Below are 95,730 nucleotides of genomic sequence, written 5' to 3' on the forward strand. Positions count from 1 at the left end.
TGCGGAAAAAGTCTACGAGAGCATGAACCGTTTATTGCCGACCATGCCACGTCAAGAAATCATCCGCAAGGCGTTGGATGATCGTGGCGCGATTATTGTGGTCAATGACGAATCTCAGGCATTGGAAATGATCAATATCATCGCACCTGAGCACTTGGAATTGTCGGTTGAAGACCCCAAAGCGCTGTTGCCAAAGATTCGCCATGCGGGCGCAATCTTTATGGGGCGTTATACGGCCGAGGCGTTGGGTGATTATTGCGCGGGACCAAACCATGTCCTTCCTACATCACGTACAGCACGTTTTTCTTCACCATTGGGGGTCTATGATTTCCAGAAACGTTCCAGTTTGATTATGTGTTCGGAAGAGGGCGCAAATGTGTTAGGTAAGGTTGCTGGCGTTTTGGCCGATGGTGAAGGGTTGCAGGCACATGCTGCTTCTGCACGTTACCGTGTAAAAGGCTAAGTAATGTTTTTTGAACATTAAGCGTTAAAAACCACCAGGCCTGGTGGTTTTTTTTCGCATTGACGTTTTAATGGCTCTTCATCCAATACGATAAAGGTAAAGTTTATGTTGCGAAGTGAATTATCGGATTACTTACACGGCTTTTTAAAGGTCGCCGATTTTCAGGACTATGCTCCGAATGGATTGCAGGTTGAAGGTCGGACAGAGATTCGTACTATCGTTACTGGCGTGACGGCTTGCCAGGCCTTGATTGATAAGGCGATTGAGCTGAAAGCCGATGCCGTGCTGGTTCATCATGGGTACTTCTGGAAAAGTGAGCCGGTTGAAATTATCGGTTTCAAGCAAAAGCGTATCAAGTCGTTATTGACGCATGACATTAATTTATTTGGTTATCATTTGCCTTTGGATGCCCATCCGCTCCTGGGCAATAATGCCATGCTCGCCAAGTTGTGGGGTCTGCAGGATATCACTCCGCAAGCGGGTCTGGTTAGATTGGGAAGTCTGCCAGAACCCAGCTCGATAACGGACTTTCGCAATCAAGTTTCCGAGTCATTAGGACGTGAGGTTCTGCATTTACCAGGTGGTCCCGATAAGATCAATACTGTTGCCTGGTGCAGTGGCGGCGCTCAGAATTACATTGATATTGCTCTAAAGTGGGAGGCTGATCTATATATCAGTGGAGAGGTTTCGGAGCAGACCACGCATATCGCTAAAGAGGGGGGCATCCATTATTTTGCAGCGGGCCACCATGCCACGGAAAGGCTTGGAATACAGGCGCTGGGCGAACATTTGGCCGAAAAGTTCGGTTTGCAATGCCACTTTGTGGATGTTCCAAATCCGGTGTAAAAGTGTCTCTAACTAGGCACTTTTCCTCTATAGAAAAATTTTATTAACTGACATATAATCAGATAATGATTTGAGTTTGAGGCTCCCTTGGGTAAAATAGGGGGCATTTGCTTGTGAACAATAGGAAGACAAATATGTCGACAAAAGAACATAAGAGTAAAGGTGTTGATTTACAGCGCCGGAAAATCCTAACCGGGGCAACAGGCGTTGTGGGTGCTGCGGGCGCGACCTTCTTGGCAGTGCCATTTGTCAGTTCTTGGCAGCCAAGTGAAAAAGCAAAAGCGGCAGGTGCACCAGTCGATATTGACCTTAGCAAACTTCAGCCGGGACAAATGGTCACCGTATCATGGCGCGGTAAACCGGTATGGGTTGTCAGACGCACGCCTGACATGCTGGAGCGGCTTTCAGCGTCGGATTCTCAGTTAAGGGACCCCGCCTCACAAGAGTCGATACAGCCTGATTATTGCCAGAATCCATCACGAGCTATCAATGAAGAGTATTTAGTTGTGGTCGGAATTTGTACCCACTTGGGGTGCGCCCCTTTATACCGTCCAGCAATCGGCTCTCCGGATGTGGGTGCGGATTGGCAAGGCGGGTTCTTCTGTCCGTGTCATGGTTCGAGATTCGACCTGGCCGGCCGAGTGTTTCAATCGGTTCCGGCTCCAACCAACCTAGAGATTCCCCCACATCATTTCGTGAATGCAAATTTGGTTCGCATTGGTGAAGATCCGAAAAAAGAAGGAGTGGCCTAATGTCGCATAAACATTCCGAAACTCAGGCTTCAGAAAAACAGTCGTCTTTGCTGGGTTGGCTGGATCGTCGTTATCCGTTGGTCAGCACCTGGAACGAGCATGTAGGTGAATACTACGCGCCCAAGAACTTCAATTTCTGGTACTTTTTTGGCTCTTTGGCTTTATTGGTTTTGGTGAATCAGTTCATTACCGGTATTTGGCTGACAATGAGTTATAAGCCAAGTGCCGCCGAGGCGTTTAATTCGATTGAGTACATCATGCGTGATGTCGAATGGGGTTGGTTGATTCGTTATATGCACTCAACCGGTGCCTCTGCCTTCTTTATTGTGATTTATTTGCACATGATGCGAGGCCTGCTCTATGGCTCTTATAAAGAGCCGCGTGAGCTGGTTTGGCTTCTGGGGATGTTGCTGTTCCTGGTGTTGATGGCGGAAGCCTTCATGGGTTATCTATTGCCATGGGGACAGATGTCATACTGGGGTGCTCAGGTTATCATTTCCCTGTTTGGTGCTATCCCAGTGATTGGTCCCGACCTGGCTTTGTGGGTGCGTGGTGACTTTGTCATTTCCGATGTCACATTGAACCGTTTCTTCGCCTTGCATGTAATTGCCTTGCCATTAATTTTGATCATTTTGGTATTCATGCACATTGTGGCCCTGCATAAGGTTGGCTCAAACAATCCGGATGGGGTCGAAATCAAAAAGTATAAAAACGAATCAGGATTGCCGATCGACGGTATTCCATTCCACCCATATTATTCCGTAAAGGATTCCATGGGGGCTGTTTTCTTTATGATTTTGTTCGCTTTTGTGGTTTTCTATTGGCCGGAAGGCGGAGGCTTCTTTATCGAGCCGCCAAACTTTGAGCCTGCGAACCCGCTTAAGACTCCGGATCACATTGCCCCGGTTTGGTACTTCACGCCTTTCTATGCGATCTTAAGAGCGGTACCTGACAAGTTCTTGGGTGTGGTGGCCATGGGGGGTGCGATTGCTGTCCTGTTTGCTATGCCATGGTTGGATCGCTGTAAAGTGAAGTCCATCCGCTACCGCGGTGCTTCATTCAAACTGTTGTTGACCATGTTTGTTGTCAGTTTCATCGCTTTGGGTTACTTGGGTACTCAGCCATCAACCCCTGAACTGACGAAAGCGGCGCAGTTGTTTACCGCGCTCTATTTTGCGTTCTTTTTAATTTTGCCATTTACCTCGGTGAATGAAAAAACCAAGCCAATACCGGAGAGGGTTCACTAATGAAAAAACTAGTATGGATGTTTAGTTTATTGTTGGCGATGCCTTTTGCGGCGCAGTCTGCCGGTGGGCCGGCAATTGAGTTGGAGCCGGCTGAAAACAACCTGCGTGATCAGAATTCCCTGCAGCGCGGAGCGGTACTGTTCTCAAACTACTGCATGGCTTGTCACTCCTTAAAGTATATGCGTTATAACCGTATAGCCCGAGATATCGGCTGGAGTGATGAGGAAGTGGTCGCGAAAATGGCTTATGGTATGAACAGCGTGGTCGATGATGTCGAGACCCGTATGCTGCCAGGTGTCGGTATGGATGTATTGGGTACCGAGCCGCCTGATCTATCGTTGATGGCGCGTTTGAAAGGAACCGATTACATCTACACCTTTTTGCGAAGCTATTACCAGGATGGACAGGGGAAATGGAATAACCATGCTTTAGAGGGAACGTCGATGCCTAACGTGCTCGAAGGCATCGAACGTCATGCCTCTTCTGAAGATTATGCTCAGGCCGCTCGTGATATTTCCAATTTCTTGGAGTATGTCGGTGAACCGGCCAAAATGAAGCGTATGGATCTAGGCTGGAAGGTCATCGCATTCTTATTGGTATTACTGTTGTTAACTTATATTCTGAAAAAAGAGTATTGGAGAGACATTAAGCACTGATCAATGTCTGCTTTTAAAAGCCCGCATGAAGCGGGCTTTTTTGTTTTTGTCGCAGTAAAATGCGGCAAGTGTTTGTGAAGTTGGGATGGGTAGATGGCTAAAATTAAAAATGCTTACGTGTGCACCGATTGCGGAGCCGAACACAGTCAATGGCAGGGTCAATGTATGGCCTGTAAAGCTTGGAATACACTCAAGGAAATTAAGTTGAGTGCGGCAAAAAGCAAATCGGCGAGTCCCGTGGTGGGTTATGCCGGAGCCGCAGACAATCAGGTTAAGGCGGTTCATGAGGTCAATTTGGCAGAAGTGCCCCGCATAGCCTGCGGCATGTCCGAGGTGGATCGGGTGTTGGGAGGCGGGATCGTTCCCGGTTCCGTGGTGTTGGTTGGCGGCGATCCTGGTGTGGGTAAGTCATCCATCCTGCTACAGGTGATGTGTGCTTTGAGTGAGCAGATGAAAGTGCTGTATGTCACCGGGGAAGAATCCTTGCAACAGGTGGCGATGCGTGCCAAACGCATGCAATTGCCCGATGAGCAGCTTCGTCTTTTGACTGAAACCGATGTGGAGTCGATCGCCCACGCCGCCCAGCAGGAAAGCCCTAAAGTGATGGTCATTGATTCGATTCAGACCATGCAGCTGGCTGATGTCGGCAGTGCCGCAGGCGGCGTGTCACAGGTAAGAGAGAGCGCGGCCTTTTTGACCCGCTACGCCAAGCAGAACAATATCGCGATTTTTCTGGTAGGGCATGTGACCAAATCCGGTGAGGTGGCCGGCCCAAGAGTGTTGGAACATATCGTTGATACGGTGGTGTTTCTGGAAGGCCAGTCAGACAGTCGCTTTAGAACATTGCGCGCAATCAAAAACCGTTTTGGGGCTGTGAATGAACTGGGTGTCTTTGCGATGACGGAAAAGGGCATGAAGCAAGTCAAGAACCCTTCGGCGATTTTCCTTTCGAGAGGTGAGGAGCCCGCGCCCGGCTCGGTAGTGATGGTCATCTGGGAAGGTTCACGACCCCTGTTGGTAGAAATTCAAGCTTTGGTGGATGAATCACCTTATGGATCCCCGAGAAGAGTGACGGTGGGCGTGGATCAGAATCGTATCGCCATGTTGCTGGCGGTGATGCACCGTCATGGCGGCATACAGGCGGCGGATCAGGATGTTTATGTCAACGTGGTCGGTGGCGTCAAGGTCAGTGAGACCAGTGCCGATCTGGCGTTGCTGTGCGCGATTCTTTCCAGTATGCGCAATCAACCTCTGTCACAGGAATTGATTGTGTTTGGAGAGATAGGCTTGGCGGGAGAAATCCGGCCGGTTCCGAGTGGTCAGGAACGTATTATCGAAGCGGCAAAACATGGATTTAAACGAGCCATCGTTCCTCTGGCTAATGTGCCTAAAGGAGGCGTGGCCGGCATGGAGATTATCGGTGTGAAGAGTCTTCAGCAAGCCTTGGATATTCTTTAGGCTTTTAAGCTCAACAGGCCTGCCCACTCTTGACAGTTATGGGTTGAGATTGATTTTATTTATTGGCGGGTTTTTATATTCAATTACCTCGATTGGTTTGAGTGATAAAATCTCTTTATTGACTGCCATGATCTAAAGTAATAGGAGTATGAATGACCGTCTCTAAATTGACCCCCGCACTGATTCTTGTATTGACCTCTCCAGCGGTAATGGCTTCAGGCTTTGCCTTAATTGAACAAAGCGCCAGTGGGCAAGGTTTGTCCTATGCCGGTGCCGCAGCCAGTGCTGAAGATGCCAGTGTGATGTGGTTTAACCCGGCGGGCTTGACACAAATTGAAGGCAGTCAGGCGGTGGCCGGGATGCACGTGCTTTTGCCTTCAAATGATTTTACCAATAGTGATTCACGTATTGAAGGCGTGATGCCATTGAGTGGGGATGACAATGCCGCGACCAATGGATTGGTTCCGAACTTATACTGGAAAGGCCAGTACGGTGATTATGCACTCGGGTTTGGTTTGAATGTGCCTTATGGGCAAAAACTGGAATATGCGGATGATTGGGCTGGGCGATATCAGTCGATTGAAACCGATTTGAAGTCGGTTAATTTAAATGCCAATATTGCACGCAAGCTTAACGGCCACACTTCCATTGGTTTTGGCGTGAATGCACAGTATGTGACCTTGAACATGAGTCAAAAGATTTTCACCGGCGGGGCAGACGGCGAAGCGGAAATTGAAGCCGACAGCTGGGGCTATGGATACAATCTCGGGTTGTTGACCCAGGTCTCTCTTTCGACAAAGGTGGGACTGTCTTATCGTTCTGAAATCACCCAAAATGCGAAAGGTGAGGTGGATTACAATGGCTTGGCTCCCGGGCAAACTTTGAAGTCAGATGTGACCTTGCCTGCTACGGCCATGTTTGCAGTGACGCATGATTTAAATGAGCATATTTCGTTGTTGGCGGATGCAACCTGGACGGGATGGAGTGCCTATGATGAGTTGGTGATTGAGTTTGCCAATGGCAGTCGTTCTGAAACCAATCAGAATTTTAAAGACTCCATGCGTTATGCGTTAGGAATGATCTATGATTATAGTGATGACTGGCGCTTTAGAACTGGGATCGCTTTTGACGAAACGCCTGTGCCCAATGCTGAAAGCCGTTCATCCCGAACGCCTGACAGCAATAAAACATGGGTGTCCGTTGGCTTTAATTATCAAGTGACGCCAAGTATCAGCCTGGATGCCGGGTACAGTCATTTGTTTGCAGATAAGGCCAAGATCAACAAACATGAAACACTGAGTCCGAGTGGTTTGGATAACTACGTGGTCGGTGAATATGAGACCCATGTGGATATTGTCAGTCTGCAGATGGTTTGGAATTACTGAGTTTGATCGCCAATATCGAAAACAAACAGGCCTGCTTATAGCAGGCCTGTTTGTTTTTAGGGTATGCGTTTTAATTGGGTGTTACTGTGAAGCCTGTTGCAGGTGGGCGCGCCATTCGTCAAAGAGTGCCGGTGTAGTGGCGGCCAAAGCAGAACGTTTGACAACCTTGGGCACAACCACCGATTCGCCATCCAAAGTACAGCTTTTGCCGCCAGCCTCTTCGAGTATCAACCAGCCCGCGGCATAGTCCCAGATGTTTTGTGCGCCATGCAGATAAACCTGCCCGCGCCCGGCGGCAATCCAGCACCAGTCAAGCGCAACCGAGCCAAAGCTGCGTTGCGAAGCGTAGGGCGGGGTTTGAGCCAGGTTGGTGGATAACGGCGTTTTAAGGCGCTTGAAGTCGACAATGCTGCTGCACTGTTTGAGGGTTTGTTTGGCGGTGGCCGCAACCAGTGGCTGGTCATTCAGCTCCGCGCCCAGGCCTTTTCGAGCAGCGAACATTTCATTGCGACTGGGATCGTAGATCAATCCGACGACCAGTTCGCCTTGAATCATTAGCGCCAAAGAGACTGAGAAAAAAGGGATGCCGCAGGCAAAGTTGCTGGTGCCGTCAACCGGATCCAAGATCCAGCAACCCTGTTCACTTTGCATGGCCGCCTGCTGTTCTTCCAGTGAGGATTCCTCCCCCAGAAAAGCGAATTCCGGCCAGTTCTCGGTCAAGAACTCGGCGGTTTTAATCTGCATCTGGGTGTCGGCTTCTGTCAGCAGCGATCCATCATCTTTAGTTTGTGCGCTCACCTTCTCAAAGCGGCCAAGCACTTCGGTCTTAGCCAGCTGGATGATGCCTTGTTTGAGTTGATTCCAGACGTGAGGCTGGTTGAAGGTGTGGCGCATAGTCTTCTCGCTTAAGTTTGTGACAAATCGATTAATTTCACTTTCTCAATGGCATTGGACGAGGTTTCAACTACCTCCAGAATATAGTCGTCGATACGAATACAGGTGCCGATATTGGGTAGTGATTCAAGCTCTTCCTGAATCAAGCCGTTTAAGGTTTTTGGACCATCAGTCGGAAGGTTGAAATTGTATTCTTTATTGAGGTCGCGCACGAACTCACCGGCTTCAAACGACCAGGAACCATCTTCGTTGATCTCGATCGCTTCGGGAGTTTTGGATTTACTGTCGGTGGAGAGTTTACCGACAATCTCTTCCAGCAAATCTTCCATGGTCAGCAGTCCCTGTATGTCTCCGTATTCATCCACGATGAGCGCCATGCGGCGTTTGTTGTGATTGAATTTTCCCAGCTGAATGTTCAAGGAGGTGGTCTCAGGAACAAAATAAGCGGGTTTGGTGAGCTTGATAAGGTCTTTTAGGCTCACATCACTGCGCATGAGTGCAGGAAGAGCCCGTCGGAGATTGAGAATGCCGATCAGGTCATCATCAATGCTGCCACGATAAATCGGAATGCGTGTATATGGGGATTTCTGAAGCGCTTTCAAAATCCCTTCAATCGGCTGATCGATGTTGACACCGTAGACTTCCTGCTTGGGAATCATGACGTCCTCAACCGTGACACTTTCCAGTTGCAGGATACTGGTCAGCATGGAGCGGTATTCGGAGGGCAATTGGCCTGTTGCTTCATCAATCAAGGTCTGTAATTCTTCCTGGCTCAGTTCGTGATGATCGTGATCCTGAGTCAGTCTGACTCGGAAAAGCTTCAAGAAGCCATTGGCAAAAAAGTTTACAAACCAGACAATCGGCGACAACAGCTTTAGTAAGGGGGTTAAAAAGTAGGCCGCCGGATAGGCGATTTTTTCCGGGTAGAGTGCGGCTAATGTTTTGGGTGCAACCTCTGCGAAAATTAAGATGACAAGTGTTAACAGTCCGGCGGCCAAAGCGATACCGGCTTCTCCCATAAGGCGCATTGCGATGATCGTGGCAATGGAGGAGGCAAAGATATTGACGAAATTGTTACCCAGTAAAATCACGCCAAGCAGGCGGTCGGGCGATTTAAGCAGTTTTTGAGCTCGAATCGCGGCTTTGTTTCCGGACTTTGCATGATGTTTTAGGCGGTATTTATTGAGCGCCATCATGCCAGTTTCAGAGCTTGAGAAAAGAGCCGACAGTACGATAAGCAAAATCAGGATGCCGAACAGAATAGGAAGTTCTAGGGAGTTCAATGCGGTTCAATTACATTATGGATTGGCTAAGAATTATAACGATTAATGATCCCATTAAAAAGAGTTTATCTCTTTTTTTGTTGCCTTCATATTTGCATTGAGTTCGAGCTAACTGACTATTTTTAAATGGAATATTGGGTTTACTGGTAAATTCCGTATAAAATCAGTTCGGTGCCGATATAACTTAAAACCAGAAAAACGTAAGCCCAGATTGTGTATTTGGCGGCTTTCTGTCCACGCCAGCCACGCTGGAAGTGGCCGACCAGAAAGGTGGCATAAACCAACCAGGCCAAGATGGCGAAAAAGGTCTTGTGAATAAGGTGTTGCGCAAAGAGGTTTTCAATGAAAAACACACCACTCAATAAAGCAAAGCTCAAAAACACAAAGCCGATAATGATCAGTTGAATCAGTATCTTTTCCATTGTCTGGAGCGGTGGCAGGGCTTTAAGCAGTGTCGAGAGCTGTTTTTTTCGGAAGCGACGTTCCTGCAAGCTATATAAAATGGCTTGGGCGGTGGCCAGTCCCATGATGCTGTAGGCGGAGATTGAGATCAATACATGGCTTCCTAACTCATAAGGTAAAGGATGCATGTCGTTCAGACCAAGAGGGAGAACGGTGGTAAGGGCGGCCAGAGGAAAAATAAAAATGCCCAGTGTTTCCGTCTGTTTATTGATGTTGGTAATCAGTAAAATCGAACTTCCGAGTAACGCAATTAAAGACAGTCCGTTTCCAAATCCGAATTGAATCTGATAGCCGTCCAATAAGGTTGTGCTCAAAGCGAAGCCATGCAGTAAAACCGCAACTAGGGCAATGCCCAGTATCTTGTGGCGAATAGAATCTTGAGTTTGGTTTTGCACTTTTTGCCACAACAGAAAGCTGGCGTAAAAGTAGAGCAGACTTGCGATCAATGCGCTGAAGCCACTTAGAATCATGAAGTTGCAACCTTAAACAATGAGTTTATGAGTTTGAAGTCTGAATGCGTTCAGGTTCAATGCGATTCAGGGGTTATGCCTAACACTGGAGCAGAGGCTCCACTATTGGGCGGAATATTTAGTTATAATAGCGGAATTACAGTTTGAATAGAAGACTGATGCGTACTTTGCCTAAAGGATTTTTATAAAAGACCGGATGGCAATGGCATGGAGTCGATTTAGGAGAGTGACCGTCATGTTTGACAATCTATCGGAACGTTTAACGAAAACCTTTAAATCCCTGAAAGGGCAAGGCCGTTTGACTGAAAGCAATATTAAGGATGCCTTGCGCGATGTGCGTAGAGCCCTGTTGGAAGCGGACGTTGCGCTGCCGGTGGTGAAGGATTTCATTGCTAAGGTTCAGGATCGCGCCGTCGGTCAGGAGGTTTCGACGAGTTTGAATCCGGGTCAGGCATTCATCAAGATTGTTCGTGAACAATTGACAGAAGTCATGGGCCAGGAAGTGGAGCCTCTGAACTTCAATGTGGAACCGCCCGCCGTGATTATGGTGGCCGGTTTGCAAGGGGCGGGTAAAACCACTTCTGTGGCCAAACTGGCTAAATGGCTGAAGGAACGTGAAAAGAAAAAGGTCATGGTGGTGTCGGCCGACGTATACCGTCCGGCCGCGATTAAGCAGTTGGAGACCTTGGCTGAGCAGGTGGATGTCATCTTTTATCCTTCTACGGCGGATCAGGATCCGGTTACGATCGCCAAGAACGCGCATCAGGAAGCGCGCAAGCAGTTTGCCGACGTATTGATTGTCGATACCGCAGGGCGATTGCACATTGATGATGAGATGATGCAGGAGATCAAACACCTTCACAGTAACATCAATCCTTGTGAAACCCTGTTTGTTGTCGATTCAATGACCGGGCAGGATGCCGCCAATACGGCCAAGGTGTTTAATGATGCCTTGCCGTTGACGGGTGTGATTCTGACCAAAACCGACGGGGATGCACGTGGTGGTGCCGCCCTTTCGATTCGCGAAATTACCGGTAAACCGATCAAGTTCATCGGGGCGGGTGAAAAAACCGATGCGTTGGAAACCTTCCATCCAGATCGTATGGCGGGTCGTATTTTGGGAATGGGCGATGTGCTCAGCCTGATTGACGAGGCCGAAGCCAAGATTGATAAAAAGAAAGCCGAGAAGTTTGCCAAGAAAATCCAGAAGTCCGGACAGTTTGATTTGGAGGATTTTTTAGAACAGTTACAGCAGATTCAAAAAATGGGCGGAGTTGGCGGTCTGATGGGCAAACTGCCGGGCATGGGGCAGCTCAAAGGCCAGTTAGATAATGACAAGGCGGAAGGCGAGTTCAGACGTCTTGAAGCCATTATCAATTCGATGACCAAGCATGAACGTGCGTTTCCCGCTGTGATTAAAGGCTCAAGAAAGCGCCGTATTGCGATGGGTTCAGGTACTTCAGTCCAGGATGTGAACAAATTGCTAAAACAATTCACCCAGATGCAGAAGATGATGAAGAAAGTCTCCAAAGGCGGTATGAAGAATATGATGCGCGGTATGGCCGGTAAGTTGCCGCCAGGCATGGGTGGAATGGGCGGTTTGCCGCCCGGTATGCGCTAAAGTATTTTAAGATCGGCACTTAAAGCGTTGAGCGACGATTGTAAATACAAATAAAATGACATAACTGTTTGAAACGGCAGTTCTTTATCTGTATAATTCCGCTTTTCGCTCATTGTGGGTGAAATTTAACTAGAAGAAATTGTTGGAGAGACTCCTCTTCATCGCCTGATTTAAATATTGGAGAACAAAATGGTAGTAGTTCGTTTAGCCCGTGGTGGTTCAAAAAAGCGTCCTTTTTATAAAATCGTTGTTGCTGATCAGCGTAATTCAACCACTGGCCGTTTCATCGAGCAAGTTGGTTTCTATAACCCTGTAGCAAGTGGAAATGAAGAAAAAATCCGTTTAGATCAGGCGCGCATTGATCACTGGGTTGCACAAGGTGCACAGCTTAGCCCACGTGTGAAAAGCATCGTTAAAAGCGCTTAATCTCACACTGAATTGAGCCGATAATTTATGTCTAACAGTTCTGCTGATGAGAAAATAGTTGTTGGCCAAATCAACGGAATTTTTGGTGTTCAGGGTTGGGTGAAGATTTTTTCCCATACCGATCCGCGCGCCAATATTCTCGACTACTCGCCGTGGTGGATACGCTGCAAAGGTGAGTGGAAACAAGTTAAGGTATTGGACAGCAAGGTACAGCAGGGTGGTAAAACCTTAGTCGCCTTGTTGGAAAATGTCCACGATCGCGATCTGGCCCGTGAATTTATGGGATGTGAGATCGCCATTGAACGCTCCCAGCTGGTGAATCCGGCTGAGGAGCTGTACTGGATAGATTTGATTGGGTGTCAGGTTTCTACTCAAGAGGGCATTGTGCTGGGTGAAGTGACCGGATTGGTCGAAACCGGAGCGCATGATGTACTTAGGGTAGAAGGGCCGCACGGTGATTTGATTCCGTTTGTGATGGACGAGTTCATTCGTTCGGTAGACCTGGACACTAAACAGATTGTTGTCAACTGGGAAGTGGAAGCGGAACAGTGAGGTTTGATGTGATTACCTTATTTCCGGAGATGTTTAGCGCATTGACGGAGTCAGGGGTGAGCCGTCGAGCGTTGCAATCTGAATTATACGATTTAAAGACCTGGAATCCTCGTCAGTTTACAACGGATAAACATAAGACGGTGGATGACCGTCCTTATGGCGGTGGACCGGGCATGGTGATGATGTATCAGCCACTTAAGGATACGATCAGCGCCATTAAGGCAGAGAGTCCGGCCAAGCCTCACGTGGTGTATTTGTCACCACAAGGCAGGCCTTTGACTCAGGCGAAAGTGGCTGAATTGGCCCAATATGACCAAATAACGTTGTTATGTGGTCGTTATGAAGGGGTTGACGAGCGCCTGCTGGTTTCTGAGGTGGACGAAGAGATCAGTATTGGCGATTTTGTTGTCAGTGGCGGAGAGTTGCCTGCAATGATGCTGATGGACGCCGTGATTCGTTTGATTCCCGGAGCCCTAGGTCATCATCAATCTGCTGAACAGGATTCGTTTTCGGACGGCTTGCTGGATTGCCCGCATTATACTCGACCCGAAGTTGTCGATGAAATGGCGGTTCCCAGTGTGTTGTTGGAAGGCAATCACGCTAAAATCGATGCCTGGAGGCAGGCGCAAAAGTTGGAGCGCACGCAGAAGCGACGTCCTGACTTATTAAACAATTAGGGTTCAACCTCTGGCCAGCGAGCCTGGCGAATGTTGGATGAATGCAAGAGAAAATGGACTCAGGTTGCATTTTCGGGTTTGAATCCAAAAAGGGTTCAGACAAAAAATCGGAGAGCTTAAAGATGAGCGATATCATCAAGCGTATTGAAGCGGAACAAATGACTAAGGAAATCCCTACATTTGGTCCGGGTGACACAGTGGTTGTTAAAGTTAAAGTAATCGAAGGTAAAAACGAACGTCTTCAGGCTTATGAAGGTGTGGTTATCGCGAAGAAAAATCGCGGCATCAACTCTAACTTCATCGTGCGTAAGATTTCACATGGTGTAGGTGTTGAGCGTACTTTCCAAACTTACAGCCCGTTGGTTGACAGTATTGAAGTTAAGCGTCGCGGTGATGTTCGTCGTGCCAAACTTTACTACCTACGTGACTTGTCTGGTAAAGCGGCTCGTATCAAAGAAAAAGTATAATTTTTCTCGATCATGCCAAATTCAGAAAACGCCCTTTTTAGGGCGTTTTTTGTATCTGTTTGACGTTTCCGACAACCAGTCGTTTTACATTGGTATTTGGTATACTTCAGTTTATGCATCACTCCGATTATTCAATAGAAGCCTCCCCCCTTGTTACAGAGTTTTTGGACTATCTGAGGATATCCGAAGGCCTGAGTGCCAATACCCTTTCCGCTTATCAAAAAGACCTTCAAATCTACCAGGCCTGGTGGTTTTCAAAAGTTCAAAACACCGCAATCGAAACGGTTAGCAAAAACGAACTGGAAGATTTTATGTTCGGTCTTCATGAACAAGGTCGCAGTCAAAAGAGTAATGCACGTCTGCTGTCGACCTTAAAGCGTTTTTACCGCTGGGGTGTCACTCAGAATCGCTTCGATTCAGATCCGACCACCTTGATGAAGTCCCCCAAAACACCAAAGTCGATTCCGACCGTGATCAGTGAACAGCAGGTTGAAGTTCTTTTAAATACACCGGATGTAACGACGGCTTTAGGATTGCGCGACCGTGCCATTTTGGAGTTGATGTACGCCTCGGGTTTGAGGGTTTCAGAGGTGGTTGAATTGCCGTTTGAACAGTTGAATTTATCGGCGGGCCTGGTGCAGGTGACAGGAAAGGGGAGTAAGGAGCGTATTGTGCCGATTGGTGAGGTGGCAATCGAGTGGGTTGAACGTTATCTGCAGAGTTCCCGTCCGCTTCTGGTGAGACAAAAGTGGGTATCGACTCTGTTTGTCTCTAGACTGGGTCGTCCCATGACCCGGCAGACTTTATGGCACAGAGTCAATAATCTGGCATTTCAGGCGGGCATTCAAGGAAAGCTTTCACCACACGGTTTACGTCATGCCTTTGCAACCCATTTGATCAATCATGGGGCTGACTTGCGGACGGTTCAATTGTTGTTGGGGCACAGCGATTTATCGACCACGCAGATCTATACGCATGTCGCCAAAGAACGCCTGCACCGCATCCATCAACAGCATCATCCTCGTGGTTAGTTCAGTTGAGTTGTAATATAAATATGTTATAGTTCATTAACTAAATTAATGCTGTGAACAGGAATCTTATATCATGCACTTTCTTAAAAAGTCGGCGATCGCTTTAGGCTTGGCAACCATATTTTCGTCCATTGCGATTGCAGACGATAAACAGGTCATACAAGCCCAATTGAATAAAATCATTCCAAATGCTCCTCAGGCACAAATAGAACCCAGTGTGGTTTCAGGCCTGTATGAAGTTTCTGTCGGTCCTATGGTGATCTACATGACGGCGGATGGCCAATATGTTTTCAATGGCAGTTTAATCAATCTGGAAACTCGCGAAAACTTGACCGATACCGCTAAGTCCGAGGCTCGTAAACAGGCTATGAGTAAAGTCGCAATCGATTCAATGATTGTCTATCCGGCCAAAGGTGATGAGAAGCATCATATTACGGTGTTTACCGATATCGATTGTCCATATTGCCATAAAATGCATAAAGAGATTCCCGCTTTGAATGAAGCGGGTATCACGGTGCGTTATTTATCCTATCCTCGTGCGGGCATGGGGTCGCCGTCCTATAAAAAAGCGGTGTCTGTCTGGTGTTCCGACAAGCCGGCAGAGCAAATGAATCTGGCCATGAAAGGGCAGGCGATTGAGCCTAAAAACTGCAAAAACCCGGTTGCCGAGCACATGCAGCAGGCGCAGGTATTTGGTGTGAATGGCACACCGAATATCATTTTGGACAATGGTGCTATGTTGCCAGGTTATGTACCGGCTAAAGAGGTGATTAAGATTTTACAGCGTTAAAGGTCGTGCTTGCCGCTGTAATGGCAAGGATAGTGAAATCCGGTTGGTACAAAAAAGCCCTCTTTCGAGGGCTTTTTGGTTGAAGCGACTGGAGTTTATATTTCACCCCATTTCTGGCGTTTTTTGGGGATTCGGAAGAATCGACCCAGCAATAAGCCTAATAATAGCACTCCACCACCCGTCAGGAACCATTGGCGTTTAATCGCATCATCGGATTGGTCCACCTGCTCACGCATAATGGCATTTTCATCTTCCAATCGTGAAAGACGGGTCTTCATCGCCTGATTTTGCTCATCTAGTTGTACCGCATTACTGGAAATCTCTTTGAGGCGATTGAGTTCCTGGGTAATTTCAAACTTGTCCTGTTTGACCGTTTTAAGTTCGTCGCTGGTTTCGGCATAACGGGTTTGCAAGGTGTCCAATTCTTGTTTGAGGTCATTGAACTTGGCCTCTATAGCCGTTGTTTTCTCAATCTGAACCGCGAGTCGTTCTTTGGCAATCGGTTGGTTTTCAAGCATGCTTGAGGGCATCCAGCCGATGCTGCCGCTGTACTGGATTTTGGCCCAGCCTGATTGGTCGACTTCGAGTAATTTGACCGCCTTGCCGGAAGGAATCATGCGTTTGATGCGGTACTTTGTGCTGGATCCCGAACGCATCGGGACTTCAATCGAATCGGTAATGTAACGCGTACTGCCCGCTGAAGACTCTGCTGCAGCCACAGGATTCGACAGGCCGAAGCCAATGACTAAGACAGGAATGAGGCCAAGCGTTTTAAAGTTGTTGAATCTTTTCATGCTGTTCCTTTAAGTTTTTCAGCGCTGTTTCATAATCACTAAGTTTTTGACGTTCTTTGTTTACCACGGCTTCCGGTGCTTTGGCGACAAAGCTTTCGTTATTCAGTTTGCCGCCAAGACGTTTGATTTCACCATCAAGCTTGCCGATTTCTTTGTCGAGTCGTGCCAGTTCCGCAGTTTTGTCGATGAGACCCGCCATCGGGATCAATACCTTCATCTCTCCAACCAGGCTGACGGCCGATTCCGGTGCATCCGCCTCATTTTCCAGTACGGTAATGTCTTCGAGTTTGGCCAAGGTTTGCAGGAATATTCGGTTGTTATTTAACCAGGCCTGGTCATTTTCATTCAAGCCCGCCAATAACACCGGAAGTACCTTGCTTGGGGCGATGTCCATCTCTGAGCGGATTTTGCGTACGCCAACGATGAATTGTTTGACCCATTCCAGTTCAGCAACCGCTGAGGAGTCGATCTTACTTTCATCGGCCTGAGGGTAAGGCTCCAGCATGATGGTCTCACCCTGCTTGCCAGCGAGGGGAGCGACCGCTTGCCAGGCCTCTTCGGTAATGAATGGAATGATTGGGTGTAGCAATCGCAACAAGGATTCAAGTACACGCACCAAGGTTTTACGGGTGCCGCGTTTGGCGGTATCAGAGCTGTCAGTGCTGTTTAATATCGGTTTGGACAGTTCAAGATACCAGTCACAATATTCGTTCCAGGTGAACTCATAGAGGGTATTGGCCGCCAAATCAAAACGGTAGCTTTCAAAGTGCTTGGCTACTTCTATTTCGACTTCCTGCAGGCGCGAGGTAATCCAGCGGTCCGCCAATGAAAGTTCGGTGGCGGCATTCTCGTCTACACCGGTGTCATAACCCTCGGTGTTCATTAATACGTAACGCGTGGCGTTCCAGAGTTTGTTACAGAAGTTACGGTAACCTTCGGCGCGATTCAGGTCAAAACGGATGTCACGACCAGTCGATGCCAAGGAGGCAAAGGTGAAGCGCATTGCATCCGTGCCGTAAGCGGGAATGCCGTCGGCAAACTGTCTGCGGGTCGCTTTTTCGATTTTTGCGGCCTTTTCTGGCTGCATCATGCCATAGGTACGTTTGGAGACCAGGTCTTCAAGTTCAATGCCGTCAATCAAGTCGATCGGGTCGAGTACGTTGCCTTTTGATTTCGACATCTTCTGACCTTCACCGTCTCTGACCAGTCCGTGAACGTAAACCTGTTTAAAGGGAACTTCACCGGTGAACTTCAAGGTCATCATGATCATGCGGGCGACCCAGAAGAAAATGATGTCGAATCCGGTGACCAATACGGAAGTAGGATGGAATTTTTCCAGCTCAGGAGTTTTTTCAGGCCAGCCCAGAGTTGAGAAAGTCCATAGTGCTGAGCTAAACCAGGTGTCCAGAACATCGTCATCCTGTTTAAGTGGGACGTCAGCCGCAAGATTGTGTTTTTCACGCACTTCCGCTTCTGAGCGACCTACATAAATCTTGCCGTTTTCATCGTACCAGGCCGGGATGCGGTGCCCCCACCAGATTTGGCGAGAAATACACCAGTCCTGAATATTGTTCATCCATTCAAAATAGGTATTTTCCCAGTTTTTGGGTACGAACTCGATGTCGCCGTTCTTGACGGCATCAATGGCTGGTTTCGCCAAGGATTCGACCGCAACATACCATTGGTCGGTAAGCAGAGGTTCAATGACGGCATGGGAGCGGTCGCCGCGAGGCACCATCAAGGTATGAGGTTTGATGTCTTCCATCAAATCCTGGCTTTCCAAATCGGCGATGATCTGTTTACGGGCTTCATAACGGTCCAGGCCTTGGTATTTTTCAGGCGCTTCTTCGTTGATGGTGGCATCAATGGTGAAGATGTTAAGCATGGGCAGGTTATGGCGTTTCCCCATCTCGTAGTCATTGAAATCGTGCGCCGGGGTGATCTTTACACAACCTGTACCGAATTCAAGATCGACATAGTCATCGGCGATAATAGGGATCTCACGGCCGACGAGCGGTAGGGTAATGGTCTTGCCAATCAGGTTCTGGTAACGTTCGTCGTCGGGGTGAACCGCAACGGCCTGATCCCCAAGCATGGTTTCGGGACGGGTGGTGGCCACCACCAGATGTCCTGAACCATCGGTGAGCGGATAGCGCATATGCCAAAGGTTGCCTTGCTCTTCTTCGGAAATAACCTCCAGGTCTGAGACAGCAGTATGCAAAACCGGATCCCAGTTGACCAGACGTTTACCGCGGTAGATGAGGTTTTCTTCATAAAGTTGAACAAAGACTTCCTTGACGGCATTGGAAAGGCCGTCATCCATGGTAAAGCGTTCACGAGACCAGTCTGGAGAGGCTCCCAGGCGACGAAGTTGTTTGGTGATGGTGCCACCGGATTCTTCTTTCCATTCCCAGATTTTTTCAATGAATGCCTCGCGCCCCACATCGTGACGACTTAGTCCCTTGGCGGCCAGCTGGCGTTCCACAACCATCTGTGTGGCGATTCCGGCATGGTCTGTTCCCGGCTGCCAAAGCGTATCATTGCCTTTCATGCGGTGATAACGAACCAAGGTGTCCATGATGGTGTCCTGGAAGGCATGGCCCATATGCAGGCTCCCCGTGACATTCGGCGGGGGGATCATGATCGAATATGGGGCTGCATCATTGTATTGCGGCTTAAAATACCCTTTGTTTTCCCAGGTCTGATACCACTTTGTTTCAATTGTATTGGGGTCGAAATGCTTTTCCATTGGTCTCTTGAATTTGTGAAAGTAATAAGCCCAAAATTATAGCAAAGAGCCGTGGCCCTTGTTGGGCTGTTGAAAGGATTTTTTGAATGAGGACAAAAAAAATCGGCCAGTTTTTGACCGATGAATGCTTCTAGGAGGAAGACATAAAGAAAAGAAAATACAGTCTTGAACTGCGTTAGCTGCCTAGAAGTTGTAATACATTGCCGCGTGATTGATTGTTTTGAGCCTGCATGACCGCGGAGCTTTCATTGAGAATGCTTTGTCTGACCTGTTCAGTAATGGCTCGTGCAAAGTCTGTGTCGCTGATCTGGCTACGTGTGCTGAGGGTGTTAAGGTTCTGGTTTCCAATATTTTCAAGCGCGGCCGTTAATCCGTTTTGTTGTGCTCCGAATTGGCTGCGGCTGTCCATAAGCTGCTGGTTTGCCAGATTCAAACCTTGCAGTGCCAAACTGGCATTGGCCGGGTCGGAGATGTCCAGGCCGGTGAGTCCCAGGCTATCAGGAGTGAGGTTGGGCAGGGATAGGGTATTGTTGGACTCACCCAGCGCAATCTCAATCGAAGCCGTATCGGCATTGAGTAAATTCTGGCCATTGAAGTTTGTGGAATTGGCAAGGTTTCCAATCGTTTCCAAATTTTGCTGGAACTCTTGATTGAGCATGGCTCTTTGTTCAGTCGTGTAGGTGCCGTTTTGCGCTTGAAGGGCCAACTCGTTCATGCGAAGCAGGCTGTCATTGATTCCTTGGCTGCCTGCATCAGCGGTTTGCAGGAGTGATAAGCCGTCATTGGCATTCCTGCTTGCCATGTCTTGCGTGTCAATTTGCGTGTTTAAATTGCTGACAATCGCTTGCCCTGCCGGATCATCCGCACTTTGGTTGATGCGCATTCCCGACGTTAGGCTGGAAGCCGACGTTAGGTTAGATGTGTAGGCACTGGATGGGATTGGGCCGAAAGATTCAATTGCCATAATCCAACTCCTGGTTCTAAAATGGTTACTTATAAATAAATTCTACGCCCAATTGGTGCGAAAGGAAAGTGGAAAATGTCTTGTTGTTCAGGGGGTTACTGTCAGTTCAAGTTTCCGGAGGGCCCACCTTTGGTGGATAACCCCGTGTCGAGCCTGAATGCCAATTATCAATTTTTGCCTTACGGTACCCTTCTGGAAGAGGGGGAGGTGGTTCGTATCTGGATGGAATCCGGTCAGTCTAGATCGGTCATTGTTGAAGAGAAAATCGCTTTATCTTTTTCTGCGGATGGACCCTATTCAGAGGAAAGTGAAGGGCGAGTGTTTCCGTGGCAACTGATTGCGTTGGATTCCGGTATTGATTATGACGAGTTGATGCATTGGACAACCCACCCTTTATATAATCCGAATGAAACGCCGGTTTTATTGAAGTATTGTCATCCAATAGAAGTGAAGCCGAGTTTGAAGATGAAGTTTTTGGGGTGGTTGTATAAATTAAGGAATTTGTGACAGGCCTGTCGGGTTTTTGTTTTGCCCTGTTTTTGAGGCAAAAAAAAGCCCCGATGAATCGGGGCAATAAACTACCGAGGAGTAATTTGTTTTTAGAGTCTAAGTCACTTAGTTTCTCTGAGTAAATTCAGGGTAAGCTTCCATTCCACATTCGGATTGGTCAACACCTTCATACTCTTGTTCTTCCGTTACTCGAACACCCATTACCGCTTTAATGATGCTCCAGGTGATCAGGCTGGCAATGAATACCCAGGCAAAGATCACTGCAGTACCGATTAACTGAGAACCGATGCTTGCATCTGCGTTAGTGAAGGTTACTGCGATCAGACCCCAGATACCGACAATACCGTGAACCGAGATGGCACCCACTGGATCATCGATTTTGAACTTGTTGTCCATTGTAAGGATTGCAAATACAACGATGATACCACCCACAAGACCGATTAAAGTGGCTTCAAGTGGAGTTGGAGTTAAAGGTTCAGCTGTGATTGAAACCAGACCAGCCAAAGCACCGTTTAGGATCATGGTTAGATCGACTTTGCCGAACAGGATTTTTGAGATGATGATCGCACCGATGACACCACCAGCCGCAGCCATATTGGTGTTAACGAAAATCATCGCAACCGCATTTGCTTCTTCGATGTTAGAGATTTTAAGCTCAGAACCACCGTTGAAACCGAACCAACCCAACCATAGGATGAAGGTACCTAAGGCGGCAAGTGGCATGTTCGCACCAGGAATAGCGCGTACTTCACCGTTTGGACCATATTTCCCTTTACGAGCGCCCAATACCATGACACCAGCTAAGGCAGCAGCGGCACCTGTCATGTGAACGATACCTGAACCAGCGAAGTCAAGGAAACCTAGCTCGTCAAGGAAACCGCCACCCCATTTCCAGAAACCTTCTACTGGGTAGATGAAACCGGTCATGACGATTGCGAAGATAAAGAATGACATCAACTTCATGCGTTCGGCCACAGCACCGGAGACCACAGACATGGCCGTTGCTACGAACACAACCTGGAAGAAGAAGTCAGACATGGCTGAGTAGTAGGTATCGCCGTTACTGGCCAATACGTCCGCTACGGCATTGTCGCCACCCAATAGGAAACTGATTCCTGGGATGTAGCTGTTGACGCTGTCGCCATACATGATGTTGTAACCAACCAACATATACATGACAGAGGCAATCGCAAAAAGCCCGACGTTTTTCGCTAGAATTTCAGTGGTGTTCTTGGTGCGTACCAAGCCGGCTTCCAGCATTGCAAAACCGGCAGCCATCCACATAACCAGTGCGCCGGACATCAGGAAGTAGAATGTGTCCAAGGCGTAGCTGAGATGAGTTATTTGTTCCATAATTCCTTTCCTCTCTTGATTTTATAGCGCGATGTCGCCGGTTTCTTCGGTTCGGATGCGAATGGCCTGCTCAACAGGCATGACAAAGATTTTGCCATCTCCAATCTTTCCTGTACGTGCGGCAGAGCCAATGGCTTCCACAACGCTTTCGACCTTATCATCCGACACGGCGATTTCTAGACGCAGTTTTGGTAAAAATTCTATGGCGTATTCAGCACCGCGATAGATCTCTGTATGCCCTTTTTGGCGGCCAAATCCTTTTGACTCTGTTACGGTCATTCCGTGCACGTCGACTTCGTGCAAGGCTTCTCGAACATCATCGAGCTTAAAAGGTTTGATAATTGCAACAACCAGTTTCATACTAACCTCTCTGATTTAATTGATATAAATGTTTCGAGTTTCTATAAACATAATGCATGCCATATTCAAAATATATTCTTTAATATCAGTGTCATAGGGTGTTTATTTTATTTTTTAGTTCTGGTTGCTTGTTGTTTCAGAATGTTATTGTTTTTAAGTGGTGCAATGGTGGTGATAAATGGTGCAAACATGAATCGGATGGGTGAAGCAAGTGTCTAAAGTAATCAAAGCCATCGGTATTCAGTTGCTTGCTTTATTGATTCTAGCGGTAGCGGTGTATGGGTTGCAGTTCTTGGTGAAACCTCCCTATCCGTGGCTGGCAATCGCACTGATGCAGGGCGTTCTAGCGGCATTGCTTACTTGTAAGCTGGGCTTGCCTTGTTGGTGGCGATGGATCCAGTTTTTGATTCCTTTGGGTTTTTATGGCGCGTTTTCTCTGCAGGTCAGTCCATGGCTGGGTCTGGCTGCGTTTATTATCTTGTGGCTGGTTTTTTCCAATGTCAGTAAAGAACGTGTGCCTCTGTATTTAACCAATGCAACAACACGTCACGCGCTTAAGGCATTAATCAAGCGCCGTAAGGCCGTCGACTTTGTGGACTTGGGATGCGGCTTGGGTGGAAACGTTGTGTTTATGAGTCAGCTCGTCAATGTGCGTTCTTCTGTTGGAGTTGAAACCGCGCCTCTGCCTTTTGCCATAGCCAAACTGTTTACTTGGCTCAGAGGTGGCCGGGTTCAAGCTCAAAATCTATGGAATGTCGATTTGTCCGACTATGATTTGGTGTATGCGTTTCTGTCCAGCGAGCCGATGCCGAGACTGTGGCAGAAGGTGGTCGAAGAAATGCGGCCAGGTACTTTATTTGTTTCAAATAGTTTTGCAGTGCCCGGTGTTGAGCCTAGTGAGGTCTGGGAATTGTCCGATTCGAGGAAGACGCGACTCTATATTTACACCCTTTGAATTTTTTGGTCTGCGCCGATTTTAAAGTGAGCAGGCCTGGTCATAAAATTTCAGCCTGTAGTCCACGACCATGAACTTGATTAATTTGCATCAATTCTGCAAACGATTTGTGCCATAGAATGACTTTAAATGGTAGATTTAAAGGTTGAGGGAGTGTTTGCCCGTGCACCACTATAAAACCCACCCTAAGAAAACAATAGAGGAATCAGGATGAAATTCAGTTTGGAGAAGGCTGTCCAATGGAGTCGCTTTTTGGAGATGGTCGCTCGCCGTTATCCCCAGGTGTTGGAGCAGGTCAGTTGGCAGGATAAGTTGGCTGATGGTGATTTGTATCAAATGGTTTATGAGCGGATTATCAACAGCCATGATGAGACTGAACTGAAAAGACATTTACGCCAGCAGCGCAATCAGGTGATGGCCCGTATCGCCATTCGGGATTTGACCGGTTTGGCGGATTTAGAGGAGTCGATGCGTGATATTTCCGATTTGGCGGACGCCTTGGTCTCTTCGGCATTGGACTGGCATTACGGGCGGTTTTGTGAGCGTTATGGTACGCCGATTGGCTCAGAGTCCGGTCTGCCTCAAAAATTGATTGTTCTGGGGATGGGTAAGTTAGGCGGTCAAGAGCTGAATTTTTCATCGGATATCGATTTGATTTTTGTCTATCCGGAATCGGGTGAAACCCAGGGGGCGGCGCGGAGCATTTCAAACGAGCAGTTTTTTGTACGTTTAGGGCAGGCGTTGAATAAGTCGTTGGTGGAAGTGACTGAGGACGGTTTTGTTTATCGTGTCGACATGCGTTTGCGGCCTTTTGGTGATGCCGGGCCTTTAGCCGTTAATTTTGCGGCCATTGAGCATTATTATGAAATTCACGGGCGCGCTTGGGAGCGCTACGCTTTGGTGAAGGCGCGTGCTATGGCCGGTGACAAGCAGGAGGCGCAATACCTGTTCAATATATTGCGGCCGTTTGTGTATCGTCGTTACATTGATTTCAGCGCCATGGAGTCTCTGCGTGAACTCAAGCAGATGATTACGGCCGAGGTTAAAAAGAAAGGCATGCAGGCAAACATCAAGTTGGGTCCTGGTGGGATTCGAGAAATCGAGTTTATTGTGCAGGCCTTTCAGCTGGTGCATGGTGGTCGCGATCGAACCCTGCAGGGGCGGGCGTTGATGCCAATGCTGCAAACTTTGTTCTCTCTTGGGTTTATTGACAAGGAAGCGTTTGATGGGTTGATGCAGGCTTATGTGTTTTTGCGCCGCGCCGAAAACCGTCTGCAGGAATGGGCCGATCAGCAGACCCACGATTTGCCAAAAGAGACCTCTCAGCAAGAAGTTTTAGCCAGTGCGATGGGATTTGAATCCTATGATGCGTTTTTGCTTGAATTAAACCGTCATCGCGACTATGTGCAGGAACAGTTCAGTGCGGTGTTTGCCGAAGAGGAGGTCAGTGAAGAGGCGAATGAACTGTCTGCACTTTGGTTGGGTAGTTTGGACTCTGTGGAAGACTTGGATGGTTTTGAAGTGGAGGATCCCGATTCATTTTTGAGGCATTTGCAGAACTTCAAGCAAAGTCGAGCGGTGGGACACCTGAGTCGAGAGGGTGTCGAGCGTTTAAACGCCTTGATGCCTTTGCTGCTGGAGGAGTTGCTGAAACAGGGTTACGTTGAGCAAACCTTTGTACGTGTATTGAAAGTGATTGAGAGTGTGGTGCAGCGTAGCGTCTACCTGGTGCTTTTGAAAGAGAATCCGGTCGCACTCAAGCATTTAGTGTTGCTGTGTGAGGTCAGCCCTTGGTTGGCTGATATGTTGTTCAAATACCCAGCTTTAATGGATCAGTTGATTGATGAGCGTAACCTCTACGCGCCTTTGGAGCCGGCCGGGCTTAACCGCGAAATTCAACATCTTCTCCTTGAGGTTGGTGAGGATGAAGAGCGTTTTATGGAGCAGATTCGCCAATGGCGACATGCTCAGGTGTTTAAGGTGGCGGCAGCGGACATCACTGGTCATCTTCCGATTATGAAGGTGAGTGATTATCTGACCTGGATCGCTGAAGCGGTTTTGGGTGGTGTGGTTGAATTTGCGTGGCAGTTCATGCAGAGGCGCAATGGCTTGCCGGGTGGTATGACAAAAGACAATTTGCGTAACCCTTTTTTGGTGCTCGGCTACGGTAAGGTGGGCGGCATAGAGTTGGGCTACGGGTCCGATTTGGATATCGTGATGCTCTATCAGGGACTCAATCCTGGGGATTTGGCAGTTAACGAAAGAGGGCGTTCCTTGGAGAATTCCCTGTATTTTGTGCGCATGGGTCAGAAGGTCATCTCTTTGATGACAACACTCATGCCGGCGGGGGTGCTCTACGAGATCGATACGCGTTTGCGCCCCAATGGAGCCTCCGGTTTAATGGTCACCGATCTTGAGGGTTATAAAACCTATATCCTCAATAAGGCCTGGAACTGGGAGCATCAGGCATTCGTCAGGGTGCGCGCGGTAGCGGGTGATGACCAGAGTCGGCAAGCTTTCGATGCCTTTAGGCATGAGTTCTTACAAGCGTCACGCGAACGTGAGAAGGTGAAGTCCGATGTGTTGGAGATGCGCCAGAAAATGCGAGAGTCGTTGGATAAATCCAATGCAGAAGTGTTTGATTTAAAGCATGGTCGCGGCGGCATTGTTGATATTGAGTTTATGGTGCAGTATTTGGTGTTGGCGTTTTCCAGTCAATATCCGGTTTTGTCTGAATTTACCGATAATATTCGTATTCTTGAAACCGTTGAAAGTGTCGGTCTGATGAGTTCTGAAGAAGTGGGGCAGTTGATCGATTCGTATAAGGTGTATCGCTCCAAGTATCACCGGGTTGCATTACAGAATCAGAAGCCTTTGGTTGAGTCCGGCTGTTATCTGGCTGAGCGTGAAGCGGTTGAGCGGGTATGGAGTCGTGTCATGGGGTGAGGAAAAATTGAAAACAGGCAGGCCTGTTGATTTTGACTGTTTCAGACATTAACAGACTGAAGTCCGGATACAAAAAAGCCCGCATTTAGCGGGCTTTTTTTGTAATCACTGCGAATTAAGCAGAGTAGTACATGTCAAACTCAATTGGGTGAGTGGTCGCACGCATACGAGTCACTTCTTCCATTTTCAGATTGATGTATGAATCGATGGCTTCATCAGTGAATACGCCACCCGCTTTCAGGAAGTCACGGTCTTGATCCAGAGCATCCAAAGCTTCTTCCAAAGAGGCACAGACTGTTTTGTAAGTCGCTTCTTCTTCCGGAGGTAGGTCATACAAATCTTTTTCAGCAGGCGCGCCTGGATCGATTTTGTTGATGATACCGTCAAGCCCGGCCATCAAGCTCGCAGAGAAAGCTAGGTATGGGTTGGCAGTCGGATCCGGGAAACGCAACTCAACACGACGTGAACGCTCAGAAGGTGCATACGGGATACGAATCGATGCAGAACGGTTTGAACCGGAATATGCAAGTAGAATCGGTGCTTCAAAACCTGGGACCAGACGCTTGTATGAGTTGGTTCCTGGGTTGGTGAAAGCGTTCAATGCACGGGCATGCTTCATCAGGCCACCAATGTACCAAATCGCTTCCTGAGACAGGCCTGCATAAATGTCACCGGCGAAGATGTTTTTGCCGTCTTTAGATAGAGACTGGTTGATGTGCATACCAGAACCGTTATCACCTACAATTGGCTTAGGCATGAATGTTGCCGTTTTGCCCAGTGCATGACAGGTGTTATGCACCGCGTATTTTAGAACTTGAACTTCATCCGCTTTAGCGGTTAGGGTGTTCCCTGCAACGGCAAGCTCACACTGTCCGCCTGCGGCCACTTCGTGGTGGTGCGCTTCCAGTTCAAGCCCCATTTCTTCAGCCATGGCACAGATGTCGGCACGTACTTCATGAAGCTGGTCAACAGGAGGAACCGGGAAGTAACCACCTTTGACTTTAGGACGGTGACCCATGTTACCGTCGTTGTAGACTTTTTCAGTGTTCCAAGCGGCTTCATTACCGTCGATCTTAACGAAACAGCCAGACATATCCGCACCCCAGCGTACATCGTCAAAGATGAAGAATTCTGGTTCCGGGCCAAAGAAGGCTGAGTCTGCAACACCGGTAGACTTCAAGTAGGCTTCCGCTTTCTTAGAGATACCACGAGGATCTTTTTCATAAGACTCCATAGTAGAAGGCTCTACAATCATACAACGGATAATGATGGTTGGATCATTGGTGAAAGGGTCTAGATAGAAGCCATCTGTTTGCGGCATCAGCAACATGTCTGAATTATGAATTCCTTTCCAACCAGCGATAGAGGAGCCGTCGAAAGTCTCACCGTCGGTAAAGAAGTCCTCATCGACGCTTGAAGAAGGGATGGTAACGTGTTGCTCTTTACCATGCGTGTCGGTAAAGCGTAAGTCGACCCATTTAATGTCGTTCTCTTTGATTGTATCTAAAATAGCTTGTGGCATTGTATCTATGTCCTTTCTAGCATGGTTGTATTGAGAATAAACTGAGTAGATATTAGCTGGAACTGTGCCAAATTTCCAATATTTTTTATTTATAAGACAAACCATTGAAATGGCGCAATTTTTGCCATGAAAAAAAAGCGGGTTTTGGCAGTGGGTCTTGAGTTTGGGTGCTCAAATGTGGTGCTAACGTCTATTTTTGGTGCAAAATAAGTGGGATACTTCATGGTTTTGAAGGTTCATTTCTTTAGAAATTGAAATTTAATTGTCATATTTGGTCTGTATAGTACATGCTAATTCTAAATCAAGACTCCCGGTAGTTTTTATAACAGGTTAGATAAATATGAACAGTCATGCACAGAAGGTGCTGGATAAAGCACTCAAAGGTCCGGTTTTCGAAAGACGTGTCAAACGTCGAAACGCCAAAGATTCAGCCGCCAAGTATGGAATCAGTTTTGGTGGTATCGGGGTGATTTTATCCGTGCTGCTGATTATGTTTTTTTTGCTTTATGTCGTGTTGCCATTGTTTGTGCCGGCGACGGTTGAAAAGCACTCTGAATTCGATCTGCCGGGGGGCAAAACAGAAACGTCTTTGTATTACGGAATGGATGAATATCAGGAAACCGCTTTGCGTTTCACTGAGTCCGGTCAATTGTTTGGTTTTGATGTCAGTAATGGCCAGCCGATATCAAAAGAGGTTCTACCTCTGGGTGAGGCACAAATCACAAGTTTTTCCGTAGTTTCTGAAATGAACAATGTATTGGCATTTGGCTTATCAAGTGGCGGGGTTCTCATTGCAAAATATGCATATGAAGTGAGTTATCCGAACGATGTGCGCACCATTACTCCAAAGGTTCTATTTCCATTCGGTGAAGAGCCGATTAGCCTGGCCGAAACAAGCATTGAAAGATTGTCGGTCAAGCAGAATGATTCGGACTTGGTTTTAGCCTATAAACTTCAGGGCAGTGAGCGCATTGCAATCAAACAATTCGGCATAGTGGAGTCCATGTTGTCCGATAGCCTTATTTTGGAAGAGGGCTATAGCAGCGAGTTTGAAAGCAATACGGCGGTTGATTGGCTGTTGTTGGACGGCAGCATGCGAAACCTCTATGTGATTTCCAAAAACGGTGTGACCGATTATTACGATTTGAGTGATCTGGAATCTCCTCGTTTGGTTCAGCATGTGGCTATGCTGAAAAATGAGGAACGTCTGACTACGGTTCGTTTCCTGTTGGGTGATTATTCATTGATGTTGGGAACCAACCAGGGAAATGTTCTGCAGTGGTTTCCGGTAAGGGACAGTGAAAATAACTTCTCTTTGCAACACATCCGAGATTTCAAAGTCGGTGATGCCGCCATTCAAACCATTGCGATTGAAAAAGCCCGTAAAGGTTTTGTGACCACGGATACTTCCGGTGAATTCAATCTTTACCACTCAACCGCCGAACGTCACTTAAATTCTACTCAGGTGACCGACGGAATGGCCGGATTCGTAACTATGGCCAACCGTGCAAATGGGGCTTTGGTGGAGACGGAAGACGGACGTTTGGTACATTATTTAATTGAAAACCATCACCCGGATGTGTCGGTTTCCAGTTTGTGGGGCAAGGTCTGGTATGAAGGCTACTCCGAGCCGGATTATGTGTGGCAGTCTTCTTCCGCCAGTTCGGATTTTGAGCCTAAATTCTCAATGACTCCGTTAACCTTCGGAACCATCAAGGCCGCGATGTATTCAATGCTGTTTGCTGTTCCGATCGCGGTGCTGGCGGCCATCTTTACTGCTTTCTTTATGGATAAAAAAACCCGTCAGTGGATTAAGCCCTCGGTTGAATTGATTGAGGCTTTGCCTACCGTTATTCTCGGGTTCTTGGCAGGCCTGTGGCTGGCTCCGTTTATGGAGTCTAATCTGCCGGGATTCTTCTCGTTGATTATTATTATTCCATTTGGAATCGTTGCTTTTGGTTTGGCTTGGTCCAAGCTGCCGGAATCGATTCGTTTGATGTTGCCGGTTGGTCGACGAGCGGTATTGATGATTCCAGTCGTGATCTTCTTGGGTTGGTTGTCCATGCAGTTGAGCGACCCGATTGAAAACGCCTTCTTCAATGGCGACATGCGCCACTGGTTGACCTTTACCGCCGGAATCGATTTTGACCAGCGTAATGCGATGGTCATCGGGTTTGCAATGGGCTTTGCCTTGATTCCGACGATTTTCTCGGTGACGGAAGACGCCATCTATAATGTACCAAGTTATTTGGTCAACGGTTCATTGGCACTGGGTGCCAGTGGTTGGCAGACACTAGTCGGTGTGGTTTTGCCAACCGCGAGTCCGGGTATTTTCTCCGCCATCATGCTCGGTTTCGGGCGCGGTGTCGGTGAGACGATGATTGTATTAATGGCATCGGGTAACACCCCATTAATGAACATGAACTTGTTTGAGGGCATGCGCACGCTGTCGGCTAATCTGGCGGTTGAAATGCCCGAAGCGGCGGTGGACAGTTCACATTACCGTGTGTTGTTCCTGTCCGGATTGGTACTCTTTATATTCACATTTATCTTTAACACCTTGGCAGAAGTTGTTCGTCAACGTATGCGCCGCAAATACGGGTCGCTTTAGGAGTTTATGGCATGAAAGATTGGTTTAAAAAAGGCGAACATTGGATTTGGTTCAGCGCTTCGGCAGTGAGCATCAGCTTGGTGCTTGTTTTTGGTCTGTTGGCGATGATTTCCTACAAGGGTTTGATTCACTTCTGGCCGCATGAAGTCTATCACATCGAAATCCAGCACTCTGATGGCCAGAAAGAGGTTGTGGTCGGGGAGTTGCATGACTCTAAAATCAAAGAGGTGGAGGATGCTTCTGCACCCCACGGGAAAGTTGAGGTTCCGCAATACCTGATTAAAACGGGTAACCGTGATGTTTATGGCATCGATTTCAGATGGATCAGCAGCGAAGATGTCATCGGCTCGATGGATACACTTGAAAAGGACGTATTTGTCATTGAGCGTTTTGAGTACGGTAATGTATACGGTTTTATTGATTCTGTCCGGGTCGATGGCCAGGTTTTTAATGATCCGCTTAAACGCGTCGAAGTTTTGAAAACCCAGGTGGAGAAAGGAACGGACTTAAACAGTGAGATTCGCCATATCGAAAAAGTTGAAATTGGTGCCATCAACTACAAGATCGAGGGGTTGCGTTTAGAAGAGAAGAAACTGCGTGCCAATGACGAGTTCACTGCCGAAGAGGAAGCGCGCCTGAATGCGGAACGTGCAGAACTGCAAAAAGCTTTTGAAGTCTACCAGGCCCAGGTGCAGATTCTTTATAAGGATTCCCGAGCTTTGGGCGAGGTGACTTTGAATATTGCGGGTAATCATCAGTTAGTGGTGCCAATCCGTAAAATCGTACATTTTTGGCAACCGAACAACATGAGCTTGGCAGAAGATATCGGCTTTTTCTTCAATGCAGTGGGTAACTTTTTGTTGGATGACCCTCGCGAAGCCAATACCGAAGGTGGGGTTTTCCCGGCTATTATCGGTACGGTCACCATGGTGATGTTGATGGCGGTGTTTGTGACCCCGATGGGGGTCATTGCCGCAATCTACATGAGTGAGTATGCCAGAGAAGGTACGGTTTTGAGAATGGTGCGTATTTCCATCAATAACCTGGCCGGTGTCCCTTCGATTGTGTTCGGTATTTTCGGTTTAGGGTTTTTCGTCTATATCATGGGTTCGTCAATTGACGAGTTGTTTTACAGTTACGCTCTGCCGAGCCCGACTTTCGGTAGTCCTGGGTTATTGTGGGCGTCATTGACCATGGCGCTGTTGACTTTGCCGGTGGTCATCGTTTCCACCCAAGAAGGCTTGTCACGAATTCCACGTGCGCTTCGTGAAGGTGGGTTGGCATTAGGTGCAACCAAGTCCGAAACCATTATGCGTATCGTCCTGCCAATGACTATGCCGGCTATTATGACCGGTTTGATACTGGCGATTGCACGCGCGGCGGGTGAAGTTGCTCCTTTGATGTTGGTAGGGGTCGTTAAGTTGGCTCCGGAGTTGCCTTTGGATATGATTTCTCCATTTGTGCATTTAGACCGTAAGTTTATGCACCTTGGTTTCCATATCTACGATGTCGGTTTCCAAAGTCCAAACGTTGAAGCCTCCCAGCCCTTGGTGTACGCCACCTCGTTGTTGCTGGTCCTGATTATTCTTAGTTTGAATTTTGGGGCGATTATGATTCGAAACAGACTGCGTGAAAAATACAAGTCTTTAGATAATTAACTTTTAATCAATTGAAATTATAATTTTTAAAATAACTTGGTTTTCCAGCGTTGAATCGGGTTAAAAAGGATGAGTAAACATGAGTGAGAAAAATATAAGCGTTGCTTTGGATCGCGATCATCGCAGTCTTTCATTGCAAGATGAAAAGGTGGCAATGGAAGTCAAGGATTGGAACCTTTATTACGGATCAAAGCAAGCCTTGAAAGAGGTCAATATGATTGTCCCGGAACATCGGGTCACGGCATTTATCGGGCCTTCCGGTTGCGGTAAGTCAACCTTGTTGCGCTGTTTCAACCGCATGAATGACTTGATCGATATTGTCAGCGTAGAAGGTGAAATGACGTTGCATGGTGATGACATTTATGCTCGAGAGATGAATGTGGCTTCTTTGCGTCGTCGTGTTGGTATGGTGTTCCAAAAGCCGAACCCTTTTCCGAAAACCATCTATGAGAATGTCGCATACGGTTTGCGTTTACAGGGAATCAACGATAAAAGCGTATTGGATGAGACCGTTGAATGGGCGCTTAAAGGAGCCGGCCTGTGGGATGAAGCGAAAGATCGTTTGAATGAAAACGCATTGGGCATGTCAGGTGGGCAGCAGCAACGTTTGTGTATTGCGCGTGCGATTGCCATAAAACCGGAAGTCTTGTTGTTGGATGAACCGACCTCTGCTTTGGATCCGATCTCAACTTTGGCGATTGAAGAGTTGATTTTCGAGTTGAAGAAAGACTTTACCATTATGATTGTTACGCATAATATGCAGCAAGCTGCGCGTGTTTCCGATTATACTGCCTTTATGTATATGGGTGAATTGATTGAATATACGGATACGGACAGTTTGTTTACCAATCCGAGCCAGAAGCGCACGGAAGACTACATAACAGGGCGTTACGGTTAAGTTAATTCCGCATAAGGATGATGACTGAATCGTACAGTAGAGGATAAAATCATGGAAAGAACAGAATTTAAAAGCCATATTTCCGAGCAGCTAAACCGTAATTTGGAAGATTTATTCAACCAGGTTTTAGAAATGGGTGGCTTGGTTGAACGTCAACTTGAAGATGCGGTCAAGGCCGTACAAAGCGGTGACGTGAATTTGGCGAAAGAGGTGCTGCAACTTGATAAGGTGATCAATAAGGAAGAGATGGAAATCGATCGCTTGTGTGCCCGTGTATTGGCGCGACAGCAACCGACGGCTTCCGATTTGCGTCTGATCATTATCGCGATTCGCATTGCGGTGGATTTGGAGCGCATGGGCGACGAAGTGGTCAAGGCGGCGAAATTGGTTATTAAAATGGCCGACTACGATATTAACTGTTTGGATCTTCCTGGCTATACTAGTCTGATTGAAATCACCACCTGTGCCAACACCATGTTGAAAACGGTACTCAACGCCTTTGCACGTTTGGATTTATCCGACTTGATGAGTGTCATTGAAGACGAAGAGCGAATGGATGATTCTTTGAGTGCCGCTACGGACGAAGTGCTGGCCGGATTTAAGGAAAGCCATTTTGCGCCGGAATGTTTATTGGAAATGGTCTACTCCCTGCGAGCCAGTGAACGTGTCACCGATCATGCCGCCAATATTGCCGAAAGCATTATCTATCTGGTCGAAGGGCGTGACGTGCGTAATATCGACCCGGAAAGGCTGTCTGAGTTCTTATCAAACTTGGATTGATTGCAGATTTCGCAAAAAAGTGGATTTAAAAGGTTATGACAAAACAGACAATTCTGGTCATTGAAGACGAAGCCGCGATCCGCGACATGCTCAAGTTTACCTTGACCTCGGCTGAATATGATGTGCTTGAAGCACCGAACGCCGAACAGGGTTGGCAGGTTGCCAATGACAAAAATCCCGATTTGATTCTGTTGGATTGGATGTTGCCCGGTGTCAGCGGCGTGGCCTTAGCGCAACGCATTCGCCAGAATGAAAAGACCCGTACGATTCCCATTGTGATGCTCACAGCCAAAAGCGAAGAGGATGATCAGGTCCAAGGCTTTGAAGCCGGAGCGGATGATTATGTGGTCAAACCCTTCTCTCCGCGTGCCTTGGTTGCCCGAGTCAAGGCTTTGCTCCGTCGCCAGGACGTGGATTCTATGCAGGATGACAAGGTCAGTGCCGGCAAGATGCAGCTTGACCTGAGCAGTCACCGTTTCTCGGTTGATAATGCCGAGGTCAAGCTAGGACCGACCGAATTCAAACTGATTCAGTTTTTCATGTCACATCCAAACCGTGTCTATTCCAGAATGCAGTTATTGGATCATGTCTGGGGTGAAAATGTTGTGGTGGAAGAGCGCACCGTGGACGTTCATATCAGACGTTTACGCAAACTTCTGGAACCGGTAGGGGTGGCTGACTATATCCAGACCATTCGTGGTTCGGGTTACCGTTTTTCGGTGGTTGAGGAGTAATCTTGCTGTCCAGTGGAGTCTCCAGAGAACTGACCTGGATTGTCGCCACCTTGTGGGGACTGTTGTTTTTCTGCTGGTTAACCGGATGGTGGATCGAAGGGTTTATCGCTTATCTGCTGATTTATATGGGCCGTCAGCTTTGGAGCATGCGCAAATTCGAAAAGTGGATTGAGGGCGGCACCACCAGTGCTTTTCCTCCGGCTTCGGGTTTTTGGAGTGAGCTGACTTATCTGGTTTCCCGTAAACAGCGGGCTTTGGAAAAACACGCCGATTTGCAGCTGTATAAATCGGAACAATTCAAATCCGCATCCATGCTCATTCCCGATGCCATTGTCTCTTTGGACCATGAGAACCACATTGAGTGGTTCAATGCTTCTTCCCGAAAGATTTTAGAGTTGCGCAGTCAGGATGTCGGTCGAAAAATCGAAGGACTCATTCGCCAGCCTGAATTCATTCACTATCTCAAAGAATCCCAGTATCAGAATGTTTTAAGGATTCACTCTCTGCAGGGGGTGCAGCGTACCTTCAGCGTTAAAATCATCCCCTATTTTGACAGCCACAAGCTGTTAATAGTCAAAGACATCACCGATCTTTACAATCTGGCTCAGATTCGCCGCGATTTTATTGCCAATGCATCCCACGAGTTGCGCACCCCCTTGACCGTCTTAAAAGGGTATCTCGAGGCCATGATCGATACGCCGGGCCCGCACCACGATATGTGGCTGCCCGCCCTGCAAAACATGGAAAACCAGTCGGACCGCATGCAGGCGATAATTGAAGATCTGCTGACTTTGTCAAAGATGGAATCGCAGACCATCACCTCCAAAGCCAATAAGGTCGATGTTCCGCGTATGCTGGCGAATTTGAAAACTGAAGCTCAGCAGTTCAGTCAGGGCAAACACCAATTTGTTTTCGAAGTGGATGAGTCATTGACCATTCAAGGCTATGCCGAGCCCCTGAAAAGTGTGTTTATGAACCTGGTGACCAATGCGGTGCGCTATACACCGGATGGCGGGATTATCAAGGTACGTTGGTATGAGGATACCGAGGGCGTGCATTTTGAGGTGGAAGACAACGGCATCGGCATCTCCAAAGAGCATATTCCGCGTCTCACGGAACGTTTTTACCGAGTCGATACCGCCCGGTCACGTGTCACCGGAGGAACCGGGTTGGGATTGGCAATCGTCAAACATGTACTCGAAAGGCACGGTGCAACCCTTCATGTAGACAGTCTGATCGGCAGAGGGTCCACCTTCCGGTGTGATTTCCCGACAGCGATGCCTCCTGCCCAGTCAGATTGAAGTCTGAGTTTTAATCAAAGCAAAATCAGTCTTGATTGAGTTGGGCTTTATGGGGGCGTTTCAAGTGATGTTAGGGCGCTTTTCCTGTTCGTTGATATTTCTGCTGACGTTCATACATAACCTTTCCCAGAAACAAACAGGCCTGTCCAAATTGAATTCAGACAGGCCTGTTTGTTTTTGTCGTTTTGAGAAAGTGGCCGGTTAAGGCATCATCATACCGCGAATGGCAAAATAGATGATTGCCGCCAAAAGAGCCGAGGCGGGAACCGTGATTACCCAAGCGGCGACAATCTTCAGAAAGGCCGAACGTTTGACCAACTCTTTCTGGTAAACCTTATTCAAAGATTTTCGTTCCTTTTTGGAGAGTGCCACTTCCGCATCTTTCTGTTTAAGCTGCGCCAGCATTATTTTCTTGTCGGCCAATGAGGCTTTTTCAAATTTTTGGATGAACAGGTCAATTTCAGCTTGGTCCTGACCTTGATGGTGGTCGCGAATCTCCTGGATGGTTTTAGCGTAGCTGCGTTTCAGATACTCTCTTAAAAAGCCCACGCCAAAGATGCCGCCCACGGCGATATGTGTGGAGCTGACGGGTAATCCAAGCTGTGAGGCGATGATGACGGTGATGGCGGCCGCCATGGCAACCGAATAGGCACGCATCTGATCCAGCTCAGTGATTTCGCTGCCGACAGTGCGAATCAGTTTAGGGCCGAACAACAACAGACCCAAACTGATACCGATGGCACCAATGAGCATTACCCAAAGCGGAATTTCCGCTTTGGTGGAAACACCATGCGTTTGGATGGCGTCATTAATCGCGGCCAAGGGGCCGACAGCGTTGGCGACGTCATTTGCACCGTGGGCGAAACTCAACAAGGCGGCAGCAAAAATCAACGGAATGGTGAATAGGGTGTTGACGCTGTGTTTGTGGTTTTCCAGATTGTCCGCCTGGCGGGCGATCAAGGGTTTGACCAGAAGGTAGATGGCGCTGGCAAAGGCCAGTCCGACCAGTACGGCAGTTATAAAGTCGACTTTCCAGACTTTTTTCAGCCCTTTCATGATCAAGTAAGTCGAAAACGCCCATGCCATGATGGCGATCAGCAGTGGCAGCATTTTTTTGGAGGAGGCGATCATGTCGTCTTTATAGGTGATGCTGCGTTTGATCCAAAACAGGAAAAGTGCGGCGATGGTCCCGCCGATGACCGGAGAGATGATCCAGCTTGCGGCAATGGCACCCATTTTGTCCCAGTTGGCGATGCTCCAGCCTGCGGCGGCAATGCCGGCACCCAAAACCCCGCCGACAATCGAATGGGTAGTTGACACCGGAGCGCCCAGCGCCGTTGCCAGGTTAAGCCAAAGAGCGCCAGCCAGCAGAGCTGCGATCATCAACCAGATAAAGGTGTCGCTGTCGCCGATCAGAGCCGGATCGATAATGCCTTTTTTGATGGTGCTGACGACATCGCCACCGGCAATCAGCGCGCCCGATGACTCAAATATGGCCGCAAGGATAATCGCGCCGGTCAGGGTCAGGGCTTTTGAACCCACCGCCGGGCCGACGTTGTTGGCCACGTCGTTCGCCCCGATGTTAATCGCCATATAGCCACCGATCATGGCGGCGATCACCAACTCGACACTGACCACCCCGGTACCCATTTGCAGGTTGGCGGTAAAAAGCATGATGAGGATGATGAAGAGCAGGGCGGTGCCGAATCGGAACATCTCCTTACGGCTTCTTTGGGTGGCGTTTTCTATATCGTTTATATTGCGGAATTCCATAACTGAATCTCTGCTGTTTGATTGTCGCGGGCATTGTATATAATCTGCAGGCCAATATTCATCAAATTTAGCCATAATTTTAAGTGCATATAGTATGCGTTTTTATCCCGGCTGTCATGAATATGTCATATTTCCTTAAAAATACTGTTATGGTGGCTCCCTATAATTTGCCCCGTTGAACGAAATTTATTTTTGTATTTATTGGAGACTTATCTCATGATCAAACGTCAAATGCTTTTAGCGTTGGGGCTTGCCTCAGCTGTTGCTTCTCAAACTGCTTATGCCGCTGTGGATGCTGACCTTCCTACTTACCAGAAGGTTTCTGGTGTTTCTGGTAACCTGAACTCAGTTGGTTCTGATACCTTGGCTAACCTAATGACTTTGTGGGCTGAAGAGTTCAAGCGTAACTATCCTAACGTGAACATTCAGATCCAGGCAGCGGGTTCTTCTACTGCACCTCCAGCTTTGACTGAAGGGACGTCAAACGTCGGTCCTATGAGCCGTAAAATGAAGTCAAAAGAAGAAGTTGGTTTTGAAAAGAAATGGGGTTACAAGCCTACTCCGGTTGCAGTTGCAATCGATGCGCTAGCGGTTTACGTGAACAAGGACAACCCAATCAAAGGTTTGAGCATTCCTCAGGTTGATGCGATCTTCTCTTCAACTCGTAAGTGTGGTGCTAAAGCAGACATCAGCACTTGGGGTCAAGCGGGTGTTGAAGGTTCTTTAGCCGATAAGTCTATCCAGATTTATGGTCGTAACTCGGTTTCTGGTACTTACGGTTACTACAAGAAAAAAGCACTTTGTAAAGGTGACTACAAGTCTTCTGTGAATGAGCAGCCTGGTTCTGCTTCTGTGGTACAGTCTGTATCTGCTTCTATGAACGCAATCGGTTACTCTGGTATCGGTTACAAGACAGCGGGTGTTAAAGCGGTTCCTCTAACTAAGAAAGAAGGCGGTAAATTTGTTGAAGCGACCAACGAAAACGCTTTGAACGGTACTTACCCTCTATCTCGTCTACTTTACGTTTACGTAAACAAAGCACCTAACAAAGCGGTTGAGCCGGTTGTAGGTGAATTCTTCAAGCTTGTTTTGTCTAAGTCTGGTCAGCAAGTTGTTGAGAAAGACGGATATATCCCACTACCAGCTAAGGTAGCGGCTAAAGAGCTTGCAAAACTTCAGTAAGATTTGAGTTTGCTCTGATATGAAAAGCCCCGCACTGCGGGGCTTTTTTTTGGCCTGATTTTAAGCTAATAAAATGAGCAGGCCTGCCTGTTTTGGCGGGAGTTGAATTCAGATCAGCTCGATTTCCACATCGGTCAGCGGAATCACGCTACAGGTCAGGATTTCCCCGGCAGCGGCTTCATACGCCGGACTTTGAATCTCTTCGACTTCTCCGGAAATCAAACGTACCGCACAAGCGCCACAGTTCCCGCCGCGACAGCTGTAAGGCATGTCAAACCCGTTTTCATCCAAAGCTTCAAGCATTGAAAATTGCCCGTCAAATTCGCATTCACCTTGTCCAACTACATTGATTTTCGCCATTGTGTACCCCTAAGTTTGATTATTCAAAAAATTATTTTATCAATTTTATTTATAGCCCATTCGAGTAGAATATACAAAAAATTTATCAATGGTTAATAAGAGTTTATATGAAATGATGACTTGGCTTGATTTTCAACAAAAATTTCAGGTAATTCGTGACAATAAAGCTTTTGAGATGTTTGTGATTACCGTGATCATCTTCTCGTCGTTGATGATCGGCATCCGCACTTATAATTTGCATCCCTTCGCCGAAAGCGCTTTGGTGTTTTTGGATTATGCGGTGACGCTGTTCTTTTTGATTGAGATTATTATCCGTATGGCGGCCGAGCCGAGAGTACGGGATTTCTTCAAAAAAGGTTGGAATATTTTTGATTTTGTAATCGTCGTCGTCAGTTTGATTCCATTGGATGATTCCGAATACGCCCTGATTGCACGTATGTTGCGTCTGTTCCGTGTCATGCGTTTGATCTCATTTATTCCAGAATTGCGAGTGTTGGTCAGTGCGTTAATTTCCGCTATGCCGCGAATGGGGTATGTGGCACTGCTGATGTTTATTATCTTTTACCTTTATGCGGTCATCGGAAACCTGATGTTTTCGCAGATTAATCCGCAGTTGTGGGGTGATTTGGGCTTGGCGTTGCTGACGCTTTTCCGAGTGGCCACTTTTGAAGACTGGACGGACGTCATGTATGAAACCATGACGGTCTATGGTCTCAGTTGGATTTATTACATCACCTTTATTTTCTTCTCCGCCTTTGTGTTCCTGAATATGATGATCGGGATCGTGGTGGAAGTGCTGGATGAAGAGCACAAGAAAATGGAAGCTGAAAATCTGTCTGAAGAGTTGGCGGAAGAGCAGTCCGCTCAAGCCAGTTATGAAAGTCGCATCGAATCTGAAATTGCCGATTTGCATGCTAAGTTAGATCTGCTGATTGCTCAAAAACAGAAATAGCTTATAGGTTCTGAGTTCACAGGCCTGGTGAAATCAAACAAAAAAGCCCGCTGGAGAACACTCTGCGGGCTAAGTTAATTGATTCAACTTTAAGGAAAAGATCCCTATTTAATTGAAGCTAGGGCCACTTTCCATTAGGCGTTCATTATCGCTCTTGTTGGTTGTTTTCAATAAAGGCTTCAATCTCAGCGCGATAAGGGTCACACTCTTCCGTTGCCAGAATTTCTTCAGCCGCAAAAGAGTAATCGGTTGAGGTATCGCCTAATCCAAAGAAGTCATTACTTACGGCATTCGCATGCGCTTTGGTTGCTTCGAAAGAACAGGCATTGTCTGAATCCTTATGCACTTCTACGATACGCTCATCATTGATTGTCACGCTGACCTCATAGTTGTGGTTCGATGCAAAATAGGCTTCCATCAGGAAGAGTTTATCCCATGCTCGTGGCGTTGCCCCTTGGTGGGTCTTTGAAGCCATAAAGTCGATATGGCGTTTCATATTGGTGGCCTGTTCATCCGTGTTGGCTTGAATGAACCAGGTGACTTTGTAGTTTTCTTCATCAAAAATCGGTGCAGGATGTTCACTGCTTTCTGGATGATAATATTCGGCATGGTTTTCTGTCACATAAGGGATGTACGACCCGTCTTGGTTTTCGACGTTTCCACTTTCTGAGCGATAGCCGTCTTGCCAGTTTTCTACGCTTTCTGCAAAATGGCTTTCCGCCTCTTCTGTTGAGACATCCAGTTCGCCATCGGCGTCACTGTCAATTTTGCTGGTTAAGGTGTTGTCATACGCAAGTAAGTCGGTTTCTGATAACGGTGTTTCCTGCAGATTTAACGGTACCGCTTGATCTAATTTTGCACGCACTGTCTCGCTGATTTTAATTCCGTTGGCTGGGTTTTTATCTTCATCCATGGATTGCATTAGGCGCAACATTAATCGAGATGGTGCGCTTAATCCTCTCTCCAGAGTGACTTGGCGCAGTTCTGAAGAAGTGTAAGAATCCTCTTCTGTTAAATCCACTGGTGTTACCAAACCGTCTTCACCTACTGAGGTAGAGCCTAAAACAAGTTGACCGATACGAAATTCCACGCGGTCTCCTGATTGATAGTTGAATTGACCGTGTTCATTGGTCACGCCGCTTTCACCTGATGAGGTTTGGTATTCAACACCTTCCACGGCCGCATCAATAAAAGACCCCGTTAGTACGGTCGATTCACTTGCCTCGTTTACCTCGCTTGACGCATTGTCAGTGCTTTCTGTGCTGGATCCACCGCAGCCTGATAATAAAAGAGCTGACATTAATACTGATAGCGGAAGGGTTTTATTGTTATTAAATTTTTTCATTTTTTTATCCTGCTTTTCACTTAATGGTAATTTTTTCCATTTGGTCCGGGTGCAGTTTAAGGCTAAAAATACAAACTGTCAAAATTTTTATAAAATTAATTTTATGCAGGGCTAATTTATTTTATGGCTGGGTTTAAACGTCATTAATCAGCAGCCTTTGTGGGGTGGCTAGTTACGAAATGAACAGGCCTGATTTCTTTTTTCAGTGTTTTCCGCTTGAAAAGTCGGCCAGTAAACAAGTGGAGGTTCAGATTCATAAAGAGGTGCGCCGCTGCAAAAACATGAATCCTTAATCCCTTTGCGTAATCTGAACAGTAATCAAGATGAATCGCGCGATTCCATGGCGTGCCCCCATGGTCGGAGATCGGTGATTGTGAAATAGTTAAATCGAAACAGACATTTCAAGCCTCGACTAGGTAAAGCTCTCAAGCAGGCTTAAAAAAGATGGTGTGTCTGGGAATTGGCAGTAAAAACCCGGTTTAAAAGTCTTTAAAAAACGTTAATAATTTCATTGGGTTAAGGTGGCTTAACCAAACCTTAATAAACCAAGTCCTTGATTTTTGTAATTATTTTGGTTATACTTCTTCGCAATATTAATAACCCCAAAGGTTAGTTTTATCTTTTTTTCAGTTGTATTTAATACACTGTCATTTGCGTTTAGGCGCTGTTTTCTTTCAGACCAACGTCGGTCGAGTCTAATCCAAAGGACCAGTCCTGAGGAATCAATCGTATGGCATAAAATTGAGCGCCTTGCTCAAGGCTGCTTCGCTGTTTTGCGTTTTGCCATCACTTCTGTTGTGTCCCGAGTGATACACACTCTTTCGCGGTTGCGATTGGTCGAACTTTTCATCTTTAAACAAAATAGGCAAATACATGGAATCTGATATGAATGATTCGAAGGATTCACTTATCTTCCGCAAACCGTCATTAGAAGATGGGCTGGCGATTTACGAGTTGATTAAAAACTCGCCGCCACTGGATGTGAACTCCTCTTACCTCTATTTTTTACAGGCCTCCCATTTTGCGGATACCTGCATTGTGGTTGAGAGCCAGCAAAAGATTGTCGGGTTTGTGTCCGCTTATTACCGACCTGATCAGCCAGATTCCTTGTTTGTTTGGCAGGTTGCGGTGGACGAGTCGATGCGAGGCGTCGGGCTGGCGAAAAGAATGTTAATGGCTTTGGTTGAAAACCAGAAGGGCCACGCAACGCTAAAAGAGCTGTGTTGCACCATTAGCCCGTCCAACAAAGCCTCGCAAGGGTTGTTTAAATCCTTTAGCAAACAATATGGACTGAGCTTAACGGTTGCCCCTTTTATTACGGAGGCTCATTTTGGCGAACAAGCGCATGAAGCGGAAGAGCTGTACGTATTAAAATCAGATAAACAAGAAAACTTAACTAATTTAATCTTTTAAGGAAAATAAAGATGGCATTACAAACATTTAATAAATATGAATCCGAAGTTCGTGGTTATATCCGATCTTTCCCGGTGATTTTCGAAAGAGCCAAGATGGCTGAAATCTGGGATGAAAGCGGAAAGCGTTATATTGACTTTTTCGCGGGTGCGGGTGCCTTGAACTACGGCCACAACAACCCGGACATTAATGCGGCTCTAATCGAATACCTGCAGCATGACGGAATTGGTCACGCTTTGGATATGGGAACGGTTGCGAAGAAAGAGTTTATTGAGAACTTCGTTCACAACATTCTTGAACCTAGAGATTTGGAATACAAATTGCAGTTTGTGGGACCGACAGGTACCAATGCGATTGAAACCGCTTTGAAAATTGCCCGTAAGGTGAAAGGGCGTAAACAGGTGATGTCCTTCACTAACGGCTTCCACGGGATGTCCATGGGGTCGCTGAGTATCACCGGTAACAGCTATTATCATGATGAAAGTTATGGTGTTCCTGGTTATACCACCCAGGTGCCTTTCCATAAATACCTTGGGGACAAGGTCGATACCATTGCCTATCTTCGTAAGATTTTGGAAGATGCCTCAAGTGGAACGGAATTGCCAGCAGCGATCGTCTTGGAGACCATCCAGGCAGAAGGTGGGATTAACGTTTCCGGCGAACAGTGGTTGAGAGACTTGCGTCAAATCTGTGATGACTTTGATATTTTGATGATCGCCGATGAGATTCAGGTCGGTAACGGACGTTCATCAGACTTCTTCAGTTTTGAAAGAGCGGGCATCCAGCCTGACATCATCACCTTGTCGAAATCGATCGGTGCGGGTCAGCCGATGGCGATGGTGCTGTTGAAACCTGAATTGGACCAATGGAGCCCGGGTGAGCACTCAGGTACTTTCCGTGGAAACAACTTGGCGTTTGTTTCTTCAAGTGTTGCTTTGAAAAAGTACTGGTCGGATGACAGCTTTTCTAAAGAAGTGAAGCAGAAATCTAATCTGGTGCAGGCAAGAATGGAGAAGCTGGCATTACGTTTCCCGCAATATGTTCGTGAAATTCGTGGTCACGGTATGATTTGGGGTGCGGAATTTAAAGATCCGGACATGACCTCTAAAGTGTGTGCTCAAGCCTTTGAAGATGGTTTGGTGATTGAAACAGCCGGTGCCGGCGGTGAAGTGATTAAATTCTTGGGGCCATTGGTGATTACCGAAGAATTAATCAACGAAGGTTTTGATATTTTGGAAGGCGCGGTCGAGAAAGTCGGTAAAAAGCAATAAACACTTAGGAGACGAAAATGATTGTTAAAAACTTATATGACGATGTAATCGGAACCGATGCCGATGTAGACAGCGCACAATGGAACAGTCGCCGTCTGCTGTTGGCGAGTGACGGAATGGGCTTTTCATTGCACGACACTTTAATCAAGGCTGGAGAGGACTTGCACCTTTGGTATAAAAACCATTTGGAAGCGGTCTACTGCATTGAAGGCGAAGGTGAGATTGTCGAGAAAAAAGATGGCACCGTTCACCCGATTCGAGAAGGAACTGTGTACGCCTTGAATGAACACGACCAGCACATTCTGCGTGCCAATAAAGGTGTGCAGATGCGTATGGTCTGCGTGTTCAATCCGCCGGTCACCGGCCGTGAAGTGCACGATGAAGACGGTTCTTACAAGTTGCCCGAATAAACTGGCTTAATCAACTTGAGAAAAAATAAGGCGCTTAGGTTTAGTCGCCAATCCCCAGCAGACCTGGTGACAGGCCTGCTGATTTTGCAAAAGCGCCTGACAAAACTAGTCCAAATAAAAAATAAAAGGAACCATGTCTAATTTAACTGTTGAAAAAATTGGTGGTACTTCAATGAGTAACTACCAAGCGGTACGAGACAATATCATTCTCTATCCGGAAGACCCTTACCACAGAATTTTCGTGGTGTCGGCTTATGGCGGCATCACCGATGATCTTCTAGAGCATAAAAAAACCGGCCAGCCTGGCGTTTATGGATTGTTTGCCAATGATGATGTGGATGATGATTGGCGCATCGCTTTGGATCAGCTCAGTCTTAAACTCAATAAGATCAATGCCGGTCTGTTCGCCGATGATGGTTTACGCACCATGGCCAATCAGTTCATTGATGAGCGCATCGCTGAAACCAAACAGCTTTTGAATCACCTTCAGGACCTGTGTAGCCATGGCCACTTTTCATTGGAAAGCCACCTGTTGACGGTGCGTGAGCTGCTGGCTAGCTTGGGTGAAGCCCACAGTGCCTGGAACCTGGCGCATTTGCTGCAGACCGAAGGGGTCAATGCCCGTTTTGTGGATCTGACCGGTTGGCAGGCGAATGAAACCTTGCCTTTGGATGAGATGATTCAGAAATATCTGGGGCATATTGATTTCAGCCAGGAGCTGCCGATTGTGACCGGTTATGCGCATTGTACGGAAAATCTGATGCACACCTTTGACCGGGGCTACAGTGAGATGACCTTCAGCCGAATTGCGGTCATGACGAATTCTGCTGAAGCGGTGATTCACAAGGAGTACCATTTGAGTAGCGCTGACCCGCGTCTGGTGGGGGAAGACAATGTGGTGCCGATTGGTAAGACCAATTACGATATTGCCGACCAGCTTGCCAATCTGGGCATGGAAGCGATTCATCCGCGTGCAGCCAAAGGCTTGCGTCAGGCGCAAATTCCATTGCGTATCAAGAATACCTTTGAACCGGATCATCACGGTACTCTGATTACTGATGATTATGTGTCGGAAGCGCCGCAGGTCGAGATTATCGCCGGCATGAAAAACCTGATCGCCTTAGAGGTGTTTGACCAGGACATGCTCGGTCAGCAAGCGACCTATGAACGGGCTTTGCTGGATATTATCCAACGTCTTAAATGCCAGGTGGTGACCAAGGATTTCAATGCCAATACCATCACACTGTATGTCAACGCCAGTCTCAAGAAGGTCAAACAGATGACCTCCCAAATTGAGACCGCTTTAAACGGTGCAACCATTAGCACGCGTAAGGTGTCCCTAGTGTCGGCGATGGGAAGTGATATGGCGATTCAAGGCCTGTTGTCCAAAGCGGTGACCACTTTGTATGAAAAGGGCATCAATGTTGAAGCGCTGCATCAGAATACCCGTCAGGTGGAGATGCAATTCATGGTCAACGAAAGTGATTTTGAAACCGCTGTGCAGGCGATGCACGCCAGACTTATTGAGGTTCATGATCACGGAATAGCCATATGCGAACACTGATTCTAGTCTGTTTTTGTATGCTGTTTTCGAGTGTCGCCAATGCAGCGGAAAGGCACGATAAAGAGACTCATGATATCGAAACCCTGCAAGAGCCGATGTATAACCCGTTTATCGAGCGTTATGTAATCGACGAGCTCAAACAGCTGCGGGTGGACATGAATGATCTTCAGGTTAATTTGACCAAGGAAGTCGTCAACCGTGAACTGGAAGCCACCACCTTGGCGGTGCGTTACGCCACAGATACGGTGACCTATTTCTTTTATTTGATTGCCGGGGTGAGTTCTATTTTGGTGTTGGTCGGTTGGAACTCAATCCGCGACATCAAGGAAAAAGTTCATAATGTGGCCGATACCAAGGTCAACGAAGTGATTCTGGAATACGAAAAGCGTCTGGAGCATTTGGAAGATGAATTGAATCGTAAGTCTCGCGGGATCACCAGTGCGCAGAAGCGCATTGCTCAGCATCAGGATATCCACAGTCTGTGGCTTAAAGCCGGACAGGAATCCGTGTTGAGCAATCGCATCGCGATTTACGATCAGATTCTGGAGCTGGATCCTGAGAATACCGAAGCCATGACCTACAAAGCCGATATTGCGCTTGAAATGGATGAGCCTCAGTGGGCGATTAACTTGTGTAATCAGGCCTTGAATATCGATGCCGAGAACAAGCACGCCTTTTATCAATTGGCCGGTGCCTATGCCTCCTTAGGGAAGCCGGGCGAGGCGATCGACAACCTCAGAAAGGCGCTGGAAGATTCTGAAGGCTATAAAGATCAGGTGAAAAATGATCCGGTGTTCAATTCTTTGCACGATAATGAACATTTTATCGAGTTGATCAATGATGCGCCGCAGGCTGGGTGAGTCATCTTTTCATCTTGATTGAGTCTTCGCATCCGCTCAGTTTGTCGAACTTATAAAAAAGCCGCCGGCGAAATTATTTCGCCAGCGGCTTTTTTCGTTAAAGGCGGAAGGTGATTTACCAGACCAGCAGTTTATAACCTTCTTCCTGAAGTTCCATTAAGGCCGCTGCTCCCACTTCTGCGTATTCGGCAAACGGACGCATGTCGGAGTGTGACCAATGGATGGTATTCATGGTATTGCCGCAGGCAACCCAGCGAACCTTATAATCTTTGGCAAAGCTCTCAATCCGTGCGTAAGTCAATTCCTCAACCTCACGTTTGGGCTCTTTAGCCAAAGCGTGCAGCCCTGGGCCAATGGCCACCACCGCAATGTCGACATTGTCGCCATAGCGTTTGATCATCGCCTGGATTGAGTTCAAAATACTGTGTTGATAGGCTGGATCCGCCTTGTTCCACATATAGACCGCTTTGTGCTCAGCTGGGTCTCCTGGAAAGCGGTCGCTGGGTGGGTCTTGCAGTTCGATAACAGGTTTAAGCTGAAAGGTATTTTGAGCTTCAGCCGCCATAGTGATGCCGCTGAGAGAGGCCAGTCCAAGCAGACAGGCACCGATAAAAAGTCGCATTTTAAACTCCTAAAAACGAATCATGGAATCGGTTTCATTATACGTTTATTCGGAATAAAATGTTTTGTGCTGTTTATAGAAAAGTTTTATACTCTGGCGGTTTAGGGTTACTTCAGGAGAGAGAAATGTTGTTACAGCCACAAATAGAAGCAGCGATTCAAAAGCACTTCAGTGTGTTTTTTATGGAGTTGCTCAACGAGAGCCACATGCATGCCGGACCAGCGGCCGAATCTCATTTCAAGCTGACGTTGGTTTCTGATGACTTCAACGGGCTTAGTCAGGTCAAACGACAACAGGCGGTCTATCGAGTCCTTAAAGAGTTGATGCCTCAGTTTCATGCTTTGGCATTACACACCTACAGCCTTGAAGAGTGGGAACAGGTGCAGAAAGCACCCACCTCACCGCGCTGCACCGGTGGACATTAAGGATAAATAACTCAACAAAAGCGGCAAGGCCGTGCGCTCAGGCTTTAAAACTCGTATTCATCCTGTGGTGCGAGTTCAGGGTGATTCAGATGCCAGATTTTGGTGAACTTTTCCGTTTCCAGCTTCCTCTGCAAAAGCAAAATCGCCTGAATGTATTGGTCAATATACATATAACGTCCCTTTGGTAGGGATTGCCACAGATGACGATATTTGACCGGTAAAAAATGCTTAAAGTGGGGCAGTAGGCCATAATCGCCTTCGGTTGCGGCAATGCGCTGCATGACCAGTTTGCGTGCTTTGAGGCGATATTGCTGGTCATACTGGTCGAGAATTTTGGCAATGAAATAGACCAGGCCTGCCGAAAATAAAAAACTGGCGATGAAATAGTCGAATACAAACGTTCCGATCAAGGTCAGCACCACCAATAAAATGGCGCTGACCGGAATGGTGAGGATTGAGATCCACTGTTTATTGCCTTTAAGCTGGTTCGCCACTTCGGAAATGTTAAATTGTTGGATGTCCACAGCGTGCAAGCGTTCCAGCATCTCCTCGGCTGTCGGGTGGGCCGGGGTTTCAAGTGTTTCATTATCGGTTTCTGTCGCCATAGGTTATTTTTTCTTCGTTTTTTTATCTTTGGGTTTGCTGTTCTGAGGACAGGCTAGCGTGTGTCTCTGTTTGCTTTCCAAACAGTAAGCAGTAAGCTTGCCACCCCATAAGCATCCGGTGTCGGTGGCGTGAATGTGATAGGCATCCACTGCCCCCAAAGTGGACCAGTGTCCAAAAAATATCTCGTGGGTCTTGTTTTTACGGCCCGGAAAGACAAACCACGGCTCAAAAGGGGCAGTGGCTTTGCCCGGTGCGGATTTGAGATGGAATTCCAGTTTGCCGTTGGCATCGCAGTAGCGCATGCGCGCAAAGGCATTGACGATATAACGCAAGCGCTCCCAGCCACGCAGGCTGTCTTGCCATTCATCCGGTTCGCTGCCAAAGAGGTGTTCACAGACAAACGTCTGCCAGTCGGCAGACTGCAGTTGAACTTCGACCTCTTTCGCGAGTGCTCTGGCTTGTGTAATCTCCCATTGTGGCGGGATGCCGGCGTGCACCATTACCGCCTCATAGACTGGATGGCACACTATCAAAGGTTGCCGGCGCAGCCAATCGATTAATTCGTCGGCATCTTCAGCCTCAAGAATCGGGGTCAGCGTATCGGATTTGGATTGGAATCGTTTCAAACCGGAGTAGGCCGCCAACAGATGGATGTCGTGGTTGCCGAGTACCATTTGGGCTTTGCCCTGTTGTTGCAATTCTTTCACAAAACGCAGGCATTCCAATGACTTTGGCCCACGATTGACGATATCGCCGACAAACCAGAGTTGGTCTTCATTTTCTTGATATCGAATCTCTTGCAGCAGTAACTGAAGTTCGTCGAAACAGCCTTGTAAATCACCGATTATGTAAGTAGCCATCCGTTTAGAATCCTATTGCTGGCTTGGGCGGATTTGAAAGGCATGAACGATTATCATAGGGCATCCCTTATGCTTCACTGTGCATGGATTGGTTTTGATGGTATAGGTTAGCAAGTTTGACGAATTGTTCAACCGTCAGGTTTTCGGCGCGCACGCTGGGTTCAATGCAGCAGGCTTCAATCTGCTCCGCATCCAGCAAGCCCTTGAGGGTATTGCGCAAGGTTTTGCGTTTTTGGCTGAAGGCCTGTTTGACCAGTTTGGCAAACGCCTGTTCATTGTCCGCCACAAAAGGTTTGTTTTGGTAAGGTAGCAGACGCACAATCGCCGAATCGACCTTGGGCGGCGGGGTGAAGTTCTCAGGCCCGACGGTAAACAGGTATTCGGTTTCACAAGCGTATTGCAGCATGACGCTCAAACGCCCGTAAGCCTTGATGCCCGGTTGTGCGGTAATGCGATCCACCACCTCTTTTTGCAGCATGAAGTGCATGTCGCGGATGTGCTCGGCATACTCCAGAAGATGGAATAGCAACGGGCTGGAGATATTGTAGGGCAGGTTGCCGACTACGCGCAGGGTCTGTTTTTCCGGCGTGAGCAGGCTGGCGTAATCGAATGCCAAGGCATCGGTATGATGCAGGTTAAAAGCCGGGTTGGAACCGAAGCGACGTGACAGAGGTTCGATCAGGTCGGAATCGATTTCGATGATGTCCATATGGTTGACCACTTCCAGCAGAGGTTCTGTCAAGGCGGCTTCTCCCGGACCGATTTCCACGATGAAGTCATCCGGCTTGGGACGGATGGAGGCGACAATTTGCTGAATCACCCTGGGGTTATTCAAGAAATTCTGTCCAAACTGCTTTTTATGTTTGTGTCCTGCCATGGTATTTCCTTGTGTCAGATCGCGAGTGTGTCACATTTTCTGAGTATGTGTCGGAGCCTGAATCATTTCCAGTGCCACTTCAATTGCATAACGGAAGCTGCGGTCATCGGCTTTGCCGCTGCCTGCCAAATCCAGTGCGGTGCCATGGTCTACCGAGGTGCGCACAAAGGGCAATCCCAAGGTGATATTGACCGCATTGCCAAAGCCCATGTGTTTAAGAACCGGCAGTCCCTGATCGTGGTACATCGCCACCACCGCATCGGCCTGTTGCAGATATTTTGGAGTAAACAGGGTGTCGGCAGGCAAAGGGCCGACCAGATCCATCTTGGGTTTAAGCTGGTTCATGACCGGCTCAATCACATCGATCTCTTCTCGACCCATATGACCGTCTTCACCGGCATGCGGGTTCAGGCCGGCCACCAAGATCTTGGGATCGGCAATGCCGAATTGTTGTACCAGCGCCTGATGGGTGATGCTGAATATTTCGTTCAGCAGCTTCTGGGTGATGGCTCGGGGAACCTCAGACAAAGGCAGGTGGGTGGTCGCCAACGCCACTCTCAACCCGGGAGTCGCCAGCATCATCACCACGCGATCGGTGTGACTGTCTTCGGCGAGCAGTTCGGTATGGCCGCTGAAAGGCAGTCCCGCTTCATTGATGATGCCTTTATGAACCGGGCCGGTCACCATAGCGGCGAATTCACGATTCATGCACCCCTGAATGGCGCGTTTGAGCATGGCCACGACCGACATCGCATTGGCCGCATTGAGTTCGCCCGGAACCACGGCTTCATGGACTGGAATCGATTCCAAGGTAAGTTCTCCGGCACGGCTTGGTTTGGGTGTATGATCCGGGGAATAGGCTATGATCTTCACCTTCAAACCCAGTTGGTCTGCCCGTTGGCGGATGACATCTTCATCTCCGAGCACAACGAGTTCGACCGGCCAGTCCGACTGGGCCAGTTGCAATACCAAATCCGGGCCGATTCCGGCCGGTTCGCCAGAGGTAATTACCAATCTTGCGGTCATAAAGTTTCCTAACAGTGTTTTTGGGGGCGCTACCGAGTTTGAAGCAGGATTCGTCCGGCTTGAAAATCGGCAGGCCTGGTGCAATGTCCAAGGACGGGCTTGCCCGCTACCTCAGACAATGTGGGTCAGGCCAGGGCGTTAAAGGCGGATATCGACAAAGGCTTCATCACGCAAGCGCCGCAACCAGATGTCAAAGGTTTCATTGGCTTTACGCATACGAATCGCCTGGATCGCCTGCTGCTGTTCATTGGCCTTGTTGATATCGAAATTGCGCACCTCTTCCAAAAAGAACAGCACCCAACCCTGTTCACTGGCGATCGGCTCGGCAATCTGATTGGGAGCCAGTTCCAGCAAACTCTGTTTTAGGCCAAACGGTAACTCTTCAAGGGTTTTCCAGCCCAGGTCGCTGTTTTGGTTGACTTCGGCCGGAATGTCGGCGAAACGTGTGGCGAGTTGTTTGAATTCATCAAGGCTGCGGGTGTCGGCGACAATCTGTTGGATGTCCATCGGCACTTCGCTCTGTTGGGTTGCATTGTCACTCAAGATAATGAAACGGTGTAAATGATATTGGGTCACCAGTTGTCGGTTGGCATCGCGCTCTTCAACCAGTTTGATCAGGTGAAAACCGCTTGGGCTGCTGATGACCGGGCTGACCTGGCCCGGTTCGAGTCCGTCCAGCGCGTCGGCAAAAAAGGTTGGAATCTGCGACTGCTTCAACCAGCCCAAGTCTCCGCCGGTCAGCGCCTTGCTGCCTTTAGAGTAACGTACCGCCAATTGACTGAAAGATTCGCCGCTATTCAGGCGCTGCGCCAAGTCGTTTATCTGTTCTTTGGCTTCCAGTCGCTGCGTTTCGGTAGCGGATTCCGGCAGGGTGATGAGGATGTGGCGCAGGCGGTATTCAAAACGACTGCTGTCCAGGCGGCTGCGTTGCAGATAGTTGTTGATCTCTTCTTCAGTCACCAGCGTACGGCTGATCACCTCTTGCTGACGCAGTTTCTGAATCAATAGTTTCTGCTGGATTTTGTTGCGTAATGTGACAAATCCGTTAGGCATTTCCGCATTCAGGCGGTTGCGTAATGTCAGCAATGACATCTTGTTCTGGGTGGCGATCTGGATCAGCTGTTCGTTGATCTCCTCATCCGATACCTTTAACCCCAGCTGTTGGGCACGTTGTTTTTGCAAGATTTCCAAAATTATGTTGTCGAGCACTTTGCTCTGCAGCTCTTGCAGATTATTCACCGGAATATTCTGGCTCATTAATTCTTGGGCGGTCTCACGGGTCCGTGTTTCCAGTTCACTTTGCAGGACGATCTGTTCATTGACCACCGCCACCACTCTGTCCAGAAGACGGTCGGCCTGGCTGGGCGAAGAGAAGGCAATCAGCCAAACCAGCAAAGTGAAAATCAGTGTGTTCGAAACCTTTGTCATTATGAGACCTATTCTATGTTTGAAAGCGATTTTTTAAAAAGTGGGGTACCCGTTAAAAATTCAGCTTGTTATCCAAGTATTGTTTAAATGAAGAGCCGGTTGTGCTCAAGCCTTTAAATTCAATGAAGAACTGAACGCTGTAATTATACAGACCATTTTCCAATTGTGTTTCCTCTACCGAGAATTCTGTTGCCCAGCAGCAATCATCATAACGCAGGGCGTGCTGCACTTCATTGCGAACTTCATTGGTGAAATCGTAGTTCCAATAGGTGCCGACTTCCCAGCGCGGTGACAGCCTGAAGGTGGCACCTGCCGACAGTGTCGCCTTGGCGTCCGGCAAATTGTTGTTGTATAAGGTGTGGTTCAGCAACAGTTTATTGTCTTCGCTTAGCTTCCAACGCAGTCGGCTGTTGGCGTTGACCAATTCGGTATCCTCCTTCGAGAACTGGCTGGTGGAATAGAAATACACATCCGGAGTGGTGAGTCCCAGCTTCATGAAATAGTCGGACTGTTCGGCGGTATCGGGTTCCGTTCCGGTCAGGCTGACCTGGCGGTCTTCAAGGTAAAAAATCTGCCCGATTCCGGCTTCCAGAAAAGGAGCCCCGGCTTGCGTCAGTATCTTGCTGGTCAAGGCGGCCGAAACCTGAGTGGTGTCGCCTATGCGGTCATAGCCGGAGAAACGGTTGCTACTGAACAGGTTGGAAAAGTGCAAACTTTTGTTGGTGGTGTCAAACAGCGGCACAAAAGCCTGGTTGACATAGGGCACATGCAGGTATTGCAGTTCGGGTTCCAAAGTCTGGATGAACGTTTGTTCCCCAAGGTTGAAATTGCGTTCAAACACCAACCCGCCGTTCAGCGCATATTGCATCACCGTGTACTCGAAGTTGTCCTTGCCAGTGGTGTTATTGCCGTTGTCGTGCATCGCATAATTGAGGTGGTTGGCGGCCACGCTGGCCTTGAGGTGGCCATATGACTGGTTAATGGCATAACTCAGCTCGGGGACCAAGCGGGTACGTAAGGCTTCGGGTTTGCTGTGGTTGCTTAAAGGCACATCAAATTCGGTGGCCTCGGTACTGAGGTCAAAACGCAGGTCGCCAAACGATTCATTGTATAACAGACCGATTTCCGGGCGTTTCTCATAGTTGACCGGCGCGTCGCGCAACCGCAGGTAGCTGTACAGCTGGGCATAGGCCTGTAAGTTTTCTTGACGGTAGTTGAGTCGCGCATAGCGCGGCGTGCTGGTGACGGTTCTGTAGCCGTTCTCCACCGGGATGTCGGCGAAAAAGTTCTCGTCTGACGTCTCGTGCCAGAGAATGTTACTGCTGAAGCCGTGCCCCCAGTTCTGGCTGGCCAGGAGTTTGGCGCGCCAGCGCTGTTCGATGGTGTCGCCATAGACCACCTCGTTGCCGTCCAGATAAGCTAATCCGTCCTTTGCGGTCTGTGCATCGTTGAGCGCCGTCAGCGTCAGTTCGGCCTGGTGGCGCACGTTCCCGCTTTTTTCCATATAACGGAATTCATTTTCCAGAACCGGCCCGCGGTTTTGCATATACATGACGGTCAGAGTGTCGTCGTAATTGGGGGCGAGATTGAAATAATAAGGCAGCTTGACGTAAAAGCGATTGGTGTCATCGGTGATGGATTTGTAACTGCCGTATTCGGGAATCAGTAGGCCTGTGGCGCGGTCGTCAAGCGGGAAATCGAAGTAGGGGGTGTAAAAAACCGGCACATCGTGAAAAAACAGGACGGTGTTTTTGCCATAGACCCGGCGGGTCTGGTTGTTGATTTCCAGGTTTTCAAACTCCAGTTCCCAGGCGACCTGGTCGCTTTTGGCTTCTCCTGAAGCCGGAACCGTTCCCTTGCTTAAGTTTTGAATCGGGCAGGTGGTGAAGGTCGCTTGTTGCAGGATGGCGATTTCTTGCTGTTTGTCCAAGTCGATGGTTCTGGCATGCCCATGTGCTCGGCTCGGCTTCATCTGGTAACGGGTTTGAATGAGCTGGGCGGTTTTCTGTTGGTCATCAAAGCTTGCTTGGTCGGCGGTGATGATCAGGTCTTCGCGATGAAATTCAACTTGCCCGAATATTTGCGCTCTCTGGCGGAGTTTTTCATAGAGGATTTCATCGCCCAAGACCACCAGTCCGGGTTGTTTGATGAATGCAGACCCGCTTAATTGATACACGTCGGCTTGCGGTTGGGTCAGTGAATCGGCCTCCAGATCGGTGGGTTGCTCCGAATCGGATTCCGGCGGCACGCTTTGCGGCGATGTAATCCATTGCGGTTGGCAATTCAGCAATTCGGCCGCATGAACCATGTTGGCAGACATAAGCCAGCCGGAAATGACCAGGCCTGCTAAAATGGCAAGTGGGCTCTCTGCGCGCCGGATTGCATGGCGAAATCGGCTTTTTGGCGAAGCGCTGAGTGGCCGAAAACAGGGCTGTGGGCGGTGAATCAAGTTTGACATCAAGCAGAGAATCATTAATTATTCGTAAATTGTTTATTTTAACCGAGTATTTCCTCTATGAATGAAAGATTTCAACAGATGTTGGATTGGCTGGATAAGCTTTCCTTATTGCAGGACCGTGAGTGGTCCACGCCGGTTTCCGCCTCCAGCGATGCCAGTTTTCGACGTTATTATCGTATCCACATTAATGGCCCGCAAAACGATTCTGGAAATGAACAGGCCTGGTCCGGCAGCATCAAACCGTCTGCCCAAAGTTACATCATTATGGACGCGCCCCCTGAACATGAGGATTGCCGCCCGTTCATTGAGGTCTCCAATCAATTGGTGAAAATGGGCTTGCAGGTTCCGCAAGTGATGGCTCAGGATTCGCAGCTGGGGTTTCTGTTGTTGACCGATTTGGGTTCCACCACTTATTTGTCGGTGTTGTCCTCAGCCACAGAATCCGAAGCCGATTCTTTGTATCAGGACGCCTTGAAAGCGTTGGTGACCTTGCAGCAAAAAGGGCAAAAAGCAGCCGCAAGCTTGCCGGCTTATGATGGCAAATTGCTGGATACCGAGATGAATCTGTTTTCAGACTGGTTATTAGACACCCATTTGCAGATGCCGTTGGCCAAGCTGGCAACAAACCAATGGGGCGAGATGAAAAGTCTTCTGCAACAATCCGCGCTAAACCAGCCCAAAACCTACGTGCATCGTGATTATCACAGCCGCAACCTGATGCTGACCCCACAGCAGAACCCCGGCATTCTCGATTTTCAGGATGCCGTGCACGGACCCTTGACGTACGATGCGGTGTCGCTGTTGCGCGACTGCTATATCGCCTGGCCGGCAGAACAGGTGGTGGAGTGGCAGAGAAGCTATTTTCTGCAGTTGTGTCAGGCGGGGCTGTTGAGCAAATCGGAATGGAATGGTTTCCAGAAATCAATGGATTGGATGGGAATTCAGCGCCACCTGAAAGCCTCCGGCATCTTTGCGCGACTCTATCATCGTGACGGCAAGGATGGTTATCTGAACGACATTCCGCTGACCTTGCGCTATATTGTTCAGGTTGGCTCACAGTATCCTGAGTTGAAATTCCTGGTGGACCTGGTGGAAAACCAGATGCTCCCACATGCCAGCTTGCAGAAATCCATTGCCTGAAATGCATGGCAGAAATCCTTTGAAGTCAAACCAAGAGAACCTATGTCTAAACTTCCCGTTAAAGCGATGATTTTGGCCGCCGGACGTGGCAACCGTCTGCGGCCCCTGACCGACACCCTTCCCAAACCGTTGGTTCCGCTGTGCGGCAAACCTTTGATCGAATACCATATCGAAAAGCTGGTTGCGGCGGGAGTGTCTGACATCATCATCAATCACGCTTGGCTCGGCCAGCAGATCGAGCAGACCTTGGGCAATGGTGAACGCTGGGGAGTGACCATTCACTATTCCCCGGAACCTGAAGGCGGGCTGGAGACGGCCGGGGGCATTATCAACGCCTTGCCTCTGTTGGGCTCGGAGCCGTTTGTGGTCATTAATGGCGATGTCTTTACAGAATTTGATTTTGGCGAACTCATTGAGCAGGCCTGCTCATTTTCAGAAAATCAGCTTGCTCATCTGGTTCTCGTGCCCAGTCCTCTATTCAATGCTAAAGGGGATTTTGGACTAAACTCGGCAGGCCTGGTGGAAAGCCAAGGTCAATATACTTTTGCCGGTCTCAGCCTGCTCCATCCTGATCTGTTTAAAGGCATGAATGTTGATTTCATCAAACTTGCGCCGTTATTGCGTGAGGCCATGCTCAAACAGCAAGTCAGCGGGGCGCTTTATTCAGGGCTCTGGTCTGATATCGGCACCCTGCAACGTCTGCAAGAAACCGAACAGTTACTGTGTCCATGAATCCCTGTGCCCTCCGGGCATTCTCAGAGCGATGTTTTTAAGGCGATGGAATGTGCGCAGAACCTAAACGAACTTAAACCGATCCGAATCAATAAGCTTTTAAGTGAAGCCGGCATTTGCTCGCGCAAACAGGCGGACAGGCTCGTTGAGCAGGGGGCGGTTCAGGTAAACGGTGAAACGGCCTTTTTGGGCATGAAGATTCATTACAGCGATTCAGTGCGGGTGCATGGCAGGCCTGTCGAAAGAAAATTCGAGCCGGTTTATCTCTTGTACCACAAACCCGGCGGCATTACCTGTACGCATGACTTAAGTGTTGCCGGCAATATAGTTGAGGCGGTCGACTACCCCGGACGCGTGTTTGCGGTAGGGCGTCTGGACAAGGCCTCCGAAGGGCTGATGTTATTGACCAACGACGGCGAGATCGTCAACCGCATATTACGCGCCGAAAACGCCCATCAAAAAGAATATGTGGTTACGGTGGACAAGCCGATTACCGCCGAATTTGTGCAAGCCATGCAAAATGGCGTGCCGATTCTGGATACCATCACCCGTCCGTGTGAAGTCAGTCGTTTGTCCGACAAGACGTTTCGAATCGTTCTGGTTCAAGGTTTGAACCGGCAGATTCGCAGAATGTGTAAAGCGCTTGGGTATCGGGTGAATCGCCTGCAACGTCAACGCATCATGCACCTGTTATTGGACGATTTGCCGCTCGGTCGATGGCGTTTTTTAAGCCAAGACGAATATTCCATTTTGCAAACTCAGCTGGCTGAATCGAGTAGTTTGGCCATGGCCGAATAAAGGGTTTAATTGGTTGTTTACAGTTCGCTTTGAACATGGCTTTCCGTCGCACGATTAAAACTCTTAATCTAAAATAAGTTTGCTTGCGGTTTTGGTCTGTTCGCGCTGTTTTGTTTTAAAATGAAATTAAAGAAAGGCTTCAATTAAACATTAAACAAAAAAAGGAACTGAGTATGAGCCATAAGCATAAAGTGATGATTGAAAAGGTTTTTGCACACCCGATTGCAACCAATATTGATTGGAAAAAGTTGGAGCATGCATTAGAGCATTTTGGAGCGGAGATTGAAATTTCCAATTCAAATCGTGCCAAAATCGTTTTGCGTGATAAAGAGATTGTGATTGGACTGCCGCATCACGGGCATGAAATCGCGGATAAAGCAGAAGTCACACAATTACGTCACTTTTTGGAAGAGGTGAAGTTGACGCCGGATACGATTTAATTCGCTTAACTTTACGTCAAAAAGGCCTGAAATTTCAGGCCTTTTTTGTATTTGCGTCAGGGTTTAGCGCGTTTTCTGTTTATCACTCAGTGCGTAAAACCCCATCCTTCAGGTTGGGGATATAAGCACAACATGCATAGCCTGTTTGGAACTTTTTTGAAATCTGTTACAATAATTCTATATGAAAAAAACGATACGTAAAGCCTTTAAATTCCGACTCAATCCAAATTCTGACCAAGTACAGAAGATGGTTGAGTTTGCGGGTGCCAATCGGTTTGTTTGGAATAAAGCCTTAGCGATGAATCTGTTTCGATTAGAGCAGAAGCAACCATTGCTTTGGTACAATGAGTTGGCATTTTGGCTAAAGCTTTGGAAATCCTCAGAAGATTATGGATTTCTAAAAACCGTTCATTCTCAGCCGTTGCAACAAACCTTAAAAAACTTAGAAAAAGCGTTCAAAGACGGTTTTGATAAAAAACAGCCTTTAAAACGGATTCCAAAATTCAAGAAAAAAGGTTTGAGTGACAGCTTTCGCTATCCACAAGGATTTAAGCTGGAGCAAGAGTCTAACAAAGTGTTCTTGCCTAAAATAGGTTGGGTGAAATATCGTAATTCACGCCAAGTCATTGGTGACGTTAAAAACATGACGGTTTCCCATAGAGGAGGTTATTGGTACGTGTCGATTCAGACTGAGTACGAGGCCGATATAAAGCGTCATAGCTCAACTAGTATGATTGGTATGGATATGGGGATTACCCGTTTTGTAACGCTATCGGATGGTTCATACATCAAACCGTTAAACAGTTTTAGAAAGTTATCAAAGAAGTTGGCTTTTGAACAGCGCAAGCTGTCTAAGAAAGTTAAATTCTCTGCTAACTGGAAAAAGCAGAAACAAATCATTACACGACTGCATGAGCGTATTGCCAATGCGCGTTTAGACTTCTTACACAAAACCTCAACCAACATCAGCAAAAGCCACGCAATGATTGTTGTTGAAGATTTAAAAGTAAGGAATATGTCTAAAAGTGCCAAGGGCAGTATTGAAGTTCATGGGAAAAATGTAAAAGCGAAATCCGGTCTTAACAAATCCATCCTTGACCAAGGGTGGGGAATGTTCATTTCGTTTTTGGAATATAAACAGGCTTGGTCAGGTGGCGATGTTTTGAGGGTAAACCCTCAATACACCTCTCAAACCTGTCCAAACTGCAAACATGTTAGTCGTGATAACCGCAAAAGCCAACGTGCTTTTGCATGTACAGAGTGTGGATTTAAAGCCAATGCCGACTTGGCAGGAGCTTTAAATGTGCTTGCCCGAGGACATCGGGTGCTAGCCTGTGGAGTTGAAACGTTAGTTTCGACTAAGAAGCAGGAACCAGTTGGTAGTAGTGATACACGCCAACTCTTAACAGCCTAGTGCTGTTAGGAATCCCCGTCCTTTAGGGCGGGGAGGATGTCAAGTTTTTGCCAGACAAATGCACTAAAGGCCGCACCGCTGACAAACATCAGCAACGAATAGGTGACCGCCGGAATCATCATCACCTCACTGCCGATCAGTGTGCCGGCCACCACCAAGGCGAGCGTGCCGTTTTGAATGCCGACCTCAAAGCCGATGGAGACCGCCTGCGGATGCGACAGTCGGCTCAATTTGGCCATTTGATAGCCCAAAATCAATACCAGCGTATTCAGCAACAAGGTTGCCAGACCCGCTTGGGCAAAGAAATTTGCCATATTGTCGGCGTTTTTCAAGACAATCAGGGTGATGATCAACAGTAAAAACAGTATCGAAAACCATTTCAACAGATTCTCAATCTTGGCGGCGGCATTTGGCCAACGGGACAATACCAGCATGCCCAGCGCCACCGGAATGACGGTGATCACCAAAAGCTGCACAATGGTTTTAAGCAATGGCAGACTGAACACGGCTGCATCCCCCATAAAATAAAGCATGCTCCAGGCGGTCACCAGCGGAATGGTGAAAGGCGTGATCAGACTGACCACCGCAGTGAGGCTGATGGAGAGCGAAACATCCCCTTTAGACAGGTAGGTGAATAGGTTCGAAGTCGCCCCCCCGGGTGCCAGGGCGATGATCATCAAACCGACTGCGATCTCGGGAGAGAGGTTCAAAGACACCGCGATGAAAAAGGCGACGACTGGCAACAGCAACATCTGCCCGATCAAACCGATGCCCACCGCCTTGGGAGCCTGCAATACGCTTTTGAAGTCTGCTAAGCGCAGGGAAAGCCCCATGCCGAACATGATCAGAAATAGGGCGGCGGGAAGGATGACTTTTGTGAGCAGGTCTGGAGACATGAGATTTTCCGGTTTTATGAATGATGAGCTTGGGATTGTATAAGACGGGTTTGAAAACACAATCTTAATTCCCTATCGTTAGCGCTGATGTTTTTTATGGCGGGGGAAAAATTTTTCAGGTTTGGGGGTTTGTTTAAGGGCAAGGTTATTTTAGACTGCTCAAAAAGACAGAAGCTCAACGCTAAGAGAGATGGTTTTGTCGTGTTTAGAGCCGCTTATTTAAATGAATGTTTTATAATGTTTCATCTGAACCGAATATTCATTTTTTAAAGGATTGTCATTATGTTGATGCTTGTTTCCCCCGCCAAATCTCTGGACGAAACGACCGCGGTACAAACCGATTTGCATACCGAGTGTGTGTTGTTGGATCAGGCTGCGGAATTGATAGAGGAATTGAAGCAGATCGGGCCGGTGGAGATCGGGCAGTTGATGCACATCAGCGACAAATTGGCCGAATTGAATTATGAGCGTTTTCAGGATTGGCAGTTGCCGTTTCCGGCCGGCCAAGCCAAGCAGGCGGCGTGGCTTTTCAAAGGAGATGTCTATCAAGGGTTGGACGCCTACTCTTTGGATGAAAAGGGCGTTGAGTACATTCAGGCCCATTTGCGTATTTTGTCCGGTCTTTATGGGCTCTTGAAACCGTGTGACGATATGTTGCCTTATCGGTTGGAGATGGGCACCAAGTTTGCCAATGCCAAAGGCAAGGATCTTTATGCTTTTTGGGGCAGCCGCATCACCGAACTATTGAATGCCGAGCTGGCCGATTTGGGCAGCCAAACGCTTGTGAACCTGGCTTCCAATGAGTATTTTAAAGCGGTCAAGAAAAAAGAGTTGAAGGCCCGAATCATCACGCCGATCTTCAAGGACTGGAAAAACGGCCAGTATAAAATCATCAGTTTTTATGCCAAAAAAGCGCGTGGCTTGATGGCGCGTTATGCGGCGGACCAGCAGATTGAAAACGCCGAAGAGTTGAAGTATTTTGATGTGGACGGCTACCGCTTCGAACCGGAACTGTCCTCTGAGACCGATTGGGTGTTTACCCGCAAGGTCGAGGATTGATGCCAGTTTACACAAGCGCTTATGGCTTTTAGAGATAAATATGCTTGCGAAAATGGGGTTGCTGAAAATGAGCAGGCCTGGTCATTCTGGATTTGACCAGGCCTGTTTGTTTTTAGTTGAATGCGCTTGTAAGGATCGATTCCGACGGGATTCGTTTATTGCAGGGTGTCGTTATTTTCCGCAAACAAGGCGTCGATATCGGCTTCATTGAAGCGCATGTGGAAATTGCAGATTTCGTTGTGAATGACGATTTCTCCTTGCTCTTCGAGAATCTTGCGTACTTCCTTTTCACCGAGCGATTTAAGCATTTCCTCAACTCGTTCACGATCTTTAGGGCATTCGTAAACCACTTCCTGAGCCGTGAACAATTCAATCAGCTCTTCGTGGAACAGAAGATGCAATAAGGCTTCTGCCGGAAGGGCGCTGAGTTCTTCATCCTTGACCGTGGTGGTCAGATGAACGACACGTTCCCAGCCATCTTCATCCTGACCGTCGGTATCCGGCATCTTCTGAATCATAACCCCACCCAAATTTTTCTCATTCGCCGTCAGCCAGATTTTAGAAGGCAATTGTTCGGATTGGCTCAAAAACAGTTCGAAACATTCTGCAATGGTCGAGCCTTCGCGTGGTACATAAGACTGAAAGTGGTGTTGGGTCTGGGTGTTTTCAATGGTCACCAGAATCTGGCCATCGCCAAGCAGCTCGTCGATGCTGGATTCGTCGGTGATGGTTTGGTTGGTTTTAGCCACCCCGCGGATTTTCAGGTCATGGGTGACTTCTACCACCAACAGGGTAATCGGGCCGGATCCCTGAACCTGCAAGGTAATACGCCCCCGGTGTTTCATGCCGTTGGCCATCAGTACCGACATGGCAGTCAATTCACCCAGCAAGGAGACAATGGCTTTGGGGTAATGGCGTTCTTCGAGCATCGCCTGCCAGCTCTCTTCAAGGCGAATGTGTTGGCCACGAATATTGAGTTCTTTAAATAAAAAACGTTGTACGCTGTTGTGTGACATGGGCTTGTTTACTCTTTATCTACACGAAGTGGTTGGCGATGGTTCAAGAGGCGGCCAGAACCGACTCTTTGGCTTGCAGGTCGGCATGGTAAGACGATCTGACCATTGGCCCGGAGGCGACATTGGTGAAGCCCATCTGATAGCCGGCTTCCTCGACCTGTTTGAACTCTTCCGGCGTCCAGTATTTTTTGACGGCCAGATGGAAATTACTGGGTTGCAGATATTGGCCGACCGTGAGCATTTCGACATCGTGGGCGCGCAAGTCTTGCATGACCTGCAACAACTCTTCCATGGTTTCACCCAAGCCCACCATCAGTCCGGATTTGGTGATAACCTCCGGGTTCATTTCTTTAAAGCGTTTCAGCAAATCCAGTGAGGCCTGGTAGTCGGCTCCGGGGCGTGCCTCTTCATAAAGGCGTGGCACGGTTTCCAGATTGTGGTTGAGTACATCGGGCGGGACTTGTTGCAGGGTTTCCAGTGCGACACTCAGGCGACCTCTGAAGTCGGGTACCAGGGTTTCGATTCTTAGCGAGGGCAGGCTTTGACGCAGTGCCGAGACACAGTCGTTGAAGTGTTGGGCTCCACCGTCGCGCAGGTCGTCGCGATCCACCGAGGTGATGACCACGTACTTGAGCTGCATGGCTTTGACGGTGTCCGCCAGATGCTGGGGTTCTTCTTTATTCAACGGTTTGGGACGTCCGTGAGTCACGTCGCAGAACGGACATTTTCGGGTGCAGATATCACCCATGATCATGAACGTTGCGGTGCCGTGTCCAAAACATTCGCCCAGATTCGGACAGGACGCTTCCTCGCACACCGAATGCAGACCTTTTTCACGCATGATGGCCTTGAGTTCGGCCACTCGGTGAATGTCTTTGGCTTTAGGCAGCTGGGCTTTGATCCAGCGAGGTTTTTGCAGTTTCTCCGCATTTGGATCCGGGCGATGCTTTAAGGACTTGGTTTTGTATTGTCCTTTGGGCATGGCTTCATTTCGCGCTTTTAGACTCTCTCGGTTGCCAATGGAGTCGATGCTGATTTCTTGAAATTGAGGAGGATTTGACATGCTCTGAAACCGTCCGCTGCTGTTAATTGACCGCCTATTATAAAGGATTCGCGGGTTTTTCGCTGAATTTAAGCTTGGCTTGCGTTGGTGTAGCGTTGTAGCCCGGCTTGCAGAATATCTGACAGCTGTTGTCCCAGATCGGAGATGGGTGGGCAGGCCTGAGATTCCATCAAATCACACAGTTGCGCCATTTGCATGCCTTGCAGTCCACAGGGGTTGATCATCTGAAAAGGGGTGAGATCCATGTTCACATTCAGGGCGAGTCCGTGGTAACTTTTTTGACGCCGGATTTTCAGCCCAAGGGAGGCGATTTTGCGTCCCTGGACATAGACACCCGGAGCATCGGCACGCGCCTTGGAGTCGATGCCGAAGCGCTCAAGCAGTTGGATGATGGATTCTTCCATCAAGGTCACTAAAGCGCGCACCCCGATTTTGGCACGTTTCAAGTCCACCAGTACATAGACGACCAGCTGCCCCGGACCATGGTAGGTGATCTGTCCGCCCCGGTCGGTCTGCACCACAGGAATGTCCGGACAGAGGCTGAGTAGATGTTCGGCTTTGCCGTTCAGGCCTTGGGTGAAAACCGCCGGGTGTTCGACAATCCACAATTCGTCAGGGCTTGAGTCGTCGCGCTGGTTGGTGAAATCCTGCATGGCTTGCCAGGTGGTCTGGTAAGGCTGTATGCCCAATTCTCGGATCAGCATATCAAAGGTGTGCCGTTTAATTCTGTCAGGCGCAAACGCTTAAAGAGACCTTTGCACGAGTGGGGCGCGCTGAAAAAATGAGGAAAAAATTGACTGATTAAGGCAAAAATCGTAGGCAATAGCGAGCTATTGGCAAGGTTTTTAACGAAAAGCAGGCGGTTTTTAACCATTTTTACTCGCGTAACCATCTCGTGCAAAGGTCTCTTATAGTGTCATCAACACTTGGGGGTGCTTTTTCAGGTCGCCATAGATGCCGTGTATCTGCTCAATACATGTGGCGTAAAAGGTGATATTGACCGAAATGAATTTTTTGGCTTTGGAGTCTTTGATATGAATGTTTTCCCGAGTCACACTGGGGGCATACTTTTGTGTGACCTCGAAAACCAAATCAATGAACTCTTCGGTGTTGTGTCCCATCGCCTTTAGGCAGAAGTCGCACGGAAACTCGATCAAACTTTCGTTATCGGGAAGGTGTAAGTCTTTAGTCATGGCATGTACTCTCTGGTTAAAGGGAGGCTCAAGTATATTGCGCGATAAACTCGGCCTTGTAGTCCTGGTAATGCTGATGCAGTTTCTGCCATACCGGCCCGGGTCGGCCATCTCCGACTTCCTTGCCGTCTAGCTGGGTAACCGGAACCGCTTCTTTGGTGGAACTGGTCAACCAGATTTCATCGGCCGTTTGCAAATCCGCCAAACTCAGTTCCCGTTCAATAAAAGGAATATGGTGCTGATTGGCGACTTTTTCAATCACCAAACGGGTCACTCCGGGCAAAATATGCTGACTGTTTGGCGGGGTCAGCAGTTTTCCCTCTTTAACGATGACGACATTGCTGGCCGAGCCTTCGGTGACTTTGCCGTCCCGAGAGATCAGGATGGCGTCGTCGGCACCTTGCTGTTTGGCTGCCAGTTTCATCATAACGTTAGGCAATAGGGTGATTGCTTTGGTGTCACAGCGTAACCAGCGAATGTCTTCAAGGCTCACCACCTTGATGCCGTGGCTCAATATCTTGGCATCCAATGGTTTGAGGGGATTGGTATAGGCGTAAATGGTGGGGTGCAGGCAGTCTGCAGGCATATGGTCGCGTTGCATTTGAATGCCGCGGGTCACTTGCAGGTAGATGAACTGGTTTTCCCATGGGTGTTTTTTGACCAGGCCTGTCAACAGATCTAACCACTCTTCATCGGTCAGAGGGTTGGGGATGCTGACCGCTTGCAAACTGTTTTTAAGACGCTGCAAGTGTTCAGGCCAGGCAAACAGTTTGCGTTGGTAGACCGGAATGACTTCGTAGATGCCGTCCCCAAACAGAAAGCCCCTGTCCTGGGTGGAAATCTTAGAATCGGCCATGGGGAGATATTCTCCGTTCAGATAGACGATCTGTTGCATGACCGGAGATTCATTTTGACTCATTTGTGTGATTTGTCCTAAATGTGACCGAAAGAATAGGCTCTTTCGGTCACTGAGTTAACTTAATCCAGAAAACTGAATAGAGAACTGAAGGTGCGTTTGATTTGGTCCATCAGTTTCTTGAAAAACGAGCCTTCTTCGACATTCGACAGAGCGACAAGCGGCTGTTCACTGATGACTTCACCATTGAGTGAGACATGCAATTGCCCAAGTGGCTGGTTGGTTTCGATCGGGGCGACAATGTCCGGCTCGATGCTGCTTTCAATTTGCAGGTTTTTGTATTGACCGCGTGGAATGGTGACATACAAATCCTGCTGCAGGCCAACCCCAAGAATGTCTTTGCTGCCTTCCCATACTCGTACGTCGTTCAGACGCTGGTTGGCTTTGTACAGCGGGTGGGTCTCGAAAAAGCGGAAACCGTAATTAAGCAGTTTTTGGGTTTCTTGAATGCGTTTTTCCATGCTGTTTGTGCCCAGCACAATACTGATGAGTCGCATATCGTCACGTTTGGCAGAGGATACCAGACAGAATCCGGCACTTTCGGTATGGCCGGTTTTCAGACCGTCAACCGTTGGGTCTTGCCACAACAGTTTATTACGGTTGTATTGGGTGATGCCGTTGAAGGTGAATTTTTTGTCGGAATACCATTTGTACTCTTCTGGAAACTTGGTGATCAGTGCTTTGGTTAAAATCGCCAAGTCGTGTGCGCTTGTATAGTGGTCAGGATGCGGCAAGCCGGTGGCATTCATGAAATGGGTGTTTTCCATGCCCAAGTTTTTGGCGTATTTGTTCATGAGCTGGGCAAATACTTCCTCGCTGCCGGCAATATGTTCGGCCAAGGCGACACTTGCATCATTACCGGACTGGATGACCATACCCTTGATCAGATCACGAACCGAAACCTGTTTGCCGACTTCAATGAACATCTTCGATCCAGGCATTTTCCAGGCTTTTTTGCTGATGGTGACCATTTCGTCCATGCTCATGTTGCCGTTGGTCAGTTCGTTGATGACCACGTAGCCGGTCATGATTTTGGTCAAGCTGGCGGGTTCGATTCGACTGTTAGGTTCCTTTTGCGCCAAAACTTTACCGCTATTGAAGTCAATCAGCAGGTGAGAGGTACCTGAAATCTTGGGTGCGGAAGGCACCACATGCGGGATAGCCGGTGCCGGAAGCGGCTGTTGGTTCGCTTGTGACAGTAATGGCGTCAGTAATAAAAATAGAAGAATCAATCGAGATTTGAGTGTTTGCATAATCATCCACTGTGCTCTGTTAAAAGCGTTTTGGTTAATAAAAGGGTCGGTCTTGGCGCGCCAGCTTCGGCGATTTGTTTAAGTGGGTTAATTTACCATATCCTAAAGCAAATCGAAATGCCCAGAGTGCCCTTAGCGGGATGAAAAGGGCTTAAGTGGGTTTGGTTATTGGGAAAGCAGTTTTTTATGTGTATGGATCGACATTAAGATGCCGAAACTGATCATTAGGGTAACCAGTGCGCTACCGCCATAACTCATCAGGGGTAGGGGGAGGCCGACGACCGGCAGCAGGCCACTGACCATGCCGATATTAACAAACACATAAACAAACAATGTCATCATCAGGCTGGATGCTACCAGACGCGAGAAATTCCCTTGAGCCTGGGATGCGATAAACAGCCCGCGAGCAATGACAAACACATATAAAGTGAGCAAGAGAATGACGCCGATCAGGCCAAATTCTTCCGCCAGTACCGAGAAGATGAAGTCAGTGGTGCTTTCGGGAAGAAAATCCAAATGGGCTTGGGTGCTGCCCATAAAACCCTTGCCTTCAATCCCACCGGAACCGATTGCGATTTTCGACTGGATAATGTGATAACCGCTGCCAAGCGGGTCGGTTTCGGGATCGAGAAAGGTCAATACCCTCTGTTTTTGATAAGCATGCATAAAATGCCAGACAATCGGCAGGCTCACCACCGTAGCGACAATCGCGCCGAAGATGATTTTCCAAGGCAGGCCTGCGAAAAACAGTACGAACAAACCGCTCATGGCGATCAGCAATGAAGTGCCGAGATCGGGTTGAACCACAATCAGTCCTGCTGTAAAAGCAATGAGCAGCGCGCCTACCGCCAGCCGTCGATAGCTTGGGGGCAGGTTGCTATGGGCAAATAACCAGGCGATGGTCATCGGCAGAACCAGTTTCATCAGTTCGGACGGCTGGAATTTCACCGGCCCAAGATCGAGCCAGCGCTGCGCGCCTTTGCCGACATCGCCAAACAGAATCACCGCAATCAGCATGAGGATGCCCGCCAAAAATAGCCACGGAGTAAACAGGTAGAGAATATTGGGCGGAATTTGCGCGAAAATCAACATCAAAGCCAAGGCAAACCCAATCCTCAAGATGTGGCGATAAGTGACGTCAATGTCGCCGCCGGAAGCACTGTAAACCAAAAGTGTACTGGCGCTGAGCAGCATGAGTATTCCTAATAACAGCCAGCCATCAATATGCAGGATGTCGAGAAACCCTTTGTTCCTGCGATAAACATTGTCCGTTTTGGTAAGCGCAATTTTCATAATGTAAACGCGTTCTCTTAAGGGTTGGTCTTTAAATATTCTTTTATGACGTTGACGGCCATGGGCGCGGCGGTACCACTGCCGCTACCGCCGTTTTCGACGATGACCGCGACGGCGATTTTTGGATTTTTCACTGGGGCAAAACCGATAAACAATGCGTGATCATGCAGGGATTTATCCAGGTTTTCGGCTTCATAATCGGCTTCGTTCAAACTGAAAACCTGAGCGGTACCGGTTTTTCCGGCCACTTCGAAGGGCAGGCCTGCGCCGTGACGGCGTGCGGTTCCTTTGGCACCATGCATGACATCGCGCATGGCTTTAATGACACGCTCCCAGTTTTTGATGTCTTTAATCTCGATCTGCTGCGGAGAGGCCAGTTCCTGACCTCTTAACAGGTGAGGCTGTATGATTTTTCCGCCGTTGGCTAGAATCGCAGTGGCTTTGGCCAGCTGCATGGGGGTTGTGAGGTTGTAGCCTTGACCAATCGAGCTGATGATGGTTTCTCCGCGATACCAGGGCAGGCCTTTGGTCTCACGTTTCCATTTTTGTGAGGGCAGGATGCCTTTGGATTCGCCCGGTATGTCCACGCCGGTCACGGCTCCGAAACCGAATGGTGCCATGGCATCATGAATAGCGTCTATCCCCATATCCAGACTGAGTTCATAGAAATAGGTGTCGCAGGATTGGACAATCGCATCGCTCATGTCGACCAATCCATGACCGTAGCGTTTCCAGTCACGGTAGCGATGCCCTTTGTATTCGAAATAACCGGGGTCAAATATTTTTTTGGTTGGGGAGATGTAGTCTTTTTCAATCGCACCCAAAGCGACAAAAGGCTTGATGGTCGAGCCGGGAGGGTATTTGCCGTTGATGCCGCGATTGATGAAAGGTTTGTGCGGATTATTAAGCAGGCCACTGTAGGATTTCTGGTCAATCCCGTCAACAAACAGGTTGGGGTCAAACGTCGGCATGCTGACGTACGTTAGAATTTCGCCGTTTCTGGGATCAATGGCAATGATGGAGCCACGTTTGTGCTTGGTAAACAGGGATTCGGCGTACTGTTGGAGTTTGATGTCGAGTGTCAGCTGGATGTCTTTTCCGGGAACAGCCGGAATGGTTTCCAGTTTACGTAATACGCGACCGCGTGCATTGGTTTCGACTTGCTGAATGCCGGGCTCGCCATGCAGCTTGTCCTCATAGTAACGTTCGATTCCCAGCTTTCCGATGACATCGGTGCCTCGGTAACTGCGTTCGTCCAGTCCGCTCATCTCCTTGGTGTTAATGCGCCCGACATAGCCAATGGCATGGACCCCGCTTGCCCCGAACGGGTAGGTTCGTTTAAGCCTGGCGGTTAAAACCACGCCTGGCATCTTGTGGCTTTGCACGGCAAATTCGGCCGCCTCGGATTCACTTAGGCTGTAGGGCAGTAATAGCGTTTTTGAACGGCTGGTTTTGCGTAACTTATCAAAGAATTTGCTGCGTTGCGACTCTGAGAAATTAGGAAGAAGCTTAGCCAAATGTTGTTCGATTTCGGCTAGGTCCTCAATTTTTTCCCGGGTCAGTTTCAGGGTGAAAACCGGCTGGTTGTCCGCTAATAACAGTCGGTTGCGGTCATAGATTTTTCCTCGGGTAGGTGATAGGGTTTCCACCGAGATTCGGTTGTCTTCCGCAAGCAGGTGATAACGCTCAAAGTCGATCCATTGCAGGTAGGCCATGCGCCCAATCAAAACCGTAAAGAGAGACAGCACAAACAGGAAAGCGAAAATCAGACGATTGCGGAACAGATTTTTTTCTGCCTGAGCTTCTGCGTCACTGTTGAACTCTAAGTGTTCATTCATGATGCTCGCCTAATGGGTATAAAGTTTTTGGGTCAACCACCTGAGGCTGAGCGCCAAAATTGGCCAGATAATTAATCCGGTGAATGGCATGAGCCAGAAACGTATGGACTGTTGTTGGTCAAGAACCGGCGCATAGAGAAGATACGACAGGAATTGGTAAACGAATAGGTAAAACACCATTACGAGCGCTTGCTGAAGCACCGAGTGAGAACGGAACAGTAAACGGTAACGCAGCATAATGAAGGTGATGGTGATGAAGATTAATGCATGGGTGCCGAGTATGGTTTGGTAGAGCGCATCCAACAGCAAACCGAGAATGAAGGCCGCAATCAGGTGAGTGTTTTTTAAAAACTGTGCGCTCCAGTACATTAAAAACAGAAGTGTCATGGGAGGAGCCAACAACTGGGCATCCTGGAGACTCATCATGGTGTCCAGAATCAACCCCAATAGAAGTGTCAACAGTACCAGCCAGCGCGCTTGGGCAAGTTCTAGATTCAGAAAACGGTCAGTCATTTGGATTGACCTTCGGTTTTTGAGTGAGGATCAAGACCTTGTGCGCCTGACGTGAGTTGGCGACTGGGGTGGCGGTGATTTCCAGATAAGGGTCTTCTTCAAGCTCTTTGATTTTGCTGATTCTGGCGACCGGATAGCCCGATGGAAATACTTTACCCAAACCGGAACTTTCGATCAGGTCGCCTACTTGCACTGAGCTGTTTTTGGGGATGAATAACAAGGTAACCGAGTCATGGCCGGTTCCGGTTAAGATGCCTCTTTGTCCGGTGCGTTGGATGCGCACCGGAATCTGATGGTCGGGGTCGGTAATCAGGAGTACGCGAGAGGTGGTGGGGGTGGTGTTGATGATTTGCCCCATGATTCCCTGCTCATCAATGACTACTTGTTGCTCCGCGACCTTGTCGAGATTTCCTTTGTTTAAGGTGATGAATTGCGAGAGTGGATTACTGCTGAAGAAAGTGACTGTGGCAATCTGTACACTTTGATTGTCCATTTTTCCGGTTGTGCCCAGCAGGCCTTCGAGTCGTGCGATCTCGAGTTCCATGTTGTTGAACTGTTGCACTTTTGCCTTTAACAACAAGATTTCGGTTTTGAGTTTTTGATTGGTGAGTTTGAGTTCATCCATCGAGGTGAAATCGGTGGTGACCAAGTCATAGACCTGTTTTGGAAAAGTGGCCGCCTGTTCAATCGGATTTAAGGTGGTCAGCAATACACTTCGGAAGCTGCCCATCAGCTTGCCGTAATGATCAGCCGCCATTAACGCAATCGCTAGAATGAATGCAATGACAAACTGCACGCCTTCTTGTTGTGGTGAGGATGCGCTGAGGTTGATGACTTACTCTCCAAGTCGTGTTTTCTCCGGTCCATGCTGGGAATGGTTTTATGAACCGGAAGTGGGTTTGCTTATTCGAATGAAAACAGATCCAAGCCTTTTTCATCCATTAACTCTAGGGCACGTCCGCCGCCACGGGCCACGCAGGTCAGCGGGTCGTCGGCGATAATGACCGGAATGCCGGTTTCTTCGGACAATAAAGTGCTTAGATTGCGCAATAAAGCTCCGCCACCTGTCAGGACGATACCATGTTCTGCGATGTCCGCACCCAGTTCCGGAGGGGTGTTCTCAAGCGCGGTACGGACTGCGCTGACAATCGCTGAAAGCGGTTCCTGAAGCGCTTCCAGAACCTCGTTGCTGTTCAGGGTGAAACGACGCGGAACCGCCTCGGCAATATTGCTGCCGTGCACTTCCATAGTATCGGGCTCCACCTCATGATAAGCGGTACCAATGGTTTTCTTGATTTTTTCCGCAGTACTTTCACCAATGACCATGCCGTAGTTGCGGCGCACATATTTGATGATGGCGTCGTCAAAACGATCCCCACCCACTTTTACCGAGTCAGACCAGACGATGCCGTTTAGAGACAGAGTGGCCACTTCGGTCGTACCGCCACCAATATCCACTACCATGGAACCGGTCGGTTCACTGACCGGCATGCCGGCACCGATAGCGGCGGCCATCGGTTCTTCAATCAAGTAGACTTCACGGGCACCCGCACCTGCAGCCGATTCGCGAATCGCACGACGTTCTACCTGGGTGGAACCACAAGGAACGCAAACCAGAACGCGAGGGCTGGGTTGAAAGAATTTGGCCTCATGTACCTTGCGGATGAAAGCTTGTAGCATTTTTTCGGTCACTTCAAAGTCCGCAATGACTCCGTCCTTCATCGGACGAACGGTTTGGATGTCCTGGTTTTCTTTACCCAGCATGAGCTTGGCGTTCTCACCGACCGCTACAATCGAGCGGCTGTTTGAGCCACGGCGGTTATTGCGGATGGATACCACAGAAGGCTCGTTTAACACCATGCCTTTGCCGCGAACATAGATCAGCGTGTTGGCAGTTCCTAAGTCGATGGATAGGTCGTTGGAAAAAAGTCCCATTAATTTTCGAAACATGTAGTCGAGTCCTTAAAAAACGGTAAAAAATAATCCAGTTATTCTATACCAACTCTTTGGTTTGAGGTGAGAAAAAAAGGGTAGCGGTGTTAAAAATTATTGATATCCACACAAACCCATTTTGCTGGAATGAGGCTTGGTTGAAATAAGTGTGAATTTTACGTTTAAGGTTCGTGTCACATCTTTTAAAAAGGGTGGGGTTAAGCCTATTTAGCTTTAGTGGATGCCTAAAATGTGGTATTTTATTGGGCTAAATTTTAATGATGAATTTTTAGGCTTTAGCGCTAGAGTCCGCTGAAGTCAAACCTTTGGAATTCGATTGGGAGAAAGGCGTGTCTTTAGGAAAAACCGAAGTGGAGTATATTTCTCGCTTATCGGCTATCGCGGTTGAAGAGAATGAAGTAGACCAGGTAGCGGCGAAACTTTCAAATATTTTAGATCTGTTTTCGCAAATGGAAGCAGCCGATACTGACGGAGTGGAGCCGATGGCGCATCCATTGGATCAGGTGCAGCGTCTGCGAGCGGATGTGGTGACCGAACAGGATCAGCACGAGAAGCTTCAGGAGATCGCGCCTTCCGCCGAGGCCGGATTGTATTTAGTGCCACAAGTCATTGAGTGAGTGAATAATTAAAATGCATAACTTAACCATTAAACAGATGAGTGAGAAGTTGCATGCGGGTGAAATCACCAGTGTGCAGCTGACACAACATTACCTGGATCGTATTTCAAAATACGACACTGAACTCAATGCGTATGTGAGCGTTACGCCTGAATTGGCGATGATGATGGCCGAACAGGCCGACAAAAAGTTGGCTTCCGGCGAAGCGGATCTGTTGACCGGGATTCCGGTCGCGCACAAAGACATCTTTTGTACCGATGGTGTGAAGACTTCCTGCAGCTCCAAAATGCTGGATAACTTCATCGCTCCTTATGACGCCCATGTGGTTTCCCAGTTGAAAAAGGTCGGCATGCCGATTCTGGGTAAAACCAATATGGATGAGTTTGCCATGGGCTCTTCGTCGGAGAGCAGTTATTACGGCCCGACTAAAAACCCGTGGAACCATCAAGCGGTTCCGGGCGGCTCTTCAGGCGGTGCGGCGGCGGTAATCGCGGCCGGTCTGGCCCCGATGGCGACCGGTACCGATACCGGTGGTTCGATTCGCCAGCCGGCTTCTTTCTGCGGCATTACCGGAATCAAACCGACTTACGGTTCGGTTTCGCGTTTTGGAATCGTCGCTTATGCGTCGAGTTTCGATCAGGCCGGCCCCATGACACGTTCGGCTCAAGATTCCGCCTGGTTGTTGAATGCCATGGCCGGTTTTGACGAACGTGATTCGACCTCTTTGCAGCGTGAAGCGGTGGACTATGCGGCCGAGTTGGGACAGTCTCTGAAAGGGCTCAAGGTCGGTGTTCCGGCCGAGTATTTCGGCGAAGGTCTTGATGCGGATGTGGAGGCGGTGGTTCGTGACGCGATTGCCGAAGTCGAAAAGTTGGGTGCCGAAGTGGTGGAAGTCCACCTGCCGAACAAGGATTTGGCTGTGCCTTCCTATTATGTGTTGGCACCGGCTGAGGCTTCGTCGAACCTGTCTCGTTTCGACGGGGTGCGTTTCGGTTACCGTTGCGAAAATCCAAAAGACCTGGAAGACCTGTATAAACGTTCCCGTTCAGAAGGGTTGGGTGCCGAGGTTAAGCGCCGTATCATGGTGGGGGCCTATGCGCTTTCCGCCGGTTATTACGATGCCTATTATCTCAAAGCACAGAAGTTACGCCGTATGGTACGTGACGACTTCACCAAAGCGTTTGAATCGTGTGATGTGATCATGGGGCCGGTGGCTCCGACCCCCGCGTTTAATATCGGTGAAAAAACCGATGATCCGACCAGCATGTATCTGGCGGATTTATATACCATTCCGGTAAACCTAGCAGGCCTGCCTGGAATTTCGGTTCCGGCCGGTTTTGTAAACGACCGTCCTGTAGGGCTCCACATTGTGGGTCCATATTTTAGTGAAACCAAATTGTTGAATGTTGCGCATCAATATCAACAAGTGACCGACTGGCATACTCGCATGCCGGCACAATATCAATAAGGCAGGGGGAGTTTACAATATGAGTTGGGAAGTCGTTATTGGTTTGGAAATTCACGCACAGTTGACTACAAACACCAAAATTTTTTCGGGGGCTTCGATCGCTTATGGTGCGCAGCCAAATACTCAGGCCTGTCCGATTGACGTGGGGATGCCGGGGATGTTGCCGGTGTTGAACGAAGCCGTCATCGGCAAGTCGGTCATGTTGGGATTGGCGTTGGATGCAGAAATCGGCCGCAAATCGGTGTTTGACCGTAAAAACTATTTTTATCCGGATTTGCCGAAAGGTTATCAGACCTCGCAGTTTAATTATCCGATTGTCGGCAAGGGAAAGTTGGAGATCGAGGTCGATGGGGTTAAAAAGACCATTGGCGTAACTCGCGCGCACTTGGAAGAGGATGCCGGTAAGTCGATCCACGGTGCGGTAGCCGGACAGACCGGCATCGATTTGAACCGTGCCGGAACGCCGTTGCTGGAAATCGTTTCCGATCCGGATTTGTCTTCGGCCAAAGAAGCGGTGGCCTATGCGCGTAAAATGCATGAACTGGTGCAGTATCTGGGGATTTGTGACGGGAATATGCAGGAAGGGTCTTTCCGTGTGGATTCGAACGTGTCGGTACGCCGTCCCGGAGAGCCGTTGGGGACGCGTGCCGAGTTGAAAAACATCAACTCCTTCCGTTTCATCGAGAAAGCGATCGAATTTGAGATCGAACGCCAGATCGAACTGCTGGAAAGCGGCGGCAAGGTGGTTCAGGAAACCCGTTTGTACGATTCCGAGAATGATGTGACGCGCTCGATGCGTACCAAAGAAGAAGCCAACGACTATCGTTATTTCCCTTGTCCGGATCTGTTGCCGGTGGTGATTACCGAAGAGACCATTGAGCAGATCAACGCTTCCATGCCGGAACTGCCGGATGCCAAGCGTGCACGTTATGTGGCCGACTTTGGTTTAAGTGATTACGACGCTGGCGTGTTGACTGGGTCGCGAGACATGGCGGAATTTTTTGAATCGGTGGTGGAGAAAACCGCTGCCAAGGATATCAAATTATGCGCCAACTGGATGACTTCCGGATTCTCCGGTGCCTTGAACAAGGGTGGATTGACTGTGAAGCAATCGCCGATTGATGCCGATAAGATGGCCGGTATGTTGAATCGCATTATCGACAACACCATTTCCGGAAAAATCGCCAAGCAGGTGTTTGATGCGATGTGGAATGGCGAAGGGTCGGCAGATGAGATCATCGAAAGCAAAGGCTTGAAACAGATTACCGACAGTGGCGCGATTGAGGCCTTGGTGGATGAAGTCTTGGCCAACAACCCGTCTCAGGTCGAAGCCTACAAGGGCGGGCAGGAGAAGATGTTGGGCTATTTTGTCGGACAGATCATGAAAGCCTCCGGTGGGCAAGCGAATCCGGGGCAAGTTAACCAGATATTGAAGGCCAAGTTAAGCGATTAACCAAAACCGGCAGGCCTGTCTATAAGACTGGAGTCGATGATAGACAGGTCTGTTGAAAATAGTTGGAAAATCGTGCCTCTAACACTTGAAAGGTTATAAAAAAACCTTATAGTTAGGATATGCCGATTTAATCATAACGTTTGCTCGTTATAGTCGTTATGACGAGCGGTAACCAAATCACAATCACCTTCATAAGGAGAAAATAATGAAGCGTATTGGTTTATTTATTTTGACGAACATTGCCATCATCGCCGTCATTTCGATTGTGCTGATGATCTTGAATGCAATGGGTGTGAATGTCACCTCGCTGCAGGCTGACGGCCGTAGTTTGGATTATGCCGGCCTGTTCACTTTTGCGATGGTGATCGGTTTTGCCGGTTCTTTCATCTCTTTGGCGATGTCCAAGTGGATGGCGAAAAAGTCTGTGGGTGCCGAAGTGATCACCGTAGCGCGTAACGCTGACGAAGCTTGGTTGTTGGAAACGGTTCAGCGCCAAGCCCAAAAAGCCGGCATTGGTATGCCGGAAGTGGCAATCTACCACTCTCCGGAGCCGAACGCATTCGCCACCGGTATGTCTAAAAACAAGGCTTTGGTTGCCGTATCAACCGGGCTGTTGCGCAATATGCGCCAGAACGAAGTGGAAGCGGTACTCGGGCATGAGGTGGCGCACGTTGCCAATGGTGACATGGTAACCATGGCGTTGTTACAAGGTATTGTGAACACCTTTGTTATCTTCTTCGCACGTATCGCCGGCCACTTTGTGGATCGTGTGATTCTTAAGAATGAAGAAGGTCACGGCATCGGTTATTTTGTGGCGTCATTCATTTTCGAAATCCTGTTTGGTATCTTGGCGAGCATGATCACCATGTGGTTCTCGCGTAAACGTGAGTTTCATGCGGATAACGGCGGTGCTTACCTGGCCGGTAAAGAGAACATGATTGCCGCTCTAGAGCGTTTGCAAACCATGACTCCGGGTCAATTGCCGGATCAGATGGCAGCGTTTGGTATCTCCGACTTCAAGAGCAAGTTTGGTGCGGCTTTCTCATCTCATCCTCCATTGGCGGATCGAATTGCGGCCTTGAAAGCGACACCGCAAGCGGAGTTGCAGATTGCCTAACCGCTTCTGACAGAGACAAAAAAAGCCCCGATATTCGGGGCTTTTTTATGTCCGCAACAAACGTTTGTGCTTAGATTGTTAAGGCTTTCACTTATTGACCGGTGCCGAAGTTGTCGACCACATAATCGATGTCTTTGTCTCCGCGTCCAGACAGATTGATGAGAATCGTCGATCCGGGGTTGGCTTGAGCGTGTTTCATCGCCCAGGCGACAGCGTGGGAACTCTCCAGGGCGGGAATGATGCCTTCCAAACGGCACAGCTGATAAAACGCATCCAGTGTCTCGTCATCGGTAACTGCATGGTAATTGACCTTGCCGATGGTTTTTAAGTAGGAGTGTTCAGGCCCGACACCCGGATAATCCAAACCGGATGCGATGGAGTGAACCGGTGCCGGGTTGCCCTCTGCATCTTCTAACAGCAGGCATTTGAAGCCATGGATCATGCCGGGTTTTCCATAGGTCATGGTGGCAGAGTGCTCACCGAGTTCGGTGCCGCGTCCCAATGGTTCAACGCCGTTCAAGCCAACGCCTTCATCGTCAATGAAACCTGCAAACATGCCCATTGCATTGGAGCCTCCGCCGACACAGGCACCGACTTGATCCGGCAGTTCTCCGGTCATTTCCAGGAATTGTTCGCGCGCTTCATGGCCAACTACTGACTGGAAGTTGCGCACCATTTGCGGGAAAGGGTGCGGGCCGACGACCGAACCAATCGCGAACAGCGCGGTATCCGCTTGGGGAACATAGGATTGGAAAGCCGAGTCGACCGCTTCTTTTAGGCTGCGCCCGCCGAAAGAAACCGGCACGACATTGGCCCCCATCAGTTTCATACGGGTGACATTGGGCGCTTCCTTGGCGATGTCGATTTCACCCATGTGTATTTCACACTCCAATCCAAAATAGGCGGCGGCGGTTGCCAGTGCTACGCCGTGCTGTCCGGCACCGGTTTCGGCGATGAGTTTGGTTTTCCCCATGTGTTTCGCCAACAGGGCCTCTGCCATGCAGTGGTTGAGTTTATGCGCACCGGAATGATTCAGGTCTTCACGTTTTAAGTAGATGTGAGCGCCAAACTTTTTACTCAGGTTGTGGGCGTAATAAACCGGCGTTGGGCGGCCTTGGTAGTGTTTGCGAATGTACTTGAGTTCGTTTAAGAAATCGGCGGACCGGCCCAATTCAAGATAGGCCTGGTTGATTTCTTCGAAATGCGGAATCAGTTCAGGGGGTAAAAAAGCCCCACCAAAATCACCAAAATACCCCTCTTGATTGGGGAAATTCTTCAAATAAGACATTCGTTTCTCTCTCCTTAATAAACGCTCATGATGATGTTATGTTTTTGTGTAGAGATAAGCATACAACGAAAATAACTGAGAAGGTATATAGAAATATCAATGTCGTCAGAAAATGCCTGAATGGGCGACAACGGCCAGCAATTGGCCGTTCGAGGAGATGGGTTGCAGAAGCTTACTCAGCTAGGCGTTTTTGCCCTTCCGACTGGATGCGTTTGATCATGTGATAGAGTCCGGTAGAGCGGTTTGGGCTGAGCTGTTGCAGCAAGCCAATTTTCCCTAAAAATTCCAAAGGAGCATTCGCCACTTCTTGTGGAGTGCGGCCATTGTAGACTCGGAGCAATAGAGCGATGAGACCGGATACGATGGCGGCATCGCTTTTGGCCTGCATGTATAGGCGGCCATCGTGTTCTTCAATATGGATCCAGACTTGAGATTGGCATCCATGGATGCGGTTCTCTTCTGTTTGAAAGCTATCATCCAGCTGCTGCAGTTGTTTACCCATGTCAATCAGGTACTTGTAGCGGTCTTTCGGATTGGCGAAATGGGTGAAACGTTTAATCAGATCCGCTTGCACTTCTTCGATGGTCTGTTTTGGCGGGGTGAATTCCACACTGATTTCCTCGGTTATTTCGTTAGGCGCTCATAATACCATTTTTGGCAAATGATCTAAATGCCGAAAATATTTGAGATATTACTGGGATGATAATGGTTGGGAATCTACTTATTGCGATTTAACAGGGTCATAGGTATATTAGAGCGCTAAAAATATTTAAACCCTAGACATTTAGGAGTCACGTCTATGATGAAACGTAGAGAATTACTGAAATCCGCTTTTGGTTTGACCGCAGGTTTGGTTGGAGCTTCTGCACTGAGCCCACTTTATGCAAACGATTCTATGGAATTCAGGGGCCCGGATGTGCCAGATGTTGAGGCCGTTAAGGTCAACAGTCGTTGTTACTATATTCCTGCCATGGGGCCGCACCCAACGCCGGATAACTTCGGTATGTTCAGTAACCCAGGCTTTATCGTGACTTCCGAAGGGGTTGTGGTTGTGGATACCGGAAGTTCGGTGCAAATCGGTGAGATGGTATTGCGTCAAATCAAAAAAGTCACCGATAAACCGGTCATCAAGGTGATCAACACGCACTATCATGGCGACCACTGGTTGGGCAATCATGCGTTTGTGGCGGCCAACCCGAATGTTGAAATTTATTCGCACCCAACCATGCCTAAAGTGCTGAAGGCTGGACAAGACCAGTTTTGGTTCGATTTCATGCAGTCGCAGACCAACAACAAAATCACTGGAACTGTGATTACTCCGCCAGACAAGCCGTTGAATGGGGGAGAAGAGATCAAGCTGGGTGATACGACCTTGAAGATTCACCATTTTGGTAAAGTGCATACCGAATCGGATATCGCGGTGGAAGTGGTAGAAGAGAAAACCATGTACATGGGGGATATGGTCATGCGTCGTATCGCCAATATGGAAGATGGTTCATTTGTCGGCAGCATCAAGGCTCTGGATACGATTTCCAAAATGCCGTTGGATGTTTTCATTCCGATGCACGGCAAGCATGAGGACGTTCAGTTGATCAAGGACGGCAAGGAATTTATGGATACCATCTACAGCCGTGTGACTGAGTACTATGATGAAGGTTTGTCGGACTTTGAGATGAAACCTAAGATCATGGCCGAACCCTTTATGCAGAATGAAGCCAGCAAATGGTCGGGTTATGAAAGTACCATCGGTAAGTTTATCGTGGTTGCCATCGCCGAAGTGGAAAGAAACATGTTTTAACCCCATTTGAATTCAGTGGGTAATAAAAAACCGGAAGGGTCGAGCCCTCTTCCGGTTTTTTTGTTTTTGAAGCCTGAAAACGGGCAGGCCTGTCAACTGAGTATGATTAGTCGATAAAGTCGAGGATGGCATCCAGTCCGCGATAGTTTAGGGCGGTGTCGGCCTGTTCCTGAACGGCTGGTTTGGCGTGATAGGCGACACTTAACCCCGCTTCCTGCATCATCATCAGATCGTTGGCACCATCGCCCACAGCGATGGTTTGGCTCATCAGGATTTCCATCTGCTCACACAGTTCAATTAGGAAGTCGGCTTTGGCTTGCGGACCCACAATCGCACCTTCCAAGCTACCGGTTAATTGTTCATGCTCAATAGATAAAACATTGGCGCGGGTGAAATCGATTCCCAGTCGTTCTTGCAGTTTTTGGGTGAAGAAAGTGAAGCCGCCTGACACCAAAGCAAATTTGACCTCATTTTGTTTCAAACCGTCGATCCAAGTTTCCGCGCCGGGGTTCAGTCCTAGGCGGTTGTCATAGACATGTTGTAAAGCGGACGTTTCCAGTCCTTTTAACAGAGAGACACGTTCAATCAGAGATTCTTCGAAATTCAGTTCACCACGCATGGCGGCTTCGGTGATGGCCGCAACTTGAGGTTTGACGTTGATAAAGTCGGCAATCTCATCCACACACTCGATATTGATCAGGGTGGAGTCCATGTCGCTGATGAGCAGTCGTACCGACGCGGCATCAAAGTTTTCAGGAATGAGATTGATGTCCAGCTGCAGGGTTTGGCTGAGTTCCGTAAGTTGGCTTTTTTCAGGCGTCACGTCCGGAGTGGCGCGGAAATGGTTGTTGATCAGGGTCAGTTTGCCCAGTTTACGTTCAAGTGTTTTGCTTTGCTCGAAGTTGAGTGTATTGGTGTGGATGATAACGGTTGCCATGAAATGTCCTGTTGCTGGTGGGGCTTTAGAGCCTCAAATTGGAACTTATTGTTCGTAAGTGGGCACTATTTTAGTCTTAGAGAGGATATCCTGCAAAGATTGTTGTTTGCGGCTGGTAAAAAGCGTGATCCAGCCGATCAGACAAAACAGTACCGTCCACAGGAAACGCAAGTTGGCATTGTGGCGAGTGAGCAGATAGCCGTCCTCACGTACGAGCTTGAGTTTCCAGGTGCGTAGCCCTGGAGTTTGTCCCGATTGAGTCCAGAAATAGGTGAGATAGAAATAGGTGATTGCCAATAGATAAAGCTGAAATCCCAAGCTTGCAGCGGGCCGGTTTTGCAGTGTTTCTCCTTGCCAAAGCACATAAGGTAGGGCAGCCATAAACCAGACGGCACATAACAAAATGAAATCATAACCAAGGGCAAATAGAATTTTGAATCGGTTCATGGGACTCTGTCATTTATAATGGATGGCAATATTGTACACTTTCATGTGGTTGGGATGTTTTTTGTCTGTGATTTGCTTGTGGGGTTGAGATGAATTTGTTTGCAGAAGGGTTAAGTTTGTCCTGGATGGTTGGCAGTCTGTTGATTTTGGCAGGCCTGTTGATTTGGGCGGTTCGGACGGCACCCTGGTATAAAATTCAAAATGACAAGGGGGCGCAACATGTCATTTTGGCGGCCTCATTGATTGTGTTTTTGACTTGGCAGTTTGCCGCTAGTTTGGGGGATGGCGTTACCTTTCACTTTTTATTGATGACCACTGTGACGTTGATGTTTGGGCCGCAGTTCGCCATTTTGGCGATGAGCCTTGCCCTGATTGGCGTGACCCTGCAGTCCGGTTTGGGTTTTTTGGGCTTTGGTGTCAATGCACTTTTGATGGGAGCGATACCGGTTTTTATCACCTGGTGGATGGCGCGTTGGGCATTTAATGTATTGGATCGTAATATTTTTGTGTTTGTGTTTTTCAATGCATTTTTATCAGCGGCAGTCGGAGTGGTGGTCTCGTTGGGCATGGCAGCTCTAGTGATGTATGCAGCCGAAATCCAAAGTTACGAAACCCTTAAACAAAGTTTCATTCCGTATATCCCGTTATTGGCCATGCCGGAAGGTTTTGTGAATGGCATGTTGATGATGGCTTTTGTTCTGTTTAAACCCGAATGGGTCAGCTCGTTCAGTGATCGGGATTATTTTAATTAGCCGTGATGGGGTGGTCGCGTGACGAGGATGAAGGAATGGGTGGTCTTTTTGATATTTTGATGTTCATAAAAAAACCGGCGAAAAGCCGGTTTTTAAATCGTAAACTTTAAATGGCGCTTATTTTTCCCAAGCAGCCTTAAGGTTTTCGTTTTCTTTCATTTGTGCAACTTCAGCGTGTGCAGATTTTTGAGCTTCTTTAGCCCATTTCAGTGCAGCGGCGTCATCACCTTTTGCTTTTGCTTTTGCAGCTAAGTCAAGATAGTGTTCGACGTAGCCCATTTTCATTTTCTTTTGTTTCCAAACATTGTCCATGGATTTCGCTTCTGCATGAGTTGCGGTAGCGTCTGCTACGACTGCGTCATAAGAATCGTTAGATTGAGTTGCCATGCTTGAACAGGCAGTTAAGTTTAGAGCTGCTGCGATAGCAAGACCGACTAAAACTTTCTTCATTATTGTTTTCCTCCAGTTGAAAGAGCTCTTTAATTGTAAGCCAAAATTATTGTAATGGGTGTTGGCTGTATGTAAAAGCTAAATAACGAACAGTTTTTTTACTGTTTTCGTCTAGATGCATACGTTATTAAGTTTACCCCAGTCGTGTCAATCTTTATAATGGCTCCTAATAAATGAAAAGTTGGTTATTTTTTGCTTAAAAAACACGATTTTTTCACATAACCTTTTGAAAAACATTGCTTTTTTTGAATGGTCTTTGTGGTGTGGCCCAAGCTAGAAAAATAACTGATTAGCCTATAAGTTTTATATTAAGGTAGAAAAAAGATGCGAATTTTACAAGAAGCTTTAACTTTTGATGATGTTTTATTGGTTCCCGCCCACTCAACGGTATTACCAAAAGACGTTTCGTTGCAAACTAAATTAACGCGCAATATTTCTTTAAATATTCCATTAGTTTCTGCCGCAATGGATACGGTCACCGAAGCTCGTTTGGCCATTTCAATGGCACAAGAGGGTGGCATCGGTATTGTTCATAAGAACATGACGGTTGAACAGCAGGCACATGTGGTTCGTAAAGTTAAAAAATACGAACATGGTGTGATTCTGGATCCTGTCACTGTTCAACATACCGATACGGTTGCTGAAGTCATTAAGAAAACCGAGATGAACCGGGTTTCCAGCGCACCTGTCATGGACGGCAAGGACTTGGTGGGGATTGTGACGAGCCGTGACATCCGCTTTGTCACCGATATGTCTCAACCGGTTTCCAAAATCATGACCACTAAAGAGCGTTTGGTGACGGTTAAAGAAAAAGAGGATCGCAATGTTGTATTGGATCTTCTGCACAGACATCGCATTGAGCGTGTTCTGGTGGTGAACGACAATTTCGAACTTAAAGGGATGATTACGGTTTCGGACATGATGAAGTCTTCGGATCATCCTTATGCCTGTAAAGACGATAATGGGCGTTTACGTGTCGGCGCAGCGGTTGGGACCGGTTCGGAAACCGAGCAGCGTGTGGCGGCCCTGGTGGAAGCAGGAGTCGATGTGATCATTGTTGACACCGCTCACGGTCATTCGCAAGGTGTTTTGGATCGCGTTGCATGGGTGAAGCAAAACTTCCCTGAAATCGATGTCATCGGTGGCAACATTGCGACTGCCGAGGCTGCTTTGGATTTGGTCAAGGCCGGTGCGGACGGTGTTAAGGTCGGGATTGGTCCTGGATCGATTTGTACCACCCGTATTGTTGCCGGTGTTGGGGTTCCGCAGATTACCGCTATCTCGAATGTGGCTAAAGCGTTGCAGGATTCCGGTATTCCGTTGATTGCCGATGGCGGTTTGCGCTTTTCGGGTGATGTTGCCAAAGCCTTGGTCGCAGGTGCTTCATCCTGCATGATCGGCAGTATGTTTGCCGGTACGGAAGAGTCTCCGGGTGAAATCGAATACTATCAAGGTAGGGCTTATAAATCTTATCGGGGTATGGGGTCTTTGGGAGCCATGGCACAACCTTCCGGTTCCAGTGACCGTTATTTCCAGGCTTCCAATGCCGAGGATAAGTTGGTTCCTGAGGGAATTGAAGGTCGAGTGGCTTATAAAGGCCCGCTTGCGCCGATTATTCACCAGTTGATGGGTGGGGTTCGTTCGAGCATGGGGTATACCGGTTGTAAGGATATCCCGACCATGAATAGCAAGCCTTCTTTTGTGCGCGTTACATCGGCCGGTATGACCGAAAGTCATGTGCATGATGTCTCCATGGTGAAAGAAGCGCCAAACTATCGAGTATAACGTCGACCTGACCGTTTAATAATCCTTTTAAAGGCCAGTGCTGTCAGTACTGGCCTATTTAACTTTTGGAAATTGTATGACACAAGCAAACATTCATGAACATCGAATTCTTATTTTGGACTTCGGTTCCCAATATACTCAACTTATCGCACGTCGCATTCGTGAAATCGGGGTGTATTGCGAAGTTGAGCCATGGGATATTGATGCGCAGGATGTGGTGGACTTTGGTGCCCGTGGAATCATCTTGTCAGGCGGACCCGAGACCGTGACCGGAGACGATGCGCCGGCCGCACCTGATGTCGTGTTTAACTTGAATGTTCCGGTTCTGGGTATTTGTTATGGAATGCAGACCATGGCCGAGCAGCTTGGCGGTAAGGTCATCAATGCCAACGAACATGAGTATGGTTATGCCCAGGTTCGTGCGCACGGTCATACCAAATTGTTGACCGATATTGAAGACCATGTCACGCCGGAGGGTTACGGCATGTTGGACGTGTGGATGTCACACGGTGATCGTGTCGATGCATTGCCAGAAGGTTTTAAGCTCATGGCAAGTACGCCTAGCTGTCCGATTGCCGGAATCGCCAATGAAGAGAAAAACTTCTACGGTATTCAATTTCATCCTGAAGTCACGCATACCAAACAAGGTATGCGTATGATCGAGCGATTTGTGATTGATCTATGTGGCTGTGAAAAGCTGTGGACAACTCAAAATATCATCGATGACAGCATAACGCGTATCCGTGAGCAGGTTGGATCGGACCAGGTTATGTTGGGGCTTTCAGGTGGTGTGGATTCCTCGGTGGTAGCGGCTTTATTGCATAAAGCGATCGGCGATCAGCTGACTTGTGTGTTTGTGGATCACGGTCTGCTTCGCTATAAGGAAGGTGATCAGGTTATGGCCATGTTTGCCGAAAACATGGGCATAAAGGTCATTCGTGCGGATGTTGAAGAGCGTTTTATGTCGGCCTTGGCTGGTGAAGTCGATCCCGAGAAAAAACGTAAAATCATTGGACGCGAATTCATTGAGGTGTTTGACGAGGAATCGGCGAAACTTAAAGGGGTAAATTGGCTGGCTCAAGGCACGATTTATCCGGATGTGATTGAATCGGCCGGTTCTAAGACCGGAAAAGCGAAAGTCATCAAGTCTCATCATAATGTGGGCGGTTTGCCGGAAGATATGGAAATGTCTTTGATTGAACCATTGCGTGAACTTTTCAAAGACGAGGTTCGCAAACTGGGTGTGGCTTTAGGTTTGCCATATGACATGGTTTATCGTCATCCTTTCCCGGGGCCGGGTCTCGGGGTTCGCATTCTAGGTGAAGTGAAGAAAGAGTATGCGGATATTCTGCGTCTTGCCGACCATATCTTTATCGAAGAGTTGGTTAAATGGGATCTGTATGAAAAAACCTCTCAAGCGTTCACTGTATTTTTACCTGTGAAGTCGGTGGGTGTGGTTGGCGATGCGCGACGTTATGATTATGTTGTGGCGTTGCGTGCCGTTGAAACCATCGATTTCATGACCGCACGTTGGGCGCATCTGCCTTATGAGTTCCTGGAGCATGTGTCTGGACGAATTATCAACGAAATTCCCAGAATCTCACGCGTGACCTACGATATCTCCAGCAAGCCGCCGGCGACCATTGAGTGGGAGTAATGCTCGAAGTCCTATGCCGTTTGGTAGCAGAACTGGAGTGAATTAGGATCTAAAACAAAGGCTTTCTTACTGAAAGCCTTTTTTGTTTGGGGGAGTGTATGTCAGAGCTAGAACCGATGTGTCCAGAGGGGATGACACAAGAGGAGCAGGATGAGTTCTGGATGGAACAAGCTTACCAATTGGCGCTTCGCTCCCAGGAAGAGGGCGAGGTGCCGGTTGGTGCCGTGGTTGTATTGGATAACCGCCTGATTGCAGAGGGCTGGAATCAGCCGATTCAAAAACATGACCCCACGGCGCACGCAGAAATGATGGCTTTGCAGAAGGCCGGTAAGGTTTTGCAAAACTATCGGTTGGTGGACACCACCTTGTACGTTACGCTTGAACCTTGCCCGATGTGTGCCTCGGCAATGGTTCATGCCCGAGTCAAGAGACTGGTGTATGCGGCTGAAGACTTGAAAACCGGCGCGGCTGATTCGGCTTTTCAATTGTTGAATCACGCCAGAATGAATCATCAGGTAGAGTCGGTTTCAGGGGTGTTGCGCGAAAAGTGTAGCGCTTTGTTGAGTCGTTTTTTTCAACAACGTCGACAGGCGCATAAAGAAGCCAAGCGATTGGCGGCGAAAAAATCCTCCATTTAGTCCTTGATAGGCCTTGAAAACAATGCGAATATAGTCCATTGAAGTGATCTTGAAAAGTGGATTGCAATGGATTTGTTGGGTTTCTCATTGGGGAAACTCTATGTTTGGTTACGGCGTATGGTTGTTTTTAATAGTACGTTGAATAGGTTGTTAAATTATTCGTTATGCAAATAAATGTTGATCCGGCCGAAGGCATTACGACGGTAAAAATTCTGCCGGGTGAGTTTTATGTAACCAGACAGAATGAACGTATTGAAACCGTGTTGGGTTCCTGCATCTCAGCCTGTGTTAGAGATCCCATTGCCGGTATTGGTGGAATGAACCATTTTATGCTTCCCGTCGATAAAAATTCGGGCAGCCCCACGGAACTCTCTGATGCCAACCGTTATGGCAACTATGCCATGGAAAATTTAGTCAATGCCTTGTTGTCGGAAGGTGCAAAAAGGGACCGTCTGGAGTTTAAGCTTTTTGGCGGTGGCCGGATAATGAGTTCGATGACCAATATTGGTTGGTACAATATTGGTTTCGCATTTGATTATATATACACTGAAGGTTTTAAAATCGTTTCTCAGGATATTGGCGATGTCTATCCGAGAAAAATTTTGTATTACCCTTTAAATGGTCGGGTACGTGTAAGAAGACTGAATCCGATGCACAATCAGTCGTTGGCCGATCAAGAAAATCGTTATATTAATAATATTGGATCTAAGCCTGTTGAAGGCGATGTAGAACTTTTCTGAGGAACCCCGCTATGGATATGATGGAAACATTTCGCCAAACCTATCTTGAAGAGAGCTTTGAAGGCTTGGATGTAATGGAGGCAGGCCTGCTGGAATTGCCTCCTGGAACGCCCGACAACGAAAAAATCAATGAAATATTCCGTGCCGCGCATTCCATTAAAGGGGGAAGCGGTACCTTTGGTTTTATTGAAATCGCCGGTTTTACCCATGTGCTGGAAACGCTTTTGGACGAAATGCGTGACGGACGTCGCGATGTCACTCAAGAAGCCATAGATGCGATGCTGGCTGCGGTGGATGTGTTGCGCGATATGTTGACTAAACTTCAGGATCGTCAGCCGATTGATGAAGAGCGAGCCGGTGAAGTGCAAGCGGTGCTGGAACGAATTCTTGGTATGGAAGAGGAAGAGACTTCAGCCGCTCCTCAGCAAGCTGTTGCAGAGTCGGTTGAAGCGGCCAGCGGTGGTTCACAGGATTGGCGTATCACAATCCTGCCGGAAAAGGAGTTGTTGCAGACAGGGAATGAGCCCTTGCGCATTTTCCGAGAGTTGGAGACCTTGGGGAAACTCACCGCCAAAGCCGATCTTAGTGGTTTGCCGGAAAGTGCCCTTTTTCAACCGGAAGAGTTGTACCTTAAGTGGGAATTGATTTTGTCGGGCGAATCGATCAACGAAGACGAAGTAAAAGAAGTCTTTGAATGGATTGACGGAGATGGCGCTCAGATTACCATTGAACCACCAGCCGAATTCTCTGAAAGTGCAGGTGAGCTTGAGGCATCGGCCGAACCTGTCTCTGATGCGGCGGCTGATGCGGTAGCGGCTCATTCTGAAGCAAAATCAGAGCCTTCCAAGGTTACCGATATTCAAGCGGCCAAGCCCGCCGCTAAACCACAAGCCTCTGCAAATAAGGCCGAAGCTGCCAAGTCCGGTTCACCCAAACAAGAAGGTTCGATTCGTGTCGATTTGAGTAAGATCGACCAGATGGTCAACTTGGTAGGGGAGCTGGTGATCACCCAATCGATGTTGAGTCAGTTCGGAGAACAGGCGGAGATGGATCAGGGATCCAGTGGCGACTGGGTGGATAAGCTGAAAGAAGGCTTGACCCATCTGGAAAGGCATACCCGCGAGCTTCAGGAAAGCGTCATGAATATCCGTATGTTGCCGGTCAGTTTTGCTTTTAACCGTATGCCGCGTATTGTGCATGATGTGAGCCAGAAGCTGGGCAAACAGATCGATTTGGTGATGGAAGGGGAGGGCACCGAGCTGGATAAGACCATGCTCGAACAGCTGACCGATCCACTGGTGCATATTGTCAGAAACTCGATTGACCACGGCATTGAGAGCCCTGAAGCACGAGTGGCGGCCGGTAAGCCAGAAAAAGGTACGGTTAAGATGGCCGCATTCCATGAAGGTGGAAATATCTTGATTCAAATTACCGATGACGGTGCCGGAATCAATGCCGACAAAATCGCCGGCAAGGCGATTGAAAAAGGTGTGATTGAAGCCGATCACAACTTGTCCGAAGCGGAAGTCATTGACTTGATCTTCCACCCTGGCTTCTCAACCGCCGATGTGGTCAGTGATATTTCCGGTCGCGGGGTGGGTATGGACGTGGTACGCCGAAATATTAAAGGCCTTGGCGGATCGGTCGAAGTGGAAACCCATTTGGGCACCGGCAGCATTTTCACCATCCGTTTGCCATTAACCCTGGCGATCTTGGACGGTCAGCTGTGTAAGGTAGGCAGTGAAACCTATGTGTTCCCATTGGTGTCCATTATCGAGTCCATTCAGGTTGATAAATCTTTGATCAAAGGAATCGCCGGCCAAGCGGAGCTCTATAAACTCAGAGATTCCTATATCCCGGTGATTCGCCTGCATAAGAAACTCGGCATTCACGACGCTTGCGAAGATCTATCGGAAGGTTTATTGGTGGTGGTTGAAGATGGCGGTAAACGTGCCGGGATTTTTGTGGATGACCTGCTTGGACAGCAGCAAGTTGTCATTAAGAGTCTGGAAAGCAATTTCATGAAGGTCGACGGGATTGCCGGAGCCACGATTCTTGGAGACGGTACCGTCTCCTTGATTCTGGATGTCAAAGAAACCGTCTCCAGCCATAAAGCGGGCGCGGTTCCTCCCCAGATCAATGTGGCCTAAGTACCACGTATGAATAGAATCAATGAATCGAAAACAAAAAAAATAAAAAATGAGGAGTGCGGATGAACGCATCGACAGAAGAGTTCGCTCTGGGCGCTGAAGAGGTTCAGCAAACAATCTTAATTTTAAACTTGTCGGTTGCGCAAATTGACCTCTCCATCACTGAAGGTGACCATTCGGTCAATACGCTGATTGATTCTTTTACCTTTATGTCCCAGCACATTGAGGAGATTCAAGCATCCAGTCAGAATATACTTGATTTGGTCAGTGATAATGAGGCAGCACAGTCTTATAACGCGCTGCTGGCAAGTCACACGACTGAATTGGCGAGCAAGATGCAACAAGCGATTATCGCTTTTCAATTTTATGATAAATTGAGCCAGCGTCTTGAACACGTTTCAAAAGGACTGTCAGGATTGGCCGAGATTGTGTCCCATGAAATGCGTGTCAAAAACCGTGAAGAGTGGGATGCTTTCAAGCAGACGGTTCGTAAAGGCACCACCATGCGTGAAGAGGAAGAGTTGTTTGAGTTGATTTTCGACCAGCATATTCCGACCGATGAAGCGATTGAAATCATGCGCAGTCGAATGTTGACACGCATGAAGGAAAACAAGAACGAGGCAACGGAAGAAGAAGACGAGATTGAACTGTTTTAGACTTCGCGCTTTCCGATTTTATAACCCCCTTTTCAGGGGGTTTTTAGTTTATCCCTGCCGAAAAAGCGACCATGCCAAGACATACTTGAAAATGCTTATTAAGTCATAAAAAAAATAATGTTTTATATTTAAAGAAAATTTATGACAATAGCCGAGCCATTCAGCAAAGACTGAATTTTAAAGTTAACGAGGATACAGAATGAGAAATTTCAAAACAATCTGGGCGAGAGCCTTGATGGCGGCAATGTTATTGTCAGCACCTATGGCAACCTGGGCGGCCAATCACATGCCTTTTATTTTGGGCAGTGTCGAATCCGGTACTTTGATTGATGTGACCGCAAAAACCAAAGCGGCGCTTAAGCAAAATGGCTTTGAAGTGGTGGGTGACTATGCACCCAGCGTCGATACGCATGTGATTGTGGTGACCAATAATGCACTGAAAGCCATGGCAGCTGAGTCCAAAAATGGTGGATTCGGTGCCATGGAACGCGTTTCCGTGGTGAATCGCAATGGTCAAATTCAGGTCAGTTATACCAATCCTGCCTACATGTGGAATGTGTATCGTATGAATGGCGATATCACTCCGGTACAAAATGCTATTAAAGCGGCGTTGGGAGCTACAAAAGAGTTTGGTGCAGATGAACCTTTAAGTGCCGATGAGTTGCGTGAGTATCACTATAAAATGATGATGCCTTACTTTGATGATGAAGATGAGTTGGCCGAGTTCGGTTCTTATGAAGAAGCGTTGAACAGTGTTGAAGCCGGGTTGGCTTCCGGAAAAGCAGGCGCTTCTAAAGTGTATCGCATCGATATTCCCGGTACAAAGATGAGCGTATTCGGCGTCTCGATGACCAACGGTGAAGCCGCCGATACCTATGTTCAGGATAAAATTGACCTTAACAGCGAAAGCCATGCGGCGCATTTCCCATACGAAGTCTTGGTTGTGGATGATGAGGTCATCGCTTTGAACGGTAAATTCAGAATCGCCATCAACTGGCCGAGTTTGTCGATGATGGGCCAAGGCAGTTTCATGAGCATTTCCAATGCGCCAGACGATATCAACATGGCGCTTGAAGCAGTTGCCAATAACCAGCCTCTTGAGAAAGAGAGTTCAGGATTTTAAATTCCGTTGTTTAATTGATCGAGTTTGAATCTCATGAAAAAGCACAGAGTTTTCTGTGCTTTTTTGCGTTATAAACCTTGAAAACAGGCAGGCCTGTCCCCATAAATCCGCCAGTTTTATATTTTTTATTCAACCTTAAACATCATTGGAGATGAGTTCATGAGTGCACAGGAAACCCATGCGTTTCAGACTGAAGTCAACCAACTTTTAAAATTAATGATTCACGCCCTTTATTCCAATAAAGAGATTTTTTTACGTGAGTTGATTTCAAATGCGTCGGATGCTTTGGATAAACTGCGTTTTGAAGCGGTTTCAAATGATGCCTTGAGTGAAGGCGAAGAGGAATTGGCAATCAGCGTAATGTTCGATAAGGACAAGCGTACCGTGACCATTTCCGACAATGGTATCGGCATGACGCGGGATGAGGTGATTGCCAATATCGGAACCATCGCCAATTCCGGAACTAAAAAATTCCTTGAGAGCATGACCGGTGACCAAGCCAAGGATTCCAATCTGATTGGACAGTTTGGGGTCGGGTTTTATTCGTCTTTTATCGTTGCCGATGAAGTGGTTCTGACCACCCGCAAGGCCGGCACACCCGGGAACGACGCCATTCGTTGGACGTCCAAGGGTGAGGGTGAGTTTACCCTGGAGTCGGTGGAAAAAAGCCAAAAAGGAACCGAGATTGTCCTGCATTTGAAAGCGGATATGGATGAGTTTCTGGATGAGAATCGTCTCAAACAGATTGTGACCACCTATTCGGATCACATCAACTTCCCGATCAAGATGATCAAGAGTGAGTGGGACGAAGAAGCCAAAGAGATGAAACAGACCGATGAGATGGAACAGGTCAACAAAGCGACCGCCATCTGGACACAACCGAAATCGGAACTCAGCGATGAGGAATATAAGAACTTCTATCAGACCATTTCGCATGACTTTAACGAACCCTTGGCGCATATCCATAACAAGGTTGAGGGGACGCTCGAATACACCTCATTGCTTTATATTCCCAAACAGGCTCCGTTTGACCTCTATGACCGTGAGCGTCGTTACGGGCTAAAACTCTACGTTAAGCGCGTTTTCATCATGGATGATGCCGAGCAGTTGATGCCGACTTATTTACGCTTTATTCGTGGGGTGATCGATTCGGCCGATTTGCCGCTGAACGTATCGCGTGAGATTCTGCAAAGCAATAAGGTGGTCGATAAGATTCGTTCTGCCTCGGTCAAGCGTGTGCTGGATCAGTTGGCCAAAATGGCCAAGGCGGAAGATCAAAGCGATTACAACACCTTCTGGGATCAGTTCGGTCAGGTGATGAAAGAAGGGATTGTCGAGGACTTTGCCAATAAGGACAAAATCGCCAAACTATTGCGTTTTGCCACCACTGCCAATGAAGCCAGCTCTGAACAACGTGTCTCGCTGGAGCAGTATGTTGACCGCATGAAAGACGGTCAGGAAGCGATCTACTACATCACCGCCGATACGCATGCGGCTGCCAAAGGCAGTCCGCACCTGGAAATGTTCCGCAAAAAGGACATGGAAGTGTTGCTTTTGTCCGACCGTATCGACGAGTGGTTGGTTTCACACTTGACTGAGTTTGAAGGTAAGCCGCTTAAGTCGATTACCTCCGCTGACCTGAAAGAGTTCGAGGACGACGCCGACAAAGACTTGTCTGAAGAAGAGAAACAGGCGCGTGAGGCTTTGACGGAAAAGGTTAAAAAAGCGATTGAAGAGCAGGTTTCCGACGTCAAAATCACCCACCGACTAACCGATTCGCCGGCGTGCGTGGTCAGTGCCGAAGGGGATATGTCGGCGCATATGGCGCGTATGATGGAGCAGATGGGGCAAAGCATTCCCAAGCAGAAGCCGGTGTTGGAGTTGAACCCTGATCATGCCTTGGTCAAGAAATTGGACTCGCTGGCGGACGACGCCAAATTGAAAGAGTGGTCTTTGTTTCTGTTGGAGCAGGCTCAATTGGCTGAAGGCGACCAGTTGGAACAGCCGGCCGAATTCATCAAACGTATGAATGCATTGCTAAGTGACATGATCTGATCCTCGGATCTCGCGTCACTTTTCAAGCCCCGCATTTTGAGCAGGCCTGTTCAATGTGCGGGGCTTTTTTGTTGCAGTTGGCCAGACTCAGGCCGAACTTCTCTGCATAACAAGCGGGTTTATGGCACAATACGCCCCAATTTAAAAATCTTTTATATATCACAGACTTATTTATGCCCAGCGCGTACCTGAAGTGTCCACTGTGTTTTTCGGTAAAATTAGGATAAGACATTGATTTCAACAGCAAATATCACCATGCAGTTTGGTGAAAAACCTCTTTTTGAAGACATTTCCGTTAAATTTGGCGAAGGCAATCGCTACGGTTTGATTGGCGCAAACGGCTGCGGTAAGTCCACCTTTATGAAGATTCTGGGTGGCGACCTGGAACCGACGGCGGGCAGTGTCTCGATTGACGAAAACGAGCGTGTGGGTAAACTTAAGCAGGATCAGTTCGCTTATGAAGAGTACAGCGTCGTGGATACCGTCATTATGGGGCAACCGGAGCTTTGGGAGGTCAAACGCGAGCGTGACCGCATCTATTCCCTGGCGGAAATGTCCGAAGAGGAAGGCATGCTGGTCGCCGATCTGGAAATCAAGTTCGGAGAAATGGACGGTTACACCGCAGAATCCAGAGCCGGAGAGTTGCTGTTGGGTCTGGAGATCCCGGTTGAACAGCATTACGGCCCGATGAGTGAAGTGGCTCCCGGTTGGAAACTGCGTGTCTTGTTGGCGCAAGCGTTGTTTGCCGATCCCGATATCCTGTTGCTGGATGAGCCGACCAACAACCTGGACATCAACACCATTCGTTGGTTGGAAACTGTATTGAACGATCGCAAAAGCACCATGATCATCATCTCCCACGACCGCCACTTTCTGAACAGTGTGTGTACCCATATGGCGGATCTGGACTACGGTGAGTTGCGTGTCTATCCGGGAAATTACGATCAATACATGACTGCGGCCACCCAGGTTCGCGAGCGACTGTTGGCCGACAATGCCAAGAAGCAAGCCCAGATCAATGAGCTCAAAACCTTTGTGAGTCGTTTCTCGGCCAATGCCTCAAAAGCCAAACAGGCCACTTCGCGTGCCAAATTAATCGACAAGATTCAGTTGGATGAGGTCAAACCGTCCAGCCGTGTGAACCCGTTTATTCGTTTTGAGCAGGACAAAAAACTGTTCCGTTTGGCGTTGGAGATTGAGCACCTGAGCAAAACCTATTCTGATAACGAAGGCGAAGCCAACGACGTCATTAAGGATTTCAGCATGATGCTGGAGGTGGAAGAGCGTTTGGCGGTGTTGGGTGGAAACGGGGTTGGTAAAACCACCTTTTTGAAATGTTTGGTCGGCGATACCGACTTGACTGCGGGTGAAGTCAAGTGGTCCGAAAACGTCAAAATCGGTTATTACGCTCAGGATCATGCAGCAGACTTTTCCGAAGATCTCACATTACTGGACTGGATGGCGCAATGGAAACAGGAAGGCGATGATGAGCAGGCGTTGCGTGCGGTATTGGGCCGTTTATTGTTTTCACAAAAAGAGATCGATAAGTCCGTCAAGGTGCTCTCAGGTGGGGAGCAAGGGCGCATGTTGTTCGGCAAGTTGATGTTGCAAAAGCCCAATGTATTGATTATGGATGAACCCACCAACCATTTGGATATGGAGTCAATCGAGTCGCTTAACCAGGCTTTGGAAGACTATCCGGGTACGGTGGTTTTTGTTTCGCATGACCGCGAGTTTGTCTCGTCGATTGCCACGCGCCTTTTGGTCATGAGTGACGACGGTATTCTCGATTACCGAGGTGATTACGAGTCTTATTTGTCGAGTTTGGATGCCTAAAGTGCTGGTCTGCTATTGAGTTTGTTGATACAAAAAAGCCTGCATAAAGCAGGCTTTTTTGTCTTTAACAGATATTTAAATCAGATTTAAAATTCCATTAACAGGTGCGGAGACGAATCTGGAATGTTCGAACCAGCATCTGGATTGGCAGACATGTGGTGGGCTGAAGCCGTGGCAGTGATACCGAAAGTCAGTAGAG

The 95,730-nt window shown here is 48.2% G+C and carries 87 protein-coding genes and 2 pseudogenes (1 of these 89 running past the window's edge); 53 read left to right on the forward strand and 36 right to left on the reverse strand.

Translation table 11 applies throughout. The annotated features are described in order from the left end of the window. The 7 genes from hisD to B076_RS0103535 form a co-directional block, all read left to right on the forward strand. Window positions 1-463: the 3' end of a histidinol dehydrogenase gene (hisD, locus tag B076_RS0103505; protein ID WP_028486080.1), read on the forward strand. The gene continues 839 nt to the left of window position 1, outside the view; only the last 463 of its 1,302 coding nucleotides appear in the window; its start codon lies beyond the left edge, outside the window; the stop codon is at window positions 461-463. A 105-nt stretch (window positions 464-568) separates the two neighbouring features. Then, window positions 569-1,309, forward strand: coding sequence for a Nif3-like dinuclear metal center hexameric protein (locus B076_RS0103510; RefSeq protein WP_028486081.1), 741 nt, complete (start codon window positions 569-571; stop codon window positions 1,307-1,309). Window positions 1,310-1,443: 134 nt separating this feature from the next. Further along, the gene (gene petA, locus B076_RS0103515) at window positions 1,444-2,061 is read left to right on the forward strand and encodes a ubiquinol-cytochrome c reductase iron-sulfur subunit (RefSeq protein WP_028486082.1); all 618 of its coding nucleotides are present in this window, start codon (window positions 1,444-1,446) and stop codon (window positions 2,059-2,061) included. After that, entirely contained in the window at window positions 2,061-3,308 is a 1,248-nt protein-coding gene (locus B076_RS0103520) for a cytochrome b (protein ID WP_051347151.1), read from the forward strand. Before petA ends, B076_RS0103520 begins: the two co-directional genes overlap by 1 nt. After that, window positions 3,308-3,964, forward strand: a complete 657-nt coding sequence (locus tag B076_RS0103525; protein WP_028486084.1) for a cytochrome c1 — start codon at window positions 3,308-3,310, stop codon at window positions 3,962-3,964. Before B076_RS0103520 ends, B076_RS0103525 begins: the two co-directional genes overlap by 1 nt. 93 nt (window positions 3,965-4,057) lie before the next feature. Continuing rightward, window positions 4,058-5,422, forward strand: a complete 1,365-nt coding sequence (gene radA / locus B076_RS0103530) for a DNA repair protein RadA (protein ID WP_028486085.1) — start codon at window positions 4,058-4,060, stop codon at window positions 5,420-5,422. Between the two features lie 152 nt (window positions 5,423-5,574). Next, complete coding sequence (locus B076_RS0103535; RefSeq protein ID WP_028486086.1) at window positions 5,575-6,807, forward strand: OmpP1/FadL family transporter; 1,233 nt, start codon at window positions 5,575-5,577, stop codon at window positions 6,805-6,807. Window positions 6,808-6,888: 81 nt separating this feature from the next. On the opposite strand, the gene B076_RS0103540 is transcribed toward B076_RS0103535, so the two are convergent. The 3 genes from B076_RS0103540 to B076_RS0103550 all read right to left on the reverse strand — a co-directional run bounded on the left by B076_RS0103540 (window position 6,889) and on the right by B076_RS0103550 (window position 9,916). Then, window positions 6,889-7,701, reverse strand: coding sequence for an inositol monophosphatase family protein (locus B076_RS0103540; RefSeq protein WP_028486087.1), 813 nt, complete (start codon window positions 7,699-7,701; stop codon window positions 6,889-6,891). Window positions 7,702-7,712: 11 nt separating this feature from the next. Continuing rightward, on the reverse strand, window positions 7,713-8,984 hold the full coding sequence (locus tag B076_RS0103545) for an HlyC/CorC family transporter (protein ID WP_028486088.1): 1,272 nt from the start codon (window positions 8,982-8,984) through the stop codon (window positions 7,713-7,715). Between the two features lie 140 nt (window positions 8,985-9,124). Continuing rightward, window positions 9,125-9,916: a cytochrome C assembly family protein gene (locus tag B076_RS0103550; RefSeq protein WP_211230179.1), complete on the reverse strand. Its 792-nt coding sequence runs from the start codon at window positions 9,914-9,916 to the stop codon at window positions 9,125-9,127. 235 nt (window positions 9,917-10,151) lie between these two features. Here B076_RS0103550 and ffh point away from each other — a divergent pair, with 235 nt between their 5' ends. The 7 genes from ffh (at window position 10,152) to B076_RS0103585 (ending at window position 15,480) form a co-directional block, all read left to right on the forward strand. Then, window positions 10,152-11,537 carry a signal recognition particle protein gene (gene ffh / locus B076_RS0103555; RefSeq protein WP_028486090.1) on the forward strand — a complete coding sequence of 462 codons (1,386 nt, stop codon included), beginning with the start codon at window positions 10,152-10,154 and terminating at the stop codon, window positions 11,535-11,537. A 189-nt stretch (window positions 11,538-11,726) separates the two neighbouring features. Then, window positions 11,727-11,963, forward strand: a complete 237-nt coding sequence (gene rpsP, locus B076_RS0103560; protein ID WP_028486091.1) for a 30S ribosomal protein S16 — start codon at window positions 11,727-11,729, stop codon at window positions 11,961-11,963. Between the two features lie 27 nt (window positions 11,964-11,990). Next, window positions 11,991-12,515, forward strand: coding sequence for a ribosome maturation factor RimM (rimM, locus tag B076_RS0103565; RefSeq protein ID WP_028486092.1), 525 nt, complete (start codon window positions 11,991-11,993; stop codon window positions 12,513-12,515). Beyond that, complete coding sequence (gene trmD, locus B076_RS0103570; protein ID WP_028486093.1) at window positions 12,512-13,192, forward strand: tRNA (guanosine(37)-N1)-methyltransferase TrmD; 681 nt, start codon at window positions 12,512-12,514, stop codon at window positions 13,190-13,192. The genes rimM and trmD overlap by 4 nt, the downstream gene beginning before the upstream one ends. A 122-nt stretch (window positions 13,193-13,314) precedes the next feature. Beyond that, complete coding sequence (gene rplS, locus B076_RS0103575) at window positions 13,315-13,659, forward strand: 50S ribosomal protein L19 (RefSeq protein ID WP_028486094.1); 345 nt, start codon at window positions 13,315-13,317, stop codon at window positions 13,657-13,659. Window positions 13,660-13,772: 113 nt separating this feature from the next. After that, complete coding sequence (xerD, locus tag B076_RS0103580; RefSeq protein ID WP_051347152.1) at window positions 13,773-14,690, forward strand: site-specific tyrosine recombinase XerD; 918 nt, start codon at window positions 13,773-13,775, stop codon at window positions 14,688-14,690. A gap of 73 nt (window positions 14,691-14,763) precedes the next feature. Then, window positions 14,764-15,480 carry a DsbC family protein gene (locus B076_RS0103585; RefSeq protein ID WP_038150385.1) on the forward strand — a complete coding sequence of 239 codons (717 nt, stop codon included), beginning with the start codon at window positions 14,764-14,766 and terminating at the stop codon, window positions 15,478-15,480. 95 nt (window positions 15,481-15,575) lie between these two features. Here the strand turns inward: B076_RS0103585 and B076_RS0103590 are convergent, their stop codons facing one another. The 3 genes from B076_RS0103590 to B076_RS0103600 form a co-directional block, all read right to left on the reverse strand. Beyond that, window positions 15,576-16,274, reverse strand: coding sequence for a TIGR04211 family SH3 domain-containing protein (locus tag B076_RS0103590; RefSeq protein ID WP_028486097.1), 699 nt, complete (start codon window positions 16,272-16,274; stop codon window positions 15,576-15,578). Continuing rightward, window positions 16,252-19,023 (reverse strand): valine--tRNA ligase, encoded by a 2,772-nt coding sequence (locus tag B076_RS0103595; protein ID WP_028486098.1) that lies wholly within the window; start codon window positions 19,021-19,023, stop codon window positions 16,252-16,254. Before B076_RS0103595 ends, B076_RS0103590 begins: the two co-directional genes overlap by 23 nt. Before the next feature lie 175 nt (window positions 19,024-19,198). Next, window positions 19,199-19,987, reverse strand: a complete 789-nt coding sequence (locus B076_RS0103600) for a flagellin N-terminal helical domain-containing protein (RefSeq protein WP_028486099.1) — start codon at window positions 19,985-19,987, stop codon at window positions 19,199-19,201. A 75-nt stretch (window positions 19,988-20,062) separates the two neighbouring features. Between B076_RS0103600 and B076_RS0103605 the strand changes: the two genes are divergently transcribed. Next, window positions 20,063-20,494 carry a hypothetical protein gene (locus B076_RS0103605; RefSeq protein ID WP_028486100.1) on the forward strand — a complete coding sequence of 144 codons (432 nt, stop codon included), beginning with the start codon at window positions 20,063-20,065 and terminating at the stop codon, window positions 20,492-20,494. A 108-nt stretch (window positions 20,495-20,602) separates the two neighbouring features. Here B076_RS0103605 and B076_RS0103610 read toward each other — a convergent pair whose 3' ends face one another. Both B076_RS0103610 and B076_RS0103615 read right to left on the reverse strand, forming a co-directional pair. After that, the gene (locus B076_RS0103610) at window positions 20,603-21,850 is read right to left on the reverse strand and encodes an ammonium transporter (protein ID WP_028486101.1); all 1,248 of its coding nucleotides are present in this window, start codon (window positions 21,848-21,850) and stop codon (window positions 20,603-20,605) included. Between the two features lie 21 nt (window positions 21,851-21,871). Beyond that, window positions 21,872-22,210 (reverse strand): P-II family nitrogen regulator, encoded by a 339-nt coding sequence (locus tag B076_RS0103615; RefSeq protein WP_028486102.1) that lies wholly within the window; start codon window positions 22,208-22,210, stop codon window positions 21,872-21,874. A gap of 211 nt (window positions 22,211-22,421) precedes the next feature. Between B076_RS0103615 and B076_RS0103620 the strand changes: the two genes are divergently transcribed. Together B076_RS0103620 and glnE are read left to right on the forward strand one after the other, a co-directional pair. After that, window positions 22,422-23,165 carry a methyltransferase domain-containing protein gene (locus B076_RS0103620; protein WP_245566309.1) on the forward strand — a complete coding sequence of 248 codons (744 nt, stop codon included), beginning with the start codon at window positions 22,422-22,424 and terminating at the stop codon, window positions 23,163-23,165. A 210-nt stretch (window positions 23,166-23,375) separates the two neighbouring features. Next, window positions 23,376-26,111, forward strand: a complete 2,736-nt coding sequence (glnE, locus tag B076_RS0103625; RefSeq protein ID WP_038150388.1) for a bifunctional [glutamate--ammonia ligase]-adenylyl-L-tyrosine phosphorylase/[glutamate--ammonia-ligase] adenylyltransferase — start codon at window positions 23,376-23,378, stop codon at window positions 26,109-26,111. A gap of 115 nt (window positions 26,112-26,226) precedes the next feature. Here glnE and glnA read toward each other — a convergent pair whose 3' ends face one another. Then, window positions 26,227-27,633, reverse strand: coding sequence for a type I glutamate--ammonia ligase (gene glnA / locus B076_RS0103630; RefSeq protein ID WP_028486105.1), 1,407 nt, complete (start codon window positions 27,631-27,633; stop codon window positions 26,227-26,229). Window positions 27,634-27,973: 340 nt separating this feature from the next. On the opposite strand from glnA, the gene B076_RS0103635 reads away from it, so the two are divergent. The 6 genes from B076_RS0103635 to phoR all read left to right on the forward strand — a co-directional run bounded on the left by B076_RS0103635 (window position 27,974) and on the right by phoR (window position 35,615). Continuing rightward, window positions 27,974-30,244, forward strand: coding sequence for an ABC transporter permease subunit (locus B076_RS0103635; RefSeq protein WP_028486106.1), 2,271 nt, complete (start codon window positions 27,974-27,976; stop codon window positions 30,242-30,244). A gap of 11 nt (window positions 30,245-30,255) precedes the next feature. Next, window positions 30,256-31,902, forward strand: a complete 1,647-nt coding sequence (pstA, locus tag B076_RS0103640; protein ID WP_028486107.1) for a phosphate ABC transporter permease PstA — start codon at window positions 30,256-30,258, stop codon at window positions 31,900-31,902. Between the two features lie 79 nt (window positions 31,903-31,981). Then, entirely contained in the window at window positions 31,982-32,800 is an 819-nt protein-coding gene (pstB, locus tag B076_RS0103645) for a phosphate ABC transporter ATP-binding protein PstB (RefSeq protein WP_028486108.1), read from the forward strand. 51 nt (window positions 32,801-32,851) lie between these two features. Then, the gene (gene phoU / locus B076_RS0103650) at window positions 32,852-33,580 is read left to right on the forward strand and encodes a phosphate signaling complex protein PhoU (protein WP_028486109.1); all 729 of its coding nucleotides are present in this window, start codon (window positions 32,852-32,854) and stop codon (window positions 33,578-33,580) included. A gap of 35 nt (window positions 33,581-33,615) precedes the next feature. Next, window positions 33,616-34,314 (forward strand): phosphate regulon transcriptional regulator PhoB, encoded by a 699-nt coding sequence (phoB, locus tag B076_RS0103655; protein ID WP_028486110.1) that lies wholly within the window; start codon window positions 33,616-33,618, stop codon window positions 34,312-34,314. A 2-nt stretch (window positions 34,315-34,316) separates the two neighbouring features. Further along, entirely contained in the window at window positions 34,317-35,615 is a 1,299-nt protein-coding gene (phoR, locus tag B076_RS0103660) for a phosphate regulon sensor histidine kinase PhoR (RefSeq protein WP_028486111.1), read from the forward strand. Between the two features lie 201 nt (window positions 35,616-35,816). Here the strand turns inward: phoR and B076_RS0103665 are convergent, their stop codons facing one another. After that, complete coding sequence (locus B076_RS0103665) at window positions 35,817-37,388, reverse strand: inorganic phosphate transporter (protein WP_028486112.1); 1,572 nt, start codon at window positions 37,386-37,388, stop codon at window positions 35,817-35,819. A 216-nt stretch (window positions 37,389-37,604) separates the two neighbouring features. On the opposite strand from B076_RS0103665, the gene B076_RS0103670 reads away from it, so the two are divergent. Beyond that, window positions 37,605-38,570 carry a PstS family phosphate ABC transporter substrate-binding protein gene (locus B076_RS0103670; RefSeq protein WP_051347154.1) on the forward strand — a complete coding sequence of 322 codons (966 nt, stop codon included), beginning with the start codon at window positions 37,605-37,607 and terminating at the stop codon, window positions 38,568-38,570. Between the two features lie 108 nt (window positions 38,571-38,678). On the opposite strand, the gene B076_RS0103675 is transcribed toward B076_RS0103670, so the two are convergent. Then, the gene (locus B076_RS0103675) at window positions 38,679-38,930 is read right to left on the reverse strand and encodes a 2Fe-2S iron-sulfur cluster-binding protein (protein WP_028486114.1); all 252 of its coding nucleotides are present in this window, start codon (window positions 38,928-38,930) and stop codon (window positions 38,679-38,681) included. Between the two features lie 112 nt (window positions 38,931-39,042). Between B076_RS0103675 and B076_RS0103680 the strand changes: the two genes are divergently transcribed. Next, entirely contained in the window at window positions 39,043-39,882 is an 840-nt protein-coding gene (locus B076_RS0103680; RefSeq protein WP_322785316.1) for an ion transporter, read from the forward strand. A 145-nt stretch (window positions 39,883-40,027) separates the two neighbouring features. Here the strand turns inward: B076_RS0103680 and B076_RS0103685 are convergent, their stop codons facing one another. Next, on the reverse strand, window positions 40,028-41,227 hold the full coding sequence (locus B076_RS0103685; protein WP_028486116.1) for a hypothetical protein: 1,200 nt from the start codon (window positions 41,225-41,227) through the stop codon (window positions 40,028-40,030). 885 nt (window positions 41,228-42,112) lie between these two features. Here B076_RS0103685 and ectA point away from each other — a divergent pair. The 5 genes from ectA to B076_RS0103720 all read left to right on the forward strand — a co-directional run bounded on the left by ectA (window position 42,113) and on the right by B076_RS0103720 (window position 46,745). Then, window positions 42,113-42,640, forward strand: a complete 528-nt coding sequence (gene ectA / locus B076_RS0103700; protein ID WP_051347349.1) for a diaminobutyrate acetyltransferase — start codon at window positions 42,113-42,115, stop codon at window positions 42,638-42,640. A gap of 11 nt (window positions 42,641-42,651) precedes the next feature. Beyond that, a complete protein-coding gene (gene ectB / locus B076_RS0103705) occupies window positions 42,652-43,911 on the forward strand; it encodes a diaminobutyrate--2-oxoglutarate transaminase (RefSeq protein WP_028486118.1) in 1,260 nt (419 codons plus the stop codon). Window positions 43,912-43,928: 17 nt separating this feature from the next. Further along, window positions 43,929-44,321, forward strand: a complete 393-nt coding sequence (locus B076_RS0103710; RefSeq protein ID WP_028486119.1) for an ectoine synthase — start codon at window positions 43,929-43,931, stop codon at window positions 44,319-44,321. Window positions 44,322-44,454: 133 nt separating this feature from the next. Continuing rightward, window positions 44,455-45,885: an aspartate kinase gene (locus B076_RS0103715; protein WP_028486120.1), complete on the forward strand. Its 1,431-nt coding sequence runs from the start codon at window positions 44,455-44,457 to the stop codon at window positions 45,883-45,885. Continuing rightward, complete coding sequence (locus B076_RS0103720; protein WP_028486121.1) at window positions 45,873-46,745, forward strand: tetratricopeptide repeat protein; 873 nt, start codon at window positions 45,873-45,875, stop codon at window positions 46,743-46,745. The genes B076_RS0103715 and B076_RS0103720 overlap by 13 nt, the downstream gene beginning before the upstream one ends. 115 nt (window positions 46,746-46,860) lie before the next feature. Here the strand turns inward: B076_RS0103720 and B076_RS0103725 are convergent, their stop codons facing one another. Next, on the reverse strand, window positions 46,861-47,367 hold the full coding sequence (locus B076_RS0103725; protein WP_028486122.1) for a DsrE family protein: 507 nt from the start codon (window positions 47,365-47,367) through the stop codon (window positions 46,861-46,863). Window positions 47,368-47,492: 125 nt separating this feature from the next. Here B076_RS0103725 and B076_RS0103730 point away from each other — a divergent pair, with 125 nt between their 5' ends. Continuing rightward, window positions 47,493-47,792, forward strand: coding sequence for a BolA family protein (locus tag B076_RS0103730; protein WP_028486123.1), 300 nt, complete (start codon window positions 47,493-47,495; stop codon window positions 47,790-47,792). Window positions 47,793-47,836: 44 nt separating this feature from the next. Here B076_RS0103730 and B076_RS0103735 read toward each other — a convergent pair whose 3' ends face one another. From B076_RS0103735 to B076_RS0103760, 6 genes are all read right to left on the reverse strand, one after another. After that, window positions 47,837-48,397 (reverse strand): hypothetical protein, encoded by a 561-nt coding sequence (locus B076_RS0103735; RefSeq protein WP_028486124.1) that lies wholly within the window; start codon window positions 48,395-48,397, stop codon window positions 47,837-47,839. A 3-nt stretch (window positions 48,398-48,400) separates the two neighbouring features. After that, window positions 48,401-49,258: a symmetrical bis(5'-nucleosyl)-tetraphosphatase gene (locus B076_RS0103740; protein WP_028486125.1), complete on the reverse strand. Its 858-nt coding sequence runs from the start codon at window positions 49,256-49,258 to the stop codon at window positions 48,401-48,403. A 67-nt stretch (window positions 49,259-49,325) separates the two neighbouring features. Continuing rightward, the gene (gene rsmA, locus B076_RS0103745; protein WP_028486126.1) at window positions 49,326-50,135 is read right to left on the reverse strand and encodes a 16S rRNA (adenine(1518)-N(6)/adenine(1519)-N(6))-dimethyltransferase RsmA; all 810 of its coding nucleotides are present in this window, start codon (window positions 50,133-50,135) and stop codon (window positions 49,326-49,328) included. A 30-nt stretch (window positions 50,136-50,165) separates the two neighbouring features. After that, the gene (pdxA, locus tag B076_RS0103750) at window positions 50,166-51,161 is read right to left on the reverse strand and encodes a 4-hydroxythreonine-4-phosphate dehydrogenase PdxA (protein WP_028486127.1); all 996 of its coding nucleotides are present in this window, start codon (window positions 51,159-51,161) and stop codon (window positions 50,166-50,168) included. Window positions 51,162-51,299: 138 nt separating this feature from the next. Further along, window positions 51,300-52,589 (reverse strand): peptidylprolyl isomerase, encoded by a 1,290-nt coding sequence (locus B076_RS12040; protein WP_038150742.1) that lies wholly within the window; start codon window positions 52,587-52,589, stop codon window positions 51,300-51,302. 52 nt (window positions 52,590-52,641) lie between these two features. Next, window positions 52,642-54,909 carry an LPS-assembly protein LptD gene (locus B076_RS0103760; protein WP_169721404.1) on the reverse strand — a complete coding sequence of 756 codons (2,268 nt, stop codon included), beginning with the start codon at window positions 54,907-54,909 and terminating at the stop codon, window positions 52,642-52,644. Window positions 54,910-55,104: 195 nt separating this feature from the next. Between B076_RS0103760 and B076_RS12045 the strand changes: the two genes are divergently transcribed. From B076_RS12045 to B076_RS0103785, 6 genes and pseudogenes are all read left to right on the forward strand, one after another. Beyond that, window positions 55,105-56,187 carry an aminoglycoside phosphotransferase family protein gene (locus tag B076_RS12045; protein ID WP_038150390.1) on the forward strand — a complete coding sequence of 361 codons (1,083 nt, stop codon included), beginning with the start codon at window positions 55,105-55,107 and terminating at the stop codon, window positions 56,185-56,187. 42 nt (window positions 56,188-56,229) lie between these two features. Next, window positions 56,230-56,919 (forward strand): N-acetylmuramate alpha-1-phosphate uridylyltransferase MurU, encoded by a 690-nt coding sequence (gene murU, locus B076_RS0103770; RefSeq protein WP_028486129.1) that lies wholly within the window; start codon window positions 56,230-56,232, stop codon window positions 56,917-56,919. A gap of 45 nt (window positions 56,920-56,964) precedes the next feature. Next, window positions 56,965-57,090 (forward strand): annotated as a pseudogene (locus tag B076_RS13395) (S4 domain-containing protein); the annotation flags it as partial. A gap of 150 nt (window positions 57,091-57,240) precedes the next feature. Then, window positions 57,241-57,717 (forward strand): annotated as a pseudogene (locus B076_RS13400) (pseudouridine synthase); the annotation flags it as partial. 173 nt (window positions 57,718-57,890) lie between these two features. Continuing rightward, window positions 57,891-58,157 carry a hypothetical protein gene (locus B076_RS0103780; RefSeq protein WP_028486131.1) on the forward strand — a complete coding sequence of 89 codons (267 nt, stop codon included), beginning with the start codon at window positions 57,891-57,893 and terminating at the stop codon, window positions 58,155-58,157. 181 nt (window positions 58,158-58,338) lie between these two features. After that, window positions 58,339-59,571, forward strand: a complete 1,233-nt coding sequence (locus B076_RS0103785; protein ID WP_028486132.1) for an RNA-guided endonuclease InsQ/TnpB family protein — start codon at window positions 58,339-58,341, stop codon at window positions 59,569-59,571. Between the two features lie 5 nt (window positions 59,572-59,576). Here the strand turns inward: B076_RS0103785 and B076_RS0103790 are convergent, their stop codons facing one another. Further along, entirely contained in the window at window positions 59,577-60,467 is an 891-nt protein-coding gene (locus B076_RS0103790; protein ID WP_028486133.1) for a bile acid:sodium symporter family protein, read from the reverse strand. 282 nt (window positions 60,468-60,749) lie between these two features. On the opposite strand from B076_RS0103790, the gene yaaA reads away from it, so the two are divergent. Beyond that, window positions 60,750-61,526 (forward strand): peroxide stress protein YaaA, encoded by a 777-nt coding sequence (gene yaaA, locus B076_RS0103800; protein ID WP_028486135.1) that lies wholly within the window; start codon window positions 60,750-60,752, stop codon window positions 61,524-61,526. Between the two features lie 155 nt (window positions 61,527-61,681). On the opposite strand, the gene hslO is transcribed toward yaaA, so the two are convergent. The 11 genes from hslO to B076_RS0103855 form a co-directional block, all read right to left on the reverse strand. Continuing rightward, window positions 61,682-62,542 carry an Hsp33 family molecular chaperone HslO gene (hslO, locus tag B076_RS0103805; RefSeq protein ID WP_028486136.1) on the reverse strand — a complete coding sequence of 287 codons (861 nt, stop codon included), beginning with the start codon at window positions 62,540-62,542 and terminating at the stop codon, window positions 61,682-61,684. Window positions 62,543-62,585: 43 nt separating this feature from the next. Next, a complete protein-coding gene (lipA, locus tag B076_RS0103810) occupies window positions 62,586-63,605 on the reverse strand; it encodes a lipoyl synthase (protein ID WP_038150393.1) in 1,020 nt (339 codons plus the stop codon). 68 nt (window positions 63,606-63,673) lie between these two features. Beyond that, entirely contained in the window at window positions 63,674-64,309 is a 636-nt protein-coding gene (gene lipB / locus B076_RS0103815) for a lipoyl(octanoyl) transferase LipB (RefSeq protein WP_038150394.1), read from the reverse strand. A 204-nt stretch (window positions 64,310-64,513) separates the two neighbouring features. After that, complete coding sequence (locus tag B076_RS0103820; RefSeq protein ID WP_028486139.1) at window positions 64,514-64,798, reverse strand: YbeD family protein; 285 nt, start codon at window positions 64,796-64,798, stop codon at window positions 64,514-64,516. Between the two features lie 28 nt (window positions 64,799-64,826). Then, window positions 64,827-65,717, reverse strand: a complete 891-nt coding sequence (locus B076_RS0103825) for a D-amino acid aminotransferase (RefSeq protein ID WP_245566311.1) — start codon at window positions 65,715-65,717, stop codon at window positions 64,827-64,829. Window positions 65,718-65,776: 59 nt separating this feature from the next. Next, on the reverse strand, window positions 65,777-66,967 hold the full coding sequence (locus B076_RS0103830; RefSeq protein WP_028486141.1) for a D-alanyl-D-alanine carboxypeptidase family protein: 1,191 nt from the start codon (window positions 66,965-66,967) through the stop codon (window positions 65,777-65,779). A gap of 165 nt (window positions 66,968-67,132) precedes the next feature. Beyond that, on the reverse strand, window positions 67,133-68,260 hold the full coding sequence (rodA, locus tag B076_RS0103835; protein WP_028486142.1) for a rod shape-determining protein RodA: 1,128 nt from the start codon (window positions 68,258-68,260) through the stop codon (window positions 67,133-67,135). A 17-nt stretch (window positions 68,261-68,277) separates the two neighbouring features. Beyond that, a complete protein-coding gene (mrdA, locus tag B076_RS0103840; RefSeq protein ID WP_028486143.1) occupies window positions 68,278-70,098 on the reverse strand; it encodes a penicillin-binding protein 2 in 1,821 nt (606 codons plus the stop codon). Window positions 70,099-70,107: 9 nt separating this feature from the next. After that, window positions 70,108-70,611: a rod shape-determining protein MreD gene (mreD, locus tag B076_RS0103845; RefSeq protein WP_028486144.1), complete on the reverse strand. Its 504-nt coding sequence runs from the start codon at window positions 70,609-70,611 to the stop codon at window positions 70,108-70,110. Continuing rightward, window positions 70,604-71,407, reverse strand: a complete 804-nt coding sequence (gene mreC / locus B076_RS0103850; RefSeq protein ID WP_051347156.1) for a rod shape-determining protein MreC — start codon at window positions 71,405-71,407, stop codon at window positions 70,604-70,606. Before mreC ends, mreD begins: the two co-directional genes overlap by 8 nt. 107 nt (window positions 71,408-71,514) lie before the next feature. Further along, window positions 71,515-72,561 (reverse strand): rod shape-determining protein, encoded by a 1,047-nt coding sequence (locus tag B076_RS0103855; RefSeq protein ID WP_028486146.1) that lies wholly within the window; start codon window positions 72,559-72,561, stop codon window positions 71,515-71,517. Window positions 72,562-72,893: 332 nt separating this feature from the next. On the opposite strand from B076_RS0103855, the gene gatC reads away from it, so the two are divergent. From gatC to htpX, 4 genes are all read left to right on the forward strand, one after another. After that, window positions 72,894-73,181 carry an Asp-tRNA(Asn)/Glu-tRNA(Gln) amidotransferase subunit GatC gene (gene gatC / locus B076_RS0103860; protein ID WP_028486147.1) on the forward strand — a complete coding sequence of 96 codons (288 nt, stop codon included), beginning with the start codon at window positions 72,894-72,896 and terminating at the stop codon, window positions 73,179-73,181. Window positions 73,182-73,194: 13 nt separating this feature from the next. After that, window positions 73,195-74,649 (forward strand): Asp-tRNA(Asn)/Glu-tRNA(Gln) amidotransferase subunit GatA, encoded by a 1,455-nt coding sequence (gatA, locus tag B076_RS0103865; protein ID WP_028486148.1) that lies wholly within the window; start codon window positions 73,195-73,197, stop codon window positions 74,647-74,649. 19 nt (window positions 74,650-74,668) lie between these two features. After that, complete coding sequence (gene gatB, locus B076_RS0103870; protein WP_028486149.1) at window positions 74,669-76,102, forward strand: Asp-tRNA(Asn)/Glu-tRNA(Gln) amidotransferase subunit GatB; 1,434 nt, start codon at window positions 74,669-74,671, stop codon at window positions 76,100-76,102. 205 nt (window positions 76,103-76,307) lie between these two features. Beyond that, on the forward strand, window positions 76,308-77,219 hold the full coding sequence (gene htpX / locus B076_RS0103875; RefSeq protein WP_028486150.1) for a protease HtpX: 912 nt from the start codon (window positions 76,308-76,310) through the stop codon (window positions 77,217-77,219). Window positions 77,220-77,310: 91 nt separating this feature from the next. Here htpX and trpB read toward each other — a convergent pair whose 3' ends face one another. Both trpB and B076_RS0103885 read right to left on the reverse strand, forming a co-directional pair. Then, window positions 77,311-78,507 carry a tryptophan synthase subunit beta gene (gene trpB / locus B076_RS0103880; protein WP_028486151.1) on the reverse strand — a complete coding sequence of 399 codons (1,197 nt, stop codon included), beginning with the start codon at window positions 78,505-78,507 and terminating at the stop codon, window positions 77,311-77,313. 172 nt (window positions 78,508-78,679) lie between these two features. Beyond that, a complete protein-coding gene (locus B076_RS0103885; protein WP_028486152.1) occupies window positions 78,680-79,117 on the reverse strand; it encodes a SufE family protein in 438 nt (145 codons plus the stop codon). Window positions 79,118-79,306: 189 nt separating this feature from the next. Between B076_RS0103885 and B076_RS0103890 the strand changes: the two genes are divergently transcribed. After that, entirely contained in the window at window positions 79,307-80,305 is a 999-nt protein-coding gene (locus B076_RS0103890; protein WP_038150396.1) for an MBL fold metallo-hydrolase, read from the forward strand. A gap of 106 nt (window positions 80,306-80,411) precedes the next feature. Here B076_RS0103890 and serB read toward each other — a convergent pair whose 3' ends face one another. Both serB and B076_RS0103900 read right to left on the reverse strand, forming a co-directional pair. Beyond that, entirely contained in the window at window positions 80,412-81,242 is an 831-nt protein-coding gene (gene serB, locus B076_RS0103895; protein ID WP_028486154.1) for a phosphoserine phosphatase SerB, read from the reverse strand. Window positions 81,243-81,287: 45 nt separating this feature from the next. Further along, complete coding sequence (locus B076_RS0103900; protein WP_028486155.1) at window positions 81,288-81,689, reverse strand: RDD family protein; 402 nt, start codon at window positions 81,687-81,689, stop codon at window positions 81,288-81,290. 89 nt (window positions 81,690-81,778) lie between these two features. On the opposite strand from B076_RS0103900, the gene B076_RS0103905 reads away from it, so the two are divergent. Beyond that, on the forward strand, window positions 81,779-82,441 hold the full coding sequence (locus tag B076_RS0103905) for an energy-coupling factor ABC transporter permease (RefSeq protein ID WP_028486156.1): 663 nt from the start codon (window positions 81,779-81,781) through the stop codon (window positions 82,439-82,441). Between the two features lie 117 nt (window positions 82,442-82,558). Here B076_RS0103905 and B076_RS0103910 read toward each other — a convergent pair whose 3' ends face one another. Then, the gene (locus B076_RS0103910; protein ID WP_028486157.1) at window positions 82,559-82,891 is read right to left on the reverse strand and encodes a hypothetical protein; all 333 of its coding nucleotides are present in this window, start codon (window positions 82,889-82,891) and stop codon (window positions 82,559-82,561) included. Window positions 82,892-83,215: 324 nt separating this feature from the next. Here B076_RS0103910 and guaB point away from each other — a divergent pair, with 324 nt between their 5' ends. From guaB to B076_RS0103955, 9 genes are all read left to right on the forward strand, one after another. Next, window positions 83,216-84,676, forward strand: a complete 1,461-nt coding sequence (gene guaB, locus B076_RS0103915; protein WP_028486158.1) for an IMP dehydrogenase — start codon at window positions 83,216-83,218, stop codon at window positions 84,674-84,676. Between the two features lie 76 nt (window positions 84,677-84,752). After that, on the forward strand, window positions 84,753-86,333 hold the full coding sequence (gene guaA, locus B076_RS0103920; RefSeq protein ID WP_028486159.1) for a glutamine-hydrolyzing GMP synthase: 1,581 nt from the start codon (window positions 84,753-84,755) through the stop codon (window positions 86,331-86,333). Window positions 86,334-86,431: 98 nt separating this feature from the next. Further along, a complete protein-coding gene (gene tadA, locus B076_RS0103925; protein ID WP_051347157.1) occupies window positions 86,432-86,971 on the forward strand; it encodes a tRNA adenosine(34) deaminase TadA in 540 nt (179 codons plus the stop codon). Window positions 86,972-87,135: 164 nt separating this feature from the next. Then, window positions 87,136-87,711: a chemoreceptor glutamine deamidase CheD gene (cheD, locus tag B076_RS0103930; protein ID WP_028486161.1), complete on the forward strand. Its 576-nt coding sequence runs from the start codon at window positions 87,136-87,138 to the stop codon at window positions 87,709-87,711. An 11-nt stretch (window positions 87,712-87,722) separates the two neighbouring features. Beyond that, window positions 87,723-89,861, forward strand: coding sequence for a chemotaxis protein CheA (locus B076_RS0103935; RefSeq protein ID WP_028486162.1), 2,139 nt, complete (start codon window positions 87,723-87,725; stop codon window positions 89,859-89,861). Between the two features lie 62 nt (window positions 89,862-89,923). Then, entirely contained in the window at window positions 89,924-90,517 is a 594-nt protein-coding gene (locus B076_RS0103940; RefSeq protein ID WP_038150399.1) for a hypothetical protein, read from the forward strand. 199 nt (window positions 90,518-90,716) lie between these two features. Beyond that, window positions 90,717-91,640: a hypothetical protein gene (locus B076_RS0103945; RefSeq protein ID WP_028486164.1), complete on the forward strand. Its 924-nt coding sequence runs from the start codon at window positions 90,717-90,719 to the stop codon at window positions 91,638-91,640. 159 nt (window positions 91,641-91,799) lie between these two features. Further along, window positions 91,800-93,695 carry a molecular chaperone HtpG gene (htpG, locus tag B076_RS0103950; RefSeq protein ID WP_028486165.1) on the forward strand — a complete coding sequence of 632 codons (1,896 nt, stop codon included), beginning with the start codon at window positions 91,800-91,802 and terminating at the stop codon, window positions 93,693-93,695. A 231-nt stretch (window positions 93,696-93,926) separates the two neighbouring features. Beyond that, window positions 93,927-95,531: an ABC-F family ATPase gene (locus B076_RS0103955; RefSeq protein WP_038150401.1), complete on the forward strand. Its 1,605-nt coding sequence runs from the start codon at window positions 93,927-93,929 to the stop codon at window positions 95,529-95,531. Window positions 95,532-95,730: the final 199 nt, after the last annotated feature.

The organism is Thiomicrorhabdus chilensis DSM 12352 (assembly GCF_000483485.1).
Lineage (GTDB): Bacteria > Pseudomonadota > Gammaproteobacteria > Thiomicrospirales > Thiomicrospiraceae > Thiomicrorhabdus > Thiomicrorhabdus chilensis.

Excerpts from the sequence above, each read along its gene's own strand:
- B076_RS0103510 (WP_028486081.1), top strand. The coding sequence starts at position 569 with ATGTTGCGAAGTGAATTATCGGATTACTTACACGGCTTTTTAAAGGTC.
- petA (WP_028486082.1), top strand. The coding sequence starts at position 1,444 with ATGTCGACAAAAGAACATAAGAGTAAAGGTGTTGATTTACAGCGCCGG.
- B076_RS0103520 (WP_051347151.1), top strand. The coding sequence starts at position 2,061 with ATGTCGCATAAACATTCCGAAACTCAGGCTTCAGAAAAACAGTCGTCT.
- B076_RS0103525 (WP_028486084.1), top strand. The coding sequence starts at position 3,308 with ATGAAAAAACTAGTATGGATGTTTAGTTTATTGTTGGCGATGCCTTTT.
- radA (WP_028486085.1), top strand. The coding sequence starts at position 4,058 with ATGGCTAAAATTAAAAATGCTTACGTGTGCACCGATTGCGGAGCCGAA.
- B076_RS0103535 (WP_028486086.1), top strand. The coding sequence starts at position 5,575 with ATGACCGTCTCTAAATTGACCCCCGCACTGATTCTTGTATTGACCTCT.
- B076_RS0103540 (WP_028486087.1), bottom strand. The coding sequence starts at position 7,701 with ATGCGCCACACCTTCAACCAGCCTCACGTCTGGAATCAACTCAAACAA.
- B076_RS0103550 (WP_211230179.1), bottom strand. The coding sequence starts at position 9,916 with ATGATTCTAAGTGGCTTCAGCGCATTGATCGCAAGTCTGCTCTACTTT.
- ffh (WP_028486090.1), top strand. The coding sequence starts at position 10,152 with ATGTTTGACAATCTATCGGAACGTTTAACGAAAACCTTTAAATCCCTG.
- rpsP (WP_028486091.1), top strand. The coding sequence starts at position 11,727 with ATGGTAGTAGTTCGTTTAGCCCGTGGTGGTTCAAAAAAGCGTCCTTTT.
- rimM (WP_028486092.1), top strand. The coding sequence starts at position 11,991 with ATGTCTAACAGTTCTGCTGATGAGAAAATAGTTGTTGGCCAAATCAAC.
- rplS (WP_028486094.1), top strand. The coding sequence starts at position 13,315 with ATGAGCGATATCATCAAGCGTATTGAAGCGGAACAAATGACTAAGGAA.
- xerD (WP_051347152.1), top strand. The coding sequence starts at position 13,773 with ATGCATCACTCCGATTATTCAATAGAAGCCTCCCCCCTTGTTACAGAG.
- B076_RS0103585 (WP_038150385.1), top strand. The coding sequence starts at position 14,764 with ATGCACTTTCTTAAAAAGTCGGCGATCGCTTTAGGCTTGGCAACCATA.
- B076_RS0103590 (WP_028486097.1), bottom strand. The coding sequence starts at position 16,274 with ATGAAAAGATTCAACAACTTTAAAACGCTTGGCCTCATTCCTGTCTTA.
- B076_RS0103595 (WP_028486098.1), bottom strand. The coding sequence starts at position 19,023 with ATGGAAAAGCATTTCGACCCCAATACAATTGAAACAAAGTGGTATCAG.
- B076_RS0103600 (WP_028486099.1), bottom strand. The coding sequence starts at position 19,987 with ATGGCAATTGAATCTTTCGGCCCAATCCCATCCAGTGCCTACACATCT.
- B076_RS0103605 (WP_028486100.1), top strand. The coding sequence starts at position 20,063 with ATGTCTTGTTGTTCAGGGGGTTACTGTCAGTTCAAGTTTCCGGAGGGC.
- B076_RS0103610 (WP_028486101.1), bottom strand. The coding sequence starts at position 21,850 with ATGGAACAAATAACTCATCTCAGCTACGCCTTGGACACATTCTACTTC.
- B076_RS0103615 (WP_028486102.1), bottom strand. The coding sequence starts at position 22,210 with ATGAAACTGGTTGTTGCAATTATCAAACCTTTTAAGCTCGATGATGTT.
- glnE (WP_038150388.1), top strand. The coding sequence starts at position 23,376 with ATGAAATTCAGTTTGGAGAAGGCTGTCCAATGGAGTCGCTTTTTGGAG.
- glnA (WP_028486105.1), bottom strand. The coding sequence starts at position 27,633 with ATGCCACAAGCTATTTTAGATACAATCAAAGAGAACGACATTAAATGG.
- B076_RS0103635 (WP_028486106.1), top strand. The coding sequence starts at position 27,974 with ATGAACAGTCATGCACAGAAGGTGCTGGATAAAGCACTCAAAGGTCCG.
- pstA (WP_028486107.1), top strand. The coding sequence starts at position 30,256 with ATGAAAGATTGGTTTAAAAAAGGCGAACATTGGATTTGGTTCAGCGCT.
- pstB (WP_028486108.1), top strand. The coding sequence starts at position 31,982 with ATGAGTGAGAAAAATATAAGCGTTGCTTTGGATCGCGATCATCGCAGT.
- phoU (WP_028486109.1), top strand. The coding sequence starts at position 32,852 with ATGGAAAGAACAGAATTTAAAAGCCATATTTCCGAGCAGCTAAACCGT.
- phoB (WP_028486110.1), top strand. The coding sequence starts at position 33,616 with ATGACAAAACAGACAATTCTGGTCATTGAAGACGAAGCCGCGATCCGC.
- B076_RS0103665 (WP_028486112.1), bottom strand. The coding sequence starts at position 37,388 with ATGGAATTCCGCAATATAAACGATATAGAAAACGCCACCCAAAGAAGC.
- B076_RS0103670 (WP_051347154.1), top strand. The coding sequence starts at position 37,605 with ATGATCAAACGTCAAATGCTTTTAGCGTTGGGGCTTGCCTCAGCTGTT.
- B076_RS0103675 (WP_028486114.1), bottom strand. The coding sequence starts at position 38,930 with ATGGCGAAAATCAATGTAGTTGGACAAGGTGAATGCGAATTTGACGGG.
- B076_RS0103680 (WP_322785316.1), top strand. The coding sequence starts at position 39,043 with ATGATGACTTGGCTTGATTTTCAACAAAAATTTCAGGTAATTCGTGAC.
- B076_RS0103685 (WP_028486116.1), bottom strand. The coding sequence starts at position 41,227 with ATGAAAAAATTTAATAACAATAAAACCCTTCCGCTATCAGTATTAATG.
- ectA (WP_051347349.1), top strand. The coding sequence starts at position 42,113 with ATGAATGATTCGAAGGATTCACTTATCTTCCGCAAACCGTCATTAGAA.
- ectB (WP_028486118.1), top strand. The coding sequence starts at position 42,652 with ATGGCATTACAAACATTTAATAAATATGAATCCGAAGTTCGTGGTTAT.
- B076_RS0103710 (WP_028486119.1), top strand. The coding sequence starts at position 43,929 with ATGATTGTTAAAAACTTATATGACGATGTAATCGGAACCGATGCCGAT.
- B076_RS0103715 (WP_028486120.1), top strand. The coding sequence starts at position 44,455 with ATGTCTAATTTAACTGTTGAAAAAATTGGTGGTACTTCAATGAGTAAC.
- B076_RS0103720 (WP_028486121.1), top strand. The coding sequence starts at position 45,873 with ATGCGAACACTGATTCTAGTCTGTTTTTGTATGCTGTTTTCGAGTGTC.
- B076_RS0103725 (WP_028486122.1), bottom strand. The coding sequence starts at position 47,367 with ATGCGACTTTTTATCGGTGCCTGTCTGCTTGGACTGGCCTCTCTCAGC.
- B076_RS0103730 (WP_028486123.1), top strand. The coding sequence starts at position 47,493 with ATGTTGTTACAGCCACAAATAGAAGCAGCGATTCAAAAGCACTTCAGT.
- B076_RS0103735 (WP_028486124.1), bottom strand. The coding sequence starts at position 48,397 with ATGGCGACAGAAACCGATAATGAAACACTTGAAACCCCGGCCCACCCG.
- B076_RS0103740 (WP_028486125.1), bottom strand. The coding sequence starts at position 49,258 with ATGGCTACTTACATAATCGGTGATTTACAAGGCTGTTTCGACGAACTT.
- rsmA (WP_028486126.1), bottom strand. The coding sequence starts at position 50,135 with ATGGCAGGACACAAACATAAAAAGCAGTTTGGACAGAATTTCTTGAAT.
- pdxA (WP_028486127.1), bottom strand. The coding sequence starts at position 51,161 with ATGACCGCAAGATTGGTAATTACCTCTGGCGAACCGGCCGGAATCGGC.
- B076_RS12040 (WP_038150742.1), bottom strand. The coding sequence starts at position 52,589 with ATGACAAAGGTTTCGAACACACTGATTTTCACTTTGCTGGTTTGGCTG.
- B076_RS0103760 (WP_169721404.1), bottom strand. The coding sequence starts at position 54,909 with ATGTCTGCCAACATGGTTCATGCGGCCGAATTGCTGAATTGCCAACCG.
- B076_RS12045 (WP_038150390.1), top strand. The coding sequence starts at position 55,105 with ATGAATGAAAGATTTCAACAGATGTTGGATTGGCTGGATAAGCTTTCC.
- murU (WP_028486129.1), top strand. The coding sequence starts at position 56,230 with ATGTCTAAACTTCCCGTTAAAGCGATGATTTTGGCCGCCGGACGTGGC.
- B076_RS0103780 (WP_028486131.1), top strand. The coding sequence starts at position 57,891 with ATGAGCCATAAGCATAAAGTGATGATTGAAAAGGTTTTTGCACACCCG.
- B076_RS0103785 (WP_028486132.1), top strand. The coding sequence starts at position 58,339 with ATGAAAAAAACGATACGTAAAGCCTTTAAATTCCGACTCAATCCAAAT.
- B076_RS0103790 (WP_028486133.1), bottom strand. The coding sequence starts at position 60,467 with ATGTCTCCAGACCTGCTCACAAAAGTCATCCTTCCCGCCGCCCTATTT.
- yaaA (WP_028486135.1), top strand. The coding sequence starts at position 60,750 with ATGTTGATGCTTGTTTCCCCCGCCAAATCTCTGGACGAAACGACCGCG.
- hslO (WP_028486136.1), bottom strand. The coding sequence starts at position 62,542 with ATGTCACACAACAGCGTACAACGTTTTTTATTTAAAGAACTCAATATT.
- lipA (WP_038150393.1), bottom strand. The coding sequence starts at position 63,605 with ATGTCAAATCCTCCTCAATTTCAAGAAATCAGCATCGACTCCATTGGC.
- lipB (WP_038150394.1), bottom strand. The coding sequence starts at position 64,309 with ATGCTGATCCGAGAATTGGGCATACAGCCTTACCAGACCACCTGGCAA.
- B076_RS0103820 (WP_028486139.1), bottom strand. The coding sequence starts at position 64,798 with ATGACTAAAGACTTACACCTTCCCGATAACGAAAGTTTGATCGAGTTT.
- B076_RS0103825 (WP_245566311.1), bottom strand. The coding sequence starts at position 65,717 with ATGAGTCAAAATGAATCTCCGGTCATGCAACAGATCGTCTATCTGAAC.
- B076_RS0103830 (WP_028486141.1), bottom strand. The coding sequence starts at position 66,967 with ATGCAAACACTCAAATCTCGATTGATTCTTCTATTTTTATTACTGACG.
- rodA (WP_028486142.1), bottom strand. The coding sequence starts at position 68,260 with ATGAAAATTGCGCTTACCAAAACGGACAATGTTTATCGCAGGAACAAA.
- mrdA (WP_028486143.1), bottom strand. The coding sequence starts at position 70,098 with ATGAATGAACACTTAGAGTTCAACAGTGACGCAGAAGCTCAGGCAGAA.
- mreD (WP_028486144.1), bottom strand. The coding sequence starts at position 70,611 with ATGACTGACCGTTTTCTGAATCTAGAACTTGCCCAAGCGCGCTGGCTG.
- B076_RS0103855 (WP_028486146.1), bottom strand. The coding sequence starts at position 72,561 with ATGTTTCGAAAATTAATGGGACTTTTTTCCAACGACCTATCCATCGAC.
- gatA (WP_028486148.1), top strand. The coding sequence starts at position 73,195 with ATGCATAACTTAACCATTAAACAGATGAGTGAGAAGTTGCATGCGGGT.
- gatB (WP_028486149.1), top strand. The coding sequence starts at position 74,669 with ATGAGTTGGGAAGTCGTTATTGGTTTGGAAATTCACGCACAGTTGACT.
- htpX (WP_028486150.1), top strand. The coding sequence starts at position 76,308 with ATGAAGCGTATTGGTTTATTTATTTTGACGAACATTGCCATCATCGCC.
- trpB (WP_028486151.1), bottom strand. The coding sequence starts at position 78,507 with ATGTCTTATTTGAAGAATTTCCCCAATCAAGAGGGGTATTTTGGTGAT.
- B076_RS0103890 (WP_038150396.1), top strand. The coding sequence starts at position 79,307 with ATGATGAAACGTAGAGAATTACTGAAATCCGCTTTTGGTTTGACCGCA.
- serB (WP_028486154.1), bottom strand. The coding sequence starts at position 81,242 with ATGGCAACCGTTATCATCCACACCAATACACTCAACTTCGAGCAAAGC.
- B076_RS0103900 (WP_028486155.1), bottom strand. The coding sequence starts at position 81,689 with ATGAACCGATTCAAAATTCTATTTGCCCTTGGTTATGATTTCATTTTG.
- B076_RS0103905 (WP_028486156.1), top strand. The coding sequence starts at position 81,779 with ATGAATTTGTTTGCAGAAGGGTTAAGTTTGTCCTGGATGGTTGGCAGT.
- B076_RS0103910 (WP_028486157.1), bottom strand. The coding sequence starts at position 82,891 with ATGAAGAAAGTTTTAGTCGGTCTTGCTATCGCAGCAGCTCTAAACTTA.
- guaB (WP_028486158.1), top strand. The coding sequence starts at position 83,216 with ATGCGAATTTTACAAGAAGCTTTAACTTTTGATGATGTTTTATTGGTT.
- guaA (WP_028486159.1), top strand. The coding sequence starts at position 84,753 with ATGACACAAGCAAACATTCATGAACATCGAATTCTTATTTTGGACTTC.
- tadA (WP_051347157.1), top strand. The coding sequence starts at position 86,432 with ATGTCAGAGCTAGAACCGATGTGTCCAGAGGGGATGACACAAGAGGAG.
- cheD (WP_028486161.1), top strand. The coding sequence starts at position 87,136 with ATGCAAATAAATGTTGATCCGGCCGAAGGCATTACGACGGTAAAAATT.
- B076_RS0103935 (WP_028486162.1), top strand. The coding sequence starts at position 87,723 with ATGGATATGATGGAAACATTTCGCCAAACCTATCTTGAAGAGAGCTTT.
- B076_RS0103940 (WP_038150399.1), top strand. The coding sequence starts at position 89,924 with ATGAACGCATCGACAGAAGAGTTCGCTCTGGGCGCTGAAGAGGTTCAG.
- B076_RS0103945 (WP_028486164.1), top strand. The coding sequence starts at position 90,717 with ATGAGAAATTTCAAAACAATCTGGGCGAGAGCCTTGATGGCGGCAATG.
- htpG (WP_028486165.1), top strand. The coding sequence starts at position 91,800 with ATGAGTGCACAGGAAACCCATGCGTTTCAGACTGAAGTCAACCAACTT.